We start from the raw sequence: 97,203 nt of genomic DNA on the forward strand, positions 1-97,203 counted from the left end.
GTAATCACTCCCTATATTGGTTGGAATTAGCTACTACCATTGTAAGTGATTGCTTTGGGCTTTTTAATTTCTGTTCGGATTAATTATAGAATTTGCCGTAAATAAATAATTCAGCGTGGGATCATCCGGTGTTAGAAAGCTATCAATATTTCGTGATGGTCGACCGGTAATACGCGTATGAAATTTTGTATCTACATAATCTGGTCCAATTTTATAGGCTTGAACTTGATGAGCTTCACTCATAACTTTTAACAGCCCGAGAGTAATAGTTGTTTTGCCTGAACCACTAGTTGTGCCTGCAATTAAGAGCTTTTTCATATTTTGACCCCTTCTCCTAGAACGCTTTGCAATGCTTCTAGCAAGGCTTCATTATCGTCATGTCCTTTAATAGCGACTCGATAATAATGCTCGTCAAGTCCTGGATAATTTGCACAACTTCTGATTACGAGACGCTTGTGCAATAAGCGTTCTCTCAACTGTTCATCCTTAGACCAGAAGAACAAAAAGTTTGCAGCGCTTGGGAAAACGTTTATTCCCGGAAATTTTGCTAAGCCATTGAATAAATATTTACGTTCCTTTATCAACCACTTTTTTGTTTTAATCTGAAATTCAGTCTGCGCATACATTTGTTCACCTAATGTCTGTGCATAAGTATTAACTGACCACGTCAACGCTACTTGATGTAATCGATTTAAAAGATATTCATTTTTGGTGATTCCAAATCCTAAACGTAACCCTGGCATTGCATAAAACTTAGTTGCTGATCGAATCACAAACACAAATTGATCGTTTCTTAGAGAGTTAATTACGCTTAGATGTTCATCAAAAGTGAATGACATAAAAGCTTCATCGACAATCAACCAAATATGTCTTTTAGTGCAAAAATCGATCAATGGCTTTAATTCATCTGGTGACAAACGTTGCCCTGTGGGATTATTAGGATTTCCCAAACAAATCGCCTGGCACTGATTCAAGTGGCGACTTGCCCAATCAATCAGCATAGGTACAGACAGCCTAAAGCCATTATTTTGTTCTGTTATGTATGAATAAACCGTTGCCCCAATACTTTGAAACGCTTTTGCATACTCATTGAATGCTGGCTCAATCACTACGACATGATTCACTGCCGTTGCTAAGGCCACATCTCTCAAGATTTCCATTGCCCCGTTGCCAACGACAACGTTATGACTGCGAACAACAAAGTGATCCGCAATCGCAGCCCTTAATTTTGGATAGTCCGGATCGGGATAGACTGTTGTCTCAGGCGTTGCCTCAGCTAGCAACTGCTTAAATGCTGTTGGCATCCCTAAAGGATTAATGTTGGCGCTAAAATCAATTAAACTTTCTGGCTTGATTTTTAATTGACGGGCAATTTTATCTATATTGCCACCGTGTTCATCAATGCTCATTATGCTGTCGCTCCTGTAAGAAGAATGCTTGCTTTTGACGATTAGGAATCGCCACGTACACCACTTCGGTAAGTGCCAAATTAGCAATTGTCGCCACAGTCAATGGAATAAAAAGTGCAAATACTGTTTTCCCAATTAATGGGTATAGCCAGGGAAATTCCTCTGAAACGTCAATGACGTACGCGACAAGATCGGCAATCAATATGACAATCAACTGATTACTGCCCCAGCGGCGACGAATCACACCAAATACAAACATGCAAAACGCCATGTTCAATCCAATGACAAGGTGCACTGGAACGGTGAGTGGAAAACCGGATAATGCTGCTGACACCATGTTTCCAAAAAAGCCTAAAAAGGCGCCAAACCATGGTCCAAGCAAAATTGCACCGAGAAATGCTGGAGCGGAATCCAGGGCAATTGATCCCATAATTTTTAAATTTGCACCAACTACGCAAAGTGCCAACAACAACGCAGCTAACATCGACTTTCTCAACATTGTCGATCTGTCCATGGTGTTTCCTGCCCCCCTGTATTTTTAAGTAAGCGCTTTCTACATTTTTATAAAAAAAGGTCATACAATTTCGTGATTTCATTCACTAATAAGTGTGACCTTCAATAACGTGAATAACTAAATCCACCCAACAGCAAAAGTATAGAAAATAGCGTCATGCCTGACAACGATAAGAATTAGTGGTGATTGTGGATATTTTGTTATCAAGTTTGAGACTGTGATTTTATTGCAGACTTTATTTTGAAATCACTATTTACTGTTCAATCGTTGTACATTGTGCTTAGGTGTTTGTTTTGTCTTTCAAATTTGAAGAAAGTGAAGTGACTAACAATGAAAATATACACAAAAACGGGTGACCATGGTCAGACACGTATTATTGGGAAACAAATCGTCAATAAAGATGATGCTCGAGTCAATGCGTATGGTACTGTTGACGAGCTAAACTCTTGGGTTGGCTACATTATTTCAACCCTGTCATCAAAAACAACCGTATTGACTGAAGAGTTGACTGAAATTCAACAACTTCTTTTTGATGCAGGCACCGATTTAGCAACACCTAAAGATGACGAACGCCATCATTTTATTTTTGATCATGAAGGTAAAGCAACTGCCTTTCTGGAGCAAAAAATCGACGCTTATACTGAAAAAGTTCCAGCAGTAAAGAAATTTATTTTGCCCGGAGGCTCTCAAACTGCAGCACAGCTTCATGTCGCTCGTACGGTTACACGACGGGCCGAACGTTTAATTGTGTCACTACAGTCACAAAATCCGATTAATCAGGATGTGTTAGTCTTCATTAATCGCTTGTCAGATTACTTCTTTGCTGCAGCACGATATGCAAATATGCTGGATGGTCAAACAGATGTTTCATATCGAAACAGCAAACCTGTTTTTAAATAAAGGTTATGACGACACTTTACTTAATTAGACATGGAGAAACTGACGCTAATAAACAATTGATTTTACAAGGCAACGCTGAAACTAGCCTGACTGAATTAAATGATTACGGCCGGAAATTAACGACGTCGGCCGCAGCCGAGTTTTCCACATTAAGTTTCGATTGGTGTCTTGTGAGCCCTTTGAAACGTGCTCAGGAGACTGCCCATCTTTTATTCGACCATAGTGACTGCCCCATTAAAGTCGATAATCGCTTAACCGAAATTAATTATGGTATTTGGAACGGTCAGTCAATTCTTGAGTTAATGAAGAGATACCCACAATATTGGCGCAAGAAAACTGGTGACGTTTGTGGTCACTATGAACAAGTCTCAAACGGAGAACCCATCAATGATGTAGATCAACGTGTCGCAGCATTTCTCAACTCACTGCAAGGTGTTTCTGATAATCAGTGCATTGCAATCGTGACGCACGGTTACATTATTCAAACCATTTTGAGAGCACTCCAATATCCAAACATTCAAACCATTAAAAATCTTCAAGCAATAGAGGTTCAACTTAATTCACAGTTTTTACTGAATTCAAAAAACACAGTTACCACATCAGAGTTTTGATGCGATAACTGTGTTTTATTGTAGAATTCAACATCCCATTCATCGGCCAGCCATGGCTACAAGTTCTTTTGCAAACACTTGCAGATTTTCGACGTCTTCTTCGTACGGTTCTAAATCAATCTTGATACTCTTGCTTCCTTGAGTTGCACCTGATTTAACAAATGCCTTTTCAAATTCATCAACGGCTTTATTAAAGTCATCGCCATAGAAAACATCGCCCGACCCTGCTACTCCGAACACTTTGCTCTTCAGATCAGTCTCTTGAAGCTCTTCAAAGAAATCCATCCCTTCCTCTGGCAACGCACCTTCATCATATGTATAAGCACAGACAACGCAAATATCAACATCCTTAAAGGCTGCCACGTCCGTTTGAGAAATTTCTGTTTCGACAACATCCACTTTGAGCCTGCGCAAAGCATCCACAACGATATTTGCAACCTCTTCATTGTTGCCAGTAATTGTCGCATACACCACTAAGGCCTTCATTTTGAATCCTCCAACTACTTATTTTCGTTCATCGTACTACACGACTCCCCTTTGGTTTTAACTATTATATTGATGAGACGGTAAAGTCACAATTATTCGTAATAAAATCATAGCCGTAATATTTAAACACTATTATTTAGAAACGGTTCGGTATATCAAAAAAGAAGTGAACTCTCAAAAATTGAATAAAATTCAACCCTTCGAGTTCACTCCACTTGAAAGCCAGTCATTAATCTTTTTATTTCTAAACTAACTTATTTTGCGGGCACCAATTTCCATCTGCGTATCTAATGCAACTAATAGTGCCGATAAGGTACCAACGTCTGGAATTTGCTGAATGTTCTCAATCTTTGCAATTTGACTTTGACTGAGATTAAGTTTCTGCCCCAATTCTGCCTGTGTCCATCCTTTAGCTAAACGTTCGTGGAGAATTTTAAAGGCTGCACAGACATTGATTGGCAAACCCAAGGCTTCTGCCACATTCTCACCATTTGCCGCCGCAACAATCATTTTAACGTCATCGTCAATCGTGTCTTTATGATCTAGATGCTTGGCAATCAGCGCTGCCTCCCTAATATCCATATGCTCATAGTAGAGATCATCGAGTTTTTTTGAAACACGGGTGTACTCTGCAGAACTAGGTAGTGATTTTTCAAATTCTTGCCGAAGTTCTTTTATTTCGTCTCGAACTTGGTTTTCGTTCATTTTCGTTTACCAACCCTTCTCTAAATACTTAGTAACATTTCTTTGACAAACCTCAGACTGGAAAATCATCGTTTGTTCAAACCAAATAGCACCAAGATGCAAATAAAACATTTGTACATCGTTTGTCTTGGTTCTCAAACTAACATAACCACCATTGTCAGGAATTTTAATTGCTTCTCGCATCACAAGTGCTAGCAATATTGCGCCATAACGCTGTCTCCGATACAACTTTGCGACTTCAATCAAGGAAACTTTCGTAAACACTCGTAAATGTGAAAATGAAATGAGCCCGACTAACTGTTTATCTATAAATATGCTCATCACCTGATGGGTTTTCAATTCAAATTCCCAATCAAAACCAGACTCAAATCCGATCCTACTCAGGTTCCTCAATCTTTTACCATCACGTATGAGTTTATATTCTTTCATTGACTATTATACCATATATTCTATTTTAGAATATTCTTTCGGATTGATTTCTGTTTATTTTCAGTGTTAGGCAAATTCTATAATTAATCCGAACAGAAATTAAAAAGCCCAAAGCAATCACTTACAATGGTAGTAGCTAATTCCAACCAATATAGGGAGTGATTACTAGCACTTGAACTAATTAATCAACGACCATTAAAAATACATCATCAACAGACTGCCATTGAAAGATTCCGGGCTTGTTCGGATTAAACTTGTAATTTGCCGTTACCCATTACATACGCAAAAGAATTCCCTTTTAATCGTCCACATAAGGCACTTGACCATCCGAAATACTAAAAAAGACATCACTCACAAAAGCAACGCTTTCATGAATGATGTCTTTTACCGAACTCAAAATCGATAACTTACTTATTTATATTCTGCCTTAATCTCATCCAGTGTTGGAATTGAAGGCTGTGCACCAAGACGTTGAACAGTAATTGATGAAGCATGGTTAGCAAACGTAATGGCTTCACGCATGTTACTGAAGTCTGGCTTCAATTGTGAACTTAAAGCGCCAAGGAATGTGTCCCCGGCAGCTGTTGTGTCAACGGCCTTCACTTTGAATGCATCAACGAAACCACTACCGTTCTGGTTCGCATAAAAGGCGCCACGAGCACCAACGGTAATGATCAGTTCCTTACAACCCATTTGGGCGAACTTAGCGGCGTTCAACAACATTGAAGCGTCATCAGTCACTTCGATACCGGTGATGGTTGCGGATTCTGTTTCGTTTGGTGCAATCAAATCAGTGACCTTTAATAGATCAGCTGGGATCGTTGGGATCGCTGGTGCTGGATTTAAGATTGTCGTGACGCCAACGGATTGTGCGCACTCGAATGCATACGTCGTTGTTTCAATTGGTGTCTCAAATTGAGAAATTAAGAAATCGGCATCTTTAATCACATCTTTGGCAGCATCAACATCGGCCTTGCTTAATGACTGGTTAGAACCAGCGTAAACAAGAATCGAGTTTTGACCACTTTCTTGCAATAAAATGAAGGCTTGACCAGAACCGCGTTGTTCATCCGTCGTGACATGTTCAACACTAATGTTGTCTGACTTCAAAGCATCGCGCAATACCTCTGCTGCATCGTCAGCACCAACTTTACCAATGAATGACGTTTGTGCGCCAGCACGAGCAGCAGCAACAGCCTGGTTAGCCCCTTTACCACCAGGAGCTGAGCTTTTATCCGTCATTTCCATAGTTTCGCCGCCAAGTGGCAGACGTGGAATCCGTAAGATGGAATCCATGTTTAGACTTCCTAATACAACGACTTTGTTCGCCATAATTGTCCCCTTTAATATTCAATAATAAACCGTATAAATTGTTCCATGACTAATTTACCATAAAACACCTAAACAAGAGTAGTGCCTACGATGCTTTTAGTGTTCCGCAATAGTTTCTGGATGTGCAACTTCGTAACGATGTTCAAAGAAGAAGTATGTCGTTACGATAACGAAACAGATAAGTGGCACGATGAATGAAAATTGCATTGTCGTCAGATCAGAAACGGCACCCTGCAACAATGGCATCACTGCACCACCGATGATGGCCATAACCAGAATGGCACCAGATGTTTCGGTGTACTTCTTTTCGGTAACTGTGTCCAGTGTGTGTGCATAAATTGTTGGCCATTCAGGACCGAAGAAGAAACTGGCTAAGATGGCAGTGTAAACGGCAGTCATGTTTGGAATCAAGAAGGTTGCCAACAATGACAATGTTCCTAGGAATGAATAAACGGTCAAAACTTTCGTAATTGAGAAACGGTTCATCAACCAGTTGGCCACCACTTTACCAAAGAACCACATTGCGTAACTGAAAATCATAAACGTTGAGGCAGCAGAATCACTAATTGAATGGTTTAGGTTTAAGGCCAAACGAATGGTGAATGACCAAACGGTTGTCTGCATACCAACGTAGAAAAATTGTGCCATAACACCACGTTGATAACGTTTGTTATGAGAAAGATACTTCAGTGTTTCACGTAATGTTACCTTTTCAGCCTTTGTATCAGCAGTTGTTGCCTCTTCAGCGCCTTCTGCAGTGGCCTTAGCGGCTGGCATTTTTGTAAAGGCAATAATCACAAAGATAATCAGCAGCACGCCAAGAATGTACTTGTAAGGTTGCAATGTGAGCTGCAACATTTTTTCGCCATAAGCCTGACGAGCGGCTGGCGCCATATGAGACATCTTTTCAGATAAGTTCCCACCGTTACCAAAGATCAGGTATTTTCCTAGCACGATACCCAACATATCACCAAGCGGCACTAAAGTTTGTGAAAAGTTTAACCGCGCGTTGGCCGTCTTTTTCGGTCCCAGCATGGACGAGTATGTGTCACACGCTGTTTCCAGAAAACTCCACCCAATGGCAATCGCAAAAATAGCAACTAGGAACATGCTGTAGGTTGCCATCCGTGATGCCGGGAAGAATAAGCTACATCCGACAATGTAAGCAAACAACCCAATCATAATGGCAAACTTGTATGAACTTTTTTTAATAACAAGCGATGCCGGAATGGCAATTAAGAAATAGCCACCGTAAAACGCACTTTGAACAAAGGCTGTTGCCAAGTCGTTCAGTTGGAAAACTGTTTTAAACTGAGTAATTAAAATATCGTTCAAACTGGCAGCCGCACCCCAAAGTGGGAAAATCATTGATACCAGTAAGAAAGTAAACATTGGTGTACGGGATAAGTACCCGTCTGATAATTGCTTAACCGAAGTTTGTTGCATGTTCGTCTCTTCCATTTCTATGCTCCTATAAAGTGATGGCTGACAGTTAGAATGTCACGCCACTCTCCAAAATGATGTTTGAGTACGCCGTCATTTCGCCAGTGCGAACAAAGGCGTGTGTCTTACTGAGGTCTTTTTTCAATTCGCTGTGCGGTACAAACGTAATTGGTGTGTCAGGCAACAATTGCTTAATAGCTGTCAATTGTTCTGGATTAACCGTTTTGATTTCTTCGGCCAAATAAATGTGTTGTACTTCTAATTCGGCCAAAACATTCTTTAGAACGTCGATAAAACTTGGCAATTGTTTGGTAACTGCTAGATCAATTTTCTCTGTTCCTGCGGGTACCGGCATGCCTGCATCCCCAATTGATAACCAATCCATGTGACCCATATTTGAAATCACACGCGATAGGTCTGAGTTAATTACTGTTGTCTTCTTCATTGTGTTTCTCCCTTCGGTTTGGATAACTTTTACATTGGTAAAACGTTTTACTTAAATAATTTTAAGTGAGCTATGACAGCTCACTGTTTTTGGTAAAACGTTTTATTGAAAATCAATGTGAAAAATATATCATAGTTTGGAAAGGCTTTCAAGTGTTTTCTTGAATTAATTTTACTAGTCTGTGTTCACTTCCTGCGTCACAATTGTTACCGCTCAAACGTTAACTTGATTGTGTAGCCCGTTGCGTCGACTCCACTCTTCTACAAACCAACGCAAATATTATTATTTGGAACTAGATTATGCTAAATTTATGGTGGTAATGGTTGATACCTCAAGCATACACGAGAAAGGTCAAATTAATGAGAACAGTTAAGATTCAAACCATCGACTCACACAACTTTTTGCCCTTGCCATTCGATATTCATCCGAAAAATGATACCTTTGACGTTCTACAAGGACGTGACGGTGCCGTTATTTACTTACCGAGAGGACACAATCCCTTCACAGATAAAGAATACGTTGCCGCACATAGCGGCAGTGAACTTGATGAAGGATTCAATATCAGTCCAGACGAATTTGTCTGATTTTTCATTCCACTACTTCGTTTTCAACTGAGTACTAGTAACTTTGGTTTAGGTCAAAAAAGGACACTAAGTTCAGTTTTAAAATGAACATTTAAGTACAAAAATTGACCCACTAGGAATCGATCATATTTCTAGTGAGTCAATTTTAATATACGTTTTAATTTGTTCTACCAAAAACCAATTACTTTAGTCCAAAGTAAACCACCGGCAAGCCAAATGACGTTGAACATAACCCCAAAAATGGCACTCAGTTTCCACCAATCTTTAGACGTTACATAGCCAGTGGTTGAAAGCATTGCCGCTGGACCAGCGAAAGGGAATAGACATTTTGCAATAATTTAGGAATTGATCCAAAAAAAATTTTGACACATACGTCATCGTAATACTGCGGTCAAAGCAAAAACTCCCTTACACTGGTCTGTCTAAAAAGCTCATGGCATGATTTCACGCCATGAGCTTTTTGCATTAGTAAAGATTAAAAGCAAAATGGTTAATTAGAACCCTATTCCAAAAATTAGACAGTAATGCTTGTTTTATTTAAACCTAATTATTAGGCTGCATCACTCCATATCGGTCATACTTATTCGTTTAAAATGAGTTTAGATCACGTTTACTGCGGAAAAAAATTACTTAACCTTACTCAACGCATCCTTAACCGCCGTCTTAACAGCCCGGCTGGATGACGAAGCACCGGAAACGGCATCAACGTCAGCCGTGTTTTGCGCGACGATTTCGCGGGGAATCTCCTCCACGGCCTTACGACCAACGTCTTCGCTTTCACTTTCCTGCAACACTTCGACATTTTTAATGTGTTGATCTGCATATGTTACCCGAACCACGATTTGACCACCAATACCGTTGTTAGCACTACCTAGATATTGGTTATCGCCAACCGTGTAGTTGGTAGAATTATCCACCAAATCGTTGCCACCAAGGTCAGTCTCAGAATCTTCATGAATCGAAGCAGACGTATCCGCATCTGTAGCTGTTTGGTCAGAATCACTAACCGTATCCTGCTTTGGTGCAGCGGCGTTTTCACCGGCGATCTTGCCGAAAATTAAACATTCGGCAAGATTACCACCACCATTATACTGATTGGCATTGATGCCACCAAACTCACCGGCAGAATATAGATGGGGAATTGGTTCACCGTCAGCATTTAGCACTTCAGCCTTCGCATTTCGTTTGGCACCACCCTGGGTATTAAGCATTGCAGTGGCCAGTTCAACAGCATAATATGGTCCGTCATCTAATGCACGCATGCTATCGCCGTCACGACCCAATTGATCATCGCGACCTGCATCGGCAAAGCGATTAAAGGAAACCACCGTTTGTGACAACACTTTAGGATCAGCCTGAATCTTCTCCGCAAGCTCTTCAATTGAGTTTACTTTAACGACCAACTTACAGAAGTCAGGATATGGCAACTTACCCTGTCCTTTGATCGTGTCGTACTGGGCTTGGTCAAAAATTAGATGAGGATGCGCGTAAACCGTTGGGTTATGCCATTGACCATGTTCGTAAGCATGACCATGACGGCCATTTTCATCCTCACGTACATAACGACTACCATCATCCGCAGCAATAAAAATACTGCCATGCGATAGTTCGGGCCAGGCGCCAAGAAAAAATTTGCCCCGTTCTTCAGTCGGATTTTCAAACGTAAAGCCAGTGTCAAAACCGTATCCTTCATAACTGTGCATATGCCAGAAACTAGCGCCAACTTCTTGTGCCATCCGAATTCCATCACCCTTGTTGTACAAGGTCCCAATCACCTTCAACTTAGGTACGCCAATGAAGTTTTGAATATCGTCATTATTATTTTCAAATCCACCCATCGTCATGACCACACCATTACGGGCCGCAATGTTAACCTCATGACCATTGCGCTTAACTGTAACACCCGTAATCATCTTTGATTTGGGATCTTGAATCAAACGCATTGCCGGGCTCTCCAACCAAACGTCAATCTGGTCAGTCCGATCCGTCACGTGCTGACGCAAGTTCTTCCATAATGTGGCGTCAAAGAAACCATCATGTACGGTTGTCAAATCGATCGCGTCGGCTCCATCGAATTCTGGATATTCTGGCGAAAGGCCATGTGCAAAGTCCTGCCAACCTGGATCACGATGCGTTTTGTTGTAACTAACCGGTTCATCGACATCGAGATAATCATGCATATACGCTGGAATTTGATTAATTCCGTCGACATACGTATCCAACATTTCATCTTCTATTTTAATACCGTTAAACATCTGCTTGAAATAACGCTTGGTCTTAGCACGATCATGCCCAGTTAGAACGACCTGACCAGCGTAACGTGTATTACCACCTTCGTGCCCTAATGGCGCTGCATCTACTAATAAGACCTTTGCCCCATTATCGGCAGCAAACCGACTGGCAGTTGCGCCAGCTGCGCCAAAGCCAATGACAACGACATCATATGTTCGTGCCCAATTTATTTTTGCCATCATATTTCCTCCATATTTGATAACGTACTCGAATCAGTTAATTCGCTTGCTTGTTGAATAATGAGCAATCCATTCTAAATGCATTCAACTGACTGCTTTATATCGCACACCATCATTGTTACTGGTTTTGCCCCAATTGTGAAATATCTTTTTAAGTGAGATGATATGCCTAAAATGGCATAAAGATTAGAGGCTCTTTTAATGACGACAATGAATCAAAATCAACAATTACTGTGCATTCTCAGTTCGCTACAAACGACTGGTAGCATTTCTGATACCGCAAACGAAATGTATCTGACGCAACCAAACGTTAGCAAACAACTCAAACGGTTCGAAACTGAGCTTGGTGTCCGTTTGGTCGATCGAAGTACCCATCCCCTGTCATTAACAGCTGCTGGCAATTACTATCTCAATCAAATGAGTGTGTTAATGAGCCAGGTTGATCGTGTCGTTACCACTACACAGGCGTTTAAAACGGCGAAACATGCAACGCTTCGCTTAGGAGTTACCCAGTCACTTGGCTCAATATTGTTGCCAAACTTATTGCCAGCATTTCACCGTCGCCATCCTGAAGTCACTCTTGAATTGCATGAATTGGCCCCAGCACAAGGTGAACAGGCATTGACCAGTAATCAACTTGATATTTACTTTGGTGTTGCACCAACGCCACAACCCGAAATCACACACATTCCACTATATTCGGAGGGCTGCACACTGATAATGCCTAAAAATGCGTTGGCAAACGTTAATAGTCAAGATGTGACCACCAATTTAGAGGCAATCCTATTCAATTTTGCGCGCCAAGAAATGATTGTCGAACGCGGTGATTCTGGTTTCCAACGAATTGTTTCAGGCTATCTGGCTGCTCATAACATTCATCCATGGCGTACGTTTGTCACGGCAAACTTGATTACCGCAGAACGCTTGGCTGCCAAAGGCATGGGGGCTGCCATTGTACCAAACTCACTTGTTGAAACTGCTAAACTAACAGCCGATGTAACAGCCATTCATTTGCCCAGCGATGAATTGAGTCTAAGCGTCGTCGCACAAATTAATAAGCAGGCGGCCGCAAATGCTGTGACTACTGACTTTCTGCAAATGGATTTCAACCTATGAGCACAATACTATGCCGGGCCACGTCCACCATTAAAACTGAATGAAAATTGGTTTCAAGAAAAACAAACACTTTCTCCTTTACGTATGTTTAAGTAATGCCGGATCAACGATTAATTATCGCTGTCCCAAACTTAATTCGTAGTATAAAGGAGTTGAAAAAAAGTGGCGTTAATGCTACTTTTTAAATGAATACAAAGCCAAAATTCATTCCCAGTGACCGATTTCTAAAGTTTTTGCGCAATCTTTCAGATAAAGACCGTGCAAAACTAGTCGGAACGATTTCCTTAATAGAGTCCCATGAATTGTATGTCGCTATACGACAACTGTGGGTTAAAAAAATTGAGGACAATTTGTTCGAGATTAGATCAATTCAATCCAATAACATACGACGCGCCATTTATTTTCACATCGAAGAAAATAACTATTTTATTACCCTTGGATTTACGAAGAAAAGCAATAAAACACCACAAAGACAAATTGATAGTGCCAAACGCATACGTGCAAAGTATCTAAGGAGAAACGATAATGATAAAAAATAATCCCCAAACCATGGACACCCTCATTCAACAAGAACTTAAAAATCCAAAGTTTCAAAAAGCCTACGATCAGACCGTCAGCACAGGCAACGCCGCCGTTGCTTTATATGAGTTTCGCCATGAACTTGGTTACACACAAGCTGTGCTGGCAAAAAAGGCCGGTCTGGCGAAATCGACGATTGTTCGCATTGAGACCGGCATTATGAATCCACGACTGGAAACCTTGCAACAAATCGCTGACAGTGTTGGCGCGCATGTTGAATTAAGATTTGTACGGTAAACAAAATAAACATGAATTCAAAAAGGATTGAAATGGTTGCACACTGTTGTCGACCATTTCAATCCCTTTTATTATCTCGTTTATATTTTACGCACAGAATCACGTTTGATTAACGAAACGTCAACCACCTTCAACTGTGGCGCATGTTCTGGTTCTCGCAAACGGTTCATAATCATCTGACTAGCCCATGTCCCCATATCATAAACGGGCTGGTGAATCGTTGTTAAGCGCGGCACCATATAGTCATCCAGATCGATGTCATCGTAGCCCACAACTGATAAGTCCGCTGGCACGTGCTTTCCCAACGCATTAATGCCTCTCAACAGTCCCAATGCCATTTCATCGTTAACGCAGAACACTGCTGTTGCACCAGAATCAATCACTTTTTGGGCAATGGCCCAACCACCGGCCTTTGACAATTCCGTTGAGAAGACAAGCTCGTCATCAAAGACAATGCCGTGACGAACTAACGCACTGCGGTAACCAGCTAGTCGCAAACGCACATTTTGTGACGGTCGGTCTGGTAAAACCACAGCGATTTTTTGATGACCTGCCTCGATAAGATGGGAAGTGGCCAACTCACCGCCACGTTCATCATCGACAATGATCCGGTCCCCTTCGTTAATGGGATCGTTTTGGTCAAACAATAAGTACGGCACGTTATTGCGTTTGAGTAAACCATTGATTTCATCATTACCGACAGCTGAACTAGCGATGATCATCGCGTCCACACCACGTTCAACCAGCGTGCGCAAATAATAATGCTCCAACGCCTCGTCGCGGTCTGCACTTAAAATCATTGGCACACATTCATGTTCGTACATCGCATCCTGAATGCCACGCAAGAACATGGCAAAGAATGGATTTACTAAGTTGGGCACGATAATTCCAACAGTCTTCATTGAATGGCTGATTAGATTACGGGCATTAAAGTTAGGAACGTATCCTAACTGATCCCTAATTTTCATCACTTTTTCTTGTGTTGCGGCAGGAAATCTTTCGCCCTTCCCGTTGAGAATTTGGGAAACCGTCGTAATCGACAGTCCAGCAGTCTTTGCGACGTCTTTAATCGTTACCCGCTTTGCCATTTTTACTTTTCAACCCCCATAAGTTCGGTTAAATCATAATTTTTTATGTTACGAATATCATAGCATATTCACTCTCCATAAAGTGCGCTGATCCCCGTGAGACTGCATTTTGTTCGCCATTACATTGACAATGAATCGACTCGTTTTCGCGTTTGTTCGGCGAATTTACAACTTAACATAAATATTGTTATTCAAAAAAATAACTATTTATACTCATCATAGAAACATTAATTGCACTATAAATGGAGATGAATAACATGATTAAAATTTATACGATTCCGTCAAACTTACCCTCTCGTCAGGCAGTCCGTTGGTTAACCCAACATGATGTTGCTTTCACTGAGCAACGTGTCCATGTAGATCAACCAGAATTGACGATTGACGAATTGAAACAATTTTTAATGGCCTCCGAAAATGGCGTTGATGATTTGCTTTCCTTCCAGTCACTCGCTTATGCTGCGTTTATCAAAAATCATGATCCTGAAGCAATGTCCTTACAAGCATTGTTAACAGCCATGATTGCGAATATCCGTCTTTTACATTTTCCAATTATTTATGACGACCACCTTCACATCTTGCAAACGGGGTTTTCACAAGATGACATCAGAGTGTTTTTGCCTAGAAGTGTCCGGGTTCAAGAGCTAACTACTATGCTCCTCCGCGAATCCAAAAGCGATGATCTTTCTGATATTGAGTAAAGACTAAAAACACCTTCTGACAATCGTGCGGGGCCAACCAATGGCTGGACATACACAATTGTCAGGAGGTGTTTTGATGTCATTTCAAATGAACACATTTTTTCACATTAGCGCGTTTAAGCTAGGTTAAAAAATATCTTTCACTACGCTACATCGTCACTTTGTTCTACAAGCATCATGATACTGGCACTGATTTGTTGAATCATTGCGGTTGTTAACGCTGGATTGAGCAACCGTAAAGTTTGCATCCCCACTTCCATTAACCACTGTGTATCAGCGCTCATTCCGAGCAGGGCGTGAAAGGCTAGTTCTAAGTTAGTCGCCGTTCCCTCCAATTGTTTGCTGGCCAAATCGTCTGGTTCAGCTGCATAGTAATTGGCACGGACCTGTTCGTGAAGCAACTCATAGTCCTTGAGCAGTGAAGATTCCTTGTCCATTAAAGCTGCTAAACGCTGATGTAATGCCTGGCTGTTCTCGGAAAATTGCTTTAGATTATTTTCATTTTCGTGTTGTTCTAACAGATTATAATTTTCCGTAAGGGCAAACGTTTGTAGCTGACAAGCGAACACGTTATTGAGAAACGCTAATAGGTCAAATTGACGACCACTAACCAGCCCTGTCAAATGCTGATCCATTAAGTCCTTTACGTTTGCAAGCGGAGCGTCCACAGTCACCTTGCGTTGGTGAAACCGTTTCTTATCCGCCTGACTTAACGGCGTCACATATTGCATTGTTTCTACCCCTTCCGTGAGGATCCATTGGCGTTACTAGCATCATTATTATCCGGTCCATCCGGTTGTGGTTGGTTCATGTCAACTTTGCGTTCTTTTGGACCATGCTTTGGTGCTAACTTAGCCTGAATTTCAGTTGCGACCGTTTCGACATTTACATCTGGATTAATATTTGCCAGGATTTCCATGATGTTAAAGAATTCCCACTTTAAATCAACCTGGAACATAATGTAATCATAGCCAAACAGATCCTGAGACCGCCATTCACTACGTGGCTTTTTAAGTAGTTCTTGAGGAAACCCTTGCTCCGCCTGTTTGGCTAACTGAACCCGTTCTTGTTCAAACGGACCGAACTGATCAGCATGTGCTTTCGTGTTAGCTGATAAACGATCCCCAGTTAACTTATGCCATGTTTGTAACTGCGACCACCACTCCTGGTTAATGGTATCCACTAAGCGGTTAAAATCTAACTGAACGGCAACATAATCTGACAGTAAATCGTTCAAGTCGACGTCACTGCCCTCAAAATTGCCTGTCATATTAGGAACCTGCTTTAAACTGTCGAATACACTCAGTGGATCATGTACAGGAATCTGGTAGTCATGAAAAACCTGTTGTTCTTGCTTCGTGATCGGTGTCGTAAAACTCATTGCGAAAGCCTCTCTTTGTGTTGTTTTGTTGTCTTTATCATAACGCTATAGAATCCGCTTTCATAGAAAAACTAATTTGTCTCGTCGTCCCTATCTGACACAAAGTGACGTGTTTTCGGCACAATTAAATGCCCATGTCCTCTTAAAAACTGACGGGCTTCCTTTGCAATCGTTTCCCGGTCTAAATTGAGCACGGCATCGTAATCGTCCACTAGGAAATCTTCTAACCCTGCCACCATTAAAACTTCGACCGTGTGTGCATAAAACTCCGTTTCGTCATGTAAAACTTGTTCGGGTCGCATTCCTAATACTTGAGCCAACTTATTCGTAAAATTCGGCCGACACCGATCAAAACCACTATTTTCAACCATCAATTCTAACTGTTCCTTTTGTAACTGAATAATCGCCGCCGCATCTCTTAATCGTTGCAGCATAAAATAATGTGACAACGGTAAGATGAGCTTCATGTTATTTTTAAAAATCAGCAAGGCTTCATGAGTCAAGCGACGAATCTGAACTAATTTGTAAAATCCTAACCAGCCAGTGTCCTGCATCGTTGATCCCGCGGTTGGTACAAAACCATATTTACCGTTTACATAAGGTGTGTAATGTTTCTGTCCCAAAAAATGATGGGCGATCGCCATTTGTTGGCGAGTTCGACTGTTCTTAGCCATCAATTCTCGCATCAATGTACCACATGGTCGGCGCACCAATAATGGTCCCAGCCGATAATCCAGAATCAACGTCAGTCGTTTTTGCTTCACGGTCACCGGCAGAACCAGCAAGGTCGTTGTTAAACTGATTTCGAAGTCAGCAATAGTTTCTTGTGTGGTCCATAAATGATTAATAAATGTTGATACTCGTAAATCGATTGTTTGATCGCGTAAACTGGCGGTTGAAAATTGTTGCTGACTCATTTTTGATCCCCTTAAAAATAATGTATCGGTAGAATAACGATTAATTTTCATTAATGCAATTCATTAGACGGCAATAAACTCACAAAAGTACCGGTCCAGCAAAAAATTAAACGCAACATATTAATGACGTTATCATCATTAATATGTTGCGTTTAACGTTTGCAAACGGATTACGTATTATCAACGGCCATTGAAAAGCGAACTCGCCGCACTTGCAATATTTATTTAATTATTTTCAGGCACCGTATTCCTTAATTTTACCGTTAACCGGCCCAGTACCAAATGTAGACTAGCTGTAATGAGCATTGCAAATACCGTGGCACCAATTGTATTTGTTACCCAACCGACTTGGCGTAACAAGAAATAACTCAAAATTCCGAATCCCCAGTTGACATAGGCCAACCAGTTCACCCTTGGTGAGTTAGCAAACATATTATCAGTATAGCGTGCGCCATGGATAAGATAATAATCGACTAAAATAATGGCAATCTCTGGTCCCAAGATCATACCCACGTAATCTAAGAACATCGTGAACACGCCCAAAAAGCTGTTAGACCACAAAGGAATCAATGTCATCAGCGTCGCCAACACTGTTACTAGCCATAGAGCTGGCGTAAGTCGAAGTCGTTTAAAAATGTTGGTTAATGCCGTGCCGGCAGCCATTAGATTAACTGCATTTGCGGTGGTACTCGTCAATACAATCACAATCATTGCCAAAATACCTAGGCCAAGCCGTGAAGCCACTGTACTTGGGTCAGATGCATTCGGATCAAAGCTGTGCAGCGTCACCGCCGCACCAATGGTAGCGATGATACCAACGAGCGCAAACCAGAACAATCCAACTGGGCCGCCAACAAACGGTGCTACGGTAGCAGCCGTCTTATTCTTTGCAAACTTGGTGAAATCCGCACCAGCAGTCACCCAAGCAAGGTTAAACGCCGCTAACGTATCGATCGCATTACCAGTCGGCAGATGAAACTTAATTGGCACTTGCCACTGAGTCAACTGCTTCAACGATACGGTTTGAAAAACCGCCCATGTTTCCCACAATACCAGTAAAATTACCAACACAATTCCAACACGCTCAATAATCCGTACAGACCGTTGACCGAGCGAAATACTAATCAGATGCAAGATTGACATCATCAAAATACCAAAGATAATGCCCTTCAATCCGCCGCGTTGACCAAAAACTGGCCAGCCCAGTAGATCATGAAGCAAATAACTAATAGAACCGGCTGCAATAAACGTGTTTACCGCAGCCCAGCCCATGAACTGAACCACGTTGACTAATGACGGCCCGACGCTACCCCAACGGCCGAACGAAACATTCGTCAAAGCCATTGTAGAGCGTCGCGTTTGAAACCCTATATACCCGACGAGAGCCAGTAGCAGGTAAGCGATTGGACCGGTGATCATTAATACTTTCATCGCCCCACCCAGTCCTAGTGCAGCCAATACGCCACCAACATACCAAGTGCCGTTGTTGGCATTGGCTCCAATCCATGTCGCCGTCTGATCCCAAAAACTCATACTGTGTGACGCTTCTGATGCTGTTTGTTTCATGTCTCTTCCTCCGTTTGCTGCTAAGAAAAAGCGCTACCAACACAGTAATGTCAGTAACGCTTGTAATTAGCAATATTTGCGGAAAATGACTGAGAGGCCACGATGCCCGTAACTTGTTGTTTGAAAAAACGCCTCATCAAAAACATCATGGTCTTGCCTCCAAAAAAGGTCCGCTCACTGTCGGACAGTTATTTTCTAGAGTAGTTTAGCAATAATCACACGCAGATTCAAGCGTGAGACCCAATATTCGACATGCCTTTTTAATACAATGATGACAACGGTCTACTTCACTGACCGGCCCAAAACGCTCGCCACTATCAAGGTTAAGTGCAAATGTTACTTGAGCAAACGACACTTGTTCTAAAACCAGTCTTTAATCGATAACCTCATGGATGAGTGTCAACGGCTGCGCCTCATCACCAATTGCAATATTTGCTTCAATCAATTGCTGGACGTCGCTAACATCCTCTCGGTTACTGTGAATTGTCAAAATCGTGTCACCTTGATGAACTTCGTCACCAACCTTTTTGGACAACGTCAAACCGACAGCATAATCCAATTGATCATCCTTCTTCTGCCGGCCACCACCGAGCATCATCGCAGCAATGCCCATTTCATCTGCCTTCATTTTGGTGATAACGCCATCACGAGCTGCCAATATCGGCATCTGATATGTTGCCTGAGGCATCATTGCTGGGTTTTCAATCACGCGACCGTCACCACCCTGAGCAATGATCATTTCTTTGAACTTGGTCAAAGCGGAGCCATCATCAATATGCTGCTGTAGCATTTTTCTGGCGGCATCTAGATCGGTTGCCTTATTTGCCATGACAACCATTTGACTGCCAATTGTTAATACCAAATCAAGCAAATCAGCTGGGCCATTGCCCTTTAATAATGCAATCGACTCTTCAATTTCCAAGGCGTTACCAATGGCGTTCCCTAGTGGCTGATTCATGTCGGAAATAACCGCCATTGCATTCATACCAACACTTTTACCAATGCCGACTAGTTCCTTGGCCAATGCAACTGAGTCCGCCTCTGTTTTCATAAAGGCGCCACTCCCCGTTTTAACATCCAAAACTAAGGCATCTGTTCCACTGGCAATTTTTTTACTCATGATTGAGCCAGCAATCAATGGAATGGAATCAACCGTATCAGTTACATCACGTAATGCATAAATCTTTTTGTCTGCTGGAGCGATGTTTCCAGTTGCGCCGACGATGGCGCAACCAACATCGCGCAACTGCTGTTTAAATGATGCTTCGCTAATTTCAACCTTTAAACCAGGAATGGCCTCCAACTTATCCAACGTGCCACCCGTGTGACCAAGGCCGCGCCCAGAAATCATTGGCACTGGAATACCAACCGAGGCTACCAAAGGCGCTAATGGAATGCTGGTCTTATCGCCAACACCACCAGTCGAATGTTTGTCCACCTTGACGCCAGGAATATCACTCAAATCCAACTGATCTCCCGAATGCAACATGGTCATTGTCATGGTGGCCGTTTCTTGCTTTGTCATTCCTTTTAGATAAATCGCCATTAATAGTGCACTAACCTGATAGTCCGGAATGTCACCTTTTGTATATCCATTAATAAAAAATTCAATTTGCTCGGTGGTTAGTTCTCCACCATTACGTTTCGTATCAATTACATCGACCATTCTCATGGTTGCTGACCTCCATCACTTAGTGAACTGGGTCATAATTTAATAGCTGAGTTGCACTTCCTTGATCAATAATCAACGTGTTCGCATAACCGGCTGTAACAGCACCGTGTACAGCCGGTACCTTGGCAGGATTAGCCGCCACTAACACGCTGTGTGGAATATTGGCGAGTGCGTCAAGTGGAATACCGATCGTTCGCTGATCAATATTTGTATCAACCAACTGACCATGAGCATTAATAAAGCGAGAAAATACATCGCCAACCGCATGGTCTTGTAAATAAGCCTGTTCAGCTTGAGTGAAGTATCCCAACTTAAACAGCAATGCTGAGTCGCGAACTGTACCAACAGTAAAAACTGCAATGTCAGCCTTTTTGCCCAGTTCAATAATATGTTTAATGTGTGTATCCTGTTCAACCAATTCTTTTGTTTGTTGGTGATCGAAAATAACTGGGAGCGGCAGGTACTGCGGTAGCGTATGAAATGCGTTAGCAAATGTATTAACACTTTCAAACGCAAAGTTATTACTCTGTGTGTTTGCCACGCTACCCTTCATCTGAACAACGGTTATGCCGCTAACATCCTTAGGATCCAAATGATTTGCAACTTGGTGAATGGTTTTTCCCCACCCAAGTCCGATAATGTCATCTGTCGTTACAATTGATTCAATATATTCTGCGGCCACTTTTCCAACACGTGACAATAAATCGGGAGTACCCGTCCCTTGTGTTGGCACAACTAGCAAATGCGCTAGCTGATACTTTTCTTGAAGCTGCGCTGTTAAAGTAGCTACTGGTGCCATCGGCGCAGCAATCTCAATTTTAACCAGGCCAGTTTTTCTTGCGTACTGCAATAAGCGTGAAACCGTTGCACGTGAAATGTTCATTTCGGTTGCAATTTCGCCTTGTCCCCAATTGTTTTGGTAGTACAAGGTCGCTGCCTTAAGACTATCTGCCGTTTTTTGATCATCTGTTTCCACGAACATTTCCTCTTTTCGTCCCACGGTTTCGGAATCCCTGTCACGATTGCAGTTAACATCACGTTATGGCCGGAAACAGTTTCAGTACAGACAATCAACAAAGAGCGAATGATTTGGCAAATCGCCGAACCATTCGCCCTTTATTGATTAACCAATGTCTTCCTAAACATTTCAAACTCAATGTTGCGTTACTTACCAGCAATCGCTGTCGCTAACGAAATGTTAATCATGTCGTTGAACGTTTTTTCGCGTTCCTCCGCCGTGGTTTTTTCTTCGCCAAAAATTAAGTCACTGACCGTCAACACAGACAGTGCACGGAAGTGAAGTTTGGCACCCAACAAGTATAACCCTGCTGATTCCATTTCGGTGCCAATAACGCCATAATCAGCCAACTTCTTCATGTCTAGTTCATCATTATAGAAACGGTCTGCAGCAAAAATGTCGCCTACTTTGGGCGTAATACCCATCTTCTGAGCTTCATGAAAAGCTGTATCCAGCAGTTCAAAGTTAGCTAGCGGTGCATAATGGATGCTTGGTCCAAATGTATTCGCAGTTACAGCAGAGTCAGTTGTTGAGCCTGATGCCAACAGCACATCCCGTAAATGGACATCCGGCGCCATGCCGCCACATGAACCGACCCGAATGATTGTTTTCACACCGAAGAATTTAACTAATTCATTAATGTAAATGGACATGGATGGAATTCCCATCCCTGACCCTTGAACGGAAACACGGTGGCCTTTATATTCACCCGTGTAGCCAAAAGCATTTCGAACCGAATTCACCTGTTTAACGTTGGTCAAAAAATTTTCAGCGATATACTTTGCCCGCAGTGGATCTCCAGGCAGCAAAACTGTATCAGCGTAATCACCCATGTTGGCACCGATATGTGTACTCATTGTGCATCCTCCTCATTCGAAAGGTTTATTTTACCGTTTCGCCATTGCTGACTTCACTCAAGAAACTGGTGCCTTCACTATTCCCTTGCACACCAAAGTTTTCCAATACTGTCGCGCCCATATCAGCAAACATTGGACGAATGCCCAATGACTGATTAGCGTGCTTCAGAGATGGAGAGTATGCCAACAACGGGACGAATTCACGTGTATGATCTGTACCACGGTAGCCAGGATCGTTACCGTGATCAGCTGTGATCATGAGCAAATCATCATCCTTTAAGTTTGCCAATACCTTGGTCAACCGTTGGTCAAAATCCATTAAGGCCTGACCAAATCCCTTTGGATTACGGCGGTGACCATACATTGCGTCAAAATCGACCAAGTTCGTAAAGCAGAAACCATGGAAGTCGCTAGCCATAACTTCATCCACATGATCCATTCCGTCCATGTTGCTTTCATTGTGGTAGCCCTTGGTAATGCCATGGCCAGAGAAAATGTCATTAATTTTCCCAACACCAATCACATCAAGTCCATCCGCCTTTAAGCGGTCCATGTCCGTTTCACCAATTGGTTCTAGACTGAAGTCGTGACGGTTAGCCGTCCGAGTAAAGTGATCCTTGTCCGGGCCAACGTAAGGACGCGCAATAATCCGGCCAATTGTCCATTCTGGTCCATTAACTAGTGAACGCGCATATTCACAAATTTTGTACAGTTCTTTAACAGAAATAACATCTTCATGGGCGGCAATTTGAAGCACCGAATCTCCAGATGTGTAAACGATCAATTCGCCGGTCTTCATCTGTTGTTCACCGTAATCGTGAATAACGTCAGTTCCCGAATAAGGCTTGTTGACAATTACATGGCGGCCAGAGAAATCTTCCAGCTTTTTAATGATTTCTTCTGGGAATCCGTTTGGAAAAGTCGACAAAGGCTTTCTAACAGGCAGCCCCATCATTTCCCAATGACCGTCCATACTATCTTTACCAGCAGAAACTTCACGCATTTTGCCAAACGCACCAATGGCTTGATCAGCGACTGGTACACCCTGAATCGGCTTATCGGGACGAATGTTGCTAAGTCCCAACTTACCTAAATTTGGCAGTGCCAAGTCTCCCGCATAAAACGCGCCAACATGTCCAAGTGTATCAGCGCCCACATCATCGAAGTCCGCTGCGTCTGGTGCCTCCCCAATACCGACTGAATCCATTACAATTGCAAAAATTCGTTTGTATGCCATGATTTTTGAAAGTCCTTTCCTGTCTCGCTTACGCTCATATTAATGAGCAGTTATCTAAAATCACTTAACCTTTTTCGTTTAGCAAGCGCTTACATTTTTGTTGAAAATGCATCTTGTTAAACTGTTGCCGTTTGTGCCTTTGCTTCTTCAAGAATTGCAACTGATGCAGAGACACCTAAACGATTGGCACCTGCGTCGATCATTGCTAACGCATCCTTCAAGCTGTGCATGCCACCGGCTGCCTTAATCTTAAAGTCAGGACCAACTGCCTCACGCATTAAACGAACATCTTCGGCCTTAGCGCCAGAAGTGGAAAATCCAGTCGAGGTTTTAACAAAATCAGCGCCACCCTTAACGGTCAGCTCGGAAGCCCGCCGTTTTTCTTCATCCGTTAATAATGCATTTTCAATAATCACCTTAAGCAATTTACCCTTGGCATGAGTAGCCTCCGCTACAGCTTTAATGTCTGCCAACACAGCTTCATCATGATTAGATTTTAATTCGCCAATATTGATAACCATGTCAATTTCGTCGGCACCGTTATCAATGGCACCGTTGGTTTCAAAAACTTTTGTTGCGGTCGTTGAAGCTCCCAGTGGGAACCCAATTACAGTACAAGTAGCAATGTCTGTTCCCTCAAGTCCTTTGTGAACACGAGCAACCCAGTACGGATTGATACATACGAAAGCAGTGTTGTATTCGCGAGCCTCCGCAACAGTTTTATCAATCATTGCAGAAGTTGCTTCTGGTTTAAGCATTGTGTGATCCATGTATTTTGCGAGTTGTGCAACAGTTAATGTCATTTTATGAAACCCCTTTCATTTGTCTGACATCAGTATATCAAGAGCCGTGAACATTTGTCCACAATATTTTAGAAAATATTTTCACAACGACGATTAAGCGCTTTATATCCGTTTAGTAAATTTACAATCTTTCATACCGTTAATTCCTATCAGACTAGCAATCGTAGATTAATTAAACGGATTTAGATACCAATCTCGAATATATTGGTCTAGCCCAAATTTTAAAGCGATTTCACATGTTTTGTTTGCCATCCCTCAGTTCGAATTTACAGCATGGTGTATTGTTCACCAGCACGTTATTCTCCTTTACGTCAACGGCCTTCGACAAAAAAATAATCGTTTTGACTATGCCTGTGTACAAGGCAACGATCAAAATTAAATGAGGAAAATATATGCCCATTCATAATGAAGATGAACAATTAACACAACAAGCCTTCGCCTTTATCACACACGAAAGTAACAGCCGGGTTCTGTATGGCGTTCTAAAACGTCTCAACGTACGCCCTGGGGATCCAAATTTTGACGATGCTGTTTCTGAGGGTCGCCTCATCTACGTGGCGGTATTTAAAGACTATGTGAATGCCTTCGGAGAACAGGATGCCGACGCCTTACGTCGCTATGCTTACCAACGGCTCTACTGGCGGCTTTTAGACTGGTTGCGCGCTAGTACACGTCGATTAAGCCATCAAAGTGAACTCAGTGATACTGTAGTCAACCAACTCCAAAACACGGAGGCAACAGCGATTGACATGGAAACCCATGATTTTATAAACCGATTAATCGCGACTTGCACACCGACAGAAAAAAAGTTGCTAAGCCTTTTGCTTGATGAAGAAATGACCATTAGTCGGGCCGCTAAGTCACTTCATGTTTCCAGGCCGACTCTTTACAAACACCGTGAACGTTTGGCAGCCAAGCTTCAGACTCATTTTCCTGAATTCTTTTAAAGCTGCAACTTAATGGACACAAAACGGTCATCACTATCTTTCCCAGAGATAGTGATGACCGTTTTGTCGTGTTATTTTCTCAAAAATCGTGTGTTGCAATAAAAATTAATGACAGTCATAAGTCGGTGGCTACTTAGTCAAGATCTTAAAGCCCAGTGCCTGGCTGTCGGCTTTGAAGCGTTTGACTGTGTCTAATGAATACTCAGCCAATGGCTTGCCCAATAACGTCAACTTCTTCAATGAATCTGGCGTGCAAGTAATAATGTCTGTGTGCGTTTGTGCCGCCTGCATAATGTTGTAAACTTCCCGCTGACTTGCCCACAACAGTTTCAAGTTAGGCTTAAAGTGAACAATATCAGCATATTTCGACATTAATGGTCGCGGATCCACACCAGTATCAGCAATCCGGCCCGCAAAGACTGAAACAATCCCACCTGTTGTTTCATCAAGAGCATCGCGTACATGACGAACTTGCTCTTCCGTAAAAATAGCAGTTGCGTTAACCTTAATGCCATCATGAGACAATTTGTGAATCAACGGAATGCTTGATTCACCTAAAGAATTCATGACCGGAATTTTCACATACACGTGTGTTCCAAAATGACTGATAATATGTGCTTCTTCTTCCATATCGCCAAAATCATCACTGAATACTTCAAATGAAATTGGTAAATCAGGAATACTAGCAACAGCTTGATGTGCAAACTCAATGTAGTCCGTAACTCCGGCAGCCTTCATTAAAGAAGGATTGGTTGTAAAACCAGTCACTAAACCTGATTTGTAGGCATCGACCATTTGGTCAATATCTGCACCGTCAGCATAAAGTTCTACACCTAATTGATTAATTCTTGTTTCGTCCATTGGTATCACCTTTTCAATCTAAGTATATAGGCCTTTAGTACATGTTTATGTCGATTGGTCTACGCTTCACACCATACCTGTTCACAATTAGCTCGACAACCAATATATTATGAGAAAATAATTAAAACCCGTTTTTTCTCTCATCAATTATCAAAATTGGTTCTTGATTAATCGCTTATATATCAAGGAATGTGTAAAATTGGTCTATGACGGCACAGACGTTTGCACAATTCTCATGAAAAAAGCCACAATGATTTTCAGTCATTTTCGTTTTCCGCATCAAGTTGCAATTTCAAGATCGTCAAACAGGGCGAATAAGCGTAAATTAGCTTTTTTACACAAACCGCCACTTTTAGTCGAAATAAGTGCTATAAAGGATGTAATCGGTTTAGAAAAGGTGGTTTGAGAATCTATGGAAGAAAAACAAGTATTAACGTTATTGACAGATTTCATCAAAATTGATTCACGCAATGGTCATGAAGAAGCCATGTCAGACAGGATCATCACTGAACTCGGTCAGCACGGCATTACAGCGAAAAAAATCCCTTATCAGGATGGCAGAACAAATCTTTTTGCTGAACTAGACTCGGGTAAACCCGGCAAAACGTTAATGTTGACGGGTCATCAGGATACTGTAGCAGCTGACGAACATGACGATTGGCGTTTCCCGCCGTTGGCAGCCCACGTTGAGAATGGTCAACTTTTTGGTCGCGGTGCGGCAGATATGAAGAGCGGTCTCGCTGCTATGGTAACCACTCTGATCGACCTGCATGATGCTGGATTACCCAAAACTGGTAAACTACAATTTCTAGCTACTGTTGGCGAAGAGTATGGTGCCCCTGGTTCACGAATGTTAACGCAGGCAGGCTATGTCGATCACGTAGACGCCATGATTGTTGGCGAACCAACCAGTGATCAAATTATTTTTGCTCATAACGGTTCCATTGATTATTCTGTCGATTCAATTGGCAAATCCGTTCATTCTTCCATGCCCGAAAAAGGCATCAATGCCATTACCAATCTAGTCAAGTTTATTAATGAAGAAAACCATGCATTTGACGATGCACCAACCAGTGACGTTCTGGGCCCAGTTGTCCATTCTGTCACTGTCATCAACGGCGGTGATCAGGTCAATTCAATTCCTGGTCAAGCACACTTAGAGGGTAACATTCGGCCTATTCCAGAATTTGACAACACCAAAATAATTGACCGACTGCAACAAATTATCGATAAACTCAATCAGGAACCCGGCGTTCAGTTAAAACTGACTGTCGATTTCAGTTTCTTCCCTGTTATCTCAGATCGTGAATCTTCACTGGTTAAGATTGCCAGTGATGCCTTAGCGAAAGCGACAAAACGGCCAGCAGAATTATCCGTGATTCACGGTGCTACGGATGCTTCTGAATATACTAAAGCGGATAACAAATTCCCCATTATTGTCCTCGGACCCGGTCGATGGGACATTGCTCACCGGGTTAATGAATATGTCGATTTAAGCGATTATTTGCACTTGATTGATGTATACAAGCAAATTGCCACTGAATATCTAAGTTAGCTTTGTATCTTACAATATCTTATTGAATAGGAGTTTTCCAATTTGACCATCAAGCTCATTGCCGTTGACATGGACGGCACCTTTCTAAATGACGAAAATGACTACAATCGTGCTCGATTTGCACAACAATTCCGCCAGTTAAGTGCAAAGGGCATTCATTTTGCCGCGGCCAGCGGTTCACAATTTCAACGACTTGTTGATCAGTTTCTACCTTTCAAAGATCAAATGGATTTCATCTCAGATAATGGCGCAATTGTACATGCTCGCGATGCATTATTATTTGCCAGTGAAATCCCTCATCAGTTAGTCAATCAAACCTTGGCGGTACTGAAACAGCATTACCCACAGCCGACGGCACTTACGACATTATCTGGCGTTAACCGCGCGTACGTGGATAGCGAAACGCCAGAACCAATTTTCCAATTGATCAAACGATACTATAATTCACTGGTTCGTTTGGACCACCTTTTTGATGTCGATCCTGCGACTCTGGATGATCAACTAGTTAAAATCGCTGTTAGTTTCGATCAAACGGTTAACACCGAGGCAGTGATTCCAGAAATGATCAATCAACTTCAACCTGGTTTATCTGCCATGAATTCTGGCTTTAACACTGAAGATATTGGTGTTTCCGGAGTATCAAAAGAAACTGGTTTACAGCATTTACAAGAACGTTACAGTATTCAAAATGATGAGATCATGACGTTTGGTGATAATGAGAATGATCTCGATATGTTAACGATGACACCGCACGGGTATGCCATGGCCAATGCTCATGCTGATGTGCTGGCAAACGCACCACATCGGACAGACTCTAACAATGATGAAGGGGTTCTTAATGTCATCGATCAATTACTCTCCGGCTCACTGGACGTTTAGCTTCATTTCATTAAGGAACTTGATAATGCCATAATGCCGTTAAATGCCGGTACGTTGTTGCGAAACGCCGTTCCCTGAGGACCGGTCTCAACCCGCTTAAAACGCGGTTTTCAACCTTGATTATGAGCCGAAAACCACGTCTCATAAGTCATCCCGCAACACTAAATGGGTAAAACCGCCCCATTAAGTGTTGCCGACACGGAACTCTGTTTCGCCACAACTTCACTCCATCGACCTTTTAGCTTCAAGATTTTAAAAGCTATTCTAGAGCAAACAAAGCGACGTTGAATTACCCATGAAAGTGGGAATTCAGCGTCGCTTTTCTTCAACAAATTCTAAAAGCACTATTTTTCTGCTTCATTGATAGCATCATTTAAACCGGATAATTCGATGTCAGCTTTCATAAAGTCAGCATTATCTGTCGGCAAATGTAACATCAAGTTTGGTAATACTTGCGCAGTCACCTCGCCTGTCATGACGGTGAAATCAAGCAGGTGACCGGCAAATTGATGGTCGTCACTGATGAAATGCAAGTGAAATCCGCCGACAGTCGCACCCGCATACAATGCTGGGGCAAAATAACCGACAACAGTTCCCTGAACATCTTCTCGCGTAAATTCCGGCTGAGCGGCAGTCGCCGTCGTCAGTGGTGGATACGGTTTGGTTTGCTTAGGTGCCACCCGTACGTGTACTCGGTTAAAGATACCAGTCATCACAATGCCCGCAAAGGCATTTTTCAAACCAGCTGTCGTTTGTAACCAGCTCGTAAATGCTGACATCGTCATGGCCGCCAATGGCGTCTTAGGCAATTGATTATCAAACGTATGGACTGAAGCGAATGGCATCGTCGCATCACCATTGACCGTGTTGACCGAACCATCAGCTGCAGCTTGAAAGGCCTGTCCGTCAACAATGACTACTTCACCATCCAGACCGGCTAGTGTGCCAATGCCTGTATCACCATGGTTTAGCAGCTCTTTCGTTGTGATTGTGCCTTCGAACAGCCCCGGAACTAACAGTGCCAAGGTTCCGTGCTGATATAACGTTTCCGTATCTGTCATTAACCTAAACTCCCTTTGTGCTATCGATATTTTCTAAAATTGATCTGGCAACAGTGTTTTGCCAAGCTCTTGATTATGTGAGTAATCAACGGGCACATCAACAATTACCGGTCCCTTTGTCGCAAAGGCTTGGTCCAACACTTTGTTCAGATCAGTTGGATTGTTAACCCGTAATCCCGTTGCACCAAAGGCCTCAGCGTACTTAACATAGTCAACGTGACCAAAATCAACCGCCGCATCTACACCATATTTCATTTCTTCCTGGAACTTCACCATATCATAGTGACCGTCATTCCAGATAATGTGCACAATGTTAAGTCCTAAGCGAACTGCAGTTTCTAACTCCTGACCGGAGAATAAGAAACCGGCGTCACCTGAAACAGAAACGGCTTGATGATTTGGCCGTACCAGTGCCGCAGCGATTGCCCATGGTAAGGCAACACCTAATGTTTGCATCCCATTGCTGAACAAAAGATGACGCGGTTCATAACTGCGGAAATGACGTGCCATCCAAATATAATGGCTCCCCACATCAACACTCACCGTCATATCATCGGTAACGTGATCCTGCAGAGCTGCCACGAGCGCTAATGGCTGCACAGTGGCATCTTCATCACTTGCTTCAAAGTTTTGATCCCGCGTCGTTAATTCTTCATGAAATTCAGCTAACGTCTGTTTGGCAGCAGCGCTGGGCTGATACCCTTTGATTGCTGGTTGTAAGATGGCCAATGTCTGGGCAATATCGCCCACTAACTGTGTCTCTGGTTGGAAGTGTTGATCCAACTGAACTGCTGTCGCATCGATCGTTACGATGCGGGCCTGCTTCTCAGCATTCCAATTACGCGGTTCGTATTCAACCGCATTATAACCAATGGCAATCACTAAATCAGCCTGTTTTAGCAAACGATCACCTGGCTGATTCCGGAATAACCCAACACGACCAAAGTAGTGGTCAGCTTCCAAATCGCGAGAAATAATTCCAGCGCCCTGGAACGTTTCAACCACAGGAATGTTGGCAACTGTCACGAGATGGCGAATCGCATTGGTAACTTCTGGTGAAGAAGCCCGCATGCCAGCCAGAATAACGGGCAATTTTGCACTACGAATTTCCTGAGCTAGTAAACTAATATCGGCAGGGCTTGCCGGTCCCAAAACGGGCGCCTGCAATGGTTCTAACGCTGGGCTGGTAACTTCAGCATCATCCACATCCTGTGGCAAAGAAACAAAGCTCGCCCCTTGTTTGCCGGCAGTCGCAGATTCAAACGCATTAGCCAACACTTCTGAAATATTTTCTGGATCTTGAATTTCCGCAGAAAATTTCGTAATTGGCTTAAACAAGGCCGCATTAGCCATACTTTGGTGAGTCAACCGTAGTAAGTCCTTACGTGGAACCTGTCCACCAATGGCAACTACGGGATCGCCTTCAGCTGTTGCAGTGACTAAACCAGTTGCTAAATTGCTAGCACCTGGTCCTGAAGTAACTGCAACTACCCCTGGTTCGCCTGTAAGTCGGCCAATCCCCGCCGCAATAAAGGCCGCGTTTTGTTCATGTCGTGCGACGACCAGCTTGGGTGATTGCGGATCAGTTGGATGAGCCAAACGCTCAAATAAACGGTCAATCTTAGCACCGGGAATACCAAAAACATACTTCACATTATGGTTAATCAAACTTTCAACAACGGCATCAGCGCCGTAACGAGTTTCTTCAGTCATGAATAATCTCCTTAATTAATCCGTGACGTAGCGACCATCTTCCGGTCAGCAAATACGCTCACTTGTGAAAAAATCATAATCCAAGCGTACCACACTTTTCACAAATGATTAAACATTTTGTGATAAAAAGGCAGTCTCTTTATTGAGGCTGCCTTTGTTTGACACTATCGTATTTACATGACGTTTCCAAATGATAAACGCCAGTCTATTTCACAAGTGGAAATTCCGTTTGTGAATTTAATAGCTGTATTCATCACTTTCAAAATTCACAAACTTAAAAATTCAGTTTAGTAACTTTAGGCGTTGTCTGTGCAATGACACGACCGCCACGGATTGAATACAACACTTCTGAATGTTCATTAAGTACGTTGTAGAAATCACTGTTGTTATAAACAATGCAGTTACCAGGCTTGCCGACCTCAATGCCGTAATGGTCCGTAATGTGTAGCGCCTTAGCAGCATGGCTGGTCACAAATTGATATGACCCATTAATCTCGTCATAGCCCATTAAATGACCAACATGAAGGCCCATCGAAACAGGATCGAGCATATTGCCATTCCCCATTGGATACCATGGATCACGAACATCGTCTTCACCGAAAGCAACATTAATACCATCTTCGTTAAGTTCTTTGACCCGCGTCATCCCACGACGTTTAGGATAAGTATCAAAACGCCCACCTAGATTGGTGTTTACAAGCGGGTTTGCAATCATATTGATGTCTGCCATTCGTAGCAAACGGAATAATTTATAGGCATACGCATTATTGTAAGAGCCTAGTGCAGTTGTGTGGCTAGCAGTAACCCGGTCAGACAGGCCTGTTTCATATGCAATCGTCGCCAAAGTCTCCAAATGACGAGATGCAGGATCGTCGATTTCATCGCAGTGAACGTCAATCAGGCGATCATACTTTTGAGCTAAGTCACCAATAAAATGTAACGATTCGATCCCATATTCACGAGTGAACTCGAAGTGAGGAATGCCGCCAATGACGTCTGCCCCCAGCTTAACGGCCCCTTCCATTAACTGCCTACCATGAGGAAACGACAAAATGCCTTCTTGTGGAAAGGCAACCAATTGCAGTTCTACCTCATCAGCCATCTCTTTTTTAACTTCCAAGAGTGCTTTTAAAGCAGTGAAGGAAGGATCAGTTACATCGACGTGTGAACGCACAACCTGAATCCCGTTGGCAATCTGTTTGCGCAAGGTTTCCTTTGCCCGTTTCTTAACATCTTCAATCGTTAACGTTTTCTTTCGCTCCGACCAAATGCGAATACCATCAAATAATGTACCAGATTGATTCCATTCAGGATCTCCAGCCGTTTGGGTAGCGTCCAAATGAACATGTGGGTCAATCAATGGTGGCAATAATAATTTGCCGGTTGCGTCAATCACCTGCTCGTTATCTTTAGGCGTTAGATGCTGATCAATTGCTTTAAAAACACCGTCTTCAATTCGAACATCTTGTAAATCGCTCTGATTATTGATGTGAACCTGCTGAATAAGCATTAGTTGTAACCTCCATGTGTCAGTGATATGTAAACGTCTTCAATCTCGGTTTAGCGTAATGCTAATAAGTTTTGAATGCAAGCAAAATTATGATACAAACGGATTTGAAGCACTTTTCGAAAACGGTTTGAAACCTTTTTTCAAAAATTTATCTTGATATTTGTAAATGATTTTCATATAATCAACATGTGCAACAGACAATTTATTTTAAAAGAGGAGCTTTCTAATGAAATTAGGGTTAATCGGTTTAGGCAAAATGGGTCTGAACTTAGCAGAAAACATGATGGATCATGAAAACGAAGTTGTTGGTTTTGACTTAAACAAGGACTTTGTTAACCAAGCAGTAACCGCTGGTGCTGAAGGTGCCGACTCACTTGCTGACATGGTTGCTAAATTACCATCACCAAAAGTCGTATGGGTTATGGTTCCAGCCGGCAAGCCAACTGAATCAACGATTGACCAACTGTTAGACCTACTTGACGAAGGTGACTTCATCATCGACGGTGGTAACTCCTTCTGGAAGGACTCTGTTGCAGATGCTCAAAAGGCTGAAGAAAAAGGAATCAAGTTCTTCGACTGTGGTACTTCTGGTGGCCAATCTGGTGCCCGTCACGATGGTAACTTCATGATTGGTGGAAACGATGCCGCTGCCTTTAAGACACTCGAACCTTTGTATGAAGGTATCGCCCAAAAAGATGGTTACCTTTACACTGGTAAAGCTGGTTCAGGCCACTACCTCAAGATGGTTCATAACGGGATTGAATACGGTATGATGGAAGCTATCGGTGAAGGTTTCGATGTGCTTGAACACAGTGCGTTTGACTACGATAACGAATCCGTTGCCCGTCTTTGGAACAGCGGTTCAGTTGTTCGTTCATGGCTGATGGAATTGGCTCAAGACGCTTTTGCTAACGATGCCAAGTTAGACAACATCAAGGGTACTATGCACTCATCTGGTGAGGGTAAATGGACTCTTGAAGAAGCTATGAACCAACAAGTAGCAACCCCTGTTATCGCTATGTCTCTGTTGATGCGTTACCGTTCAATGGAAAACGATACCTTTACTGGTAAAGTTGTTTCTTCATTGCGTAACGGTTTCGGTGGTCACGCGGTTGATAAAGCTTAATTTAATAAATTTTTTCTATCGGATGATGCCCTCTTGGGTGTCATCCTTTTTCTTTACGGCGAATTTACAATTGAAATGCAACACAAAGTAAAAAAATAAACCCATACCGGGTAGAATATGTTTAACGACCAAATCAAACAATTCGAGGTATCCGGCAAAAGCAGTTAAATCAACGTCCTCGCAAAGTGTTAAACTATGAAACCCCATATGAAGTATTTTTTGACAAACCGTTGCACTTAGTTTGACAATTCACCACTTATATCAAACTGATTTAACTTCCTCGAGTATGTCAAATCAGCATACAGCATACTGCCGTTGCGCTGACCAGAAATGCCGTTCCATGAGGACCGGTCTCAGCCTCCCAAAACCTGGAGTCTTCTACCTTGATTATGAGCCGAAAAGCTCATCGTCTCATAAGTCATCCCGCAACACTAAGGGGCCAAGTTCTCGCCGCCAAGTGTTGCCGACACGGAACTCTATTTCTAGTCAGCTCCACTCTTATGACAAACTGATGGCAAACAGTTTGTACATCAACATTTTTCAGTTATTATAAGCGCAATGATAATCACCATATGAGCTGAAGGGCGTCAATAGTGATACCGAGTCGTGAAAGTGGTGTTAATGAGGTGGTTTTCCGAATTTACACCACGGACGGTCACACAGACGCGGCTTTTCCGAGGCTGTGTGGCGAGATGAAAGACGCCGGTTTTTAGGTGGCTCGAACCGGTCCCACGACGAGCGTGTCACTATTGACAACCGTAAGCGCAATTCACGGCTTTACATTAACGCCACCAATTAATAGAACTAAAAAAGCTGTACCTCATTGTGGGATACAGCAAAACAAAATTGAGTTTAATTAGCGAACCACTAACACAGACACAGGTGAATATTTGGCAACATAAGCCGCCTGGCTACCAAAGTACTTGGCAACCCCTTGCCGAGACAACGAGCCGACAATTACAAGATCTGGATCAACTTGTGGAATTACCTGCTTGACGATTGTTTCACCAGGATCACCTTCAGCGATCAATGTTTTAACAGACTTAACCCCTGAATTTTCGGCGACCCGACGATATTTATCTAATCGTTCTTGAATCGTCTTTCGTTGTTGATCCAACATTTCCTTGCTTAACGCGGTAAAAACATTAACATCCTGTTCTTCAAGGATACTAACAATCACCAGCTCGGATTTATCTTCCTTCGCCTGTTTGACCGCGTACTGGTAAGCTAGTTGTGCATCCGGAGAATCATCAACACCAACAAGCACACGCTTGTAGTCGTAGACCTTCCCCTTTATGATGTCATCCTCACTTTGTACTTTCTTGTGTTCACTTTTTGCCATGTTAAACAACTCCTTCACAGATAATTGTAACCGCTAACACTGCAATAAAGCTAGTCTAAACGACTAATGATTTTCAATCGGCTTAATATAATCTTGAGCTGTTGCTAAGGTATTCGCCGACGACTGTTTCATTGAAACGGTCGCTTTATTCTTCAATCCAGTCAACCGCTTGTGTTTTACATCAACTCGGTATTGCAAAGGCTGCCCATCTTTCGCAAAGATCAGTTGGCTCTTAAAGGCCTCACCGCTGCGGTGATAGTTGGATGCTGCATGTTTCTTGTAGTCCGCTTCAGTCTTATAAACAGCAGTTGCCGTCGACTTCGGTACCAAGGTTAACACATTGCCCTTTTGTGTTATTTGCCCATCTGTCACTTGTTCTTGAATACCGTTCATACTTAACGAAGTGGTCACACGCTGCCTAAATTGATGGTCTTTCGTAAAGACAACTAACAGCGTATTATTCAGCATCTGCTTTTTGCCTAGTGTACTCTGCCGTTTGTAAGAGCCTTGATAACCAAGATCTTGCCAAAATGTAGCCTGTGTTTTGCTACTCTGTTTTTTGGTGGCCACCTTTGCGACTGAATGATGATGTGCTTCCGCCTTCGCAGGTTGGCTCACAACGCTGATGGTCATTAAACTGACCATCACCGCTAATGCAGCGATTTTAATTTTACTGATGTAACGTTTTCCCCCACTTGGTGCAGATTGATGCTGTGTACTCATACGTTATTCGTCCCTCATTTCAAAGTTTCGATGACAATCTGGCATAATGCGCATATAAATTGCCATCCCCTTAACCGATTATCGAGTACTATTATCGCAAACATTTGTGCAAATTTCAGAAAAATTTAAGTAATCTAATGCCTATACGGCCCTTACGATGTTCCTGACAATATAGAGAATCCGATGTAATCAAGGTGTCTACCGTTTTCGAAACAAGAAATTACAAAATCATAACAATTTGTTCCTAGCTGCGCAAAAAACTGCTCAATTTAATTATTGGGCAGTTTTTTCTTGCATATATTTAACGGCATCAGCCAGTTTTGTAAATTGTTTAGTTTGGCCAGCATTCAATTTATGGGCTCGCTGGTACACCCGTTTAGTTGGCGTAAAGTGTGTGTGTGTTTTTACTTTACGACTCGCACTCGCATACGCATCTTCCAATTTTTGATACGTCGCTTGGCTACTCGTTGCATCGATATTAAGTCGCTTTTGATCACTAGCCTGCAAATGATCGATGTAAACGCCGGCCTGCGGTTTGACAACTTTCATCGTCTGATTAATCGCAGTCACATTGTCCTGCTTGTTGGTCGCCAATTGCTTAGCATATGTGCGTTCAAAATCAGCAAGTGGTAGCTGATAGATAGCTAATGCAATATTGTTAGGCTTAGCCTTTTTCTTATTGCTACTATCAAACTGATAATGAGCCACCGTTACCACCACTGCAGAACGGCCAAAACTCATTGAAGTAATAGTCGCCTGCTTGTGTGAGAACGAAGCTACCCCGTGTGCCGTGACCGTTTTGCCCTTATACGTCAACGGTTGGGCGGCATCAACCAATTCATAATTCGTTGTTGTCATATTTTTATACAACACAGTACCACCAACCGCCGCAACTGCAATCACAACAGCAGCGACAATGGCGCTAATCAACCATACGAGGCCCCGATTATGAACCGGAGCGTTTGTCTCTGTTTGCTTCATTACCCAAGGTCCCCTTTATTGCGCTAATTTATTCTAGAAAGCCCGCATAATGTGAAGAACTCCCTCAATGAAGAAGTAGATGCCAATTAGTGTAGCTAGGGTTAGTGCAGCTACAACTGGCTTTAGTAACAATAAAATGCCAACGATAAGACCGAGTACATCTAATCCGATGCTGATCCAGAAATACCGTTTGTCAAACGAACGCATTAACCCTGACGTAATCAAACCGGTCAATGAATCAACAATGAACCATATTGCAAAGAAAATTGGTAACAAACGCATTCCAATACCAAGATGAAAGATTAAAAATGCACCAATTACAATGTCTAAAATCCCCATAAGCAACAACCACACAGGAGAACGCCCCAGAAGCCGTCGAACGTCATCATGGAACCATACCTCATAAATACCTCTGAGTAATGCAACGGCCCCAAAAATGGCTACCAATGCCATTAAACTCGATGCCGGATCCACAAAAGCAATCCCTGCTGCAATGATAAATAACACGCCAAGAATGAAACTATACCAGTCAAAGGACCGACGGGTGGAATTCCAATTCATGTCATCACCCCTATCTTTACAAAATTTTGATTCACGTTCATTACACTATCTGTGTTCAGTCTAACACTCGCATCATGACTGACCAACAGTTGCGCCCCATTCATCAACAAAAATTAGTTAATGTCATATCCGCATCATTTTGCGAAGAAGGCTAAACAAAAAAACATCCTATCCCCCGAACTGGGAAATAGAATGCTTTCAAAAACGAGGATTGCGCCCAAGACTTTGAATGACGAGGCCATTTCGCATTGTGCACCCAAAGTCGTAACGAAATCACTGCCATTTGTTCGTAAAATTCAAATTAACGGTGGTCAGTTTTACGGGCCCACAAATCACCCAATATTTGGATAATAAAGACGATGGCTAAAATGATAATCATCGCCATGATGGTGATGTCATTTTCAAAACGGTCATACCCGATGCTAATCGCAGTATTCCCAAGGCCACCACCACCAATGGCACCAGCCATTGCAGTAAGTCCGATCAAACTAATAACGGTAACAACCGATGTCCGAATTAAATCAGGCAGCGCTTCACGTAAATAAACACGGAAAATAATTTGCATTGGTGAAGCACCGACTGCTTCCGCAGCTTCAATAATGCCACGGTCAACATCGACTAAGGCATTTTGAACCTGACGTGCATAAAATGGTGCGGTACCGATTGTCAAAGGCACCAAGGCTGCGGTAGTACCAATTGAGGTCCCCACGAGCAACCGCGTGAATGGCGCGATAACGGCTAATAAGATGATAAAGGGAATGGACCGGAAGATATTTACCAGTTTATCCAAAATCCAGTATGTCGTCCGGTTTGCCAGAATGCCACCTGGTGCTGTAACTACTAACGCAATACCGATAATAATTCCAAGAATGCCGGCAATTATTCCGGAGACCAGCGTCATGTATATTGTTTCCCACGTTGATTGGATGAAGACATCCTTGTTAGCCACAACGTTTGGCATAATGGAGGTCCAAAAATCCGTTGCTAAAATAGTTGTCATGCTTATGCCTCCCCTTCGGCGTTGGTGTCTGCTTCAGCAGCCTTGCGTGCGAGTTCTGCCTGATATTCCGCGACATTGATTTGCCGAACAGTCACGCCCTGCTCCTTTACGTAAGCCAATGCCTTATCTACAGCATCGCCTTCTCCACTTAACACCAAGCCCAAATTACCAACTGGCGTATTTTGTAGAATCTCGACGTTTCCAAACAAAATATTTGGTGTAACTTTAAATTGCTCATACAGTTGCGCTATCAAGGGATCATCAGTCGATGCACCCGCATAGGACAGTACGACCAACCTCTCGTTTGCTTGTAAGTGCTGGATACTTGGCTGGGCAACAACGTTCGCCAAGGCAGCATCAATCTGAGAAGACGTTTCGATAAATTCTTTTGTCAATTGCTGAGTTGGTTTGGAGAATATCGTCAGCAAGTCGCCTCGTTCAACGATTTCTCCGCTCTGCATAACGGCCACCTTGTTACAGATGGATTTAACTGCCTGCATTTCGTGGGTAATCAACACAACCGTCAATCCTAACTTTTCATTCAAGTTTTTCAACAAATCAAGAATTGATGATGTCGTTTTAGGGTCTAGCGCTGACGTCGCTTCGTCAGAGATCAAAATTTCCGGATCATTTGCCAATGCCCGGGCGATTGCCACCCGCTGTTTTTGACCACCAGATAACTGGGCTGGATAATCATTTTTCTTTTCGGATAGGCCAACTAAGTCCAAGAGTTCATCTACCTTAGCCTGCTTGTCATGCCGACTCAATTTAGAACCCAACAATAGTGGAAACATGACGTTGTCACCGATGGTCCGCTCATTCATCAGGTTGAAGTGCTGGAAGATCATGCCAATCTTTGTTCGTGCTTGGCGCAGCGCCTTTCCCTTTAAGGCACCCATATTCTGACCGCTAACGGTCACCTTGCCAGATGTTTGCCGTTGTAATTGGTTAATTACCCGCACGAGTGTACTTTTACCCGCGCCAGAATAGCCAACGATCCCGTAAATGTCACCCTTGGCGACTTCCAGATCAACATTTTTAACGGCCCGCACAGTGCGGTCAGCCTCTTTAAACGTTACATCAATGCCCTTTAAATCAATAATCGGTGCGTTTGCTGCCATAATGGTTGTTCCTTTCCTAATTCGAATTCAATACGGTTAACTAAAAATGTTCTATGTATGCAAACGTGAACTGAGAAACCAGTTCATGTTTGTCTAAATAATACAAAGGAAATTATTTAATGTCCAAATTCCATGCTGGCTTTTCAGTACCTTTAAAGTCCTTGTTGATGATATCAGCAATCTTCTTGGTTTGATAAGCCTTAACAATTTCTTTGACAGCTTTCTTGTTCTTGTCAGCCTTACGGGACACGATAATGTTGATGTAAGGTTTAACATTCTTGTCGATTTTTTCTGCATAAACGGCGTGTTTGATGTTCAACTTAGCGTCAACAGCGTAAGTATTGTTAACAACTGCAGCCGTGGCGGAATCGAGCGAACGTGGTGTTTGGTCAGCAGCCACCGCCGTAATCTTCAAATGCTTTGGATTTGAGGTAACATCCTTAGGCGTTGGTAACTTAGCATTGTCTAGTTTAATCAAACCGGCGTTCTTTAATAAGTTTAAGGCACGGCCTTCATTAGTTGCATCGTTAGGGATCACAATCTGATCACCCTTCTTAAACTCAGAAACCTTCTTAAGCTTTTTTGAGAATAATCCAAGTGGTGCAACGGCTGTTTTACCAATCGGTGTCAAATCTGCTTTGTGCGCCTTGTTCCACTGGTCAAGGAAGTAATAATGCTGAAAGGCGTTAAGGTCAATCTGCTTATCATTCAACGCTTGGTTGGGCTGGGTGTAATCAGTGAAGGTCACAATTTTTAAGTTAATGCCCTTCTTCTTAACATCCTGAGCAATTGGCTTCCAGATCTTTTCATCGTCGGTGCCGACAATACCAACTTTAACTGTTGTCGTCTTAGCCGAACTAGACTTGCCACAACCTGCTAATACCAAACCTAATGCAAGTATAGATGCAGTCCCTAACAAAATACGACGAATTCTTTTATTCATGTTAATTTACCCCTTTTTTCATCCATTTACATGGTCATTAATATCGACTCATTTTTAATTTGCCGACTTCACACAACCGCTCACTGACAAAGCTGAACTCTGGCAACGAAAAAAGCCCGCCTCTAATAAAAATTAGAAGCGAGCTTATCGCGTTACCATTCTAGTTCGAACTGAATTTACATTCAGTTCCTCATCAACCGACACCTAGAAAGGGTCTAGAATTCCTAAGTAGCGGTGTGCGCGGTAATGGGCGCCAAGTCATTATCACCTTACCGACAGCAGTTGCCGGTTCGACGATACCAATCGCAGGCCATTTTCATCCTAACTTGACTCACCCGCTCTCAGCATACGCAGGCTTTCTGTACAGTTTTGTTAAAACTACTTTCCTATTCAAATTGTTTTTCGGTCATGTGAAATTGTTATTAGATTACCGCACAAAAAATCGCTTGTCAACGATTATTGTAAGAAAATAATGAGATTCGCCACGCCGTTCTCATAATTATTTTTATATTCACGAATGAAAGCGTGTGGAATCCCTTTAACGATTTAAGATACTTTCAATTCGTTCAAGCTCATCTGTCGTGAAGGTCAGATTGTTAACTGCCTTGATGTTGCCCAACAAGTGGTCAACATGTGAGGCACCAATGACCACACTTGTGACCACATCATCATGTAATAACCAGGCCAAAGCCATCTGTGCCAAAGTTTGTCCACGGTCGGACGCCAAGCTGTTCAGATCATTTAACTTGCTAACCACTTTGTCGGTACCTTGTTTCAAAGACAGCTTATTGCTCCAGTGAATTGGCATATCTTCGGGGATCCCCTGTAGATAACGATCAGTTAGCAGACCTTCTGCTAGTGGTCCGTATGCCACCAATCCTAGTTTGTTTTCCTTCAGTACGTTTAGCAAACCGTCGTCCTCAACAGCACGATTAATCATGTTGTAACTGCTTTGGTTAACAACAAATGGCGTGTGGTGTTCCTTGAACAACTTAGTGATTGCTGCCGTTTGATCTGCAGTGAAGTTTGACACACCAACGTATAAAGCCTTACCCTGCTTAACCATCAGGTCCAACGTCTCAACTTGTTCTTCCAGTGAGGTGTGTGGGTCGAAGCGGTGCATATAAAAGACATCGACATAATCCAAGTGCATTCGGGTTAATGACAACTCCAATGCATTCATCAATGTCTTACGAGATGAAAATTCGCCGTATGGTCCAGGCCACATATGAAAGCCTGCCTTGGTCGTTATGACCAATTCATTACGGTATGGCTTCAGATCCTGTTCGTAAACTTTACCGAACGTCTCTTCGGCACTCCCGTTGCTAGGACCATAATTTGACGCGTTATCGAAACTGAAAATGCCGTTGTCAAACGCCTTCAACATTACCTCACGACTATTTGCGTAAGGTTGTTCGTCTCCTAGATTCCGCCATAGTCCAAAACTGACCGCTGGCAACATAAAGCCAGTGTCAGCAACCCGGCGAACGGGCATGTTGGCATACCGTTCTTCGTTTGCTTGATACATATCAATTAGCTCCTCTCAATCTATGCTTACAGGCCTTATTTTAACGTAAAATGCAGGCAAAAACGAACTTGTCTTGCTTGCGGCGCGGGGTTGGCGCCGCTTTTTGTTAATGGTATATAAGTTAAAGTAAGAATTTGTTTGTTAAATTAATGCATAATCTATCTTTAGAATGAGTGTCATTGCCCCTCTTTTGTAGATACAAAAAAATCGTGAATTCTGTTCGAATATCACGATTTTTTGATTTATTTTAAAAAGATATCAATTGGTCTATCTTAATTTAACATCCGGATTTTGCTTGCTAATAAACAATTCATCGACCGGCTGATTGTTGTGAATCCGTAAAATAGCTTCACCAATTAAATCAGCTACCGAAATGACGGCCAACTTATCAAACTGCTTTTCAGCGGGGACTGCAATCGAATCCGTAACAATCACCTTAGTTAACTTTGATTGTTCCAATGATTCAGCTGCACGACCAGAAAAGACAGCATGAGTCGCTACCGCATACACATCCTTTGCCCCACTGGATTTAAGAATATCTGCCGAGACTGTCATGCGATCCGCTGTATCAATCATGTCATCAATAATAACGGCTGTTTTGCCCTTTACGTCACCGATCACTGAATCTGGCTCCGGATCAAATTCATCCTCTGACCGATTATCAATGATTGCAATCGGTGCCTTTAATAACTCAGCAAAGTTACGGGCCCGTGAAACACCAGCGTGATCAGGGGCAACCACAACAATATTATCCAGTAAGTCGTTGGTGTAAAAGTACTTAGCCAACAACGGTGCACCCAACAGATGATCAACGGGAATGTTGAAGAACCCCTGAACTTGATCAGCGTGCAAATCTAACGTCAACACACGGTCGACACCGTCAATTTGAAGAAAGTTGGCCACTAACTTGGCTGTAATTGGTTCGCGGGGACGCGCTTTGCGATCTGCCCGTGCATACCCATAGTAAGGCAGCACCACATTGATTTCACCGGCACTAGCACGCCGCAACGCATCAACCATAATCATCACTTGCATGAACGAACTGTTCACGGGATCACTAACGGATTGGATGACATAAACTTCATCCCCACGAACGCTTTCATCAATGGTAATCGCAATTTCACCATCAGCAAACGTACTGATGGTAGTTGGACTCAGCGGAATATTAATAGACGCTGCGATTTTTTCTGCCAACGGCCGATTGGTGTTCAGTGAAAACAACTTAATGTTGCCGTTAGACTTTTCTTCACTCATGACTGCCTCCACAAATTCATTTCAATAGTCCTATTATCGCAAGTAAGCCCGTGAATGACAAGGAAAACCCAATTAAAACCGGTTAACTTGCGCACATTTGTCACTCACCAGCACTGCCGCAATCTTTTACTTGATTGGCGTTTGCTCACGACTAGCTAAAGTGTGGTTAAACCACCAAGCAATCCCAACCAGCAAGATGCCCGTAATCATAAATAACCACTTGATTGCCACCACATCCGCTAATGGACCAAAGAACAACATTGCAATCGGATAAATCCCAGTCGAAACAATCTGAAAGATGGAAAAGACGCGGCCCATCATGTTTGACGGCACGGTTTCTTGAATCAATATATTGCTCGTCGCCTGAATAATTGGCATCGCAATGCCACTGATGAACATAAAGAACAAATAGACCGCAAACGGTTCTGGAATGCCCATCGCAAAGAACGCTACTCCACTAACGGCCAGTGCCACTGCAATAACAGGTACTTTATGATTAATCTGTTGATGGCTACTGATCCAAATGCCGCCAATGGTGGCGCCTGCCGTCCACAGCAACTCGTTAAGCGTCAATAACATCACTCGGCTACCAAATGTTTGTTTAACAAATAATGTTGATAACTGCGAACTGGGCGCCACCATGATAAACGCTAACGCAATGAGGATCATAAACCAGCGCATAAAACTGTGATTGAAGGTGAATTTCAGCCCACCGCCAATTTGGCTCAACGTCGACGTAACCGCACCAGCCGTTGCCTTTTGCTGATCAAGTACAACTGGATCAACCTTGATTAGTGCCAGTAATAACAGCCCAACTCCGGCCGTCACCACATCCACGATAAAAATAAAGATAATCCCGAGTTTTCCTAAAATCAAACCAGAAACAATCGGTGTGATAAGCAATAATACGGCATTGATCAGCTGGTTCAGTCCATTCATACGCGTTAACTGTTTACGCGGCGTCAATTGCGGTAACAACGCATTGCCGACAGGCATCTCCACCCCCGTTCCCATCGAACGAACAGCGGCGATTAGTAGCAAGAGCCATAAATCACGCCAGCCAAAATAAAACATCAGAGCAATGCCCAACGTCACAACGGTAACCATCCCCGTTGCCCACATAAGCAGGTTCCGGCGGTTAGACCGGTCAGCCCACACACCAGCCCATAGTGACACTAAAATTTGTGGCAAACTTTGCGCGAGCGTGGCCAACATCATCCATGTTCCAGATGACGTTTTGAGTGCAATGTACCATAAAATCGCAAAAAAGACCGATGAAGAACCGAATAAGAAAAAATTCTGAGCGGCTAAAAACAGCCCTGTATTCCGCTGCCAATGTTTCTCAATCGCAGCATTTACAAGACTCGTCGACACATTTGAAGCACTGTTTGATGAAGTCATCATTCTCCCCCGCTTACCCTAACTTTAGGTTAACCTTCTTCCGGCGCAAAATCCTGAGGCGTCAACTTGCCCATTCCAATCAATGGATCGATATTGCCGCTTAGAATTAAGGCCGTTGTCAGCCTTGGCTCACCTAGTGTACCGCTTTCTTCGTCAAGCGTGGTTGCAGACGACTTTTCCACATTAGTGGACCCTTCTTTTGCCTTCGTTGAGAGCTGAGCCGATTCAGATGTCGTTGCATAATTCGAACCAGTGGCTTGAGTGATTGGTGCCTCTGCGTCGATCATTGTTGCACTAGCACTAGCATCAGCAACGCTGCCATCACTAGTTGAACTTGGTGCCGTCTGATCCACCACCTCAGCAGTGTCGTCGCCCTCATGTTTGAATACCTGTCGCAACCGGGCTTGCAGTGTCGTTTGCCGGTTGGCAGATTTATTCGCAGCGGCTTCTGCAAAGGATTGTTCATCACCAACCAGAATCAACCACTGTTGTGCTCGCGTTACCGCTGTATAAAGCAGATTACGCTGTAGCATCCGGCGAAACTGGGGTACCAAGGGCAAAATCACCAGTTTGAACTGTGACCCCTGCGCCTTATGAATGGAGACACAATAGGCCAGCGTTACCCGGTCAAACTGAGCGCGTCCGTACGTGACCTCTGTTTGATCAAAGGCAATGGTTAATTTGTCGACCTTGTCCTCGTTGGTCTTATCGGTGGCTAAATCAATCCCGACGATTTCACCCATGTCGCCATTAAAAACATTATTTTCCGGACTGTTAACCAGGTGCAACACCTTGTCACCAATCCGAAAATGCTCGTTGTGAGCCTCAACTTCTTTCGTCCGCGCACTCGTTTTAGGATTCAAAGTGTCCTGAAGGGCCGTGTTTAACGCATTGATGCCGGCAGCCCCCCGGTACATGGGTGCCAGAACCTGAATATCCGTTTTGGCAAAGCCACGCGACTTCGCACGGGCGACGACCTGGTTGACTAGCGGCACAACTTGATAGGGTCGCGCTGCGAAAAAGCTACGATCCGTTTGATTAACCGTAAAATCGGCTGGCAATTCGCCATGTTTGATAGCATGTGCCAAAGGAATAATCGAAGAACTGTCATCTTGACGATAGATTGTTGTCAACTCAGTGGATGGCAGACAGTCTGACTTCAACAGGTCAGCAAACACCTGTCCTGGACCGACTGAAGGCAATTGATCCTGGTCCCCAACCAAAATCACCTGCATGTGGTTAGGCACAGCCTGAATCAATGTTCTAAAGAGAAACGCGTCCACCATCGACATTTCGTCCACGATGAGCAGTCCGCCCTCAAGATCTTTGTCTGAAGATTGTGTGGCCTCATCTTCACGCCCGGTCAAGCCAAGCAAACGATGAATCGTGCTAGCAGGTAAATCTGTCACTTCACTCATCCGCTTAGCCGCCCGGCCAGTTGGCGCCGCTAATAAAATCGGAAAGGTGCCATCCTCATACTCATTGATATCCAGTGACAATTCATGGATTCGTGCAAACAAGGCGACAATCCCGTTAATAATCGTCGTCTTACCCGTTCCGGGACCACCTGTGAGTAAATAGACCGGCGAGGAAATTGCGGCCACTAACGCGTCTTTTTGAGCATCGTCGTATGTGATCCCCAATTGCTTTTCGACGAGTCGCACCTCGTGATCCAAATCAACGTCTTTAGGCAACAATCGCTCCTGCTGTTGTTGCAAACGCATCAGGTGTTCAGCACTATCCCACTCAGTATCATACAGTGACTTCAGGTAGACCTGTTGTCCATTGCCGACGATGAGCTGATCTTTCGCCATGGCAATTAATTGATTGGCCAGCATATCTGGTGAAATTTGCACGTTTCGCGCAGATTCTAGCAATGCCGTGGCATCGTGAATCAATGGCTTTAGCTCGGCAAACGTATTTCCGGAAGCAAAACAAATATCACTGATTGTTTCCAACAATGCTGCCCGTAACCGGCCTGGCGCATCCGCATCAAAACCTAATTGTTCAGCAATTTGATCCGCCCGTTTGAAACTCACCCCGTTGATATCTTCTACCAACTGATAGGGATTTTCTTGAATAACATGAAGCGTGTCCTGCTTGTATTTTTCATAAATCGTGCTGGCCAACTGGCTGCCAAAACCGAAACCATTGAGGCCGATGATAATCTGTTCCGTACCGTGATTTTCGGTCAGAACTTCAATCAGGTGATCAGCGACAGACTTTTTTAACCCGATGGGCTTTAAGACATCGGGATTTTTGACGACCTTGTCGATTACGCCGGTGCCAAGGGTTTCAACGATTCGCTCCGCTGTTTTTTTCCCCAGACCGGGAAACTGATCGCTAGATAAATATTTGACCAAGCCCGTTTTAGAAGTCGGCGTCTCATTTTCATAATTACTGGCATTAAACTGTTTGCCATATTTGGGATGGTCCACAACCTTGCCGATGAAACGGTAGGTGCCTTCTTCCGCCACGTCACCAAATGAACCGGTGACAACAATTTCGTCCTCAATCCAGTCCAAGTCCGTTTGATCCACGTGAACCAGCAGAACCTTATAAAAAGAATCAGAACTACTAAAAAAAATGGCGGCGACCTTACCCACGACATAATTGGGTTTAAAACTGGTGTTGTCGTCAAATAGCGACATTGACTCGGCCATGTTGGTTACCTCCATTCGTTAATTTCAATTATTTTGCTTGTTGATCGCCATCTTGATGACGTTTGTTGACTACCGTTGCAATATCGTTAACACGTTGTTGACTCCGTTTGACAAAATCAGGGTCCAAACGTTTAGCAGCATTCATAAATGGCGTAGCATCTTGTTCCAATACCATGGCCGTCAAGCCGCGGCTAAAATAAACATGCCCATTTTGATTATCTGCCGCTAACGACTGATCATAGAAATCTGCCGCCTGGTTAAAGTTACCCATGGCCATCAAAATATCGCCCAATAAAGCATTAACACTCGCATCTTTTGGCTTTGCATCGTGAACCGTTAATGCAAATGCAAATGCTTTTTGATACTGGTTTTGTTGCATCGCTGTTTGGGCCATCATTTGATAAGCTTCCAAGCGCAGCTTCTCGTCTTTTACCTTGCTAAATGCAGACACGGCTTTATCGTAGGAAGCCGCCTGATAGTACACGTTACCTAAACCATAGTTCAGTAATGATTGTGCGCCTTCATCTTTGACAAACAAGCCCTGTGCCTTCATCAACAACTCCTCGGCCTGTTCATAATCCTGCATTTCGGTCAGCACCGTGGCCAATTGGTAGTACAAATGAAAATCGTTGGGGTTTGCATCAATTTGTTTCACCAAACGTGAAACCGCCTGCTTGGCCTCCGCCTGAGCAGCGTTGGCTGTCTGATCATCATGTTTTTCACTCATGTTGTTGTGTGCCCGCCTCCTCGTTAAATCGTGTTGGTGGCATCTGGCGATTCCTCTAAGTACGCCGTCAAATTGCGGACTAGCAACTTAAAGTGTTGACCACCATCCACCGTTTCAAGAATTGTGGTACTGGTATTCGATAAACCGCCCTTAGCACGCATTTGCGCCAACGGAATGTGCAGCAGCCCGTTAATGCCGGCATTCAAGGCCGCCCCGTGTGAGACAAACAACAGGTTGTCATTGTCGTCGGGATGACAAGCAGCCGCCCGCCGAATGACTGGATCCACCCGGGCAATGACATCTTCAAATGTTTCGCCGCCAATAGCAGTCGGGTCGTAGTTTTCCGCATGAAAACGAAAACCATCGTACTCCTCGGGAAATTGCCGTTTGACATCATCAAAATACATGCCTTCCATTTTACCCAGTTCAAACTCTCGTAAACCGGAATCCAGCGTCAGCGGCACACCCTGATGAAGACCTGCCATTAAGTGGATGGCGGTCATGCGCGCACGTTTGATTGGACTCGCATACACGTGTTTAAACGGTACGTCATGCAAATAATCAGCCAACTGATCGATTTCGTCATAACTGCTCCGCAGCAACGGTGAATCACCATTGGCGCCTTGATAACGCCCCTCTAAATTCCATTGTGTTTTGCCATGTCGAATAAAGTACAGTTTAGTCACAGTAACCCCGCCCTAAAGTAAATAATGTGCCTATATTATGTCACAAAAAAGGCCGTCAAACCAGCTCAACTGGTTTGACGACTCCTTTACGTTTGCAAAACCAACCTACGGCTAGAACACCTTGGCTGCAGTTTACAAACAAGCTTTAAATGTATTGTAATTCACGTGCTTCGTTGTAGGCTGCATCGATGATACCACTACCTAAACATTCGTCCCCATCATAGAAAACAACTGCCTGGCCGGGCGTAATCGCACGAACAGGTTGATCAAACGTCACGGTGGCAACCGTTCTCTCATCATTCAAGTGAACGGTCACACCAGTGTCCTTTTGACGGTAACGGAACTTGGCGGTTACGTGGAAATCATTGTCATCACTTGGGTTAACCCAGTTCAGATCTGATGCGGATAACTTGGTTGCTAACAAGTGCGGATTATTGAATCCTTGGCCCACATACAAAATGTTCTTTGAGAGATCCTTGCCGATCACAAACCAAGGCTCATCACCTTGCTTTTGACCACCAATACCGAGCCCTTTACGCTGACCAATCGTGTAATTCATCAAGCCATAATGAGTCCCCATCTGCTTACCATCAAGGGTCATCATCTTCCCCTCTTGGGCAGGCAAATACTGGTTCAAGAAACCCTTCCAGTTCTTCTCACCAATGAAGCAAATACCAACAGAGTCCTTCTTCTCGGCAGTTGCCAAACCGGCCTCTTCCGCAATTTCACGAACCTGTGGCTTCTCCATTTCACCCAGTGGGAATAACACACGATCCAACTGATCAGAAGAAAGCTGACTTAAGAAGTACGTTTGATCCTTGTTGCCATCTAGGCCACGCAATAAATGACTGTGACCATCCTCGTCATGAGTCACACGAGCATAGTGACCCGTTGCAATGTAGTCCGCACCCAACTCTAATGCGTAATCTAAGAAGGCCTTGAACTTGATCTCCTTGTTACAAACAACATCTGGGTTAGGAGTACGGCCCTTTTTGTACTCATCCAAGAAGTACGTGAACACACGATCCCAATATTCCTTTTCAAAGTTAACAGAGTAGTAAGGAATGCCAATCTTGCTGGCCACCTTAGCCACGTCCTTGTAATCTTCCGTCGCCGTACATACGCCATTGTCATCGGTGTCGTCCCAATTTTTCATGAACACACCAACCACGTCGTAGCCCTGTCGCTTTAGCAACAACGCTGTCACTGACGAATCTACCCCACCACTCATGCCGACGACAACACGGGTATGTGAATGATCAACTGCTTGATCAGTCATGGTATCACCATCATTTCAATTAGATTCTGAGAATCAACGATTTGAAGGTCGTTATTATCAGTGCTTAACAGTATAACAGGACGCACTTACAAAATTCAAGTGACACCTGTTGGTAGTAGACGGTGTCACATTTGTGTTTTGTAAAACGTGGCAAAAACAGTAAAAATGACCGCTTGCGGTTGTCAATTTTGAAACGACGCTGTGTGGACCGGTATCAGCCCGCTTTGCGGTCTTTGACCTCGACTTGAAACCTCAAAACCCACGAGTTTTCAAGCTCGTCCGTAACCTAAATTCGGATAGCCCACCGAATTAACGTTACTTTCACAGCTCTGTTTCAAAATTGACGCCCTTTCGCTACTTTTAGTTGCGATTTGGCATATTTTCATCAGATGTATCCGTCTAACTTGGCCTCGCTCATTTTGCATAACATGTCTAAACTTCAATATCTAAAAAAGAAGCTAAGACATCATGCCTCAACTCAATTTCTAATAAATTGCCGCAAACGCGGGACATTACACTGACTTTTGCTCATCTAACGCGAATAAGGCATTCATGGTCAAACACCCCATAAACGCCTTATTCGCGTTACCTGAGAAGGCCAAAACGTGTTATGTTATGTCCCACTCTCGTTTATTTTGTTTGAACTGCAATCACATGGCGCTCGATCAAGTTATCAATTTGATAACCATACTGTTCGACCAATTCATCATGATTAGCGTTGGTAAAGATGTTCACGTTACCTGTACCACTGGGATTGACGGTGCCCATTTTAAAACCGTTCAATTGTTTGTTGATCAACACGCGCAGTTTGATTGATTTAGCTAACCCAGCAGCCGGATCCAGTGGTCGTTCCAAACTGAAGCCACCAGCATTAGTTTCCATAAAACCAAGATCGCGCAACGTGTACTTCTTCAATTGATCACTGAGAGTAAAAATGCGGTCATCCCCAGGAACCTGAACTGTTTGTTCAAATGCCATTAGAGCCCCTTCCTTCCTGCCATTTGTGGTTGTAACCGAGCCGTCATTGCTGCCATCGCCTCAATAAAGGCATCCAGATCTGCCGTTGTCGTGTAACGGCCAAAGCTTAACCGAATCGACTGCATGACACGCGGGTTATCCTTGCCAAACATTGCGACTAGAACATGACTAGGATCTAAAGAGCCTGCCGTACATGCTGAACCAGCAGAGACCGCCACGCCAGCCAAATCAAGATTGGTGAGCGTAACATCGTTGGGAATTCCCTTAATCCACAGATTAATCACATGCTGCAGATTGTCCGACTTCAAACTGCCGTTCAGTTCGAAATCAACCTGAGCCTTTGTTAAGCCATCAATAACATACTGTTTAAATCCAGCATATTTTTCTTGACGATGTGCTTTTTCCGCAGGTGTCAAAGCTTTCACAGCCGTCGCAAAACCTGCGATGGCCGGAATATTCTCTGTGCCGGCACGTCGTTTGTCTTCTTGGTCGCCACCCTTTATGAAACTTGGGAATGATATCCCATCGCGACGATATAGAAAACCCATCTGTTTGGGTCCGTTGATTTTATGCGCTGAGGTCGACAACATATCGATATGATCACGTTTGACGTCGATGTCTAACAATCCAAAGGCCTGAACCGCATCCGTATGGAACCACGCCTGATGATCCTTCAACAACTCGCCAATTTCATGAATCGGCATCGTCGAACCAACTTCATTATTTCCTGTCATAATGGAAACTAAAATCGTATCGTCTGTTAACGCGGCCTTTAAGTCGGCCATGTTAATCTCACCTTGTTCGTTGACTGGCAGATAGACAATGTCATAACCGTTATCGCCAAGCCACGCCGCCGTTTTCATAATGGATTCGTGCTCAATCGCAGTCGTGATAATTCGCCGGCCAAGATTCTTGCGGGCAATAGCCGTTTGCATCCATGCCGTATTATTACTTTCCGTGCCACCAGCAGTAAACACAATCTCATCGTCATTCGCATTGATACTTTGTGCAATCACATGGCGCGCATCATCCAGCACCGACCGGGCCTTCCGACCAAACGCATGGACAGAACTGGCATTACCAAAGTCGTTTTTCATCTGGTCCATCATGGTTGCGACCACCTCGTCACTCATTGGCGTGGTGGCAGCGTTGTCTAAATAAATATGCTTCACAATCCTGCCTCCTGTTTTATTGCTTGAGTGATGCCGTGCTTCGGCATCACTCTTTTAAACGTGCACCTGACTTCTGAATCCTGTGCATAAGCCACAAGTCAAAGCATTCGGCAAACCACCGAATCATTCGCCTTGTTTCTTATTGCTCGGATTCACCCGAAGTAAGGCATCACTCTTCTTAAACGTGCACCTGTCGCTCAAGGCCCTGTGCACAACCCAAAGCTGTCACCCCACAAGCAAAGTGCGCTTGCACGCTGCCACCTTTACGTTGTTGCTCGGACCTTCCCGAGCTGCGGCATCACTCTTCCTAAACGTGCACCTGTCGCCCAGAAGCCTGCGCATAACCTGAAAGCCGCCTCATTCGGAAACTCACCGAATGCTTCGTCTTCCACGTTATTGCTCAGCTTCTCCCAGGGCTTCGGCATCACTCTTTATTTTGCTTCCCGCTCAAAAAAGTTTAGTAACATGTTGGCGGAACGTTTGCCGGCCTCGATGATAAATTCATCGAAAGAAACACCTGCATCACCGTTACCCGTGTCACTCATGGCACGGATGACCAAGTATGGCACATCGAATTGATGCGCCACTTGTCCCACAGCAGCACCTTCCATTTCACAACTTACCGCTTCAGGAAAATGTGTTTTGATGTCTTTAATGGTTTCATCACTCGCAACAAACGAATCACCTGTGACGATTAAACCACGTTTAACAGCTAAACCGGTAGCATCAGCTGCCTTAATGATTTCATCGGCCCATTTATCCGAGGCTTTAAATCGAGCTGGTTGTTGTGGCAGCTGACCATATACATAATCAAACGCCGTTGCATCAACGTCCCAGTACGCTGTTTCATCAGCGATAACAACGTCACCAACCGTCAATCCAGTACCGATACCACCAGCAGAACCACTATTAATGACAACGTCTACGTCAAAGTTCGTGATGAGCAATGCCGTTGTTAGACCGGCTTCAACCTTACCAATGCCTGAACGAACCAACACGACCTCACTACCGTTAATTTGACCGCTGAAAAAATCCACCTTGCCAACCGTGGTCGTTGTTTCACTGCTCAATTGTGCCTTTAATTCCTTGATTTCTTCATCCATGGCACACAAAATTCCAAATTTCATTCATTTTCTCCCTGTCGTTGATGTTTGGGCAACATGCCCATTACCTTCGCATTGCCGCCCAGCTTCTGAATCCGCGGTTGGGCATCAATCCGTCTTTAACCCACAAACCGCAAAATGAGATAGACAAGCACGATTAATATAACCAAAACAATGATGGCAATATTCAAACGATGCGCCAACCGTTTTTGTTTTTGCTCAGGAGTTAATGGCCCCGTTGCTTGCATTCGACTCGTTGGTTCATCACTAGGCTGGTTAGGTTCACCATCAAATGATGCGTTAGCCTCTGGTTCCGACGTAGATGATCGTCGTTGACGATGCAAACGACTCCGAGTTGGTTCATCTTCGCCTTCACTGTCTGGCTGACTCTCATAATCAGTCTGCTGAGCACTTTGTTGACGGTACTGCTCGCGCGTCAAATGATCCTTATTCTGATCGTCGTTCATATCTTCATCCCTCGCAAAAATATCTGCTACTTGTCTTTTGGGTACGCTAATCTTTTGGTTTAACTAGCCCAGCCTCTAACAATTGCCAGTAGTACACAGCGGTAATCGTCTTCTGATCTTTTAATTTGCCATCGTCCAACAATTGCTTGGTCTCTGCCAATGTGTATTCATGTAACACAATATTTTCATCAGCGTCCTGCGGCAATTCTGTTGTGACAGGTTTTAAACCGGTCACTAAATACAGCGTCATGTACTCATCCGTAAAACCAGCCGAAGTATAAAAACCGCAAACTTCATGAATTTCGCTTGCAGCGTAACGGGTTTCCTCGTTTAGTTCTCTGATTGCGGCAGCCTTCGCGTTGTCACGATCACGGTCGTCCAACTTACCGGCCGGAATTTCCAATGTCGTTTCAGCAACCGGTGCCCGCCATTGTTCTTCAAAAATGGCCTTACCATCCTCGGTAATGGCCAACATGGCGACCGCATCAGCATGGTGAACAACGTCGCGATGAGCCGTCTGTCCGTTTGGCAACATCACCGTTTGATTTTCAACATCGATAATTGCACCGTGGTATTTAGGTGCTACTGCTGTGACTTTCTCTTCGAAATTCATCCTTGGTCTGCCTCCGTCTCTGTCACACGTTTAACTTTCGCTGCCTGAGGTCCGCGAATACCCTCGACAACCACAAATTCGACATGGTCGCCAGGTGTCAATGTTTTATAACCTGACTCTTCAATTGCAGAAAAATGCACGAACACATCAGGATTGCCCTTCACAGCGATAAAACCAAACCCTTTTTCCTGGTCAAACGTCTTCACAACGCCATGTTCACGACCATCAGTAAATTTTGCCATTATGTTCTTCTTTCCAGTTAGACTTGATAATAAGTATATGAAAAATTCAGCATTTTTTCCACCTTCAGCGATATCAGATCACAAACTTAACGTTCAAACGAAAAACTTTGCAATTTTTTAATACATTTTCTTTAAAAGTGACTTAGAACCCTTCAAAACCCTACTAAAACAACATTATTAGTTAATTAATATTTGTGAAAAGGTTTTACTTATGTTATACACTGCCCTGTATAAAAGCCGACTTAGACCCTTTTTCATTGCAAGTACTTGCTTTGTTAAATCATTTATTTGGAAAACCAAGTGACGAAACAAGTTGCGTTTTTATCACACACTTGTATAATTTTCTTGTTTCTATAGATTCACAAGCACATCAACCACAATTATAGGAGGTGGCTAACTTGTTGGGAGTTTTATTAAAAGAACAGCGGCTTGGCAAGCACATGACGTTAAGGCAGTTGGCTGCAACGTTAAACGAACGCTATGGACTTAATTTATCAGCAGGCATGCTGTCTCGTTACGAGAACGGCACCAATGTTTCGACTGGTAACTTATTTTTCATTGCGGACTTTTTTGAAATTGACCTCACCGCATTCGCGAAGTCATTCGTTAAAAACCGCCGCGCTGAAATAGCTGATTAAGTGTTCTTTATAAAAAAATCGATTTCCTTGGAGATGATAACACCTTCAGGGAAATCGATTTTTTTGTTAACCAGACTACCGTTGTGTAGCCAGCAATACGTCAAAGCCACGTAACTGCCGAATCAATTCAACATTTAACCGTTGAACGCTACTTGGTACGTCAAATGCGTGGGTCAACGCATAACGACTTAACAAGCCTTGCAAATGCCGTAATCCGGTGCCATAATCGCCAGAATTTAAGCGCCCTCGCTGCTGTTGCAATAAGTGCGTCAATTCAGGACGATCTGCCACAGCCGGATCATCAAGCGCTGCTTGCATCTTGGCCAAAATAACCTGAATGGACTGAATACTCGTCGTCATGGTTTAAACCCCCTTCGTCACCGTGCTATCGAGCTCTTACCTCAATAACAACCTCAATCACTCTTTTACCGAAGCTATTGTAACACCTTAACTGTATTTTGCATGGTCAAACGACTTACACAATGTAAGTTATTAATTGGCAGGGCCGTTTGAATCCGAATCAAAAAATTCGTCCCTAAAAAGGATCACTTCAGTCTTTAAACTAAAAAGATTTCATTCCCAACCAAAACGGGAATGAAATCTTTTTTTATTAGGAATCATTTTCAGAAATAGCTTATCTGATTACCCAATCCTAACCATGCGAAGATCATTTACAAAAAGCCTACTTCTCTAATCCTTCAGTAACTGATTCAGGATATTCAGCACGAACAATCTTTGCACAACGGTCACATAAAGCCGGATAAGCATCGTCAGAACCAACGTCCTGCTTGATCATCCGGCATCGTTGACAAACATCACCGGTGGCATGGCTGACCACAACCGCAACATCTTCGTACTTGTCAGCCGTTTCTGGTGCCTCTGACAACGGGTGAACCTGAAGTTGAGACACAATGAGCAGCTGGGCCACGTTACTGTGTAAGTGTTCGAGCATCTCAGCATTATGATCACTCACATACAGATCCAGCGCAGCTTCCATTGGACGGCCAATCAGCTTAGCATCACGCGCCTCTTCAAGTGACTTCAGGACGTCGGAACGTAACGTCATAAAGTCCGCCCAGCGACCGATCAGAGCCTCATTTTGCCATTCAGGTTCTACGTTTGGCATTTCTGCTAATTGCGCAAATTCTGGTTTTTCATGCAAAAATGGCCAGATTTCTTCAGCCGTATGTGGCAATAGTGGCGTCATCAAGGTCGTCATCCGAACCAACACTTGATAAAGCACTGTTTGCATGCTCCGCCGCGTCTTTGAATCTGCTGCATCGATATACAAAATATCCTTGGCAAAATCAAGGTAGAAAGCCGACAAATCATTGGTTACAAATGATAAGAGCAGTTTGTATAAATCAATGAAGTCATACTTCTCATAATCTGCGCGCACCTGTTCTACCAAGTCGTTCAACCGACTGAGCAGGTAACGATCCGCACCAGCCAAATCAGCGTAAGGTACCGTGTTCTTGGCAGGATCGAAGTCAGTTACGTTCGACAACATAAACCGCATTGTATTCCGTAACTTCCGGTAACTTTCGGAAATTTGCGTGAAGCTTTCCATTGATACCCGCACGTCAGCAGATGAGTCAACAGATGCGACCCACAAACGGAGAATTTCAGCACCCATCTTTTTAATGATTTCGTCAGGTGCAATCGTATTTCCGATCGACTTGCTCATCTTCTTGCCGTTCTTGTCCAATGTAAACCCTTGGCTCATAACAGCTTTATACGGCGCCTTACCAGAAACCGCGACAGACGTAATTAAACTGGAGTTGAACCAGCCACGATACTGGTCTGATCCCTCAAGGTAGAGGTCAGCAGGATACGTCAATTCAGGACGTGCTGCCAACACAGCTTGGTGACTGGAACCAGAATCAAACCAAACATCCATAATGTCAGTTTCCTTCGTAAACTGGCCATTTGGCGAATGTTCAGAGGTAAAGTCATCAGGCAATAATTCTTTGGCATCATGTTCGAACCAGTAGTTGGAACCATGTTTGGCAAAAAGATCAGCAACATGATCAATTGTTTCTGGTGTCATGATTGGCGTGCCGTCTTCCGCGTAGAAAATCGGCAGTGGAACACCCCAGGCCCGCTGACGTGAGATAACCCAGTCGCCACGATCCTTGATCATGTTATACAGACGACGTTTGCCCCAATCTGGGTAGAATTTCACATCATCTAAAGCATCCAAAATGTCTTGTCTGAAGGCAGAAACACTGGCAAACCATTGTGGTGTTGCCCGGAAAATGATTGGCTTCTTCGTCCGCCAGTCGAATGGGTAACTATGCGTATATGGCATGTACTTAAGTAACAGGTTCTTTTCCTTCAGTTTGTCCAAACTGATTTTGTTAGCATCTTCGTAGAAGACACCCTCAAAGCCAGGTGCATCGGCAGTCATCTTCCCTTGACCATCAACTGGTGAAAAGACAGGCAGGCCGTACTTAGTTCCGACATTGAAGTCATCTTCCCCAAAACCAGGTGCTGTGTGGACCAATCCAGTCCCAGCGTCCAGTGTTACAAAGTTACCGTTCATGACCGGTAAATCACGATCATAATATGGGTGATGAGCAGTCATCTTCTCAAGTTGGGCACCCTTCAAGGTTTGCAACGTCTTAACGTCTTCCCAACCAAGTGTCTCAGAAACCGAACTGAGTAATTGTTCAGCAACGACAAACTTACGTGTTTCACCCTTTGGCTGTACAACGGCGTAATCAAATCCAGCATCAACCGTAATCCCCTCTGAAGCTGGAATTGTCCATGGCGTGGTTGTCCATACAACGAAGTAAGTGTTGTCATCTAATAAACCGTGCCCATCCTTCACTTGTTCAGCAAAGAATGCCGATGGCGATTCAACGTCCTTATAATCAACTTCGGCCTCAGCTAAAGCAGATTCTGAGGACCATGACCAGTAAACTGGTTTCTGTCCACGGAAAATGTAGCCCTTCTTCACGAACTCAGCGAAGACACGGACTTGGGCGGCTTCATATTCAGGCTGTAAGGTAATGTATGGGTGATCCCAATCACCAGCTACACCTAAACGTTTGAAACCATTCCGTTGCTTGTCAATTTCTTTAAGCACAAATTTACGACAAAGCTCACGAAATTCGGCGGTCGACATTGACTTACGATCAACACCTTGGTTCGTCAGTGCCTGTTCGGTTGGCAAGCCATGCGTATCCCAACCAGGAACGTACGGTGCGCGATAACCACTCATCGACTTGTAGCGAACAATAAAGTCTTTGCTGATTTTATTCATCGCATGGCCGATATGAATGTCACCATTAGCATATGGCGGGCCATCATGGAGTACAAACGTTGGTTTCCCTTCATTTAATTTTTGACGCTGTTCATACACTTTATTTTCAGCCCAAACGGCTTGACGTTGAGCTTCCGTAACGGGTAAATTGCCCCGCATCGGAAAACCTGTTTTATTCAGGTTCAAGGTCTCTTTAATGCGCATTTAATCGTCCTCCTTAGTTAATTTAAAATCATGGTTAACAGCTGGCACCACCAGAAAGACATCAAATAAAAAAACTCGTCCTGTATCTAATCAGGACGAGTTTATCGTGGTACCACCTAAGTTTGAGTTCAGCTGTAGCCATTGAAAAGTCAATCATCGACACAATGCGACGATGGCTTTAACAATTAGCCAAACTCCTTATTTCCGGATAGCGGACGGCGCCGGTTGCTCTTACTACCAGTGACGGCGTTCAGAACAGCATTACCTAAAATGATAACTTAAACGACGGTGCCGGCTAAACTCTCACCATAATGTCAGCTCGCTGTTCGGACGCCGATTAAGCATTGTTTTTAGTGTTCAAATGAATAATTATTTAGTTGGGTCGTCTGATGCTGACGTAGATTCAGCGTCACGCGTTACTGATTGCGCCTCACTTGCGTTACTGCCAGTACCACTATTTTCAGGGAAGATCACAACCGTTTGTGGTTGATCAGCAGTTACTGGTGAATTATCGCTGGTTGGTGCTGGTGATGTTTGACCAACGGTTGCTGGTGACGATGCCAAATGTGATGGCCGCGTCTTCGAAATAGCATCCTGCAATTCAGGATAACTTTCTAATCCAGTTGGCTGCAATAACTCATTCCAATTGTCCGAATGAACAAGATCCAATTGTGATTGCAACATAGCGGCCAAACGTGATTGGAACGTCTTCGTTTCTTCACGTAAAGCGTTACTTTCGTTGTTCAAACGAGCAGCGTTATTAGCTGCATCAGAAGTAATCTGACCAGCCTTAGCCTGAGCTTCAGCCACAACGGCCTGAGCCTGTTGTTGAGCCTCACGAGAAACACTGTTAGCTTGAGTATTAGCTTCCTGCTTAACTTTGTCAGCAGCCTCTTGTGCAACCAAAATCGATTGATTCAATGAATTCTTCATTTCATCGTATTGACTCAAGTTATGGTTGGCTTTATCAAGTTGATCCTGCAAGTCTTTATTTTGGTTCAAAACTTGTTGATAACTGGCGATAACTTCATCTAAGAAATCATCGACTTCCTGAGCGGCGTAACCATTACGCCCCTTGCGTGTAAACTCTTTATTGTGAATATCCATTGGACTTAATGCCATAGTGACTTCCTCCATCCGAAACGAAATCCGTAATTAACTTACGTTTTCATACACTCCTAAGCATAAATTAACTACGCACGACTGACAAGTCGATTTTTATTTTATCTTTACGAGTTTTACCATTTACGGCATCTAACCGTACCCGACCAAAGTGACGCACTGAAATCATGTCGCCAGCACCAAGCGCTGCATCGGGATGTTGATTTGTCATCCAATTTAGCCGCACATCACCATTTTCGATAATGCTTTTAACACGGTTGCGGGACAAATTGAAGCCCTCAGCGACGACTGCATCGAGTCGCAGCGAAGCAACCAGACCAGACGCCTGCTCCCAATCAATCTTGGGTAAAACCACATCGGTCAATGCCCGCTCGCTGAGGTGAACCTTGATCTTACCGATGTGGTCAACTTGAAGCTTAAAAAACGAAGCCATATTTTCAGCAACAAACACCTGCCAGATACCATTATCCGAAACAATATCGCCGAAAATCGTTGAATCAATACCCAAATTGGCAAGTGTGCCTAAAATTTGTGAATGATGCAACTCCGCGAACTTGGTTGGATAAACGATTTCAAATAATTGTAACTCAAAATCGGTCGTCTGTGGCACATAATAATCAGGATAAACGAGCGCCCGCTGTTGCTCTGCCGATGAGTACCCACCATTAAAGTGAACCCGAACGCCATCCTGACCATTAACCAACGTCTGCAAAATATACATTTGGCGTGGATTGAGAAAACCGGTTAAATACGGTCGATACTGACTAACTGCAGTCGCAATCCATGTTTCTGCCTCTGTAATGAACGGGGCTTCTTCAGGTCGGAAATGTTGATTAATATTCTCCTGAACATCCATAGTTTACTCCTAAAAACTCGTAACCGTCGACAATACGCCAAACAATCCGTATTGTACTAAACCCAGCACGATAATTGCGACGACCGGTGCAAAACTTAAACCAAAGATTGGGGGAATGAAATCAAAAAGTCGTAGATAAGGTTCACAGATTCTTGCTAAAAACTGCCCAAATGATGTCGCATAGGCACCGGGAAACCACGATAACAACACGTAAACAATGATTGCAAACGTGTATAACTCAAAACCCCAGTTAAGGATGGTAAATAAAAAACTAATCACTTACGTTTCTCCATTCGCGACGGTTCCATTGTAGCTTACTTAAAAGCCGAAGAATCCTGATCAAATCGAGAACTCAGATCACCAGAAACTTCGAAATTATTGGGCGTGCACAGAAAAATCGTATCGCCGACCCGCTTTATTTCTCCACTAATGGCAAACACTGTTCCTGTCAAAAAATCAACGATCCGTTTGCTGGACTGATCATCTAACTTATCAAAGTTAATGATTACCGCCTGATTTTCTAATAATTGTTGCGCAATTCCCTTCACGTCAGAATAAATCCGGGGTTCAAACAACGCAATATGATTGGTTGACGCACTTCGGCTACTCATGTCCACAACCTTAGCTGGACGACGACCATTGACAGAAGACGGCGAACTCACCGTCTTATCGGCCGTTTGCTGTTGCGTCGGTTGATTATCAAGTTCATCAGTACCAAAGAAATTACTAAAGCTAAATGCCATGTTCATCCCCTCTAACAATAAAGTCACTCAATGCATGAGTGACCTGAAGTTACCATTAAATTAACGATTTTTACAGCAGACCGCAAGTGTTTTGACTTGAACTTTACCTAAATAGCAAGGTTTAGTCTTTATTACGATTCCGACGACGGCGTAAGAATGGTGGTAAGTCTAACCCATCATCTTCGCTTTGATCATCGCTACCACTGCTTTCTGAGCTTGCAGCAGAAGCATTGAAGACGTCAAAATCTGGTTTTTCAACACCGGCAAACTCACTGCTGTCAGCCTGTTGACTAACTGGACGGTTGTTTGTCGTTGGTTGCTGACGGATGTCCCAGTTACCAAACGGATCGTTGTTAACGGGTGCCGCTTCGCTCGGCGCTGCTGAACCAGCAGAACCAGCTGGCGTACTGTCAAATGGCGTACGACCAGTCTTATTTTCCTGGCGTGTACCGGCCTTTTTATGATCAATACCAGTGGCGATAACAGTGACCCGCACTTCATCGCCCAAGTTTTCATCAATTGACGTCCCAAAAATAATGTTAACGTCGGTGGTTGCGGCCTGTGCCACGATGTCTGAAGCTGTTTGCGCTTCAAACAAGGATAAGTCTGGGCCACCGGTGATGTTAAGCAAGACTTGTTGAGCACCATCAATAGCAACTTCCAGAAGTGGCGATGAAATGGCCGCTTTAGTAGCATCAGCAGTCCGGTTTTCACCAGAAGCTGAGCCAATGCCCATCAGTGCTGTCCCTTGATCCTGCATCACTGTCTTAACATCGGCAAAGTCCAAGTTAACGTAACCAGGTGAAGTGATCAGGTCTGAAATACCCTGAACACCTTGACGAAGCACGTTATCAGCTTCTTTAAAGGCATCCATCATTGGTGTCTTCTTATCAACCATTTCCAACAATCTGTTGTTGGCGATGATGATCAGTGTATCAACGTTTTCCTTTAAATTGGCAATCCCTTCAGCAGCAAAACGGCCACGACGAGGTCCTTCAAAGGTAAATGGCCGAGTTACAACACCAACCGTTAAAGCACCCTGTTCCTTAGCAATCCGAGCAACGACAGGTGCGGCACCATTCCCAGTACCACCACCCATACCAGCGGTGACAAAAATCATGTCAGCGCCAGCGAGGGCTTCTGCTAAGGCATCTTCACTTTCTTCGGCAGCCTTTTGACCAACCTCTGGATTAGAACCGGCACCCAACCCACGAGTGAGTTTTGGTCCTAATTGAATCTTCGTTGCGGCATTACTTGCGTTCAATGCCTGTAGGTCAGTGTTAGCCACGATAAAGTCAACACCGGCCACTTCTTCATCGATCATTCGATTGACAGCGTTACTACCCCCGCCACCAACACCGATGACCTTAATTTTTGCGCCAATTGGTTGGCTCTGGTCCACTGCGTTTTCCATTTATGGTTCCTCCAAATACTTAATCAAAGAAGTTGCGGATAAAATCACCAACACGGTTCGTGCGGGATTTCTTTTCCTTTGGCGCCTTAGGTTTTGCTGACGGTTGTTGACTCGCTTCATTAGCAACCTGCTGACGTTGTGTGCGTCCATCGGATACCGGTGCCTGACTTGTCTGGGCCACAAATTCGCCCATCAATGCATCCTTCACTAAGCGGCGAGTTTCTGACTGACGACCACTATACGTAATCAAGGATAAAGCAGTCGCATTTTGCGGATGCCGTAACCCCATTTGTTCAGGAACGTAAATCCGCACGTTAACACCCAAAATGTCCTCAGCCAGTTCAACGATTCCAGGCAAGGCAGCAACGCCACCCGTCAAGACCACACCACCTGGTAATTCTAACGCGGAAACCTCATCTAATGAAGCCCGAATCGTTTCAAATATTTGTTGTAATCGAGCCTCAATAATTTCTGCCAAATACTCTTCGCTAACTTGAACAGGTTTATTTTGACCAACGACAGTCACTGGAAATTGATTTTTATCACTAGCATCCTCGGTGTTGGCAAAACCATAATCCCGCTTAATCTTTTCAGCATCTGCCAGTGAAGTGTTTAACACGACTGAAATATCTTTGGTGATGTAGTTACCACCTTCTTGATCAACGGTCGTGTATTTTAACTTGTGATCATGAATAACCGCAGCAGTGGTCTGTCCACCACCAAGATCAATGATCACTGTACCAAAATCTTGTTCACCGTCGTTCAACACGGTTTGGCCCAAAGCAACGGGTGTAACCGTGACATCTGCAACATGCAAGCCGGCTTGTTCAACAGCCTTTTTGGCATTGTGCACAATGGTCTTAGGACCTGTATACATGGTGCCATGCATTTCCAGACGAACACCCATCATGCCACGGGGATCCTGAATGTCGTCGAATCCATCAACCACAAACTCGTCTGCTGTAATTGAAATTATCTCACGTTCAGGTGGTAAGCTTTGCAAAAGCGCCGCATTCGTCACGTTCTGAACATCGCGATCTGTAATTTCACGGGTCTGGTTGCCTTCTGAAACGGCTACCATGCCACTTGCCGGTTCGATTTTGAGTTGATTAGCCGGAATGCCTAAAATCACAGAGTCAATGTGAACGTTAGCCTTTTGCTCAGCTTGTTCAATCGCTGCGTGAATCGCACCTGCAGCCTGGTCAATATCAACAATCACGCCACGGCTAAGACCGCGTGACGGTTGCGTGCCAGCGCCAATTACATTCATTTCACCATTATTGCTTTCTGCAACAATGACCTTAATCGCGGTGGTTCCAATGTCTAGCCCAACGAAAATTTCCGCATTATCCATCCTACCGGAACCTCCCATTTACTTTTTTTGTTTCATGAAGTTTAGTCCATTTTAAGTTTCGTATTTTTGCAGTTACATGGCGAATCACAGCGTTTTCGCTCCGACACCAATTAATTAAAAGTTTACCATACTTAGACGCTCTTTCGCACCCGGATTTAAAAAAACGCCGCATAAGAACGGCGTTTTAAACAATTTTTTCTATTCTGGCAAAATCATGACTAAATTGTCGTCAATTTAGTGCGAACTTTGTTGATTGACGGCACTGCTAGCCGCATTTCCGGTCGTTGTGGTCACACCGCCAGTCGTGGTGCTTTGCGAGCTCGAGTTGCCGCTGTCACTACTTGAAATGGCACTGTCATCGAATCCAAATGGATAAGAATAGGCGCCAACCTCGAGATTAATGATTCCCTTACCGTCCATCTGGGCAACAATCTCCGTATAATATTTCATTTTTGAGCCAAATGTGGCGGCTGTCGCATAAACCTCATTGCCATCGTTCATGAACATATGAAGGCGTTCGGGATTACTCTTCGTCGGTGACAAATCAATCTGTGAAATACCTCGTTTGATATCACTACTTAATCCAGCATACTGTTTGATCACGGTTGCAAACGTATCATCGTGACTAAAACCACTGTACACAGGGTAGCCAGCTACCGGCCGAGATAAGGCAGTTGATAAGATCCGTCCATTTTCAATGACAACGTAATACTTCCCCTTACGCAACAAATAGCCTGCTTGGCGATACTCTTCTGCATTCAGCTTAACACCGCGGAACCCATCACGTGAGATTGTCAAATGATGAATCATATCGTTGTTCGCCTTAGCAGTGTTAAAAATTTTCTGTTGATGCCCCCAAACAGTCCACAACGGCTGGCCGACCTGCAGTCCGCTTGCACGAACAATTTGTGTGCCAGTCAAATTACGGGTTGCAGGCGCATTAATCTTACTAAGTGAAAACAATGGCGACCCAATAATTGCAAGCATCACAATCACGGTCATAAACCCGCCGGTCATCACATTGCGTCGGTGACGATTCTGCGCATCGGGACGTGGTGGCTTAGGCAACGATTTTTTAATCGGTTTGGGTACTTTTTTGGAACCTTTATCGCTCTTTTGTGATTCACCCTTCACGACACTGATTGTTCGTTTTTTCTTGCGCCAGGGAAACCACCGATGGCGGGGCGGTCGTTTGTTCAATTCAACACGGTTAGCGATGGCCGCCACCTCCTCTTTTGTTCAATCTGTAAACGTTAAAAGCACCTACTTAAACGACTTACTTTTGGCGTGTCAGCTTAATGACCGCCGCCAATAATTGATCAGCCGCATCAGGCACACCCATCTTTTTAGCGGCAACCGCCATCTGCTGACGCTTGTCATCATCCTTCATCAACTGATCCACGACACTCATTAAATGATCGACCGTCAAACTATCCTCGGTAATCATTTCCGCAGCACCGACATTGACCAAGCTATGGGCGTTCTTGGTTTGATGATCATTAGTAACGTAAGGACTCGGAATTAAAATTGAGGGAATCCCTAACGCCGTGATTTCAGCCAGACTGGTGGCTCCGGCCCGGCCAACGATGGCGGCGACGCGTGGCAACACCTCTGGCATGTTGCTGATGTAAGGCTTCACAACAACATTGGCTGCTGGTGTGATGTCATCTTTCTTCATTTGCGCCATAACGTCGTCATAACGCTTTTGACCCGTTACGAACACAACCTGATAGTGCCGATCATTAAATTTAGGAATTGCTTGTTCACTCACTGCATTGATCTTTAATGCACCCTGACTGCCCCCGAAAATAAGCAAAGTTGGCACATCGTTCTGTAAGCCATAACTATCCCACTGAAAGTCACTATGCATTTGAGCTACTTGCTGTGCTCGCGGATTACCTGTAAAAATCACCTTTTTGCCAGGAAATTGACTTCGAGCATCTTCAAACGCAATGGCAATTTGATCAACGAAATGTGACAAGAACTTGTTTGTCACACCGACCACTGAATTTTGCTCATGAATTAACGTTGGAATATGCATACGACTTGCCGCATATAAAACTGCAGAACTCACGTAACCACCAGTGCCAACCACAACATCCGGCTGAAAATCCTTGATGATTTTGCGTGCATCACGAACACCGCGCAAAAACAAATTTACCGTTTTAATGTTAGTCGTCAGTCCGTGCCAATTCAGTTTGCGAGAAAAACCTTGTAGTTTAATCGTTTCAAACGGAATCCCGCGGGCAGGCACAATTTTACTTTCCAAGCCACGGTGCGTGCCGACGTAACAAACCTTCGCCGTTGGATCCTTGGCGACCAAGTCATCAATAAGCGCTAATGCCGGATAAATATGACCACCGGTACCACCGCCAGATACCATTAACCTCATGCCTGTTGCTCCTTTTCTCCACTAAGTTGTTCAACTGCTTTAATGAATTTATCGCCCCGTACTTCAAAACTAGGGAATTGATCCCAAGAAGCATTGGCTGGCGACAGTAACACAACATCCCCTGGTTGACTCAACTTGTAAGCTTCGGGAACCGCTGCAACCGCATCATCGGCAAAGTGAATTTCGGTAATACCAGCCTTTTTAGCTGCATCAGCTAGCAGGTCCTTTGTTTGACCAAACAACACAACAGCTTTAACGTGCGCTTTCAAATCGTCAACCAACCGATCAAATGTAAAGCCACGGTCCAAACCACCAGCCATCAACACAACGGGCTGTTTAAAACCACGTAAGGCCATTTGCGTAGCTTCAATGTCAGTTGCTTTTGAATCGTTGTAGAATTTGCGATCCTTGTACGTTAATACATATTGCAAACGGTGCCGCACGCCATTGAAATGACTTAGGGTGGTGGCAATCGCTGCGTTACTTTGACCAGCCACTTTAGCGGCTGCTAAGGCAGCTAAAGCATTTTCAACATTTTGAATTCCGGGTACGTTAATTTGGTCAACCGGTAAGATAGCTTCACCCCGCCACATTAATTGACCATCTGCAACATAAGCGTCTGCATCAGCTGCGCCCTTTCGGGAAACCTTAATGATCTGTGCCTTGGATTGCTTTGCCAGTTCATGTTGTTCAGGCAGATCCCAATTCATCACCAAAAAGTCATCGGCCGTTTGGTTCATCGTGATCCGCATTTTTGCAGCTACATAGGCTTCACGGCTGCCATGCCAGTCAATATGAGCCGTGTACATGTTTGTGATCACAGCAATGTGTGGGTGCAACGTTTTAATACCCGTTAACATGAAGCTGGACAGTTCAGTCACCATCACATCATCCTTAGTCAGGGTTTGGACAACTTGGCTAGCTGGCACACCAATGTTACCGGCAAATTTAGCCTTTCCCACTGGACGATCTTGATTCAACATTTCGGTAATCATTGTGGTAACGGTCGTTTTGCCGTTAGTCCCGGTCACGCCAATAAGCTCTGCGTCGTTAACTTGGGCAGCTAACTCTACCTCTGTGATAATTGGAATATTGCGCGATTGAGCAGCTTGAATCAGTGAATTTGAATAAGGAATTCCTGGATTTTTAACAATCAGACTAAAGTCTTCGTCCAGCAACGAAACCGGATTACTCCCCGTGACTACTTTGATGCCATCATTAACCAGTTCCTTAGCATCTGGGTTTTCATCAAACGGTTTAGCATCATTAGCTGTGACAAACGCACCTAGTTTTTTGAGCAACCGGGCCGCATTCACCCCACTCTTAGCTAATCCTAAAACCAATACCTTCTGATTCTTATATGTTGTTACCTGCTTCACACTAATCGCCCTTTTCTCTTCTATATTAGTTTAACCATACCACGATGCCGATCACGACGGGATACCCCTTAACATGATCGGCACAAAAACTTATATGTACTGCGGAGGTTTCCGCATTTAAATAACAAAACGATGTTTACCACATTGCCCATACACCAGTTGCGGCAAACACGGCACCGATTGCCCAAAAAGTAAGATCGATCCGCCACTCACCCCATCCGTCTAATTCAAACTGGTGATGAATCGGCGTCATCTTAAATAACCGTTTGCCATGAGTAATGTGGAAATAGCTCACTTGAATCATGACTGTTGCTGTCTCAATGACAAACACGCCGCCGACCCATAACAAGGATAATTCGTGGTGAAGCAGCAATGACACAGCTGCCAATGCGCCACCAAGTGCCAACGACCCCATGTCACCCATGAAAATCTTGGCAGGCTTATGATTCCAAATCAAGAAGGCAGCCAACGCACCAACCACCGTCAAACAGAAAACCATTACGCCATATTGACGCTGATGTTGCGCGATAATGCCATAGGCCAGAAAAGCAATGATTGACAGCCCTGTTGCCAAACCGTCCAAACCGTCCGTTAAGTTAACGGCGTTTGAAAAGCCAATCAACCAAATAATGGCAAACAAGACATAGCCGACGCCTAAAGGAACGTCACCAATGAATGGGACGCGAAGACTCATTGAAAAGCCTTCATAAGAGAACACAATGATGAAAACAATGGCCCCAACAATCTGACCAAGCATTTTTTGCCAGGCCTTTAACCCGTCGTTTTGACGGTTAAACACCTTAATAGAATCATCCCACATCCCTAGTAATCCGTAGAATACTAACGTAAATAGAAGAATTCCAGCACTACCATTCAACACGTGTTGCCAAATGCCAACAATTAATGTTGCCACAACACTGGCAGTAATGAACATCAGGCCACCCATTGTCGGCGTGCCATTTTTCTTTTCATGCCAACTCAAGCCTTTTTCCCAAATCGTTTGGCCCTCGCCGTGTGCTCTGAAATAACGAATCAAAAATGGTAGAAAAATTGCGGCCACTGCAAACGCAATGATTAACGACCAAAGCCAAATACGAACTTGCATAACTCTACTTACCCCTTTAATTGTGCGGTTGTTAGAACAATCCGCTTTTAAATACACTGCTGAAGTTAAGGTCTTTACGTTGTTGCTCGGACCTTCCCGAGCTTCGGCATCACTCTTCTTAAACGTGCACCTGTCGCTCAAGGCCCTGTGCACAACCCAAAGCCGTCACCCCACAAGCAAAGTGCGCTTGCACGCTGCCACCTTTACGTTGTTGCTCGGACCTTCCCGAGCTTCGGCATCACTCTTTCATTTTACACGAAAACAATTGCGGTGTTACTTAAATTTCACAGTCACACCGGTTCCTTCCTGGATGGTGCGGCCAGCCGGCAAACTTTGACTTGTCACATACCCACTACCAGAAGTTTGCACAGACAATCCCGTTAGCTTGGCAAACTCAAGGACATCGCCCATTGACCAGCCCTTCATATCCGCCATCGTCAAATTGTCACCAGCGCGGAGGAAAATCCGCTGATTGGTCAGCGTCTTTTTACCCTCAGAAGGTGACTGCGCTGTGACTTTGCTACCATCACCAATCACTACCGGTGTCAGTGAAAGATCACTAACTTGCTGCTTAGCGTCATCAACGCTTGTGCCCACTAGCTTTGGCACCTTTGTGCTAGTTGCTTTTCCTGGTAATGCCGTATCCTTGTCCATCGCTAACGCTTCTGTCATGACGGGACTAAAGACATCGTTTTCCCACTGTGTAATCAGCTTGTCTGGCACCTTCTTAGGCTGATTAACGGTCACGTACATCAAGTAACGTGGATTCTTCGCAGGAACCATCCCCATCACAGAGTTCAAAGTTGAATCCATTCCATCCATGTATTGACCATTGTCACCAACCACTTGGGCCGTCCCAGTCTTGGCTGCCACTTTGTAGCCAGCAATCTTGAAGTCTTTCCCCATCCCATAGGATTTGTAAACATAGTCTGTCATGTGTTGACGCACCTTTTTGGCCGTTTCAGCACTAATTGGGTTGCCAACAACCTGCCGTTTACCGCGATAAACAACCTTGCCCGTATTGGGATCAACAATCTTGTTGATATAGTACGGCTTCAACATCTTCCCATTATTGGCAACAGCCGTGTACGCCTGCATAAGCTGCATTGGTGTCACGGTAATCCCTTGACCAAAAGCTGTGTTAGCCTGTTCGATTGGTTGCGTGAATTGCATGGCACCATGTGCTTCGTTTGGCAAACCACTGTTCGTTGATTTTAAGAAACCAAAATTCTGAATGTACTTTTTCCAAGTGCTGGCCCCCATTTGCTGTTCCAAATGAGCCATCGCCACGTTACTAGAAAGATCGAATCCCTTGGAATAAGTAATTGTGCCCCAACCGGCTGGGTTCCAGTCTGGGACCACCGCGTTACCGATCTTGTAACGACCAGATTGATAAGTGTCACTGCCTTTAAAGTTGCCAGAGTCAATTGACGCCGCTAAGGACATGCTCTTCATGGTCGAGCCGGGTTCATAAGGATCCGAAACCAGTAAGTCATTCCACTGGTCGCCCAGGCCCTGCATCGTTGACGCATTAAACGTCGGCCGTTGGGTAGCCGCCAAAATTTTTCCAGTCTTGGTATCAACCATCATGGCAACCATGTTTTTAGGCTGCAACTTGCTGTACAAAATCTGCATTTGATTTTCTAACAGGTTCTGCAAATCAGGATTCAGTGTCGTATACACATTGTCACCGTTCTTCACACTGCGTTTATTCCGCTGTGAATTGGGCAATGTGTAGCCTAATGAATCGTGCTTAATCTGCTTAACACCATTTTCACCAGATAACTGCCGGTTCAACTGCTGTTCAATCCCCATTTTGCCAATCAGTGAGCTAGCCCCGTTGGCCAAGGTGGTCGGCTGTGCGTAACCAATCATATGACTAGCAAAAATCCCGTTAGGATACAACCGTGCGCTTTGTGTCGTGAAGGCAATCCCATTTAGATTAGCTTTCTGAATCGCCTGTTTAGTTGCCACAGACAAGTTCTTACCAGCCGATCCAAACTCTACCTGGAAGGTGTTTTTATTACTAGGGTTTAGGATCTTTAAAATCTCACTGGAGCTCATGTTGAGCGTTTTGCTAAGTACCTTAGCCACTTTATCCTTGTCTGTTACATAAAGCGGTTTTCCCGTAGTTGAGACCTGATGTTTATTTAACACGGCATACACCGTGTACGTATTGGTGTCCATTGCAATTGGATTGCCGTCAGCGTCATAAATGGTCCCCCGCTTAGCGTGAATCGTTTGCTGTTCGGTGTACAGCGCCTGTGCTTGTTTGGACAAACTCACATGCTGTACATGTTTGCCAACTGCAATATAAACAAAACGAACGCCCAGCAGGATAAACACCGCAAGAATTGCAACAAGCAATACGTTACCGAAGTGACGTCTGTTTGAACGGGTGTTATCTGGACTGGACATTCGTTTGGAATCTTTATTCATTATTTACTGACATTCCTTATGTTTTGGCTGGTTAAGGTCAACCCATTTTTCTGTGCCACTGCGTCCAATCGAGAACGGCTGGACAACTCACTAATTTCCTGAGTCGCGGAAGCATTGGCATTATTGACCTTTGTCAACTGTGTTTGTGTCGTTTGTAAATTACGCTGTGCATTCGTAATCTCGATTTGAGAATGAATGATGTTCACGGCGAAACATACAACAACAATACCACAAATTATGCTCAATAGAATCTCGAATCCTGAAATTGGGAGCCGTTTCTGATGAACGGCTGGCTGTTCAACCGATTGGGGCTGACGGAGCGGTTTGGCAACACTAGGCTGCTCATATGGTTGTGACTGTGCTAAATTCTGTGCCATGTTAATCAACCTCCTTAACTATGTAAGTCTGGACGACAGACGATTTTTTAATGTAATAACAAACGACTAATTGACCTACCGACTACCTCAACAGTGACTGTTTTGAATCGGTATTTGTCTCATTACGCTCAATCACACGCAGCTTAGCGCTGTGCGCTCGACGGTTAACGGCTAACTCAGCCTCGCTGGCCTCAATCGGTTTACGCGTAATCAGGTGATAATCCGGTTGCATGTCTGCTGGAATCACTGGCAATCCTGCTGGTAATTCTGGCACCGTTGTTTGCTCCTTAAACATCGTTTTAACTAACCGATCTTCTAAGGACTGAAACGTAATGCAACTAATGCGGCCACCGGGATTCAAGAGTGCTAAGGCTTGCTCTAACGATGTTTCCAACGCACCCAATTCATCATTAACCGCAATCCGAATGGCCTGAAATGTCTTCTTTGCTGGATGACCGCCATGGCGGCGAGCCGCGGCTGGAATAGCGGATTTAACCAGGTCAGCTAGCTGAAGGGTTGTTTCAATCGGCGCTACCGCACGTTGTTGCTCAATTTTTCGGGCAATTTGTTTGGCAAACTTCTCTTCGCCATAGCGATATAGAATACGAACCAACTGTGCGTAATCCCATTCGTTAACGACTTGCATGGCGGACAAGTCCTGTTCCTGATTCATCCGCATATCTAGCGGTGCGTCCAACCTGTAACTAAAGCCACGCTGCGCGTCATCAAACTGTGGCGAACTCACGCCGAGATCGTATAACACGCCATCCACATGTTGAACGCCTCGTTCAGCAAGTTCCTGAGTAATATTTCGAAAATTAGCTTGAATCAAGGTTACCTGGTTGTTAGCAATTGCAGTTGCCAAATGTTGGCGATTGTATGCTAAGGCCGTTTCATCTTGATCAAAAGCATATAAATGACCGGTCGTTAATTCTGAAAGAATCTTTGCAGAATGACCACCGCCACCCAATGTGCAATCCACATAAATACCGTCGGGTTTCACGGCCAAACCTGCAACTGCTTCATTCAACAAAACAGTTACGTGATTAAATTCTGCCATGTCACCCCTCCTTTGCGTATCCTGTGTTAAAGCCATCGTGTTAAGTGCTCAATTATTTAAAAACTAAAAGTCAAAGTCGCCCATTGATTCCGAAATATCGTCGATGTTAGCTTCGGTTGACTCATTGTACTGTTGCCATGTGTCAGCGTCCCAAATTTCAAACCGGTCAGAAACCCCAACGATGACACAGGCTTTAGTCAGTTTTGCATGATTCCGTAACGGGGTCGGAATATTGATGCGGCCCTGTTTATCGAATTCACACTCTGTCGCGCCGGAAAACAAGAAACGAGAGAACGCACGTGCGTCACGTTTAGTTAACGATAATGTCTGGGTCTTTTCGACCAATGCAGACCATTCTGCTTCTGGATAGCCGAACAAACAGCCATCCATCCCACGAGTGACCATAAATTTTTCGCCCAGTTGATTACGAAACTTAGCCGGGATGATGAGACGACCTTTATCGTCAACATTGTGTTGAAATTCTCCGATAAACACGCTCGATCACCATCCCTTCCATTTTTTAAGTCAACTGACGCTGTGAAAATCAAATGAAAACGGTTTAACAACAGTTAAATCAATCATCCTTTTCGCTATAAAAAAGTCTACCACAATCCCCCACTATTCACCACGTACTTAGAAAAAATGTAGTAATTTTGTCACAGAACGTGGCTGCAAAAAAAACGAGCCGTGAAAGAATGCTATTTCAGCAGTCTTTCACGACTCTTTTTGATCACCTTTCCTAAAGTGGGGATTGGTGGTGGAAATATTCAAATACACGTCCTTTAGTGGTGAATAATGGCACCAATAATCGCTAAAATATAAATCACCAGCCATACTAAGTCACTCACACGCCAATAAATCAATAAAAATGTACGGTAGCGAACGAGTTGACGGCCACGAAAAGTTCGCCACACCACACCCACACCAATAATCAGCCACAGTGTCACGGCCCAAAGAAATAACGGCCGCACACTCACTGCAGATAACACGATGGCGCTCATTACAATTAACACTGGCAACAACACATCGAGTGGATGAATCCATGTCGGCCAATTATTTTTAGAAATCATTCGTAACACCGACAGAATGATGTACAGTAATATCAATGTTAGAATTTGAATTAATAGTTGATTTGTCCACCCCACTGCGGTCACCTCATTTCTTTTCAACAGTGTTAGTATACTGGTTTGAAATTTGACACGCAATTCGTGGATTCAGCGTGCTTTGCTTAATTACCAGTAACACGCTAACTTACCCCCGGAGGCTCCTATGATTGAATACTATGCAAATGATAAAAACGGTAATTTAATTCCGGTCAACGCGCCTCAACAAGACTGCTGGATCAACGTTGAACGCCCGACTCATGACGAAATCAGTCAACTGGCGCACCGCTATAATTTTCCAGAGACCTATATTAGCGCTATTTTAGATGATCGGGAAAATTCTCGAGTCGACGGCATTGATCCGCAACGCCCCGAACGACCGCTACATCTGTTACTTCAATTTCCGAAATATGAAGTGAGCCCGCTAGGCTACCTCAGTTTTACAACCTTTCCGTTTTCATTTATCCTCACAGATTCTGCCGTTATCACAGTATCTAAACAGCCAGCAACCTTCATTAACGATTTCATCATGAATCCTGATAACGCAACGATTCGGATCGCCGATCGACAAGATTTTATCCTCCGTTTCGGCTGGTACATCGCCCATTCGTTTGTTCACGCCCTGTCGCTCAGTGAACGGGAAACGACTAGTCTTGAACGTGAGCTGACCACGGCCACTCGTAATGAACAAATTTATAAAATTATGAAATTGCAAAAATCGCTCGTTTTATTCGATAGTGCGTTAAAAGACAATCGACCAATTTTAGATCAGATCTCGTCTGCACAAGATTATTTTAATGGCCCTCATTTTCACGAATTGCTGGCGCAAATTATGATTGAAACTGATCAGGCTCAGTCGATGACCATTATCCAAAATAATATTCTGGAACAGTACAGCAACATGGTTTCCTCCGTTGTTTCAAATAACTTAAACGAAGTCATGAAACTATTGACCTCTGTTACGCTGATCATGACCATTCCAACCATTGTCGGTGGCATTTACGGTATGAATGTCGACCTGCCATTTGCCCACCTTGCACATGCATTCTCACTAGTAATGGGCTTTACGATCATTGTCTGTGCGATTACTGCTTGGATTCTCAAACGTCACGACTGGTTTTAGCTTTTCACATCAACATTTTTGTTGCCCCCTTGTGCTTTTGTACGGAACACGGTAACATTAAGGATAAATTTTTAAGACAGTACAAACAATTAAGGAGACAGGTAAAGTTATGCAAGGTAAAAAGAAACGCAGTGGCTTCGAAAAACTCACAATGGTCGTCGTTTGGGTCATGATCATCCTTACGCTTGGTGGGGTTGTATTGGCAGCCTTGCAGCCACTTAACTTGTTCTAAATAGGTTAACAATTTAAAACAGTCCGTTTGAAATGTACAATGTGCATTTCAAACGGACTGTTTTGTTTTACCACTAAATCAATTAGTAATGATGTCGTTTTTGATTATCAATTGTGAGAACTCAAAAGTCGGTCCTTAACCAGATTTAAATCCTAACAAACACTACTACTCTTAATCATCATTTTTCGAGAAAACTTGACGTGGTCGTGAACCATCGGCTGGACCGACAATGCCGCGAGCCTCCATGTCATCAATCATTCGAGCAGCCCGGTTATAGCCAATTCGGAAGCGACGTTGTAACAGCGAGGTGGATGCCTTTTGTTGATCTTGAACAAAAGCCACGGCATCGTTATAAAGTTCATCAACTTCGTCCGCCCGGTCCTCATCGCTGTCTTCCTTCAGTTCCTCGTCGCTAACTTCCATGCTACCGTCGTACTCAGCCGTCTGTTGTTGTTTGATAAAATCAACAACTGCCGCGACATCTTTGTCAGAGATAAATTCACCCTGTACACGCGTTGGTTTGTTTTGATCAATCGGTTCAAACAACATATCCCCACGGCCAAGCAACTTTTCAGCACCGTTGGCGTCTAGAATCGTGCGCGAATCAATACCACTAGAAACCGCAAACGCAATTCGTGATGGCACATTTGCTTTAATCAATCCGGTAATGACGTCAACAGATGGCCGCTGCGTTGCCAGAATCATGTGAATGCCGGCTGCCCGGCCCATCTGGGCAATCCGAATAATGGCATCTTCAACCTCGGACGAAACGGTCATCATTAAATCAGCCAGTTCATCAACAATGGCGACCACATACGGCAAACGTGTCTGTGCCACATTATCCTCAGGGTTGGCATTGTTTTGATCAACCAATTTGTTATAGCCATCAATATTACGAACACCAAAGTTCGCAAACAGCTCATAACGACGCGTCATTTCATCAACCACTTTATGCAGTGCCTTGGCCGCCCGTTTGGGTTCGGAAACAACCGGTGTCAGTAAGTGAGGAATATCATTGTAAACAGACAACTCCACCCGCTTTGGATCAATCAGCATAAACTTCACTTCATTTGGCTTCGCCTGCATGAGCAAACTGGTAATGATCCCGTTGATTGCTACTGACTTCCCTGAACCAGTGGATCCAGCAATCAACAAATGCGGCATTTTCGTCAAATCACACATCACGATATTACCCGTCACATCCCGACCCAACGGCACGCTCAGCACTTTACCAGGATGCGCCGGCTCATGCTCAGCAACATCACGAAATGAAACAGTTGAAATCTGTTTATTAGGAACCTCGATCCCAATCAACGATTTACCGGGAATGGGTGCTTCGATTCGGATATCCTTAGCCGCCAACGCTAACGCTAGATCATCGGCCAAGTTAACGATTTTCGAAACCTTGACCCCAATAGCCGGGTGCAATTCATACTTCGTTACTGACGGTCCTAAGCTGACATTCTTAACTTCTGCATCAACGCCAAAACTGGCCAGTGTTTTTTGCAATGTTTGCGAATTTTTCTCAATCGCGTTGAGCTCATCCGTTTGATCAGTTTGCGGAATCTTGGTGAGCAGATCTGGTGTTGGTAATTTATAATCACTCAAATCCTCACTCTGGTCGCCAAGATCCAGTTCCTCCTGTTTTGGAGCTGGCGTACTCTCTTCATTTTGATCAGCCGCAACGGTAATCACCGGCGCAACAGGCGTTTTTGGTGCCGAACTAGCAGCTGCGGATGCCGGCGCTTCTGCTGACTGCTGGGCAGCGTGGCGGGTTCGTTTAGGCGCCAACGAAGTAGCCTGGCTCTCTGACTGCGATTGTTCCGGCTCTGTCGACTGCGCGTCAATCGGTTGATCCGGTGTCGCGTTTTTCTCAACCGCCGCATAAATAAAGTCGTGCAATCGTGAGCTTCCTTGTTTTGTCCACAGCACGAGGTGTTGACAAGTGACCACGATACCATGACCAATCACGGCAAAGGGAATATTCAGTAGAAACATTGCGCCGACAAATAACAAAATCGTCGAAAAAATTGCCGTCCCCAGGTTAGCAACTAAATGTTCACTCGCAGCATAAACGTAAGCACCAATCATGCCACCGCCGACTTTGCCATTTAATGTACCGCCCGCCAAATTATCGCCGAGCATTCCCCACGTCAATGAAACAAAATGAGCATGGTAATTCAGGCTAGCGAATAATCGCAAGTGGTCATAAACAAGGACACCTAGATAAACAAGTGACCCACCAATGACCCGTTTGACCGGCAACTTAGGCCATTTACCAGTAATGCCGACGACCAATCCAATTGCAATAAGGATAATTGCAAGTACCTGATTTGTGTTGCCGACAAAAATCGACAGAATGTTGGCTAGAAACACCCCCGCAACGCCTAACCTTAACAAGGCAAACAGCGCAAGCAACGCTACGGCAAAGCCAATAATATTCTTTGTATATTTAAAATCCTGTTTTTTCTTAGTTGTTCGCGGCCGTTTGGTCGTTTTTCTGCGCGTCGTTTTTTTTGCTGGCACGCTGTCAGACTCCTTTCAACACGGTAACTGTGAGGGCTACTTGAGTTTATCGTTTTTGTACCAGTGTGTTTGTTCCAAATGGTTGAAGCCCTGCTGACGAACGACTTCATAGATGACAATCGCAGCTGAATTAGATAAGTTCAACGCACGGATATGTGAGTCATCTTGAGGAATTCGAATCGCCTCATCAGGGTGTTGCCGCATGAAGGGCTCTGGCAATCCTGTCGTTTCCTTGCCAAACAGGAACCAATAATCATGGTCTGGCTTCGTATAGTCGGGATCAACATACGTTTGTTTGGCAAACTTCGAGACTAGAAACAGTTCGTCACCCTCTGGGATGGCAGCCATGAAAGCCTGCAAATTTTCATGATACGTAATGTCGACCTTATCCCAATAATCCAATCCTGCCCGCTTTAAATGCGCATCATCGGTGGAAAAGCCCAATGGTTCAATTAAATGCAAAGCAGTATCTGTCCCAGCACAAGTGCGGGCAATATTACCTGTATTAGCAGGCATCAATGGCTCAAATAAAGCAATGTGATTCGTCATTATCTTTCTCCTTGTTAACCTTTATGACCTTCTTTGGCACATCCATATCCATCATTGTAACTTACTTCTGTTGCTCAACTTCGATAATTACAGCACTCTTAAAAAGTCTTCAGTTGCTTGACGGGCGCTCTTCTCACATGACTACCATTACGATGAGATGCGCGACTGTAGTTTCCAAGAAACTAAAATTGGCCGCACAACCAGTGTTAACCATCATATCAGTAATCCGCACTGGCACTAAAAGTGATGTTTTTTAGAATCAGAGACTAAAAAAACGTAGTCATCTCGGTAATGGCATACGGCGAGACGCTACGTTAATGAAGTCCGAATCTGAAAGCCACTAACGAATCTGTTCGATATTGACCTCCAAATGATTCCATAAGCATATTAGCACTAGTTTGTTAACTTCGCAAGTGGTCTGGACCTGCAGTCAACGCCTATCTGACAGTCCTCAGCCGCCCTTAGCCAAATAGCTACGGTGTTTGGACAGTCAACACACTAACGTCAACGGTCACGGTGTCCACTGGATTGGCCAATAATGCCGCACGATGAGCATCATCACTCCCCCAACTTAACGGCGTCATTGCCATCATATCAGCAATGCGGTTCTTGCCGATGGGAAAGTCATAGCGCACCGTCGTTTGTTGCATAGCCGGATAGTGATCGGCAAACAACTCCACTACCCGATCATTCGTGTACAGATACTGCGGAGCCGATTCGTCATATAAAGCATGCCGCAACTCTACCAGGTAGTTCGCATTGGGCACCACTTTGATCAGGCTGCCACCCGGTCGACAAACACGTTCAAATTCCCGATAGGCCGATGGTGAAAAGAATTCCATCACCGTATCAAACGCATTATCTGTAAATGGCAGTTGTGCCAAGTCAGCAACACAAAAGAAGGCTTTAGAATCCAACTGTGTTGCGAGGTTTATTCCTGCCTTTGACAGGTCAAACCCAATGAGAACATCATCAGAATTGTTGCGCTCCTGATCCAACTGTACCAGCGGCGTCCCTTCTCCGGTGCCAACATCAAGAATCCGTTGACCCTGTGATGGCAATTGTTGGTTGACAGCTTTTACAATCGGCGCAAACAGCCCAGCTGTCAGCATCCGCCGTCGGGCGGCCAACATCGGTTCATCGTATTCAGTCACCACATTATGTTTGAGAAATGTGGCACTGCCCTTTTTATTTAAATCTAATGTATGGCCATTCGGACAACTAAGTGTGTGACCACTGATTTTTTCATAAGGCGTCTCACAAACCGGACAACGAAACATTGCTAAATGTTCTTGCAGATAAGCGGCGCCACGATCAATTTTTTTCATGATGCCCATTATACCATGACGCCGCCTAGCTCACTAGTTGCAATGAGGTGCACCATCAGCTACAAACTTCCCCGATTCACGACAGCGACCTAGACTGTTTATTTATCGACATCCTGTTTGCGGTTTACATTGTCGGAATTTTCATCAGCTAAAACATTGTGATGACGGTCTGCCTTATCAAACCACTGCGCATTTTCCCGCCAATACTGGTATAAGTGGCTCACAATTACTTTTAATACGGCGTATCCGGGAACCCCAAAGATAACACCCATAACACCGAAAATTTTTCCTGCTGCCAGCAATACGATAATGATCGTCACTGGATGAATTTTAAGTGATGAGCCCAACACCAACGGTGAAATCAGTCGCCCTTCAATTGTTTGTTCAACTGCAAACACAATAAGCACCTGAATTAGCATCCACGGTGACACAAACGCCCCTACGACCACCGCGGGAACCATCGCTAAAAATGAGCCCAGATAAGGAATCAGGTTTAAAATTCCGGCAACAATTCCTAATGTTAATGCAAATTTCAAGCCAATGAGTAAGTAACCGAGATAGAACATTAAGGCCACAAAGAAGGCAACGGTAAGCTGGCCACGAATGTAATTTGACACTTGATCATTAATTTCTTTTAGGACGGTCAAAAACGATTTCTGTAGCCGTTGCGGTAGTAAACGAGACACATATTCCGGAAATTGGTGGCCATCGCGCAACATGTACCATAATAAGAATGGAAATGTTACTAGGGCAACAATAACCGTCGTCACACTGCCAACAATACTGCCCAAGCCGCCAACAGTATTACTAGCGGTATTCTTCAAGAGCCCACTCAGTCCTTTTTGTAACTGGGTGTCATACTGATTTAAAATATCGCGCAACCACTTCATATCTGAGTCCTGCCAAAACGCCGTTGTCGAATTAATGAGGCTATCCCAATAATGCGGCCAATCTTTGATTAACCCAGTAAGTTGATCCTGGATGAGTGGCACAACTAAGACAACGCCCAGGACGACCAACGCCAGAATCACGGCAAATAGGCCAATAATTGTCCAAGTTCGGTGAACATGAAACTTGCTTTTTTCCAAACGGTCCACTAGCGGATTCATCAGGTAGTAAAAGACCCCTGCCAGAACCACTGGACCCCCAATAATACTGAAAAATTGTTGCAGCGGTGAAAAGACCCAGTTTACCTTATTCAATAACCACAAAATCAACAATACCAGCACCACAATCACTAAACGCAATGCTAGTTGACGTAAGCGACTAACAGGTCGTTGTCGCCGAGTAATGGTTTGTTTTTGCATAGCGGCCTCCTTACGTTTTCGCCCAGTCGTTTATTTCGGACGATGCTTCACTTTGCGTTAGTATAGCATAGTCGCCGAGCATTCTTCGCCCTTGGCGCCTGTCAAACAGCAGACTGATGCAACCGTTTGCAAGGTACTGTTAAGGAATCGTTTTCATTATGATATACTCAAGTGGTGAAACGCAGAACTCTGTGGCAATGCATACATTGAGGAGGAAGCACGCATGTTAGAAAAATTCTTAGTAGGAACTTATACCAAAAAGACCAGTCAAGGTGTTTATGAAATGGCGCTCGACACCACGTCTAATGAGCTAACGGCACCAACACTGGTTGCCAAGGCAAGTAGCCCAACTTATCTAGCTCTTTCCAAAGCAAACAAACTTTACACTGTTGACGGTGACAAAGCCGCTGGAATGGGAGGAACCTCAGCCTTTGACCGCTCCACTACCCCAGCAACTTTGCTAAACCACGCCTTTTCAAAGGGTACTAGCTCAGCCTACGTGGCAGTTGATGAAGCACGGCAACTCGTCTATGAGGGTAACTATCACATGGGGACGCTGAAAAGTTTCGCCATTCAGTCTGATGGTTCATTGAAATTAGCTGATGTTGTGACTCATCAGGGTGAGGTTGGTCCACTACCTGAACAGGCCGATGGTCCCCATGTTCATTACACGAATTTAACGCCAGACAACCGGTTAATTGTTTGTGACCTCGGCATGGATCAAGTAACTGTCTATGATGTCGCTGACGACGGTAAATTTAGCCTCGTTTCAACATACCAAGCAGAGCCAGGATTTGGCCCTCGTCATGTGGTCTTTAACCCACAAAAATCCATTTGCTACCTTGCCGGTGAGTTGAGCAGCAACATCTCCGTACTGAAGTATGACGAAGCTACGGGGACGCTTACACATGTTCAAACGTTAAAGACCATTCCGGCAGATTGGACTGCTCATAATGGTGCTGCTGCAATTCGCATTTCAAACGATGGTCAGTTTGTTTACGTCAGTAACCGTGGTTTCAATAGCTTAGCCGTGTTTGCTGTGGGCGAAGATGGTACACTGTCATTACGTCAGCAAATCAGTACAGAAGGCGACTTTCCACGGGACTTTGACCTAGACCCTTCTCAACAGTTTGTTGTCGCTGTTAATCAAAATACAGACAACGCAACCTTGTACAGCCGCAACGCCACAACTGGTCAATTAAAATTGATTCAAAAGGATGTTGCCGTTCCTGAACCGGTTTGCGTTCTGTTTGAAAACTAGCTAGTTGTTTTAGTTAGCCACAAACATCAAAGGAGCCAATTGTGAATACACCATTATTTAAAGAAGTTGCTATCGAAAATTATACTGACCTTCCCGCTGCCATAGCAGCTGGGGCCAACCGCATCGAGCTAAATGACAATTTGGCCGTCGGTGGCACAACGGTGAGTCGTGGTGTTATGAGTGAAAGTAGTCGTTACGCTGCTGAACACCACATCCCCCTCACCGTCATGATTCGACCACGCGGTGGCAATTTTGTCTATAACGATACCGAAATTAAAATCATGGAAGCTGACCTATTTTCTGCCCAAGAACTTGGTGTGGACGGCGTTGCTTTTGGTGCTCTAACCCCAGACAACAAGTTAGACACCGATGCACTAGAGCAGCTCATGGCAGCGGCTGGTGGTATGAGTGTTACTTTCCACATGGCCTTTGATGCAATTTCGCCTGATGATCAACCGGCCGCTATCGACTGGCTAGCGGATCATGATGTTGATCGAATTCTCACGCATGGTGGGCCCTTAACGACGCCAATCGACCAAACGTTGCCACAATTGAAAAAATTGGTTGAAACAGCATCTGGTCGGCTGATTATCATGCCGGGTGGCGGAATCACGGTAGACAATGTGGATCATATTGCGGAAGTGCTCAGTGTTAAGGAAGTTCATGGTACGCATTTACTGAAATATTGATATTTTCACGGTTTTAAAAAAAGCGCTTGGCAAAATTGCCGAGCGTTTTTATTATGCCTATTTTGAAAATAAACTGCTTTTTTTGAATCAAAAATGCACGTTAATTAACATCAAGATCCGCGTTAAGCTGCTGCATCACAGTATCAACATTAATTTCATAACGTGTGAGCAATTGCTGTATATCTTCTGCCAATGGCGCAGTTAATTGCCGTTGAACATCTGCAAATGGATCATAGAAGTCCAATCGTTCACAGGCCAGCGCTTGACGGTTCAATCCTTGATGTAAATCTCCCTCATACAGCTGATCACCGACTAACGGATGTCCTGCACCGGCAAAGTGAACCCGAATTTGATGCGTCCGACCAGTGTGGAGTTTAACCTTCACTACTGAAAAATCGCCAGCTGTTGCCAGCACCCAAAATTCGGTCCGAGCAGCTTGTCCAGTCTCCCCCGTTTGCCGTTTGATAAACGATGTCGGGTCGCGCTGAATTGGCTGATCAAAGTTACCATGCTCTGGTAGACCCGTGCCACTGGCAACGGCCAAGTACGTCTTTTGTAGCGAGTGTGCCTTCAATTGTTGATCTAAAACGGAATGTGCCATGTGATGTTTACCAAACAGCACCAACCCACTCGTATCTTTATCTAACCGAGTAACAATATGAGGCACCTGTAACGGAATACCATGAGTAATGAAATAGCCCTTCGCCCGGTTAACCAATGTATTATTAGCATAGTGATGGGCCGGCACAGATGCCACTCCAGCAGGTTTATTAACAACCAAAAAATTATCGTCCTCATAGACAATTGACAACGGTAAATCTGAAATGGTTACCGCCGCATTCGCTGGTTCCGGTGGCAAGATGATCGTAACAACATCGTTAGGACGGACATTATCAACGCTCCATGCTGGTCGGTGATTGATTGACATCGAACCACCATGAAACTTGATCTGGATTAAAACGGCATGAGAAACGCCATGTGCGCTCAAAAATGTTCGTAGCTTTACCGTTTCGTGCGTTTGATTACGCCACTCAAAGCGTAACGGATAGGCCATTACAAGACATCCCCGATAAAGGACTCACGAACACGTTGCCAGAATGCAGTATGCCGATACTCAGCGAAGTAAATCCGTTGCTGTGATACTTTAAACGTAATTTCCTTGACCAACCGTTCTGGCGTTAAAAATTGATCACAACTGATGGCAAAATTATCAGCATCCTCTGACCGTAACGTCACCCATTCATCCTTACCGATGATAAACGAGGCACCTAACGTCCGGAACACCCGGTTGTTGATGGAGGCAATTTCTGCCATTTGAATGGCCTCGATGCCAGGATGAATAACCGCACCACCCAATGATTTATTGTATCCCGTTGAACCAGTTGGTGTTGAAAAACACAAGCCATCCCCACGAAAACGTTCTAATAATTGATCTTTAATATACACGTCACAAACTAAGGTCTTAGCAGCCTTTTTGACAGTCGCTTCATTGAGCGCCAAAAACTGATGCGGTGCTGTTTCACCTTTGTAAGTGATATTGATATCTAAAAGCGGATAGCTGACACTTTCACCATTATCATGCGCCAGACTGTTCACGAGCTGGTCCGTTTCATAATCACGCCAGTCCGTATAAAAGCCAAGGTGTCCCGTATGCAAGCCGACAAAACGAATCTTTGCCAGCTCTGCCCGATAGTGATGAAAGGCTGATAACAAAGTGCCATCCCCACCAACTGAGACCACCACGTCCGGGTGTTGGTCATCAATCGGTAAGTGTGCCTTGTTCAAAGCTGTCGTCAACCGTTCAATGACAGCCCGCGTTTCATCGTTTGGATAATAACTATAAATCGCAACTTTCATACTTTGTTCTCTACTCTCTCAATTACATATGACCGTCTCGCCGTACGCAGTAAACATCGATCACACAATTATTTGGTTTCATTCGTCGGCGTCGAAGAAACGTCGTCATTACTTCGCTGACCCACATCATCAGAAGAATTGTTTGGATTCTCGTGTGGTTGTGCTTCAGAAATATCTTCTCGAATTGCCGACATTTCTTGATCCAACCTGAATGCCGCCTCACCAGCTCGTTCCAAACGACCTTGCAACTCCTGAGGAAATTCACCCTGATATTTGTAATTTAGGGAATGCTCAATTGTTGCCCAGAAATTCATGGCTAATGTTCGCACCTGAATTTCCGCAAGGATGCGTTTTTCACCCGTCAGCATCTGAACCGGGTAAGACACCACGATATGATACGAACGATAGCCACTGGGTTTAACGTTTGAGATGTAATCACGCTCTTCCAAAATGGTCAAATCCGTTCGTTTACGCAATAAATCGACGACCTGATAAATGTCGCCAACAAACTGACACATAATCCGTAGCCCTGCGATATCCTGCATGTCTTCTTCCAAACGATCTTCGGCGACATGACGACGAACCATTTTTTCCTTAATACTATCAACAGGTTTCACCCGTCCGGTAACAAACTCGACGGGTGACTGTAAACCGGCATCCTTATATTGTTTACGGATACCTCTTAATTTTATTTTTAATTCCTCGACCGCTTGCTCATAAGGAAGCAAAAAGTGGGACCAATCCTCAATCATCGAATGACCTCCTTGATGATTCATCGTTTGTTGAACAACCTCACGGCGGCCAACTAACTGCCAACAGTTTACCATACTTTGGGACACTAGCGATGAACCGCCAGCGAAGCTTAGTAACACACCATTCGAAACGTTTAACTTTACATTTCCGGTAAAATCGGGCATGATAGTCCCAGTTAAGAAACGCACAGTGGCGCAGTTGTGCTAATGCGCAACCGATTGCCTTATTAAGTAAAACGTTTCATTATTATTGTATTTATATTCTATGACTTTTTATTTAATTTTTTAAGATTGTTGATATGGAGGATATCCCGTGTTAGAAATTTATCTGTTTGTAAATCCACTCGGAACAAATTGTTATGACTGTGAGAAGCAGATTAACCAGATCTCTGCCCAGACTAAGCGCAAACTTCAAATTCAGTTTGTCCCAATGCTTAATTTACAGACGATAAGCGATACATTTCACCGAATGGCGGCGGATCACCCAGAGTTGGACCGCAACACCCTAGCAGAACAAATGTATCAAATTATCTTAGATTACAAAGCCGCTTCTTTTCAGGGAAAACGGCTTGGTCGTCAATACTTTCTGCGTTTGCAGGAGCACATTCTGGTCAACCACGAAGCTTACACAGAAGAGCTTGGTATCACGGTTGCCCATGAATTAGCATTAGACACAGCGATGTTTATTGACGATCGTCGAAGCAAACTCGCTGAAGATGCGTTTGGCGCTGACCAACGTCTGGTCTCCGAAATGGGTATTGAACACCCAAGTCAAACGGTCATCTTCGACGTTGAAGATTTTGATTGCGGCTTGCTGATGGAACATTTCGATTACGACACGCTGTTAGAAATCAGTGAACATACAATAAACAATAAGCTAACAACGTTGCCACAAGCCATTAAACAAAATCACGACAAAGTCAATTTACGCATCCTTTAACCTGAACGGAACATTAAATGAAGAGCCTTCAATCAGTACGCTACCGATTGAAGGCTCTTTTTTATCAATTCAAACTTGAACGAAACATGTTATTTTTGCGAATTGTCAATTAACGTTTCAAATTCATTCAAGCGTTGTTCAAAGACATCAAATGCCCGACGCAAGTAATCCGGTTTCGTCATATCAACCCCGGCCATCTTCATTACATCCAATGGATATTGTGAACTACCAGCCTTTAAGAAGTCCAAATAATGATCCAAGGCTCCTGGTTGATGGCTGGTAATACCATGCGACAACGTCGAGGCAGCGGCGAACCCAGTTGCATACTGGAAGACATAGTAATTGTAATAGAAATGTGGAATGCGTGACCACTCCAAAGCAATTTCCGGATCTGGGGTTAAATCTTTCCCATAATAAGTTTGATTCAGCTTGCCATAAAAGTCTGACATCCGACTAGCAGTCAACGGATGACCCGCAGCATCTTCTTGGTGGATCCAGTGTTCGAATTCTGCGAATTGTGTTTGCCGATAAACAGTTCCCTTAAAACCATCCAGGTAGTGATTCAAGACGTAGGCCCGTACTTTAGGGTCGTCATTATTATCAAGCAAATATTGAGTCAACGTATTTTCATTAGTTGTCGATGCAATTTCCGCTACGAAAATAGAATAGTCGCCATACTGGTATGGTTGGTTATGACGCGTGTAATAACTGTGAATACTGTGGCCCATTTCGTGAACTAAGGTAAATAATTCCTCTAAATTATCCTGCCAGTTCAACAAAATATATGGATTGGTATCGTAAACACCAGATGAAAACGCCCCGCTCCGTTTGCCTTTCGTTTCGACCACATCGACCCACCGATTATCAAAAGCCTCTTGAACGTGGCTAACGTAATCCGGGCCCATCACAGACAAAGCGCGTAAAGCCTCCTGCTGAGCTTCTGGATAGGTGTAACTCAGCGGTGAATCCCCAGTAATTGGGGTATACAGGTCATAAGAATGCAAATGATCAACACCTAAAATACGTTTGCGCAAACTAACATAGCGGTGCAATAGGTCAAGATGGTTATTAACCTCTTCAACAAGCGTGTCGTAAACACTTTCAGGAATATTATTTTCTGCTAATGCCGCAGCACGAGCGGTTGGATAATGATGCACGCGCGCTGTATAATTATGCGCCTTAACGTTGCTAGACAGCGTCGAAGCAAACGTATTCTGGAATTGTTTATACACCTTGTATAGTTGTTTAAAGGCCGCACCACGGACAGAACGATCTGTTGATTGCAACAGGACGCCATATACCCCCTGAGTCAAACGAACATCGTTACCTGCCTCATCTTTCACGATTGGGAACTCCAAATCCGCGTTATCTAAAACACCGAACGTTTTTGCCGAAGCTTGGAAAATATCCCCGGCTCCCGCCAATAATGCTTCTTGATCTGCTGGTAATGTATGATCACGTGCTCGATCTAAGTCCTCAAAGAAATGTTTGAACGGCTTTAACTCATTAGCATTCAACCATTCACTGAGTGTCTTCTCGGGAATGGCCAAGACTTCTGGTTGGAACCAGGCCAATGCGCTGGCAACCTTAGCCACCAAGTCATTAGCCTGAGCGGCCAAGCCTTGCGCCGCTTGGTCACTAGTATCTTGTTCTTGCTTCAATGACGCATACACATCGACATTTTCCAATTCGTGGTAAACGTCAAGTAGGTAAGCCACGCCAGCCGCAAGTTGCTCTGGTGATTCTGCTAAATGCCCTTGATGGGAGGTAACTTGCTGCAGCTTCGACTCAATTTGGTGATAAGCGTCTGTCCACGCTGCATCAGTTGCGAAAATTTGAGTTAAGTCCCACTTTAGCGTCTCTGGAACTTCATCTCTAGTAGGTAATTGTTTTACGTCTGCCATAACGACCTCCAACATTTAAAATAAGAAAGCTAATTATATTTTAATCACTTTTTAACTTTACCATACTTTTCTATTAGTTGGATAGTCGGACAACTGTTTTACATGCTCGCTACTAAAAAATGCTTTACATAGCTGAATACTCACCCGCTGTCGCATCCGTTCATCAGCCAGCTGTAAGTTTGGCAACCACTGGATTCTGGGCAAACTAATCCTCGTCCAAGCAAACTGACATTGACGTGATGATACATTTGGATGACGCCACCACCATAAGTAAAGCGGAATCCGCCAGTCTAAGGGTGAATTTATTGAAATCGGCATTTCATAAACATCCCCCAGCACCCATTGCGGCAATGTTGTTAGGCTAGTCCCTGCCTGATAACACAATGCTTGCCATCGCATAAAATTAGGCTGTCGGTGATGTAACCCAAACGCAATGGCTCGTTGTCGATGACTCAAATTTGCTCTGCTAACTGAGTGCATCTGAAATTGCGTTTGCTGTTGTGACCAATCCATCCAAGATGTCCAAGTATCAAATGACTGTTGAGAATAGGTGATCGGCAATAATGCCACTTCGCCTAAATGATGCAAAACAATCAGTTGCCGACGTTGTGTATGCCAGAACAATAAATATGCGCCAGTTTTTCCTCCCCAGCGAATAAACTTGGCAACTTTGCTTAGCGACAACCGTGGTTTAGGCCAATATGGTTGACCAAGCAGCCATATTTGATGAAAGTCGTGTTCGCGATATCCTGCCACTCGCTCAGAAAAGCGTTGTAAATCAATTGGACTGCATTGAAATTCAACAGCCGTTTGATTGTTGACAAGCAGATCTGGCCGTTGGTGAATCACCTTCAATGACTGTTCCAGCATAACTTCATTATCTTGCTTTTGTAGCCACTCGGATAACTGTCGTTTGCCCAACAAATGTTCAGAAGTCTCACCCTCTGAAAAAGTCTGGCAATCTGCTAACCGTTCATGTGCAAAATAGGGTTGTCGCACTCGCCCACGTCGCAAATGAACGGCTCCATGACAAGCAGGACACTGATATTGGTTTTTCTCAGCAGCACTAGCCGCCACAAGTTCACCACCTTCACCACTCAAAGCCATCAACATTGTTCTCACCTCCACCTATTACATACGCAAAGACGATGTGATTTGTTCGTAAAAAATCAGATTGAGGATTCATTTTCTCCGGATACTCACGAGGCGCTACTAAAATTTAGTGTTTTCAACGTTTCTTCTTGCTCACTCCATAGATTAAATTTTAACTATCCCGATACCTTCAGTCATTTTTTGATAGATAAGCACATTAATTGTTTACTAACGCTTTATTTGAAATAATGTGTGTATCGGTAAATGTCACTAATGCAATAGGAGGTCTCGATATGAGTACAGAAGATAAGATCGACAGTACGAAACACAAGGTCGCTGGTAAAGCTGAAGAACTTGAAGGAAAGGCAACCAACGATAAGGGCCGTGAAGCAGAAGGCAAAGTGGAAGGCTTGATGGGTAAGGCCAAAGAAAAACTAACCGACGCCGTAGATAACGTTAAAGACAAGATGGATAAGAAATAATCTTTAGAAGAAGGCTTTTGGGCCTTCTTTTTTTGTGCTTGTACATCCCTTTAAAACCCTTGATCACTCTGAAAACCGTTTATGTAATGAAATAAACGGTACTGATATTTCAACTTGATTCTGCAACAGGTACTCATTTTGAAAAGTTCGAAGTTTTTTTGATATCTTCCATTCAAATTAATCGTCTTATCTTTTAAAAGTTATTAGCTTCCCTTATACTAGGATTACGGCGTTGAAATCTTAGGCGTCCCCTGTCCATTTACGAACAATTTAAACGAATTTATTTAACCCAGCGATTATTTTTTAGTACATACGAACTTATAACACTGAAAGCCACGCATTGATTGATAACAAATAAATTTTTGTCCAACGCTGATGACATTAAAAGCTGACATCATTCAAAGGAGACTTTTACATGAAAAAGTCAAACATTGCTGCTACAGTCGCAATTTCAGGCATGCTTGCTGGAGCAATATTTATTACAACAAGTATCTCCTCCCCTCAAATCGTTGCTCAGGCAAAGGCCGTACAAAAACAGCTTATTCCCGGAACGTACACGGTTGGAAAGGACCTCAATGCTGGCCGTTACACAGTGACAGCAACAGGTGGTTCAGGAAACTTTAGTACTGAACCCAAGCACTCTCTCACTGGTGAATCTGTGAACGAAATTTTGCAACAGGACGACCCTGACATGGGAGTTTCACAAGTAACTGCAGACTTTGCTAAGGGTGATAAAGTAGAAATTTCCGGAATGGCAGGTGCCAACTTTGCTCCCGTAACTAATCGTAACAAGTCAAACGCTTCGTCTCTCAGCACTGGTTATTGGGTTGTGGGCAAAGATATTAAGGCTGGTAACTACACCGTAACCCCTGCTGATGGTCAATCCGGTAACTTTATGGTAGATCCCAAAAGTTTAACTGGCAGTGATGTCAACGAAGTCTTAGGTGGGGATACCGATATGCATCAAGTTCCAAAAGTTAATGTGTCACTTCATAAGGGTGATAAAATAACTGTTTCCGGAATGAACTCTGTAAACTTTGTTAATAGAGGCAAATTCTATAATTAATCCGAACAGAAATTAAAAAGCCCAAAGCAATCACTTACAATGGTAGTAGCTAATTCCAACCAATATAGGGAGTGATTACTCACTTGAACTAATTAATCAACGACCATTAAAAATACATCATCAACAGACTGCCATTGAAAGATTCCGGGCTTGTTCGGATTAAACTTGTAATTTGCCTAGATAAATTTAAGGAGCGTTAAATATGCAGAAGTTAAAAATTAATATGTGGGCCGGCATTTTGGATATTATTAATTGTGTCTTATTTGCGATGTCATGGTTTGTTATTTTCGGTGCAGCATTTTCTGACGCAGCTACAGGTACGCACGCCACAAGTGGTGCGGGCACATTATTTTATATATTAGCTTGGGCTGGTGTTGTTTTAAATATTGTCGCATTGGTTCAGTCACGTCGACACAATATTTCGATTGTTGGTTCAGTCCTAGGAATTATTGGAAGCGCATTATTCGGCTTTACAGCTATCCTAGCCTTCCCTGCAATCGTTGTCTTGATTATCGCTGCAGTATTTGTAATGATGCAACATCCTGCTAAAAAAAGTAATGATGCAATTGTAAATTAGCCATTATTGGTCGAACGTGACATCTCATAGGGAGACTTGGCCGTGAGTTCGAATCTCACCACGTTCATTTCTACAATTAACATATCTGGTAGATAACATGAAAAAGTCCATTATATTAGGCGTAACAATTTTGAGTACTCTATTACTGACGGCCTGTGGTGGTAACAACGCAAAAAGCTCAAGCGAAAGTTCACATGTCAGCAAAGCATCAAGGCAAAATAAAAAGGCCCGTCAACAATCAAGTGACAAAACCAAATCCAAATCTATTTCGGAGCGTAATGATAGTTCTAATAAAGCGGCTGCTACTAGTTCACAATCAGTAGCAGAATCCCAAAGCGAAGCTGAGTCCAGTTCCATAGCATCGGCACAACTATCTAGTCAAGCTGCTGCCAGTTCGATTGCAGTATCACAGTCTGCTGCTAATTCATCGAATATTGCCAAACAAAGCCCAACATCGAATAATGGTTCACAACGGGCCGCAACCCAATCAACATCTGGTATTTCTATGGATGAAAATACGCTGACTGGATTCCTTAACAAATATGGCGAATCACCTGCTGCCTACAAAATTGATCACGGTATGAGCGTTCAGCAAGCTTTGAATAGCACACCTGACAATATGCTTTCTTCTGGAGAGATTCAGGACAAAGCCGCGATGCAGCAAGGATACTTGAATTCTGATGGTTCTCCCACCGAAAAACAAGTCTCTGTTCAGAATGACACTAACTCAGCTAATAATTCTGACGTTAATTCAGATTACGGGCAATAAATGAAAGGTAAAAAAAATTTAGATTTATGGTTAAAGACCGTTCAACTCTGCTAATATATTTTCATCAAGTATTATGGCGAAATATAACTGAGTTGGTGGAGGAAAATATACGTGACAAAAAATGAGATTATTGAAACTTTGCAACTAACACCACATCCAGAGGGCGGATGGTTCAAAGAAACTTCACATAGTAAAGATACTTTTTTAGAAAACAAAAGCAATGAAAAGCGGTTCTTCTATACGAGTATCTACTTTTTGTTAGATGGCTCATCCCCCTCACATTTTCATCGCTTAACTCATGATGAACTATGGTTCTTCCACAAGGAAAGCATTTGTTTATCCATTGCATTTTCCCGGATGGTCACTATGAAAGAATCGATTTAGGAAATGAATTAAATAAAAAGCAGAAACCTCAATACTGCGTTCCGGCCGGAACCATATTTGGCTCTGAGACCGCTGTGGATACTTCCTTTTCTTTAGTAAGCTGTGTGGTTTCGCCAGGCTTTGACTACAATGACTTTGAACTTTTCACCAAACAAGAGTTACTTGCCAAGTATCCAAAATATCAAGAAGTCATTAACCGCCTAGCGTATGAGAAAGTTAAATAGTAAAGACGGGATAAAAATTGCACTGGCTTTTTAAAAAAAACACTCAAAGGCCCGTAGTTCTGCTGTTTAGAGCGCTCAACTTATTACTTATTGTTGGTTCGAGTTCAACGGGGTCTATCGTGACAATTGTGATAACTAATTATCAAAAGTGACTATTGATCGCTTTCATAGAATACATAGTTAGCCATTGATAATTAAATCAATACGAAGTGAAGAACCTAGGAACCGTGTTACCTCTATGCAGTCCACTGTGACAAATCCCCCTTCAATTAAATGAAGGGGGATTTTTGCGGTTCTCACGCTAAAAAATCAAATCTATTTAAAAGCAAGCTGCTATCCTCAAAGAACTAAGACTTATAAAAGAGCAGTCAGCCATTTAAGCTATTTGCTTTTTTGGGGTCTTAACTTTAAGGAAAATGGAGAATGTTCCTAAATGGGAAATTCCGTTAAATCAGATGTTTAGTGTCCTCTAGGTTCCTAAAAAGCCTAGCCAAAATAATGTCGTGCTAACTCAAGCGCTGAAGTTTCCATAATCTTTTCACCATGCTCTGACAAAACATCACTAGTAATCGTAGTTTTGTTTGCGTATTCCAAAGCCACCGCCACATCATCTTTGATAGTTTCTGGAGTGGTTTGATCCGTGAAAAAGACCAAATCAAGGTAATATTGATCACGGTATTTATAAAGATTTGATACAGCGCCATCTAAATGAAGAACCTTAGCAATTGAAACAAGATCTTCAAAGTCGTTCAGACGAAGCACAACCTCCCGCGTAGGAACGTTAGGATCAGAAGTATAATTCTTTAAAGCCTCAGGATCATTATCATCCGTGGCTTCACTACTGATTGTTGTTTTACGATCATCATCGTCTTCTGAATCCTTACCCTGCAACTGTTGCTTTAAAAAGTCGGAAATCTGATCAGTTGATGCATTGTCACCAAAATCGACTGCGCCACTAAAGCCAGCGCTGGCTGCATCAAAATCATCAGTCCCATCGCCTTCATCGCCAACATTCTTGCTGATAAACAGCTCTAAACCGTGGCGATTTGGCAAAACTTGAAATGTGACTGCGTCATTATCCTGAAATTGATGATCTACATCAACTTCCTCTAAGATGCTGTAAAAGAATCGTTCTATCTGCTGATGATTACCAAGTAGATCAAGCACTGTGATGCCACGGGCAGATAAATCATCATTGCCAATAACGACTCGAATTGTATTCTCGTTAATGCGTTCCATTTCCATGCGAAACACCCCTTTCGCAAAAGGAATTCCATCCTAAATGTTTATTCATATTTTAGTCCTCTAATCGTCAAAGTAAAGTTTAATCAACTATTTTTAACGGTTTCTATTCGCTCAATCACTGTAGTGCATAAAGATAACAAAAAGACCCAACCTATGCCATTATCCCATAGATTCGGTCACTTGCAAATTAATCTCTAAGCGTAGTTTTATAAATTTGCTAATCGTTGTGCTTCAGCCAATTCCAGTGCACGAACATCACGTGGCAAGAAGCGGCGAATTTCATCTTCGTTGTATCCCACTTGAAGTCGCTTGTCATCCATAATAATAGGACGACGTAACAAAGCCGGGTTTTCATGAACAAGATCAATTAACTTATTCATTGGCAGATCATCAAGATCAACATGAAGATCTTGGAAAACCTTCGAACGTTTGGAGATGATTTCTTCAGTTCCATCTTCTGTCATTCGTAAAACAGTTTTGATTTCATCGGCTGACAGCGGTTCGGCAAAAATATTCCGCTCTTTGAAAGGAATATTGTTTTCAACGAGCCATGCACGAGCCTTTCGGCAAGAAGTGCAACTCGGTGAGGTATAGAGCGTAACCATGTTACTCATAAATTGTCGTCCCCCTTTAAGCATGTTGCGAGCGTTATGAGATCTCTTATCTCATGCTTATATTGTACAGCACGTTCACAAAAAAATAAAGAGGGTTTTATAAAGACAGGGGAACATCTATTCGTAAATTTAAAAGACATATTTTTATAATTTGTATTTTAGTTTTCTGTTAAAATACAGAAAACAGCATAAGTAAATAAATATATTACTACGTTTATTATTTTAAACGAATTATATCGATAAGTTCAAACGTATACAAATCGGTTCAAAACAGCGTCACATAGGGATTGTGCTTCTTTTTCGTAAGTAAAATAGTTGTGCTATGTTAAATAATAATTTGATTAATGTCTGATGCCAATTTAACTTGTATTTTTTTGCCAACAATCAATTGTGCCTCTTCTTTTAATGATTCCAAATTGCCTGTTTGCGGTAAATGAGTCAATATTAGTTGTTTGACCTGCGCAGTTTTGGCTAAAGCACCCGCTTGAGTGGATGTCATGTGCCACATCTTGCCAGTATGATTTGCATAAAAGTTAGTGTCAACCATTAACAAATCCGCTGCCTTTGAGAAGCTATTTAAGGTATCGGTCACTGCACTGTCAGCTGTGAATACCAATGTATGGCCAGTCTTTGTTTCCGTAATGCGTACTGCAAAAGTAGGAACTGGATGAACAGTTCGCGAAAAGGTAATCATAAATGGTCCAAGAACTAAGGATGACTGCGGATCATACCCATGACCTTCCGTTGCCCCTGCCCACGTTAAGGCAGCAAAATTCAACGGATCTTCTGTATTACCATAGATCGGCAGTACAGCGTGTTTACGCGCGCCCTGCTGAAGTTGCCATTCATATTGAAGCACGCCCACATCCGCTGTGTGATCGTGATGGTAGTGCGTCAACAATAGCCCATCAAGTTGTAATGGATTCAGCACTTTTTGCAATGCAAGCAAAGTGCCACTTCCGGCGTCAACCATTAAATTATAATCGTCGCTCTGCAATAAATAACCGCTTGTACCTACTCCGTTTGCGGGATAACCGCCATAATAACCCAGTATTGTTAATTTCATCGTTTTTTCCTCCTCTCTAAAGGTAACTCATTCATGAAATTAATTCGAATAATGAATGCCCATATTTTGCACATCATTTAAAGGTGCGCTTATAATTAAGGTAAATAAAGCATGGAGGTATAATTATGACATCGGCGATTTCCTTAGCATTCGGCACTAAAAACATTTTACAGAACTTGCAGGCACAAAATCCTCAAAACAAGTTGATCTCCCTATCTGAAACAAGCGGAGTCGCGCGTCTCATGCTACTGGATGTAAGTGGTCTGCCAACAGTATTTGCAAACCCCATTACGTTCAAAGTACTAAACGAGTTGCCTCAACCGGCATATAAGGACTTTTTCGCTTTTATCAATTTACAGTTGGATCCAGATCACGCAAAGATTTTACGCGCAAGCGTTGATCATTTTTTAGATCAGGAACGGCCCTTAGGCTTGCGAGCGTTTGCCTTACTGGAGAAGGACAAAGCTAGCAGCGAGTATACTATATTAATGTCTTGGGATCATGTTAATGACTACCACGCCTGGATTTCTAGTACTTCGTTTGCACCTTTTGAATCGTTTTACAAACAGTCCCAATACAGTTATCGTGAAACTGCATATAATCGTGTTAGCCTGACACGCTAAACATTACATTTAGAACGTACACATCCTAATAAGAGAACCTTTCAGCAAAAATGTTGTTTTCGCTGGAGGGTTCTCTTATTCTGTCATAGACAGAAATTATATTTCATTCTTGAATTGTCAAATTAAGTGCAACACTACATTAAAGAATATTTCATAAGGCGTTTTCCATCCGAGACATTTACGGGGACGATTATTCATTTGTTCT

94 protein-coding genes and 2 pseudogenes are annotated in these 97,203 nt (G+C 43.7%); 23 read left to right on the forward strand and 73 right to left on the reverse strand.

Annotated features, from left to right (window positions below; genetic code table 11):
- Positions 1 to 87: 87 nt before the first annotated feature.
- The 3 genes and pseudogenes from GB992_RS01340 to GB992_RS01350 all read right to left on the reverse strand — a co-directional run.
- Positions 88 to 318: pseudogene (locus GB992_RS01340) on the reverse strand (nucleotide-binding protein); the annotation flags it as partial.
- On the reverse strand, positions 315 to 1,409 hold the full coding sequence (cobD, locus tag GB992_RS01345) for a threonine-phosphate decarboxylase CobD (protein ID WP_161000911.1): 1,095 nt from the start codon (positions 1,407 to 1,409) through the stop codon (positions 315 to 317). The gene cobD and the pseudogene GB992_RS01340, both read right to left, overlap by 4 nt.
- Positions 1,399 to 1,923: an ECF transporter S component gene (locus tag GB992_RS01350; RefSeq protein ID WP_162855585.1), complete on the reverse strand. Its 525-nt coding sequence runs from the start codon at positions 1,921 to 1,923 to the stop codon at positions 1,399 to 1,401. Before GB992_RS01350 ends, cobD begins: the two co-directional genes overlap by 11 nt.
- 330 nt (positions 1,924 to 2,253) lie before the next feature.
- On the opposite strand from GB992_RS01350, the gene GB992_RS01355 reads away from it, so the two are divergent.
- Together GB992_RS01355 and GB992_RS01360 are read left to right on the forward strand one after the other, a co-directional pair.
- The gene (locus GB992_RS01355; protein WP_161000912.1) at positions 2,254 to 2,823 is read left to right on the forward strand and encodes a cob(I)yrinic acid a,c-diamide adenosyltransferase; all 570 of its coding nucleotides are present in this window, start codon (positions 2,254 to 2,256) and stop codon (positions 2,821 to 2,823) included.
- 5 nt (positions 2,824 to 2,828) lie between these two features.
- Complete coding sequence (locus GB992_RS01360) at positions 2,829 to 3,434, forward strand: histidine phosphatase family protein (RefSeq protein WP_161000913.1); 606 nt, start codon at positions 2,829 to 2,831, stop codon at positions 3,432 to 3,434.
- A gap of 39 nt (positions 3,435 to 3,473) precedes the next feature.
- On the opposite strand, the gene GB992_RS01365 is transcribed toward GB992_RS01360, so the two are convergent.
- From GB992_RS01365 to rbsD, 6 genes are all read right to left on the reverse strand, one after another.
- The gene (locus GB992_RS01365; protein WP_161000914.1) at positions 3,474 to 3,920 is read right to left on the reverse strand and encodes a flavodoxin; all 447 of its coding nucleotides are present in this window, start codon (positions 3,918 to 3,920) and stop codon (positions 3,474 to 3,476) included.
- 249 nt (positions 3,921 to 4,169) lie between these two features.
- The gene (locus GB992_RS01370) at positions 4,170 to 4,625 is read right to left on the reverse strand and encodes a helix-turn-helix domain-containing protein (RefSeq protein WP_161000915.1); all 456 of its coding nucleotides are present in this window, start codon (positions 4,623 to 4,625) and stop codon (positions 4,170 to 4,172) included.
- Positions 4,626 to 4,631: 6 nt separating this feature from the next.
- Positions 4,632 to 5,054 (reverse strand): GNAT family N-acetyltransferase, encoded by a 423-nt coding sequence (locus GB992_RS01375; RefSeq protein WP_161000916.1) that lies wholly within the window; start codon positions 5,052 to 5,054, stop codon positions 4,632 to 4,634.
- 411 nt (positions 5,055 to 5,465) lie between these two features.
- Positions 5,466 to 6,386 (reverse strand): ribokinase, encoded by a 921-nt coding sequence (gene rbsK / locus GB992_RS01385; RefSeq protein WP_161000917.1) that lies wholly within the window; start codon positions 6,384 to 6,386, stop codon positions 5,466 to 5,468.
- 96 nt (positions 6,387 to 6,482) lie between these two features.
- Positions 6,483 to 7,847, reverse strand: a complete 1,365-nt coding sequence (gene fucP, locus GB992_RS01390) for an L-fucose:H+ symporter permease (protein WP_161000918.1) — start codon at positions 7,845 to 7,847, stop codon at positions 6,483 to 6,485.
- A gap of 31 nt (positions 7,848 to 7,878) precedes the next feature.
- The gene (gene rbsD / locus GB992_RS01395; protein WP_017262869.1) at positions 7,879 to 8,274 is read right to left on the reverse strand and encodes a D-ribose pyranase; all 396 of its coding nucleotides are present in this window, start codon (positions 8,272 to 8,274) and stop codon (positions 7,879 to 7,881) included.
- A 359-nt stretch (positions 8,275 to 8,633) separates the two neighbouring features.
- Between rbsD and GB992_RS01400 the strand changes: the two genes are divergently transcribed.
- Positions 8,634 to 8,858, forward strand: a complete 225-nt coding sequence (locus GB992_RS01400; protein ID WP_161000919.1) for an antitoxin of toxin-antitoxin stability system — start codon at positions 8,634 to 8,636, stop codon at positions 8,856 to 8,858.
- Between the two features lie 626 nt (positions 8,859 to 9,484).
- Here GB992_RS01400 and GB992_RS01410 read toward each other — a convergent pair.
- Positions 9,485 to 11,329, reverse strand: a complete 1,845-nt coding sequence (locus GB992_RS01410) for an FAD-binding protein (protein ID WP_161000921.1) — start codon at positions 11,327 to 11,329, stop codon at positions 9,485 to 9,487.
- A gap of 201 nt (positions 11,330 to 11,530) precedes the next feature.
- Between GB992_RS01410 and GB992_RS01415 the strand changes: the two genes are divergently transcribed.
- The 3 genes from GB992_RS01415 (at position 11,531) to GB992_RS01425 (ending at position 13,261) form a co-directional block, all read left to right on the forward strand.
- Positions 11,531 to 12,445: a LysR family transcriptional regulator gene (locus GB992_RS01415; RefSeq protein ID WP_161000922.1), complete on the forward strand. Its 915-nt coding sequence runs from the start codon at positions 11,531 to 11,533 to the stop codon at positions 12,443 to 12,445.
- Between the two features lie 185 nt (positions 12,446 to 12,630).
- Positions 12,631 to 12,984 (forward strand): type II toxin-antitoxin system RelE/ParE family toxin, encoded by a 354-nt coding sequence (locus GB992_RS01420; RefSeq protein WP_161000923.1) that lies wholly within the window; start codon positions 12,631 to 12,633, stop codon positions 12,982 to 12,984.
- Positions 12,971 to 13,261 (forward strand): helix-turn-helix transcriptional regulator, encoded by a 291-nt coding sequence (locus tag GB992_RS01425; RefSeq protein ID WP_161000924.1) that lies wholly within the window; start codon positions 12,971 to 12,973, stop codon positions 13,259 to 13,261. The genes GB992_RS01420 and GB992_RS01425 overlap by 14 nt, the downstream gene beginning before the upstream one ends.
- An 80-nt stretch (positions 13,262 to 13,341) precedes the next feature.
- Here GB992_RS01425 and rbsR read toward each other — a convergent pair whose 3' ends face one another.
- Positions 13,342 to 14,349, reverse strand: coding sequence for a ribose utilization transcriptional repressor RbsR (gene rbsR / locus GB992_RS01430; protein ID WP_161000925.1), 1,008 nt, complete (start codon positions 14,347 to 14,349; stop codon positions 13,342 to 13,344).
- A 257-nt stretch (positions 14,350 to 14,606) separates the two neighbouring features.
- Between rbsR and GB992_RS01435 the strand changes: the two genes are divergently transcribed.
- Positions 14,607 to 15,047 (forward strand): ArsC/Spx/MgsR family protein, encoded by a 441-nt coding sequence (locus GB992_RS01435; RefSeq protein WP_161000926.1) that lies wholly within the window; start codon positions 14,607 to 14,609, stop codon positions 15,045 to 15,047.
- Positions 15,048 to 15,190: 143 nt separating this feature from the next.
- On the opposite strand, the gene GB992_RS01440 is transcribed toward GB992_RS01435, so the two are convergent.
- From GB992_RS01440 to deoC, 9 genes are all read right to left on the reverse strand, one after another.
- Positions 15,191 to 15,778, reverse strand: coding sequence for a hypothetical protein (locus GB992_RS01440; RefSeq protein ID WP_161000927.1), 588 nt, complete (start codon positions 15,776 to 15,778; stop codon positions 15,191 to 15,193).
- Between the two features lie 5 nt (positions 15,779 to 15,783).
- A complete protein-coding gene (locus tag GB992_RS01445) occupies positions 15,784 to 16,428 on the reverse strand; it encodes a hypothetical protein (protein WP_161000928.1) in 645 nt (214 codons plus the stop codon).
- 71 nt (positions 16,429 to 16,499) lie between these two features.
- Positions 16,500 to 17,345, reverse strand: coding sequence for a competence protein ComK (locus GB992_RS01450; protein ID WP_161000929.1), 846 nt, complete (start codon positions 17,343 to 17,345; stop codon positions 16,500 to 16,502).
- 225 nt (positions 17,346 to 17,570) lie between these two features.
- Positions 17,571 to 18,911, reverse strand: a complete 1,341-nt coding sequence (locus tag GB992_RS01455; RefSeq protein ID WP_161000930.1) for a cytosine permease — start codon at positions 18,909 to 18,911, stop codon at positions 17,571 to 17,573.
- Positions 18,912 to 19,284: 373 nt separating this feature from the next.
- Positions 19,285 to 20,583: a pyrimidine-nucleoside phosphorylase gene (locus GB992_RS01460; RefSeq protein WP_161000931.1), complete on the reverse strand. Its 1,299-nt coding sequence runs from the start codon at positions 20,581 to 20,583 to the stop codon at positions 19,285 to 19,287.
- 19 nt (positions 20,584 to 20,602) lie between these two features.
- Positions 20,603 to 21,565, reverse strand: coding sequence for a DNA-binding transcriptional repressor DeoR (gene deoR, locus GB992_RS01465; RefSeq protein WP_161000992.1), 963 nt, complete (start codon positions 21,563 to 21,565; stop codon positions 20,603 to 20,605).
- A 182-nt stretch (positions 21,566 to 21,747) separates the two neighbouring features.
- On the reverse strand, positions 21,748 to 22,458 hold the full coding sequence (deoD, locus tag GB992_RS01470) for a purine-nucleoside phosphorylase (protein WP_161000932.1): 711 nt from the start codon (positions 22,456 to 22,458) through the stop codon (positions 21,748 to 21,750).
- 25 nt (positions 22,459 to 22,483) lie between these two features.
- On the reverse strand, positions 22,484 to 23,695 hold the full coding sequence (locus tag GB992_RS01475) for a phosphopentomutase (RefSeq protein ID WP_161000933.1): 1,212 nt from the start codon (positions 23,693 to 23,695) through the stop codon (positions 22,484 to 22,486).
- A gap of 116 nt (positions 23,696 to 23,811) precedes the next feature.
- Positions 23,812 to 24,498, reverse strand: coding sequence for a deoxyribose-phosphate aldolase (deoC, locus tag GB992_RS01480; RefSeq protein WP_161000934.1), 687 nt, complete (start codon positions 24,496 to 24,498; stop codon positions 23,812 to 23,814).
- A gap of 392 nt (positions 24,499 to 24,890) precedes the next feature.
- Here deoC and GB992_RS01485 point away from each other — a divergent pair, with 392 nt between their 5' ends.
- Positions 24,891 to 25,445: a sigma-70 family RNA polymerase sigma factor gene (locus tag GB992_RS01485; protein WP_161000935.1), complete on the forward strand. Its 555-nt coding sequence runs from the start codon at positions 24,891 to 24,893 to the stop codon at positions 25,443 to 25,445.
- Positions 25,446 to 25,574: 129 nt separating this feature from the next.
- Here GB992_RS01485 and GB992_RS01490 read toward each other — a convergent pair whose 3' ends face one another.
- Positions 25,575 to 26,306 carry a transaldolase gene (locus GB992_RS01490; protein ID WP_161000936.1) on the reverse strand — a complete coding sequence of 244 codons (732 nt, stop codon included), beginning with the start codon at positions 26,304 to 26,306 and terminating at the stop codon, positions 25,575 to 25,577.
- A 412-nt stretch (positions 26,307 to 26,718) separates the two neighbouring features.
- Between GB992_RS01490 and GB992_RS01495 the strand changes: the two genes are divergently transcribed.
- Entirely contained in the window at positions 26,719 to 27,861 is a 1,143-nt protein-coding gene (locus GB992_RS01495; protein WP_161000937.1) for an ArgE/DapE family deacylase, read from the forward strand.
- Between the two features lie 42 nt (positions 27,862 to 27,903).
- Positions 27,904 to 28,740 (forward strand): Cof-type HAD-IIB family hydrolase, encoded by an 837-nt coding sequence (locus GB992_RS01500; RefSeq protein ID WP_161000938.1) that lies wholly within the window; start codon positions 27,904 to 27,906, stop codon positions 28,738 to 28,740.
- Between the two features lie 344 nt (positions 28,741 to 29,084).
- On the opposite strand, the gene budA is transcribed toward GB992_RS01500, so the two are convergent.
- The 3 genes from budA to codA form a co-directional block, all read right to left on the reverse strand.
- Positions 29,085 to 29,801, reverse strand: a complete 717-nt coding sequence (gene budA / locus GB992_RS01505) for an acetolactate decarboxylase (protein ID WP_161000939.1) — start codon at positions 29,799 to 29,801, stop codon at positions 29,085 to 29,087.
- A 33-nt stretch (positions 29,802 to 29,834) separates the two neighbouring features.
- The gene (gene alsS, locus GB992_RS01510; protein ID WP_161000940.1) at positions 29,835 to 31,514 is read right to left on the reverse strand and encodes an acetolactate synthase AlsS; all 1,680 of its coding nucleotides are present in this window, start codon (positions 31,512 to 31,514) and stop codon (positions 29,835 to 29,837) included.
- 274 nt (positions 31,515 to 31,788) lie between these two features.
- Positions 31,789 to 33,024, reverse strand: coding sequence for a cytosine deaminase (codA, locus tag GB992_RS01515; protein ID WP_161000941.1), 1,236 nt, complete (start codon positions 33,022 to 33,024; stop codon positions 31,789 to 31,791).
- A gap of 226 nt (positions 33,025 to 33,250) precedes the next feature.
- On the opposite strand from codA, the gene gnd reads away from it, so the two are divergent.
- Positions 33,251 to 34,150, forward strand: a complete 900-nt coding sequence (gene gnd / locus GB992_RS01520; protein WP_161000942.1) for a phosphogluconate dehydrogenase (NAD(+)-dependent, decarboxylating) — start codon at positions 33,251 to 33,253, stop codon at positions 34,148 to 34,150.
- Positions 34,151 to 35,006: 856 nt separating this feature from the next.
- On the opposite strand, the gene GB992_RS01525 is transcribed toward gnd, so the two are convergent.
- The 20 genes from GB992_RS01525 to GB992_RS01620 all read right to left on the reverse strand — a co-directional run bounded on the left by GB992_RS01525 (position 35,007) and on the right by GB992_RS01620 (position 54,934).
- Positions 35,007 to 35,492, reverse strand: coding sequence for a universal stress protein (locus GB992_RS01525; protein ID WP_162855586.1), 486 nt, complete (start codon positions 35,490 to 35,492; stop codon positions 35,007 to 35,009).
- Positions 35,493 to 35,555: 63 nt separating this feature from the next.
- On the reverse strand, positions 35,556 to 36,215 hold the full coding sequence (locus GB992_RS01530) for a hypothetical protein (RefSeq protein WP_161000943.1): 660 nt from the start codon (positions 36,213 to 36,215) through the stop codon (positions 35,556 to 35,558).
- A 273-nt stretch (positions 36,216 to 36,488) separates the two neighbouring features.
- Entirely contained in the window at positions 36,489 to 37,196 is a 708-nt protein-coding gene (locus tag GB992_RS01535) for a hypothetical protein (RefSeq protein ID WP_161000944.1), read from the reverse strand.
- A gap of 33 nt (positions 37,197 to 37,229) precedes the next feature.
- Entirely contained in the window at positions 37,230 to 37,757 is a 528-nt protein-coding gene (locus GB992_RS01540; protein WP_161000945.1) for an HdeD family acid-resistance protein, read from the reverse strand.
- A 301-nt stretch (positions 37,758 to 38,058) separates the two neighbouring features.
- Positions 38,059 to 38,757, reverse strand: coding sequence for a methionine ABC transporter permease (locus GB992_RS01545; protein WP_017262840.1), 699 nt, complete (start codon positions 38,755 to 38,757; stop codon positions 38,059 to 38,061).
- Positions 38,758 to 38,759: 2 nt separating this feature from the next.
- On the reverse strand, positions 38,760 to 39,878 hold the full coding sequence (locus tag GB992_RS01550; protein WP_017262839.1) for a methionine ABC transporter ATP-binding protein: 1,119 nt from the start codon (positions 39,876 to 39,878) through the stop codon (positions 38,760 to 38,762).
- A 112-nt stretch (positions 39,879 to 39,990) separates the two neighbouring features.
- Positions 39,991 to 40,809 (reverse strand): MetQ/NlpA family ABC transporter substrate-binding protein, encoded by an 819-nt coding sequence (locus GB992_RS01555; RefSeq protein WP_431188823.1) that lies wholly within the window; start codon positions 40,807 to 40,809, stop codon positions 39,991 to 39,993.
- Between the two features lie 550 nt (positions 40,810 to 41,359).
- The gene (locus tag GB992_RS01560) at positions 41,360 to 42,349 is read right to left on the reverse strand and encodes an aldo/keto reductase (protein ID WP_017262837.1); all 990 of its coding nucleotides are present in this window, start codon (positions 42,347 to 42,349) and stop codon (positions 41,360 to 41,362) included.
- A gap of 267 nt (positions 42,350 to 42,616) precedes the next feature.
- On the reverse strand, positions 42,617 to 43,603 hold the full coding sequence (locus GB992_RS01565) for a ribose-phosphate diphosphokinase (RefSeq protein ID WP_161000947.1): 987 nt from the start codon (positions 43,601 to 43,603) through the stop codon (positions 42,617 to 42,619).
- A 126-nt stretch (positions 43,604 to 43,729) separates the two neighbouring features.
- Complete coding sequence (locus tag GB992_RS01570) at positions 43,730 to 45,004, reverse strand: MFS transporter (protein ID WP_161000993.1); 1,275 nt, start codon at positions 45,002 to 45,004, stop codon at positions 43,730 to 43,732.
- Between the two features lie 29 nt (positions 45,005 to 45,033).
- Positions 45,034 to 47,667: an SF1B family DNA helicase RecD2 gene (recD2, locus tag GB992_RS01575; protein WP_161000948.1), complete on the reverse strand. Its 2,634-nt coding sequence runs from the start codon at positions 47,665 to 47,667 to the stop codon at positions 45,034 to 45,036.
- A 28-nt stretch (positions 47,668 to 47,695) separates the two neighbouring features.
- Positions 47,696 to 48,394: a tetratricopeptide repeat protein gene (locus GB992_RS01580; protein ID WP_161000949.1), complete on the reverse strand. Its 699-nt coding sequence runs from the start codon at positions 48,392 to 48,394 to the stop codon at positions 47,696 to 47,698.
- Between the two features lie 23 nt (positions 48,395 to 48,417).
- Positions 48,418 to 49,080 (reverse strand): histidine phosphatase family protein, encoded by a 663-nt coding sequence (locus tag GB992_RS01585; protein WP_161000950.1) that lies wholly within the window; start codon positions 49,078 to 49,080, stop codon positions 48,418 to 48,420.
- A gap of 145 nt (positions 49,081 to 49,225) precedes the next feature.
- Positions 49,226 to 50,359, reverse strand: coding sequence for a tRNA 2-thiouridine(34) synthase MnmA (gene mnmA / locus GB992_RS01590; RefSeq protein WP_017262831.1), 1,134 nt, complete (start codon positions 50,357 to 50,359; stop codon positions 49,226 to 49,228).
- A gap of 630 nt (positions 50,360 to 50,989) precedes the next feature.
- Complete coding sequence (locus GB992_RS01595) at positions 50,990 to 51,337, reverse strand: DUF1831 domain-containing protein (protein WP_161000951.1); 348 nt, start codon at positions 51,335 to 51,337, stop codon at positions 50,990 to 50,992.
- Positions 51,337 to 52,509 (reverse strand): IscS subfamily cysteine desulfurase, encoded by a 1,173-nt coding sequence (locus GB992_RS01600; RefSeq protein ID WP_161000952.1) that lies wholly within the window; start codon positions 52,507 to 52,509, stop codon positions 51,337 to 51,339. Before GB992_RS01600 ends, GB992_RS01595 begins: the two co-directional genes overlap by 1 nt.
- Positions 52,510 to 52,940: 431 nt before the next feature.
- Positions 52,941 to 53,636: a 5'-methylthioadenosine/adenosylhomocysteine nucleosidase gene (locus GB992_RS01605; RefSeq protein ID WP_161000953.1), complete on the reverse strand. Its 696-nt coding sequence runs from the start codon at positions 53,634 to 53,636 to the stop codon at positions 52,941 to 52,943.
- Positions 53,637 to 53,731: 95 nt separating this feature from the next.
- Positions 53,732 to 54,079, reverse strand: a complete 348-nt coding sequence (locus GB992_RS01610) for a hypothetical protein (RefSeq protein ID WP_161000954.1) — start codon at positions 54,077 to 54,079, stop codon at positions 53,732 to 53,734.
- 46 nt (positions 54,080 to 54,125) lie between these two features.
- Complete coding sequence (locus GB992_RS01615; protein ID WP_161000955.1) at positions 54,126 to 54,692, reverse strand: NUDIX hydrolase; 567 nt, start codon at positions 54,690 to 54,692, stop codon at positions 54,126 to 54,128.
- Positions 54,689 to 54,934 carry a cold-shock protein gene (locus GB992_RS01620; RefSeq protein ID WP_017262823.1) on the reverse strand — a complete coding sequence of 82 codons (246 nt, stop codon included), beginning with the start codon at positions 54,932 to 54,934 and terminating at the stop codon, positions 54,689 to 54,691. Before GB992_RS01620 ends, GB992_RS01615 begins: the two co-directional genes overlap by 4 nt.
- 398 nt (positions 54,935 to 55,332) lie before the next feature.
- Here GB992_RS01620 and GB992_RS01625 point away from each other — a divergent pair, with 398 nt between their 5' ends.
- On the forward strand, positions 55,333 to 55,572 hold the full coding sequence (locus tag GB992_RS01625; RefSeq protein WP_161000956.1) for a helix-turn-helix domain-containing protein: 240 nt from the start codon (positions 55,333 to 55,335) through the stop codon (positions 55,570 to 55,572).
- Between the two features lie 75 nt (positions 55,573 to 55,647).
- On the opposite strand, the gene GB992_RS01630 is transcribed toward GB992_RS01625, so the two are convergent.
- The 17 genes from GB992_RS01630 to GB992_RS01710 form a co-directional block, all read right to left on the reverse strand.
- On the reverse strand, positions 55,648 to 55,932 hold the full coding sequence (locus tag GB992_RS01630; RefSeq protein ID WP_161000957.1) for a bacteriocin immunity family protein: 285 nt from the start codon (positions 55,930 to 55,932) through the stop codon (positions 55,648 to 55,650).
- A 322-nt stretch (positions 55,933 to 56,254) separates the two neighbouring features.
- A complete protein-coding gene (gene ileS, locus GB992_RS01635) occupies positions 56,255 to 59,044 on the reverse strand; it encodes an isoleucine--tRNA ligase (protein ID WP_161000958.1) in 2,790 nt (929 codons plus the stop codon).
- Between the two features lie 369 nt (positions 59,045 to 59,413).
- Positions 59,414 to 60,166: a DivIVA domain-containing protein gene (locus tag GB992_RS01640; protein ID WP_161000959.1), complete on the reverse strand. Its 753-nt coding sequence runs from the start codon at positions 60,164 to 60,166 to the stop codon at positions 59,414 to 59,416.
- A gap of 67 nt (positions 60,167 to 60,233) precedes the next feature.
- Positions 60,234 to 61,022 carry a YlmH family RNA-binding protein gene (locus tag GB992_RS01645; RefSeq protein WP_161000960.1) on the reverse strand — a complete coding sequence of 263 codons (789 nt, stop codon included), beginning with the start codon at positions 61,020 to 61,022 and terminating at the stop codon, positions 60,234 to 60,236.
- A 9-nt stretch (positions 61,023 to 61,031) separates the two neighbouring features.
- Positions 61,032 to 61,301 (reverse strand): YggT family protein, encoded by a 270-nt coding sequence (locus tag GB992_RS01650; RefSeq protein ID WP_161000961.1) that lies wholly within the window; start codon positions 61,299 to 61,301, stop codon positions 61,032 to 61,034.
- Between the two features lie 35 nt (positions 61,302 to 61,336).
- The gene (locus GB992_RS01655) at positions 61,337 to 61,765 is read right to left on the reverse strand and encodes a cell division protein SepF (protein WP_161000962.1); all 429 of its coding nucleotides are present in this window, start codon (positions 61,763 to 61,765) and stop codon (positions 61,337 to 61,339) included.
- Between the two features lie 121 nt (positions 61,766 to 61,886).
- Positions 61,887 to 63,179, reverse strand: a complete 1,293-nt coding sequence (gene ftsZ / locus GB992_RS01660) for a cell division protein FtsZ (protein ID WP_161000963.1) — start codon at positions 63,177 to 63,179, stop codon at positions 61,887 to 61,889.
- Positions 63,180 to 63,198: 19 nt separating this feature from the next.
- Positions 63,199 to 64,533: a cell division protein FtsA gene (gene ftsA / locus GB992_RS01665; protein ID WP_161000964.1), complete on the reverse strand. Its 1,335-nt coding sequence runs from the start codon at positions 64,531 to 64,533 to the stop codon at positions 63,199 to 63,201.
- A gap of 234 nt (positions 64,534 to 64,767) precedes the next feature.
- Positions 64,768 to 65,760: a cell division protein FtsQ/DivIB gene (locus tag GB992_RS11890; protein ID WP_161000965.1), complete on the reverse strand. Its 993-nt coding sequence runs from the start codon at positions 65,758 to 65,760 to the stop codon at positions 64,768 to 64,770.
- A 49-nt stretch (positions 65,761 to 65,809) separates the two neighbouring features.
- Positions 65,810 to 66,925: an undecaprenyldiphospho-muramoylpentapeptide beta-N-acetylglucosaminyltransferase gene (murG, locus tag GB992_RS01675; RefSeq protein ID WP_161000966.1), complete on the reverse strand. Its 1,116-nt coding sequence runs from the start codon at positions 66,923 to 66,925 to the stop codon at positions 65,810 to 65,812.
- Positions 66,922 to 68,304: a UDP-N-acetylmuramoyl-L-alanine--D-glutamate ligase gene (gene murD / locus GB992_RS01680; protein WP_161000967.1), complete on the reverse strand. Its 1,383-nt coding sequence runs from the start codon at positions 68,302 to 68,304 to the stop codon at positions 66,922 to 66,924. The genes murG and murD overlap by 4 nt, the downstream gene beginning before the upstream one ends.
- Positions 68,305 to 68,440: 136 nt before the next feature.
- The gene (gene mraY, locus GB992_RS01685; RefSeq protein WP_161000968.1) at positions 68,441 to 69,409 is read right to left on the reverse strand and encodes a phospho-N-acetylmuramoyl-pentapeptide-transferase; all 969 of its coding nucleotides are present in this window, start codon (positions 69,407 to 69,409) and stop codon (positions 68,441 to 68,443) included.
- A gap of 273 nt (positions 69,410 to 69,682) precedes the next feature.
- Complete coding sequence (locus GB992_RS01690) at positions 69,683 to 71,848, reverse strand: penicillin-binding transpeptidase domain-containing protein (RefSeq protein WP_161000969.1); 2,166 nt, start codon at positions 71,846 to 71,848, stop codon at positions 69,683 to 69,685.
- Positions 71,848 to 72,225 (reverse strand): cell division protein FtsL, encoded by a 378-nt coding sequence (gene ftsL / locus GB992_RS01695; protein WP_017262808.1) that lies wholly within the window; start codon positions 72,223 to 72,225, stop codon positions 71,848 to 71,850. Before ftsL ends, GB992_RS01690 begins: the two co-directional genes overlap by 1 nt.
- 82 nt (positions 72,226 to 72,307) lie before the next feature.
- On the reverse strand, positions 72,308 to 73,285 hold the full coding sequence (gene rsmH / locus GB992_RS01700; protein WP_161000970.1) for a 16S rRNA (cytosine(1402)-N(4))-methyltransferase RsmH: 978 nt from the start codon (positions 73,283 to 73,285) through the stop codon (positions 72,308 to 72,310).
- A gap of 63 nt (positions 73,286 to 73,348) precedes the next feature.
- Positions 73,349 to 73,780 carry a division/cell wall cluster transcriptional repressor MraZ gene (gene mraZ / locus GB992_RS01705; protein WP_017262806.1) on the reverse strand — a complete coding sequence of 144 codons (432 nt, stop codon included), beginning with the start codon at positions 73,778 to 73,780 and terminating at the stop codon, positions 73,349 to 73,351.
- Positions 73,781 to 74,067: 287 nt separating this feature from the next.
- Positions 74,068 to 74,430, reverse strand: coding sequence for a DUF3397 family protein (locus GB992_RS01710; RefSeq protein ID WP_161000971.1), 363 nt, complete (start codon positions 74,428 to 74,430; stop codon positions 74,068 to 74,070).
- Positions 74,431 to 74,554: 124 nt separating this feature from the next.
- Here GB992_RS01710 and GB992_RS01715 point away from each other — a divergent pair, with 124 nt between their 5' ends.
- Both GB992_RS01715 and GB992_RS01720 read left to right on the forward strand, forming a co-directional pair.
- Positions 74,555 to 75,511, forward strand: a complete 957-nt coding sequence (locus GB992_RS01715; RefSeq protein ID WP_161000972.1) for a magnesium transporter CorA family protein — start codon at positions 74,555 to 74,557, stop codon at positions 75,509 to 75,511.
- Between the two features lie 109 nt (positions 75,512 to 75,620).
- Complete coding sequence (locus GB992_RS01720) at positions 75,621 to 75,743, forward strand: DUF4044 domain-containing protein (protein WP_017262803.1); 123 nt, start codon at positions 75,621 to 75,623, stop codon at positions 75,741 to 75,743.
- 171 nt (positions 75,744 to 75,914) lie between these two features.
- On the opposite strand, the gene GB992_RS01725 is transcribed toward GB992_RS01720, so the two are convergent.
- The 4 genes from GB992_RS01725 to GB992_RS01740 all read right to left on the reverse strand — a co-directional run bounded on the left by GB992_RS01725 (position 75,915) and on the right by GB992_RS01740 (position 81,453).
- Positions 75,915 to 78,269: a DNA translocase FtsK gene (locus GB992_RS01725; RefSeq protein ID WP_161000973.1), complete on the reverse strand. Its 2,355-nt coding sequence runs from the start codon at positions 78,267 to 78,269 to the stop codon at positions 75,915 to 75,917.
- Between the two features lie 36 nt (positions 78,270 to 78,305).
- A complete protein-coding gene (locus tag GB992_RS01730) occupies positions 78,306 to 78,818 on the reverse strand; it encodes a tRNA (cytidine(34)-2'-O)-methyltransferase (protein WP_161000974.1) in 513 nt (170 codons plus the stop codon).
- Between the two features lie 473 nt (positions 78,819 to 79,291).
- A complete protein-coding gene (locus GB992_RS01735; protein ID WP_162855587.1) occupies positions 79,292 to 80,146 on the reverse strand; it encodes a methyltransferase domain-containing protein in 855 nt (284 codons plus the stop codon).
- A gap of 98 nt (positions 80,147 to 80,244) precedes the next feature.
- Positions 80,245 to 81,453 (reverse strand): AI-2E family transporter, encoded by a 1,209-nt coding sequence (locus GB992_RS01740; protein ID WP_161000976.1) that lies wholly within the window; start codon positions 81,451 to 81,453, stop codon positions 80,245 to 80,247.
- Between the two features lie 223 nt (positions 81,454 to 81,676).
- On the opposite strand from GB992_RS01740, the gene GB992_RS01745 reads away from it, so the two are divergent.
- Both GB992_RS01745 and GB992_RS01750 read left to right on the forward strand, forming a co-directional pair.
- Positions 81,677 to 82,714 (forward strand): lactonase family protein, encoded by a 1,038-nt coding sequence (locus GB992_RS01745; RefSeq protein ID WP_161000977.1) that lies wholly within the window; start codon positions 81,677 to 81,679, stop codon positions 82,712 to 82,714.
- 41 nt (positions 82,715 to 82,755) lie between these two features.
- On the forward strand, positions 82,756 to 83,403 hold the full coding sequence (locus GB992_RS01750; protein ID WP_161000978.1) for a copper homeostasis protein CutC: 648 nt from the start codon (positions 82,756 to 82,758) through the stop codon (positions 83,401 to 83,403).
- Positions 83,404 to 83,503: 100 nt separating this feature from the next.
- Here GB992_RS01750 and GB992_RS01755 read toward each other — a convergent pair whose 3' ends face one another.
- The 3 genes from GB992_RS01755 to yjbM form a co-directional block, all read right to left on the reverse strand.
- Positions 83,504 to 84,457, reverse strand: a complete 954-nt coding sequence (locus tag GB992_RS01755) for an RluA family pseudouridine synthase (protein ID WP_161000979.1) — start codon at positions 84,455 to 84,457, stop codon at positions 83,504 to 83,506.
- A complete protein-coding gene (locus GB992_RS01760; RefSeq protein WP_017262795.1) occupies positions 84,457 to 85,260 on the reverse strand; it encodes an NAD kinase in 804 nt (267 codons plus the stop codon). The genes GB992_RS01755 and GB992_RS01760 overlap by 1 nt, the downstream gene beginning before the upstream one ends.
- Before the next feature lie 68 nt (positions 85,261 to 85,328).
- On the reverse strand, positions 85,329 to 86,012 hold the full coding sequence (gene yjbM / locus GB992_RS01765) for a GTP diphosphokinase (RefSeq protein ID WP_161000980.1): 684 nt from the start codon (positions 86,010 to 86,012) through the stop codon (positions 85,329 to 85,331).
- A gap of 313 nt (positions 86,013 to 86,325) precedes the next feature.
- Between yjbM and GB992_RS01770 the strand changes: the two genes are divergently transcribed.
- Positions 86,326 to 86,952: a DsbA family protein gene (locus tag GB992_RS01770; protein ID WP_161000981.1), complete on the forward strand. Its 627-nt coding sequence runs from the start codon at positions 86,326 to 86,328 to the stop codon at positions 86,950 to 86,952.
- Between the two features lie 89 nt (positions 86,953 to 87,041).
- On the opposite strand, the gene pepF is transcribed toward GB992_RS01770, so the two are convergent.
- Together pepF and GB992_RS01780 are read right to left on the reverse strand one after the other, a co-directional pair.
- On the reverse strand, positions 87,042 to 88,856 hold the full coding sequence (gene pepF / locus GB992_RS01775) for an oligoendopeptidase F (protein WP_161000982.1): 1,815 nt from the start codon (positions 88,854 to 88,856) through the stop codon (positions 87,042 to 87,044).
- A 57-nt stretch (positions 88,857 to 88,913) separates the two neighbouring features.
- Positions 88,914 to 89,969 (reverse strand): competence protein CoiA, encoded by a 1,056-nt coding sequence (locus GB992_RS01780; protein WP_161000983.1) that lies wholly within the window; start codon positions 89,967 to 89,969, stop codon positions 88,914 to 88,916.
- A gap of 272 nt (positions 89,970 to 90,241) precedes the next feature.
- On the opposite strand from GB992_RS01780, the gene GB992_RS01785 reads away from it, so the two are divergent.
- From GB992_RS01785 to GB992_RS01805, 5 genes and pseudogenes are all read left to right on the forward strand, one after another.
- Positions 90,242 to 90,430, forward strand: a complete 189-nt coding sequence (locus GB992_RS01785; RefSeq protein WP_161000984.1) for a CsbD family protein — start codon at positions 90,242 to 90,244, stop codon at positions 90,428 to 90,430.
- 415 nt (positions 90,431 to 90,845) lie between these two features.
- Positions 90,846 to 91,496, forward strand: a complete 651-nt coding sequence (locus GB992_RS01790) for a hypothetical protein (protein ID WP_161000985.1) — start codon at positions 90,846 to 90,848, stop codon at positions 91,494 to 91,496.
- Positions 91,497 to 91,698: 202 nt separating this feature from the next.
- The gene (locus tag GB992_RS01795) at positions 91,699 to 92,073 is read left to right on the forward strand and encodes a transporter (protein ID WP_161000986.1); all 375 of its coding nucleotides are present in this window, start codon (positions 91,699 to 91,701) and stop codon (positions 92,071 to 92,073) included.
- Positions 92,074 to 92,170: 97 nt separating this feature from the next.
- Positions 92,171 to 92,842 carry a hypothetical protein gene (locus tag GB992_RS01800; protein WP_161000987.1) on the forward strand — a complete coding sequence of 224 codons (672 nt, stop codon included), beginning with the start codon at positions 92,171 to 92,173 and terminating at the stop codon, positions 92,840 to 92,842.
- A gap of 111 nt (positions 92,843 to 92,953) precedes the next feature.
- Positions 92,954 to 93,450 (forward strand): annotated as a pseudogene (locus tag GB992_RS01805) (cupin domain-containing protein).
- A gap of 486 nt (positions 93,451 to 93,936) precedes the next feature.
- Here the strand turns inward: GB992_RS01805 and GB992_RS01810 are convergent.
- The 3 genes from GB992_RS01810 to GB992_RS01820 form a co-directional block, all read right to left on the reverse strand.
- Positions 93,937 to 94,695: an adaptor protein MecA gene (locus tag GB992_RS01810; RefSeq protein WP_161000988.1), complete on the reverse strand. Its 759-nt coding sequence runs from the start codon at positions 94,693 to 94,695 to the stop codon at positions 93,937 to 93,939.
- A gap of 206 nt (positions 94,696 to 94,901) precedes the next feature.
- The gene (gene spxA / locus GB992_RS01815) at positions 94,902 to 95,300 is read right to left on the reverse strand and encodes a transcriptional regulator SpxA (RefSeq protein WP_026017224.1); all 399 of its coding nucleotides are present in this window, start codon (positions 95,298 to 95,300) and stop codon (positions 94,902 to 94,904) included.
- Between the two features lie 334 nt (positions 95,301 to 95,634).
- The gene (locus tag GB992_RS01820) at positions 95,635 to 96,375 is read right to left on the reverse strand and encodes an MBL fold metallo-hydrolase (protein ID WP_161000989.1); all 741 of its coding nucleotides are present in this window, start codon (positions 96,373 to 96,375) and stop codon (positions 95,635 to 95,637) included.
- Positions 96,376 to 96,500: 125 nt separating this feature from the next.
- Here GB992_RS01820 and GB992_RS01825 point away from each other — a divergent pair, with 125 nt between their 5' ends.
- Complete coding sequence (locus tag GB992_RS01825) at positions 96,501 to 96,998, forward strand: hypothetical protein (RefSeq protein WP_161000990.1); 498 nt, start codon at positions 96,501 to 96,503, stop codon at positions 96,996 to 96,998.
- Positions 96,999 to 97,203 lie beyond the last annotated feature (205 nt).

Origin of the sequence: Furfurilactobacillus milii, from assembly GCF_009863985.1 — a bacterium.
Lineage (GTDB): Bacteria > Bacillota > Bacilli > Lactobacillales > Lactobacillaceae > Furfurilactobacillus > Furfurilactobacillus milii_A.

Excerpts from the sequence above, each read along its gene's own strand:
- cobD (WP_161000911.1), bottom strand. The coding sequence starts at position 1,409 with ATGAGCATTGATGAACACGGTGGCAATATAGATAAAATTGCCCGTCAA.
- GB992_RS01350 (WP_162855585.1), bottom strand. The coding sequence starts at position 1,923 with ATGGACAGATCGACAATGTTGAGAAAGTCGATGTTAGCTGCGTTGTTG.
- GB992_RS01355 (WP_161000912.1), top strand. The coding sequence starts at position 2,254 with ATGAAAATATACACAAAAACGGGTGACCATGGTCAGACACGTATTATT.
- GB992_RS01360 (WP_161000913.1), top strand. The coding sequence starts at position 2,829 with ATGACGACACTTTACTTAATTAGACATGGAGAAACTGACGCTAATAAA.
- GB992_RS01365 (WP_161000914.1), bottom strand. The coding sequence starts at position 3,920 with ATGAAGGCCTTAGTGGTGTATGCGACAATTACTGGCAACAATGAAGAG.
- GB992_RS01370 (WP_161000915.1), bottom strand. The coding sequence starts at position 4,625 with ATGAACGAAAACCAAGTTCGAGACGAAATAAAAGAACTTCGGCAAGAA.
- GB992_RS01375 (WP_161000916.1), bottom strand. The coding sequence starts at position 5,054 with ATGAAAGAATATAAACTCATACGTGATGGTAAAAGATTGAGGAACCTG.
- rbsK (WP_161000917.1), bottom strand. The coding sequence starts at position 6,386 with ATGGCGAACAAAGTCGTTGTATTAGGAAGTCTAAACATGGATTCCATC.
- fucP (WP_161000918.1), bottom strand. The coding sequence starts at position 7,847 with ATGGAAGAGACGAACATGCAACAAACTTCGGTTAAGCAATTATCAGAC.
- rbsD (WP_017262869.1), bottom strand. The coding sequence starts at position 8,274 with ATGAAGAAGACAACAGTAATTAACTCAGACCTATCGCGTGTGATTTCA.
- GB992_RS01400 (WP_161000919.1), top strand. The coding sequence starts at position 8,634 with ATGAGAACAGTTAAGATTCAAACCATCGACTCACACAACTTTTTGCCC.
- GB992_RS01410 (WP_161000921.1), bottom strand. The coding sequence starts at position 11,329 with ATGGCAAAAATAAATTGGGCACGAACATATGATGTCGTTGTCATTGGC.
- GB992_RS01415 (WP_161000922.1), top strand. The coding sequence starts at position 11,531 with ATGACGACAATGAATCAAAATCAACAATTACTGTGCATTCTCAGTTCG.
- GB992_RS01420 (WP_161000923.1), top strand. The coding sequence starts at position 12,631 with ATGAATACAAAGCCAAAATTCATTCCCAGTGACCGATTTCTAAAGTTT.
- GB992_RS01425 (WP_161000924.1), top strand. The coding sequence starts at position 12,971 with ATGATAAAAAATAATCCCCAAACCATGGACACCCTCATTCAACAAGAA.
- rbsR (WP_161000925.1), bottom strand. The coding sequence starts at position 14,349 with ATGGCAAAGCGGGTAACGATTAAAGACGTCGCAAAGACTGCTGGACTG.
- GB992_RS01435 (WP_161000926.1), top strand. The coding sequence starts at position 14,607 with ATGATTAAAATTTATACGATTCCGTCAAACTTACCCTCTCGTCAGGCA.
- GB992_RS01440 (WP_161000927.1), bottom strand. The coding sequence starts at position 15,778 with ATGCAATATGTGACGCCGTTAAGTCAGGCGGATAAGAAACGGTTTCAC.
- GB992_RS01445 (WP_161000928.1), bottom strand. The coding sequence starts at position 16,428 with ATGAGTTTTACGACACCGATCACGAAGCAAGAACAACAGGTTTTTCAT.
- GB992_RS01450 (WP_161000929.1), bottom strand. The coding sequence starts at position 17,345 with ATGAGTCAGCAACAATTTTCAACCGCCAGTTTACGCGATCAAACAATC.
- GB992_RS01455 (WP_161000930.1), bottom strand. The coding sequence starts at position 18,911 with ATGAAACAAACAGCATCAGAAGCGTCACACAGTATGAGTTTTTGGGAT.
- GB992_RS01460 (WP_161000931.1), bottom strand. The coding sequence starts at position 20,583 with ATGAGAATGGTCGATGTAATTGATACGAAACGTAATGGTGGAGAACTA.
- deoR (WP_161000992.1), bottom strand. The coding sequence starts at position 21,565 with ATGTTCGTGGAAACAGATGATCAAAAAACGGCAGATAGTCTTAAGGCA.
- deoD (WP_161000932.1), bottom strand. The coding sequence starts at position 22,458 with ATGAGTACACATATCGGTGCCAACATGGGTGATTACGCTGATACAGTT.
- GB992_RS01475 (WP_161000933.1), bottom strand. The coding sequence starts at position 23,695 with ATGGCATACAAACGAATTTTTGCAATTGTAATGGATTCAGTCGGTATT.
- deoC (WP_161000934.1), bottom strand. The coding sequence starts at position 24,498 with ATGACATTAACTGTTGCACAACTCGCAAAATACATGGATCACACAATG.
- GB992_RS01485 (WP_161000935.1), top strand. The coding sequence starts at position 24,891 with ATGCCCATTCATAATGAAGATGAACAATTAACACAACAAGCCTTCGCC.
- GB992_RS01490 (WP_161000936.1), bottom strand. The coding sequence starts at position 26,306 with ATGGACGAAACAAGAATTAATCAATTAGGTGTAGAACTTTATGCTGAC.
- GB992_RS01495 (WP_161000937.1), top strand. The coding sequence starts at position 26,719 with ATGGAAGAAAAACAAGTATTAACGTTATTGACAGATTTCATCAAAATT.
- budA (WP_161000939.1), bottom strand. The coding sequence starts at position 29,801 with ATGACAGATACGGAAACGTTATATCAGCACGGAACCTTGGCACTGTTA.
- alsS (WP_161000940.1), bottom strand. The coding sequence starts at position 31,514 with ATGACTGAAGAAACTCGTTACGGCGCTGATGCCGTTGTTGAAAGTTTG.
- codA (WP_161000941.1), bottom strand. The coding sequence starts at position 33,024 with ATGCTTATTCAGCAGGTTCACATCAATAATCAGAGCGATTTACAAGAT.
- gnd (WP_161000942.1), top strand. The coding sequence starts at position 33,251 with ATGAAATTAGGGTTAATCGGTTTAGGCAAAATGGGTCTGAACTTAGCA.
- GB992_RS01525 (WP_162855586.1), bottom strand. The coding sequence starts at position 35,492 with ATGGCAAAAAGTGAACACAAGAAAGTACAAAGTGAGGATGACATCATA.
- GB992_RS01530 (WP_161000943.1), bottom strand. The coding sequence starts at position 36,215 with ATGAGTACACAGCATCAATCTGCACCAAGTGGGGGAAAACGTTACATC.
- GB992_RS01535 (WP_161000944.1), bottom strand. The coding sequence starts at position 37,196 with ATGAAGCAAACAGAGACAAACGCTCCGGTTCATAATCGGGGCCTCGTA.
- GB992_RS01540 (WP_161000945.1), bottom strand. The coding sequence starts at position 37,757 with ATGAATTGGAATTCCACCCGTCGGTCCTTTGACTGGTATAGTTTCATT.
- GB992_RS01545 (WP_017262840.1), bottom strand. The coding sequence starts at position 38,757 with ATGACAACTATTTTAGCAACGGATTTTTGGACCTCCATTATGCCAAAC.
- GB992_RS01550 (WP_017262839.1), bottom strand. The coding sequence starts at position 39,878 with ATGGCAGCAAACGCACCGATTATTGATTTAAAGGGCATTGATGTAACG.
- GB992_RS01560 (WP_017262837.1), bottom strand. The coding sequence starts at position 42,349 with ATGTATCAAGCAAACGAAGAACGGTATGCCAACATGCCCGTTCGCCGG.
- GB992_RS01565 (WP_161000947.1), bottom strand. The coding sequence starts at position 43,603 with ATGAGTGAAGAAAAGTCTAACGGCAACATTAAGTTGTTTTCACTGAAC.
- GB992_RS01570 (WP_161000993.1), bottom strand. The coding sequence starts at position 45,004 with ATGACTTCATCAAACAGTGCTTCAAATGTGTCGACGAGTCTTGTAAAT.
- recD2 (WP_161000948.1), bottom strand. The coding sequence starts at position 47,667 with ATGGCCGAGTCAATGTCGCTATTTGACGACAACACCAGTTTTAAACCC.
- GB992_RS01580 (WP_161000949.1), bottom strand. The coding sequence starts at position 48,394 with ATGAGTGAAAAACATGATGATCAGACAGCCAACGCTGCTCAGGCGGAG.
- mnmA (WP_017262831.1), bottom strand. The coding sequence starts at position 50,359 with ATGACTGATCAAGCAGTTGATCATTCACATACCCGTGTTGTCGTCGGC.
- GB992_RS01595 (WP_161000951.1), bottom strand. The coding sequence starts at position 51,337 with ATGGCATTTGAACAAACAGTTCAGGTTCCTGGGGATGACCGCATTTTT.
- GB992_RS01605 (WP_161000953.1), bottom strand. The coding sequence starts at position 53,636 with ATGAAATTTGGAATTTTGTGTGCCATGGATGAAGAAATCAAGGAATTA.
- GB992_RS01610 (WP_161000954.1), bottom strand. The coding sequence starts at position 54,079 with ATGAACGACGATCAGAATAAGGATCATTTGACGCGCGAGCAGTACCGT.
- GB992_RS01615 (WP_161000955.1), bottom strand. The coding sequence starts at position 54,692 with ATGAATTTCGAAGAGAAAGTCACAGCAGTAGCACCTAAATACCACGGT.
- GB992_RS01620 (WP_017262823.1), bottom strand. The coding sequence starts at position 54,934 with ATGGCAAAATTTACTGATGGTCGTGAACATGGCGTTGTGAAGACGTTT.
- GB992_RS01630 (WP_161000957.1), bottom strand. The coding sequence starts at position 55,932 with ATGACGACGAGTATTCAGTCCATTCAGGTTATTTTGGCCAAGATGCAA.
- ileS (WP_161000958.1), bottom strand. The coding sequence starts at position 59,044 with ATGCGCATTAAAGAGACCTTGAACCTGAATAAAACAGGTTTTCCGATG.
- GB992_RS01640 (WP_161000959.1), bottom strand. The coding sequence starts at position 60,166 with ATGGCATTAAGTCCAATGGATATTCACAATAAAGAGTTTACACGCAAG.
- GB992_RS01645 (WP_161000960.1), bottom strand. The coding sequence starts at position 61,022 with ATGGATGTTCAGGAGAATATTAATCAACATTTCCGACCTGAAGAAGCC.
- GB992_RS01655 (WP_161000962.1), bottom strand. The coding sequence starts at position 61,765 with ATGGCATTTAGCTTTAGTAATTTCTTTGGTACTGATGAACTTGATAAT.
- ftsZ (WP_161000963.1), bottom strand. The coding sequence starts at position 63,179 with ATGGAAAACGCAGTGGACCAGAGCCAACCAATTGGCGCAAAAATTAAG.
- ftsA (WP_161000964.1), bottom strand. The coding sequence starts at position 64,533 with ATGGATAATGCGGAAATTTTCGTTGGGCTAGACATTGGAACCACCGCG.
- murG (WP_161000966.1), bottom strand. The coding sequence starts at position 66,925 with ATGAGGTTAATGGTATCTGGCGGTGGTACCGGTGGTCATATTTATCCG.
- mraY (WP_161000968.1), bottom strand. The coding sequence starts at position 69,409 with ATGCAAGTTCGTATTTGGCTTTGGTCGTTAATCATTGCGTTTGCAGTG.
- GB992_RS01690 (WP_161000969.1), bottom strand. The coding sequence starts at position 71,848 with ATGAATAAAGATTCCAAACGAATGTCCAGTCCAGATAACACCCGTTCA.
- ftsL (WP_017262808.1), bottom strand. The coding sequence starts at position 72,225 with ATGGCACAGAATTTAGCACAGTCACAACCATATGAGCAGCCTAGTGTT.
- rsmH (WP_161000970.1), bottom strand. The coding sequence starts at position 73,285 with ATGGCAGAATTTAATCACGTAACTGTTTTGTTGAATGAAGCAGTTGCA.
- GB992_RS01715 (WP_161000972.1), top strand. The coding sequence starts at position 74,555 with ATGATTGAATACTATGCAAATGATAAAAACGGTAATTTAATTCCGGTC.
- GB992_RS01720 (WP_017262803.1), top strand. The coding sequence starts at position 75,621 with ATGCAAGGTAAAAAGAAACGCAGTGGCTTCGAAAAACTCACAATGGTC.
- GB992_RS01730 (WP_161000974.1), bottom strand. The coding sequence starts at position 78,818 with ATGACGAATCACATTGCTTTATTTGAGCCATTGATGCCTGCTAATACA.
- GB992_RS01735 (WP_162855587.1), bottom strand. The coding sequence starts at position 80,146 with ATGAAAAAAATTGATCGTGGCGCCGCTTATCTGCAAGAACATTTAGCA.
- GB992_RS01740 (WP_161000976.1), bottom strand. The coding sequence starts at position 81,453 with ATGCAAAAACAAACCATTACTCGGCGACAACGACCTGTTAGTCGCTTA.
- GB992_RS01745 (WP_161000977.1), top strand. The coding sequence starts at position 81,677 with ATGTTAGAAAAATTCTTAGTAGGAACTTATACCAAAAAGACCAGTCAA.
- GB992_RS01755 (WP_161000979.1), bottom strand. The coding sequence starts at position 84,457 with ATGGCCTATCCGTTACGCTTTGAGTGGCGTAATCAAACGCACGAAACG.
- GB992_RS01760 (WP_017262795.1), bottom strand. The coding sequence starts at position 85,260 with ATGAAAGTTGCGATTTATAGTTATTATCCAAACGATGAAACGCGGGCT.
- yjbM (WP_161000980.1), bottom strand. The coding sequence starts at position 86,012 with ATGATTGAGGATTGGTCCCACTTTTTGCTTCCTTATGAGCAAGCGGTC.
- pepF (WP_161000982.1), bottom strand. The coding sequence starts at position 88,856 with ATGGCAGACGTAAAACAATTACCTACTAGAGATGAAGTTCCAGAGACG.
- GB992_RS01780 (WP_161000983.1), bottom strand. The coding sequence starts at position 89,969 with ATGTTGATGGCTTTGAGTGGTGAAGGTGGTGAACTTGTGGCGGCTAGT.
- GB992_RS01785 (WP_161000984.1), top strand. The coding sequence starts at position 90,242 with ATGAGTACAGAAGATAAGATCGACAGTACGAAACACAAGGTCGCTGGT.
- GB992_RS01790 (WP_161000985.1), top strand. The coding sequence starts at position 90,846 with ATGAAAAAGTCAAACATTGCTGCTACAGTCGCAATTTCAGGCATGCTT.
- GB992_RS01795 (WP_161000986.1), top strand. The coding sequence starts at position 91,699 with ATGCAGAAGTTAAAAATTAATATGTGGGCCGGCATTTTGGATATTATT.
- GB992_RS01800 (WP_161000987.1), top strand. The coding sequence starts at position 92,171 with ATGAAAAAGTCCATTATATTAGGCGTAACAATTTTGAGTACTCTATTA.
- GB992_RS01810 (WP_161000988.1), bottom strand. The coding sequence starts at position 94,695 with ATGGAAATGGAACGCATTAACGAGAATACAATTCGAGTCGTTATTGGC.
- spxA (WP_026017224.1), bottom strand. The coding sequence starts at position 95,300 with ATGGTTACGCTCTATACCTCACCGAGTTGCACTTCTTGCCGAAAGGCT.
- GB992_RS01820 (WP_161000989.1), bottom strand. The coding sequence starts at position 96,375 with ATGAAATTAACAATACTGGGTTATTATGGCGGTTATCCCGCAAACGGA.
- GB992_RS01825 (WP_161000990.1), top strand. The coding sequence starts at position 96,501 with ATGACATCGGCGATTTCCTTAGCATTCGGCACTAAAAACATTTTACAG.